This window comes from Pseudomonas sp. PDM32 (genome assembly GCF_019219225.1).
Classification (GTDB): Bacteria; Pseudomonadota; Gammaproteobacteria; order Pseudomonadales; family Pseudomonadaceae; genus Aquipseudomonas; species Aquipseudomonas laurylsulfatiphila.
In genome coordinates this window covers 167872-259982 of the sequence record NZ_JAHUWE010000013.1, presented here as the reverse complement: position 1 = coordinate 259982, position 92111 = coordinate 167872, and the positions used below count along the sequence as shown (strand labels likewise).

At 60.6% G+C, this 92111-nt stretch carries 86 protein-coding genes (1 of these 86 running past the window's edge); 41 read left to right on the top strand and 45 right to left on the bottom strand.

Annotated elements, in window-relative coordinates:
• Nucleotides 1–2650: retention module-containing protein (locus KW846_RS24120; protein WP_218485781.1), on the bottom strand; the 2650-nt coding region annotated here is incomplete at its 3' end.
• 586 nt (nucleotides 2651–3236) lie between these two features.
• Here KW846_RS24120 and KW846_RS24115 point away from each other — a divergent pair.
• The 3 genes from KW846_RS24115 (at nucleotide 3237) to KW846_RS24105 (ending at nucleotide 8282) form a co-directional block, all read left to right on the top strand.
• Entirely contained in the window at nucleotides 3237–4595 is a 1359-nt protein-coding gene (locus tag KW846_RS24115; protein WP_218485780.1) for a TolC family outer membrane protein, read from the top strand.
• A gap of 150 nt (nucleotides 4596–4745) precedes the next feature.
• On the top strand, nucleotides 4746–6905 hold the full coding sequence (locus KW846_RS24110) for a type I secretion system permease/ATPase (protein WP_218485779.1): 2160 nt from the start codon (nucleotides 4746–4748) through the stop codon (nucleotides 6903–6905).
• Between the two features lie 9 nt (nucleotides 6906–6914).
• On the top strand, nucleotides 6915–8282 hold the full coding sequence (locus KW846_RS24105) for an HlyD family type I secretion periplasmic adaptor subunit (protein ID WP_007972520.1): 1368 nt from the start codon (nucleotides 6915–6917) through the stop codon (nucleotides 8280–8282).
• A 54-nt stretch (nucleotides 8283–8336) separates the two neighbouring features.
• Here KW846_RS24105 and KW846_RS24100 read toward each other — a convergent pair whose 3' ends face one another.
• Both KW846_RS24100 and KW846_RS24095 read right to left on the bottom strand, forming a co-directional pair.
• Nucleotides 8337–8930 (bottom strand): tRNA-uridine aminocarboxypropyltransferase, encoded by a 594-nt coding sequence (locus KW846_RS24100; RefSeq protein WP_218485778.1) that lies wholly within the window; start codon nucleotides 8928–8930, stop codon nucleotides 8337–8339.
• A gap of 5 nt (nucleotides 8931–8935) precedes the next feature.
• Nucleotides 8936–9829, bottom strand: coding sequence for a LysR family transcriptional regulator (locus tag KW846_RS24095; protein WP_007972518.1), 894 nt, complete (start codon nucleotides 9827–9829; stop codon nucleotides 8936–8938).
• Nucleotides 9830–10169: 340 nt separating this feature from the next.
• On the opposite strand from KW846_RS24095, the gene speB reads away from it, so the two are divergent.
• From speB to KW846_RS24065, 6 genes are all read left to right on the top strand, one after another.
• The gene (gene speB, locus KW846_RS24090) at nucleotides 10170–11120 is read left to right on the top strand and encodes an agmatinase (protein WP_218485777.1); all 951 of its coding nucleotides are present in this window, start codon (nucleotides 10170–10172) and stop codon (nucleotides 11118–11120) included.
• Nucleotides 11121–11129: 9 nt separating this feature from the next.
• On the top strand, nucleotides 11130–11552 hold the full coding sequence (locus KW846_RS24085; protein ID WP_116580305.1) for a nuclear transport factor 2 family protein: 423 nt from the start codon (nucleotides 11130–11132) through the stop codon (nucleotides 11550–11552).
• Nucleotides 11553–11607: 55 nt separating this feature from the next.
• Complete coding sequence (locus KW846_RS24080; RefSeq protein ID WP_218485776.1) at nucleotides 11608–13119, top strand: cytosine permease; 1512 nt, start codon at nucleotides 11608–11610, stop codon at nucleotides 13117–13119.
• 163 nt (nucleotides 13120–13282) lie between these two features.
• On the top strand, nucleotides 13283–14662 hold the full coding sequence (locus KW846_RS24075) for a sodium:solute symporter (RefSeq protein WP_102698932.1): 1380 nt from the start codon (nucleotides 13283–13285) through the stop codon (nucleotides 14660–14662).
• Between the two features lie 86 nt (nucleotides 14663–14748).
• A complete protein-coding gene (locus KW846_RS24070) occupies nucleotides 14749–15474 on the top strand; it encodes an MBL fold metallo-hydrolase (protein WP_218485775.1) in 726 nt (241 codons plus the stop codon).
• Nucleotides 15475–15542: 68 nt separating this feature from the next.
• Nucleotides 15543–15794, top strand: a complete 252-nt coding sequence (locus tag KW846_RS24065) for a phosphopantetheine-binding protein (RefSeq protein WP_218485774.1) — start codon at nucleotides 15543–15545, stop codon at nucleotides 15792–15794.
• 226 nt (nucleotides 15795–16020) lie between these two features.
• Here KW846_RS24065 and KW846_RS30145 read toward each other — a convergent pair whose 3' ends face one another.
• Together KW846_RS30145 and KW846_RS24060 are read right to left on the bottom strand one after the other, a co-directional pair.
• Entirely contained in the window at nucleotides 16021–16149 is a 129-nt protein-coding gene (locus tag KW846_RS30145; RefSeq protein WP_007972508.1) for a PA1414 family protein, read from the bottom strand.
• Nucleotides 16150–16284: 135 nt separating this feature from the next.
• Nucleotides 16285–17178: a LysR family transcriptional regulator gene (locus tag KW846_RS24060; RefSeq protein WP_218485773.1), complete on the bottom strand. Its 894-nt coding sequence runs from the start codon at nucleotides 17176–17178 to the stop codon at nucleotides 16285–16287.
• A gap of 104 nt (nucleotides 17179–17282) precedes the next feature.
• Between KW846_RS24060 and KW846_RS24055 the strand changes: the two genes are divergently transcribed.
• A complete protein-coding gene (locus tag KW846_RS24055) occupies nucleotides 17283–18464 on the top strand; it encodes an MFS transporter (RefSeq protein WP_218485772.1) in 1182 nt (393 codons plus the stop codon).
• On the opposite strand, the gene KW846_RS24050 is transcribed toward KW846_RS24055, so the two are convergent.
• Together KW846_RS24050 and KW846_RS24045 are read right to left on the bottom strand one after the other, a co-directional pair.
• On the bottom strand, nucleotides 18409–19341 hold the full coding sequence (locus KW846_RS24050) for a DMT family transporter (protein ID WP_218485771.1): 933 nt from the start codon (nucleotides 19339–19341) through the stop codon (nucleotides 18409–18411). The genes KW846_RS24055 and KW846_RS24050 overlap by 56 nt on opposite strands.
• Nucleotides 19342–19521: 180 nt before the next feature.
• A complete protein-coding gene (locus tag KW846_RS24045; RefSeq protein WP_007972500.1) occupies nucleotides 19522–20358 on the bottom strand; it encodes a S1 RNA-binding domain-containing protein in 837 nt (278 codons plus the stop codon).
• Between the two features lie 350 nt (nucleotides 20359–20708).
• Here KW846_RS24045 and KW846_RS24040 point away from each other — a divergent pair, with 350 nt between their 5' ends.
• The 3 genes from KW846_RS24040 to KW846_RS24030 all read left to right on the top strand — a co-directional run bounded on the left by KW846_RS24040 (nucleotide 20709) and on the right by KW846_RS24030 (nucleotide 22771).
• Nucleotides 20709–20897, top strand: a complete 189-nt coding sequence (locus tag KW846_RS24040; RefSeq protein WP_015096330.1) for a hypothetical protein — start codon at nucleotides 20709–20711, stop codon at nucleotides 20895–20897.
• Between the two features lie 204 nt (nucleotides 20898–21101).
• On the top strand, nucleotides 21102–21824 hold the full coding sequence (locus KW846_RS24035) for a TorF family putative porin (RefSeq protein ID WP_218485770.1): 723 nt from the start codon (nucleotides 21102–21104) through the stop codon (nucleotides 21822–21824).
• 77 nt (nucleotides 21825–21901) lie between these two features.
• Complete coding sequence (locus tag KW846_RS24030; protein ID WP_218485769.1) at nucleotides 21902–22771, top strand: DUF6279 family lipoprotein; 870 nt, start codon at nucleotides 21902–21904, stop codon at nucleotides 22769–22771.
• A 136-nt stretch (nucleotides 22772–22907) separates the two neighbouring features.
• Here the strand turns inward: KW846_RS24030 and KW846_RS24025 are convergent, their stop codons facing one another.
• Nucleotides 22908–23300, bottom strand: a complete 393-nt coding sequence (locus KW846_RS24025) for a transcriptional regulator (RefSeq protein WP_218477196.1) — start codon at nucleotides 23298–23300, stop codon at nucleotides 22908–22910.
• A 194-nt stretch (nucleotides 23301–23494) separates the two neighbouring features.
• On the opposite strand from KW846_RS24025, the gene KW846_RS24020 reads away from it, so the two are divergent.
• Entirely contained in the window at nucleotides 23495–24229 is a 735-nt protein-coding gene (locus KW846_RS24020) for a thioredoxin family protein (protein WP_218485768.1), read from the top strand.
• A gap of 195 nt (nucleotides 24230–24424) precedes the next feature.
• Complete coding sequence (locus KW846_RS24015) at nucleotides 24425–24703, top strand: hypothetical protein (RefSeq protein WP_218485767.1); 279 nt, start codon at nucleotides 24425–24427, stop codon at nucleotides 24701–24703.
• A 63-nt stretch (nucleotides 24704–24766) separates the two neighbouring features.
• On the opposite strand, the gene KW846_RS24010 is transcribed toward KW846_RS24015, so the two are convergent.
• On the bottom strand, nucleotides 24767–26107 hold the full coding sequence (locus KW846_RS24010) for a DEAD/DEAH box helicase (RefSeq protein WP_007972492.1): 1341 nt from the start codon (nucleotides 26105–26107) through the stop codon (nucleotides 24767–24769).
• A gap of 192 nt (nucleotides 26108–26299) precedes the next feature.
• Between KW846_RS24010 and KW846_RS24005 the strand changes: the two genes are divergently transcribed.
• Complete coding sequence (locus tag KW846_RS24005) at nucleotides 26300–27598, top strand: mechanosensitive ion channel family protein (protein ID WP_218485766.1); 1299 nt, start codon at nucleotides 26300–26302, stop codon at nucleotides 27596–27598.
• A gap of 81 nt (nucleotides 27599–27679) precedes the next feature.
• Here KW846_RS24005 and KW846_RS24000 read toward each other — a convergent pair whose 3' ends face one another.
• From KW846_RS24000 to KW846_RS23990, 3 genes are all read right to left on the bottom strand, one after another.
• Nucleotides 27680–28546 (bottom strand): carboxylate/amino acid/amine transporter, encoded by an 867-nt coding sequence (locus tag KW846_RS24000; protein ID WP_218485765.1) that lies wholly within the window; start codon nucleotides 28544–28546, stop codon nucleotides 27680–27682.
• A gap of 343 nt (nucleotides 28547–28889) precedes the next feature.
• Nucleotides 28890–29489, bottom strand: coding sequence for an FMN-dependent NADH-azoreductase (locus KW846_RS23995; RefSeq protein WP_104450478.1), 600 nt, complete (start codon nucleotides 29487–29489; stop codon nucleotides 28890–28892).
• A 228-nt stretch (nucleotides 29490–29717) separates the two neighbouring features.
• Nucleotides 29718–30032 (bottom strand): hypothetical protein, encoded by a 315-nt coding sequence (locus tag KW846_RS23990; RefSeq protein WP_007972481.1) that lies wholly within the window; start codon nucleotides 30030–30032, stop codon nucleotides 29718–29720.
• A 49-nt stretch (nucleotides 30033–30081) separates the two neighbouring features.
• On the opposite strand from KW846_RS23990, the gene KW846_RS23985 reads away from it, so the two are divergent.
• The 5 genes from KW846_RS23985 to aqpZ all read left to right on the top strand — a co-directional run bounded on the left by KW846_RS23985 (nucleotide 30082) and on the right by aqpZ (nucleotide 35312).
• Entirely contained in the window at nucleotides 30082–31005 is a 924-nt protein-coding gene (locus tag KW846_RS23985; RefSeq protein ID WP_007972479.1) for a LysR family transcriptional regulator, read from the top strand.
• Between the two features lie 14 nt (nucleotides 31006–31019).
• Entirely contained in the window at nucleotides 31020–31823 is an 804-nt protein-coding gene (locus KW846_RS23980; protein WP_218485764.1) for an alpha/beta fold hydrolase, read from the top strand.
• 3 nt (nucleotides 31824–31826) lie between these two features.
• Nucleotides 31827–32384 carry a peptidylprolyl isomerase gene (locus KW846_RS23975; protein ID WP_218485763.1) on the top strand — a complete coding sequence of 186 codons (558 nt, stop codon included), beginning with the start codon at nucleotides 31827–31829 and terminating at the stop codon, nucleotides 32382–32384.
• 94 nt (nucleotides 32385–32478) lie between these two features.
• Nucleotides 32479–34311, top strand: coding sequence for an ABC transporter ATP-binding protein (locus KW846_RS23970; RefSeq protein ID WP_218485762.1), 1833 nt, complete (start codon nucleotides 32479–32481; stop codon nucleotides 34309–34311).
• A 302-nt stretch (nucleotides 34312–34613) separates the two neighbouring features.
• Nucleotides 34614–35312 carry an aquaporin Z gene (aqpZ, locus tag KW846_RS23965; protein WP_218485761.1) on the top strand — a complete coding sequence of 233 codons (699 nt, stop codon included), beginning with the start codon at nucleotides 34614–34616 and terminating at the stop codon, nucleotides 35310–35312.
• An 18-nt stretch (nucleotides 35313–35330) separates the two neighbouring features.
• On the opposite strand, the gene KW846_RS23960 is transcribed toward aqpZ, so the two are convergent.
• The gene (locus KW846_RS23960) at nucleotides 35331–36455 is read right to left on the bottom strand and encodes a GNAT family N-acetyltransferase (RefSeq protein WP_218485760.1); all 1125 of its coding nucleotides are present in this window, start codon (nucleotides 36453–36455) and stop codon (nucleotides 35331–35333) included.
• Between the two features lie 280 nt (nucleotides 36456–36735).
• On the opposite strand from KW846_RS23960, the gene KW846_RS23955 reads away from it, so the two are divergent.
• A complete protein-coding gene (locus KW846_RS23955; RefSeq protein WP_218485759.1) occupies nucleotides 36736–38067 on the top strand; it encodes a putative porin in 1332 nt (443 codons plus the stop codon).
• 222 nt (nucleotides 38068–38289) lie between these two features.
• On the opposite strand, the gene KW846_RS23950 is transcribed toward KW846_RS23955, so the two are convergent.
• From KW846_RS23950 to aceK, 3 genes are all read right to left on the bottom strand, one after another.
• Nucleotides 38290–39411: a beta-ketoacyl-ACP synthase III gene (locus KW846_RS23950; protein WP_007972465.1), complete on the bottom strand. Its 1122-nt coding sequence runs from the start codon at nucleotides 39409–39411 to the stop codon at nucleotides 38290–38292.
• 321 nt (nucleotides 39412–39732) lie between these two features.
• Nucleotides 39733–43644: an ATP-dependent RNA helicase HrpA gene (gene hrpA / locus KW846_RS23945; RefSeq protein ID WP_218485758.1), complete on the bottom strand. Its 3912-nt coding sequence runs from the start codon at nucleotides 43642–43644 to the stop codon at nucleotides 39733–39735.
• 179 nt (nucleotides 43645–43823) lie between these two features.
• Complete coding sequence (gene aceK, locus KW846_RS23940) at nucleotides 43824–45542, bottom strand: bifunctional isocitrate dehydrogenase kinase/phosphatase (protein ID WP_218485757.1); 1719 nt, start codon at nucleotides 45540–45542, stop codon at nucleotides 43824–43826.
• 181 nt (nucleotides 45543–45723) lie between these two features.
• Between aceK and KW846_RS23935 the strand changes: the two genes are divergently transcribed.
• Nucleotides 45724–46632 (top strand): DMT family transporter, encoded by a 909-nt coding sequence (locus KW846_RS23935; RefSeq protein WP_218485756.1) that lies wholly within the window; start codon nucleotides 45724–45726, stop codon nucleotides 46630–46632.
• 110 nt (nucleotides 46633–46742) lie between these two features.
• Here the strand turns inward: KW846_RS23935 and KW846_RS23930 are convergent, their stop codons facing one another.
• From KW846_RS23930 to KW846_RS23905, 6 genes are all read right to left on the bottom strand, one after another.
• Nucleotides 46743–48323 carry an aldehyde dehydrogenase (NADP(+)) gene (locus tag KW846_RS23930; RefSeq protein WP_218485755.1) on the bottom strand — a complete coding sequence of 527 codons (1581 nt, stop codon included), beginning with the start codon at nucleotides 48321–48323 and terminating at the stop codon, nucleotides 46743–46745.
• A 34-nt stretch (nucleotides 48324–48357) separates the two neighbouring features.
• The gene (gene araD1, locus KW846_RS23925) at nucleotides 48358–49353 is read right to left on the bottom strand and encodes an AraD1 family protein (RefSeq protein WP_218485754.1); all 996 of its coding nucleotides are present in this window, start codon (nucleotides 49351–49353) and stop codon (nucleotides 48358–48360) included.
• 53 nt (nucleotides 49354–49406) lie between these two features.
• Nucleotides 49407–50582 (bottom strand): L-rhamnonate dehydratase, encoded by a 1176-nt coding sequence (locus KW846_RS23920; RefSeq protein ID WP_015096352.1) that lies wholly within the window; start codon nucleotides 50580–50582, stop codon nucleotides 49407–49409.
• Between the two features lie 290 nt (nucleotides 50583–50872).
• Nucleotides 50873–51877 (bottom strand): 4-hydroxythreonine-4-phosphate dehydrogenase PdxA, encoded by a 1005-nt coding sequence (locus KW846_RS23915; protein ID WP_218485753.1) that lies wholly within the window; start codon nucleotides 51875–51877, stop codon nucleotides 50873–50875.
• Nucleotides 51874–52833: an amidohydrolase gene (locus KW846_RS23910; RefSeq protein WP_218485752.1), complete on the bottom strand. Its 960-nt coding sequence runs from the start codon at nucleotides 52831–52833 to the stop codon at nucleotides 51874–51876. The genes KW846_RS23915 and KW846_RS23910 overlap by 4 nt, the downstream gene beginning before the upstream one ends.
• Complete coding sequence (locus tag KW846_RS23905; protein ID WP_218485751.1) at nucleotides 52826–54166, bottom strand: MFS transporter; 1341 nt, start codon at nucleotides 54164–54166, stop codon at nucleotides 52826–52828. Before KW846_RS23905 ends, KW846_RS23910 begins: the two co-directional genes overlap by 8 nt.
• Nucleotides 54167–54625: 459 nt before the next feature.
• Between KW846_RS23905 and KW846_RS23900 the strand changes: the two genes are divergently transcribed.
• The 4 genes from KW846_RS23900 to KW846_RS23885 all read left to right on the top strand — a co-directional run bounded on the left by KW846_RS23900 (nucleotide 54626) and on the right by KW846_RS23885 (nucleotide 58767).
• Nucleotides 54626–55642: a tripartite tricarboxylate transporter substrate binding protein gene (locus tag KW846_RS23900; protein ID WP_218485750.1), complete on the top strand. Its 1017-nt coding sequence runs from the start codon at nucleotides 54626–54628 to the stop codon at nucleotides 55640–55642.
• A gap of 53 nt (nucleotides 55643–55695) precedes the next feature.
• Entirely contained in the window at nucleotides 55696–56229 is a 534-nt protein-coding gene (locus KW846_RS23895) for a tripartite tricarboxylate transporter TctB family protein (protein WP_007972449.1), read from the top strand.
• The gene (locus KW846_RS23890; RefSeq protein ID WP_218485749.1) at nucleotides 56226–57755 is read left to right on the top strand and encodes a tripartite tricarboxylate transporter permease; all 1530 of its coding nucleotides are present in this window, start codon (nucleotides 56226–56228) and stop codon (nucleotides 57753–57755) included. The genes KW846_RS23895 and KW846_RS23890 overlap by 4 nt, the downstream gene beginning before the upstream one ends.
• 70 nt (nucleotides 57756–57825) lie before the next feature.
• On the top strand, nucleotides 57826–58767 hold the full coding sequence (locus KW846_RS23885; RefSeq protein ID WP_102698961.1) for a LysR family transcriptional regulator: 942 nt from the start codon (nucleotides 57826–57828) through the stop codon (nucleotides 58765–58767).
• 36 nt (nucleotides 58768–58803) lie between these two features.
• Here KW846_RS23885 and KW846_RS23880 read toward each other — a convergent pair whose 3' ends face one another.
• The 3 genes from KW846_RS23880 to cysK all read right to left on the bottom strand — a co-directional run bounded on the left by KW846_RS23880 (nucleotide 58804) and on the right by cysK (nucleotide 62174).
• Nucleotides 58804–59667, bottom strand: coding sequence for a DMT family transporter (locus tag KW846_RS23880; protein WP_116580277.1), 864 nt, complete (start codon nucleotides 59665–59667; stop codon nucleotides 58804–58806).
• A 374-nt stretch (nucleotides 59668–60041) separates the two neighbouring features.
• Nucleotides 60042–60980, bottom strand: coding sequence for an aspartyl/asparaginyl beta-hydroxylase domain-containing protein (locus tag KW846_RS23875; RefSeq protein ID WP_218485748.1), 939 nt, complete (start codon nucleotides 60978–60980; stop codon nucleotides 60042–60044).
• Nucleotides 60981–61199: 219 nt separating this feature from the next.
• Nucleotides 61200–62174, bottom strand: a complete 975-nt coding sequence (gene cysK / locus KW846_RS23870; protein WP_218485747.1) for a cysteine synthase A — start codon at nucleotides 62172–62174, stop codon at nucleotides 61200–61202.
• A gap of 130 nt (nucleotides 62175–62304) precedes the next feature.
• Between cysK and KW846_RS23865 the strand changes: the two genes are divergently transcribed.
• Nucleotides 62305–63381 (top strand): DUF748 domain-containing protein, encoded by a 1077-nt coding sequence (locus KW846_RS23865; protein ID WP_218485746.1) that lies wholly within the window; start codon nucleotides 62305–62307, stop codon nucleotides 63379–63381.
• Here the strand turns inward: KW846_RS23865 and KW846_RS23860 are convergent.
• Together KW846_RS23860 and KW846_RS23855 are read right to left on the bottom strand one after the other, a co-directional pair.
• Nucleotides 63378–63878 carry a DUF2442 domain-containing protein gene (locus KW846_RS23860; protein WP_116580273.1) on the bottom strand — a complete coding sequence of 167 codons (501 nt, stop codon included), beginning with the start codon at nucleotides 63876–63878 and terminating at the stop codon, nucleotides 63378–63380. The two genes, KW846_RS23865 and KW846_RS23860, sit on opposite strands and share 4 nt — an antisense overlap.
• Complete coding sequence (locus KW846_RS23855) at nucleotides 63866–64096, bottom strand: DUF4160 domain-containing protein (RefSeq protein WP_218485745.1); 231 nt, start codon at nucleotides 64094–64096, stop codon at nucleotides 63866–63868. The genes KW846_RS23860 and KW846_RS23855 overlap by 13 nt, the downstream gene beginning before the upstream one ends.
• A 207-nt stretch (nucleotides 64097–64303) precedes the next feature.
• Between KW846_RS23855 and KW846_RS23850 the strand changes: the two genes are divergently transcribed.
• Entirely contained in the window at nucleotides 64304–65149 is an 846-nt protein-coding gene (locus tag KW846_RS23850) for a MoxR family ATPase (protein WP_007972431.1), read from the top strand.
• Nucleotides 65150–65161: 12 nt separating this feature from the next.
• Nucleotides 65162–66340: a VWA domain-containing protein gene (locus tag KW846_RS23845; RefSeq protein WP_116580272.1), complete on the top strand. Its 1179-nt coding sequence runs from the start codon at nucleotides 65162–65164 to the stop codon at nucleotides 66338–66340.
• Nucleotides 66341–66424: 84 nt separating this feature from the next.
• On the opposite strand, the gene KW846_RS23840 is transcribed toward KW846_RS23845, so the two are convergent.
• From KW846_RS23840 to KW846_RS23825, 4 genes are all read right to left on the bottom strand, one after another.
• Entirely contained in the window at nucleotides 66425–67348 is a 924-nt protein-coding gene (locus tag KW846_RS23840) for a biotin-dependent carboxyltransferase family protein (RefSeq protein ID WP_218485744.1), read from the bottom strand.
• Nucleotides 67345–68049: an allophanate hydrolase subunit 1 gene (locus KW846_RS23835; protein WP_218485743.1), complete on the bottom strand. Its 705-nt coding sequence runs from the start codon at nucleotides 68047–68049 to the stop codon at nucleotides 67345–67347. The genes KW846_RS23840 and KW846_RS23835 overlap by 4 nt, the downstream gene beginning before the upstream one ends.
• On the bottom strand, nucleotides 68046–68798 hold the full coding sequence (locus KW846_RS23830; protein ID WP_218485742.1) for a 5-oxoprolinase subunit PxpA: 753 nt from the start codon (nucleotides 68796–68798) through the stop codon (nucleotides 68046–68048). Before KW846_RS23830 ends, KW846_RS23835 begins: the two co-directional genes overlap by 4 nt.
• Before the next feature lie 73 nt (nucleotides 68799–68871).
• A complete protein-coding gene (locus KW846_RS23825; protein ID WP_218485741.1) occupies nucleotides 68872–70158 on the bottom strand; it encodes an MFS transporter in 1287 nt (428 codons plus the stop codon).
• Between the two features lie 146 nt (nucleotides 70159–70304).
• Here KW846_RS23825 and KW846_RS23820 point away from each other — a divergent pair, with 146 nt between their 5' ends.
• Complete coding sequence (locus KW846_RS23820; protein WP_218485740.1) at nucleotides 70305–71219, top strand: LysR family transcriptional regulator; 915 nt, start codon at nucleotides 70305–70307, stop codon at nucleotides 71217–71219.
• 155 nt (nucleotides 71220–71374) lie between these two features.
• Here the strand turns inward: KW846_RS23820 and KW846_RS23815 are convergent, their stop codons facing one another.
• From KW846_RS23815 to KW846_RS23805, 3 genes are read right to left on the bottom strand one after another with little or no spacing between them, the layout of a single operon-like run.
• On the bottom strand, nucleotides 71375–71917 hold the full coding sequence (locus KW846_RS23815; protein ID WP_218485739.1) for a DUF2937 family protein: 543 nt from the start codon (nucleotides 71915–71917) through the stop codon (nucleotides 71375–71377).
• 11 nt (nucleotides 71918–71928) lie between these two features.
• Entirely contained in the window at nucleotides 71929–72705 is a 777-nt protein-coding gene (locus tag KW846_RS23810) for a class II glutamine amidotransferase (protein WP_007972420.1), read from the bottom strand.
• A 32-nt stretch (nucleotides 72706–72737) separates the two neighbouring features.
• Nucleotides 72738–73235, bottom strand: a complete 498-nt coding sequence (locus tag KW846_RS23805; protein ID WP_104450503.1) for an MFS transporter — start codon at nucleotides 73233–73235, stop codon at nucleotides 72738–72740.
• Nucleotides 73236–73528: 293 nt separating this feature from the next.
• On the opposite strand from KW846_RS23805, the gene KW846_RS23800 reads away from it, so the two are divergent.
• Nucleotides 73529–75589, top strand: a complete 2061-nt coding sequence (locus KW846_RS23800) for a S9 family peptidase (protein WP_218485738.1) — start codon at nucleotides 73529–73531, stop codon at nucleotides 75587–75589.
• A 138-nt stretch (nucleotides 75590–75727) separates the two neighbouring features.
• Nucleotides 75728–76201: a cyclic nucleotide-binding domain-containing protein gene (locus KW846_RS23795; protein ID WP_116580265.1), complete on the top strand. Its 474-nt coding sequence runs from the start codon at nucleotides 75728–75730 to the stop codon at nucleotides 76199–76201.
• Here the strand turns inward: KW846_RS23795 and KW846_RS23790 are convergent.
• On the bottom strand, nucleotides 76198–76488 hold the full coding sequence (locus KW846_RS23790) for a hypothetical protein (protein ID WP_104450506.1): 291 nt from the start codon (nucleotides 76486–76488) through the stop codon (nucleotides 76198–76200). The two genes, KW846_RS23795 and KW846_RS23790, sit on opposite strands and share 4 nt — an antisense overlap.
• 95 nt (nucleotides 76489–76583) lie before the next feature.
• On the opposite strand from KW846_RS23790, the gene KW846_RS23785 reads away from it, so the two are divergent.
• The 4 genes from KW846_RS23785 (at nucleotide 76584) to KW846_RS23770 (ending at nucleotide 78813) form a co-directional block, all read left to right on the top strand.
• Complete coding sequence (locus KW846_RS23785; protein WP_007972413.1) at nucleotides 76584–77270, top strand: spermidine synthase; 687 nt, start codon at nucleotides 76584–76586, stop codon at nucleotides 77268–77270.
• A 50-nt stretch (nucleotides 77271–77320) separates the two neighbouring features.
• Nucleotides 77321–77692, top strand: coding sequence for a YajD family HNH nuclease (locus KW846_RS23780; RefSeq protein WP_007898702.1), 372 nt, complete (start codon nucleotides 77321–77323; stop codon nucleotides 77690–77692).
• Between the two features lie 192 nt (nucleotides 77693–77884).
• Nucleotides 77885–78355, top strand: coding sequence for an RNA methyltransferase (locus tag KW846_RS23775; RefSeq protein ID WP_007911337.1), 471 nt, complete (start codon nucleotides 77885–77887; stop codon nucleotides 78353–78355).
• Nucleotides 78356–78435: 80 nt separating this feature from the next.
• Entirely contained in the window at nucleotides 78436–78813 is a 378-nt protein-coding gene (locus KW846_RS23770; RefSeq protein WP_007972408.1) for a DUF2892 domain-containing protein, read from the top strand.
• 113 nt (nucleotides 78814–78926) lie between these two features.
• Here the strand turns inward: KW846_RS23770 and KW846_RS23765 are convergent, their stop codons facing one another.
• Together KW846_RS23765 and KW846_RS23760 are read right to left on the bottom strand one after the other, a co-directional pair.
• Entirely contained in the window at nucleotides 78927–80156 is a 1230-nt protein-coding gene (locus KW846_RS23765) for a hypothetical protein (RefSeq protein ID WP_218485737.1), read from the bottom strand.
• A gap of 35 nt (nucleotides 80157–80191) precedes the next feature.
• Nucleotides 80192–80641, bottom strand: coding sequence for a YcgN family cysteine cluster protein (locus KW846_RS23760; RefSeq protein ID WP_007972404.1), 450 nt, complete (start codon nucleotides 80639–80641; stop codon nucleotides 80192–80194).
• Between the two features lie 164 nt (nucleotides 80642–80805).
• On the opposite strand from KW846_RS23760, the gene KW846_RS23755 reads away from it, so the two are divergent.
• The gene (locus KW846_RS23755; protein ID WP_218485736.1) at nucleotides 80806–81399 is read left to right on the top strand and encodes a nitroreductase family protein; all 594 of its coding nucleotides are present in this window, start codon (nucleotides 80806–80808) and stop codon (nucleotides 81397–81399) included.
• Between the two features lie 85 nt (nucleotides 81400–81484).
• Here the strand turns inward: KW846_RS23755 and KW846_RS23750 are convergent, their stop codons facing one another.
• The 6 genes from KW846_RS23750 to KW846_RS23725 form a co-directional block, all read right to left on the bottom strand.
• Nucleotides 81485–82417 (bottom strand): D-2-hydroxyacid dehydrogenase, encoded by a 933-nt coding sequence (locus KW846_RS23750; RefSeq protein ID WP_218485735.1) that lies wholly within the window; start codon nucleotides 82415–82417, stop codon nucleotides 81485–81487.
• A 119-nt stretch (nucleotides 82418–82536) separates the two neighbouring features.
• Nucleotides 82537–82830 carry a YcgL domain-containing protein gene (locus tag KW846_RS23745; protein ID WP_218485734.1) on the bottom strand — a complete coding sequence of 98 codons (294 nt, stop codon included), beginning with the start codon at nucleotides 82828–82830 and terminating at the stop codon, nucleotides 82537–82539.
• Nucleotides 82827–83960: a ribonuclease D gene (gene rnd / locus KW846_RS23740; RefSeq protein WP_218485733.1), complete on the bottom strand. Its 1134-nt coding sequence runs from the start codon at nucleotides 83958–83960 to the stop codon at nucleotides 82827–82829. The genes KW846_RS23745 and rnd overlap by 4 nt, the downstream gene beginning before the upstream one ends.
• Nucleotides 83961–84080: 120 nt before the next feature.
• Entirely contained in the window at nucleotides 84081–84731 is a 651-nt protein-coding gene (locus tag KW846_RS23735; RefSeq protein ID WP_218485732.1) for a class I SAM-dependent methyltransferase, read from the bottom strand.
• Between the two features lie 72 nt (nucleotides 84732–84803).
• Nucleotides 84804–86453, bottom strand: a complete 1650-nt coding sequence (locus KW846_RS23730) for a phosphoethanolamine transferase (RefSeq protein WP_218485731.1) — start codon at nucleotides 86451–86453, stop codon at nucleotides 84804–84806.
• A 189-nt stretch (nucleotides 86454–86642) separates the two neighbouring features.
• The gene (locus tag KW846_RS23725; protein WP_218485730.1) at nucleotides 86643–88025 is read right to left on the bottom strand and encodes a glutamine synthetase family protein; all 1383 of its coding nucleotides are present in this window, start codon (nucleotides 88023–88025) and stop codon (nucleotides 86643–86645) included.
• A 485-nt stretch (nucleotides 88026–88510) separates the two neighbouring features.
• On the opposite strand from KW846_RS23725, the gene KW846_RS23720 reads away from it, so the two are divergent.
• The 3 genes from KW846_RS23720 to KW846_RS23710 all read left to right on the top strand — a co-directional run bounded on the left by KW846_RS23720 (nucleotide 88511) and on the right by KW846_RS23710 (nucleotide 91679).
• Nucleotides 88511–89695 carry a cyanate transporter gene (locus tag KW846_RS23720; RefSeq protein ID WP_218485729.1) on the top strand — a complete coding sequence of 395 codons (1185 nt, stop codon included), beginning with the start codon at nucleotides 88511–88513 and terminating at the stop codon, nucleotides 89693–89695.
• Nucleotides 89696–89708: 13 nt separating this feature from the next.
• Complete coding sequence (locus KW846_RS23715; protein ID WP_218485728.1) at nucleotides 89709–90626, top strand: DMT family transporter; 918 nt, start codon at nucleotides 89709–89711, stop codon at nucleotides 90624–90626.
• Between the two features lie 114 nt (nucleotides 90627–90740).
• Nucleotides 90741–91679, top strand: coding sequence for a LysR family transcriptional regulator (locus tag KW846_RS23710; RefSeq protein ID WP_218485726.1), 939 nt, complete (start codon nucleotides 90741–90743; stop codon nucleotides 91677–91679).
• Between the two features lie 3 nt (nucleotides 91680–91682).
• Here the strand turns inward: KW846_RS23710 and KW846_RS23705 are convergent, their stop codons facing one another.
• Both KW846_RS23705 and KW846_RS23700 read right to left on the bottom strand, forming a co-directional pair.
• On the bottom strand, nucleotides 91683–92048 hold the full coding sequence (locus KW846_RS23705) for a 5-carboxymethyl-2-hydroxymuconate Delta-isomerase (protein WP_007979758.1): 366 nt from the start codon (nucleotides 92046–92048) through the stop codon (nucleotides 91683–91685).
• Nucleotides 92049–92099: 51 nt separating this feature from the next.
• Nucleotides 92100–92111, bottom strand: partial view of a LysR substrate-binding domain-containing protein gene (locus KW846_RS23700; RefSeq protein ID WP_218485724.1) — the end only. 915 nt of this gene lie beyond the right edge of the window; the window shows 12 of its 927 coding nt (coding positions 916–927); the start codon falls outside the window, past its right edge — the gene reads right to left on this strand; its stop codon occupies nucleotides 92100–92102.

The following is a 92111-nucleotide window of genomic DNA, read 5'->3' as shown; positions in this document are numbered from 1 at the left end:
AAGTACCGTAGGTGCCGGTGAAAGTACCGGGGGTGATCGGGCCAGTACCTTCACCGATGGTTACCCGGTCGGCGCCTTGCACGTCGTTGGTCAGCACGTTGCCGTTGAGGGTCAGCAGGGTTTCCGAGGCGATGCCATTGCTGTCGTCGACCGCTTGGGGCACGTCGTCGACGATGTTGACGTCCAGTGAACCGGTCGCCGTGGTGCCGTTGTCATCGACCAGGGTCACGGCGAACTGCTCAGGCAAGGTGTTGGCGCCGTTGGCCGTCGGATGCGCTTCGTTATCGTTGAGGGTGTAGCTGTAGCTCACCACACCGGTGGCGGCGTTGAAGCCGGTGATAGTCAGGGTGCTGCCCAATGGCGTGGTGATTGATTGCGGGAAGCCCGCCGCCACACCTGCAGTGACCACGGCGATGCCGCCGACGGTCAGGCTGGTGACGCCGTCCAGCGCGGTGACGGTGAAGGTGCCGTTCTGGGTCAGCGCCGTGGCATCCGGGGTACTGCCATCACTGAGGTTTTTCTCGAAGACGGTCAACTCGCCGCCCTCGACGTTCAAACCGCCAATCGTCACCGGATCGTCGTTGTTGTGGATCTGCAGCACCAGGTTGGCGGTGCTGGTATCGCCGTCCGCGTCGGTGATGGTGTAGGTGAAGGTGTCCGTGCCGTCGCCACCGCCGTGCAAGGCTTTGAAGTCGGCGTCGCTGGTGTTGAGGGTGTAGGTGTAGGTGCCGTTGGCATTCAGCACCAAAGTACCGTAGGTGCCGGTGAAAGTACCGGGGGTGATCGGGCCAGTACCTTCACCGATGGTTACCCGGTCGGCGCCTTGCACGTCGTTGCTCAGCACGTTGCCGTTCAGCGTCAACAAGGTTTCCGAGGCGATGCCATTGCTGTCGTCGACCGCTTGGGGCACGTCGTCGGCGATGTTGACGTCCAGTGAACCGGTCGCCGTGGTGCCGTTGTCATCGACCAGGGTCACGGCGAACTGCTCAGGCAAGGTGTTGGCGCCGTTGGCCGTCGGATGCGCTTCGTTATCGTTGAGGGTGTAGCTGTAGCTCACCACACCGGTGGCGGCGTTGAAGCCGGTGATAGTCAGGGTGCTGCCCAATGGCGTGGTGATTGATTGCGGGAAGCCCGCCGCCACACCTGCAGTGACCACGGCGATGCCGCCGACGGTCAGGCTGGTGACGCCGTCCAGCGCGGTGACGATGAAGGTGCCGTTCTGGGTCAGCGCCGTGGCATCCGGTGCACTGCCGTCGCCGAGGTTTTTCTCGAAGACGGTCAACTCGCCGCCCCCAATATTCAATCCGCCAATCGTGTCCGGGTCATCGTTGTTGTGGATCTGCAGCACCAAGGTCGCCGTACTGCTGTCACCATCGGCGTCCGTCAGCGTATAGGTGAAGCTTTCGGTGCCGTCGCCACCGCCGTGCAGCACCTTGAAATCGGCGTCGCTGGTGTTGAGCGTGTAGGTGTAGGTGCCGTTGGCATTCAGCACCAGGGTGCCGTAGGTGCCGGTGAAAGTGCCGGGAGTGATCGGCCCGCTGTTTTCACCGACCGGCACACGGTCAGCGCCTTGCACATCGTTGGTCAGCACGTTGCCATTCAGCGTCAGCAAGGTTTCCGAGGCGATGCCATTACTGTCGTCGACCGCTTGGGGCACGTCGTCGGCGATGTTGATATCCAGCGAACCGGTGACGCTATCGCCATTGCTGTCGCCTGCCACCACGGCGAAGTGTTCACCGAGGGTATTGCCCCCCTCACCGCTTGCATGGGTTTCGGCACCGTTGAGGGTGTAGCTGTAACTGACCACACCGGTGGCGGCGTTGAAGCCGGTGATAGTCAGGGTGCTGCCCAATGGCGTGGTGATTGATTGCGGGAAGCCTGCCGCCACGCCGCCGCTGATCACGTTGATGCCGCCGATGCTGAGGCTGGTCAACCCGTCGGGTGCATTGACGGTGAAGGTGCCGCTTTGGGTCAGTGCACCAGGGTTCCTCGCCGAGCCGTCGGCCAGGTTGGCCTCATTGACGGTAAGCTCGCCATTCTCCACCGACAGGCCATCAAGGGTGACCGGATTGTTCGGCACCTCAGGCGTAACTGGCGGCACCACAGGGGTCTCGGCCGCTACGACGCTGTTGTCCGGATTAGCGTTCAGGCGTTCTTCGGGAAGTTCGGGAATGCCGTTGAAACCGGCAGTGGGAAAACCGATGATGGGATCGACTCGCCCACCCACTTCTTCGAGCATGACGAAACTATGGCCGCTGCCCGCGATGCCACCCGGTACACCGGCAGTCGTGGTAGGCCCGGCAGCAGTGGCTTCAGCGGTCTGGGTCGGGTCGTCGCCCGCCGCAATGGCTTTTTGCAGCTGCTCGACATCCGTCAGCTGTGCCTGGCTCGGCGTCACCGCCTCGGACGAGTCCACGTGGGGAATCTGATTGGCGAGCAATTGCGGGGTCATCTGCATGCTGCTGCCGCGCCCGAGGGTCAGTTCCTGGCCATTTTGCAGATGCACCGCTACCGCGCCCTCGGCGCCGGTGCTCAGTTGGTCGCCGGCGAACAGCTTGTCCCCCTCGACCAGCGCGCGCCGGGTGCCGTCGCTCGCAACCGCGAACACCTGACCGATGACCTTACTGACGATTCCTATGAGCGTAGCCATGTGCACTTCCTCCGCTGCCAACCGCTGTTGGCACCTTGTTTGTGCGAAGAACGTGCTCATGGCTCAAGCGGGTTGTCTGGCGAATCGTGTTCCGGGTCCCGGTTTACTTGAGTAAGCCGTGGCCCCGGCAACGATCTCGCCCAGCCATTCGCTCACGGCGCTGTTTACGGTTTGGGGAAAACTCCTCTGCAATCAATGGCATCGGATCCCTGTGCGCAACAACGTTGCCTGTGAACGATGCGTAACGATCTTGAATCACCAAAGTGACAAAAAACCGTCACCCAAGATCGCTAGCGTCCCTCCCCTCCAGCACTTCTCCGCTCTATGTCGATAAGTGGATTGGAACTTTTCTCAAACCCCGACGAGCGCCCCAGAGCTCATAAAACAAGGGCTTTCGAATTGAACAATGTGCTGGATTTCGCAGAGCGCATAAGTTTTTTTTGGCATAACCGTTATGAAAAAAATTTCTTAGCTACGCTTCAGAATGTTCTTAGCTCTTTTGTTAAAGTCATGAAACAACTTTACCTATAAATGTCGTCAAATAATTGGCGACTGATAAGCACCATCAGGAATCAGGGAGATGTACATGCGCCTATTAACCCCCCTCTGCAGCGCGGTTCTATTGGCCATGGCCTGCTCGTCCCAGGCTCAGGCCATGACGCTGACCGAAGCGATCCAGAGCACCATCGCGACGCACCCGGAGCTGGCATCGCGGGTGGACAGCCGTCTGTCGGCTGACGAGGACGTGAAGGTCGCCAAAGGGGGCTTTTATCCATCGGTAGATCTGAACGCTGCTTACGGGCGCGGGTACAGCGATAACACCAATACCCGGGCGCTCGGCAATCACCACACCGAAACCCTCAACTACACCCAGTCGGAATTGCGCCTGCGGCAAATGCTTTTCGACGGGTTCAACACCGCCAATGAAGTCGATCGCACCAAAGGCGTGGTCAACTCGCGAGCCTATTACGCTCAGGGTACGGCTCAGGATCTGGCCCTGCGCACCACCGAGGTCTATCTCGAGGTGCTCAAGCACCGCGAACTGGTGACCTTGGCCAAGAACAACCTGCAAGCGCACTTGCGGGTCAACGACCAGATCGGCCTGCGCACCCAGCGCGGCGTGGGTAGCAACGCCGATGCCGACCAGTCCAGCGCTCGCCGGGCACTGGCAGAAAACAACCTCGACACCGCCGAAGTCAATCTGGCTGACGCCGAGTCCAACTTTTACGCCGTTGTCGGGCGTATGCCCGATGAGCTCGAAGCCCCGCCGTCGATTCGCGGTGAAGTCCCAACCTCCCTGCCTGAAGCCCAGCAGAGCATGGTGGAAAACAACCCTTACCTGAAATCCGCCCAGGCCGATGTGCAGTCGGCCGAAAGCCAATACGAAGTTGCCAAGTCGCCCTTCTACCCACGCCTTGACGCCGAGGCGGCAGTAGGCGCGAACAACAACGTGCAGGGTGACGAAGGCCACGACAACGAGTGGCGGGTCGGCGTGGTGATGAACTACAACCTGTTCCGCGGCGGCAGTGACAAGGCGCGCCTGGCCTCCGACGCGCACAAGATCAACCAGGCCATGGACATCCGCAACAATGCCCTGCGCCAGCTCAACGAGAATATTCACCTGGCCTGGAACGCCATGGTCAATGCCAAGAAACAAACCCCGACCGCCCGTGAATACGCCGACACCAGCAAGCGCGTACGCATTGCCTATCAGGATCAGTTCGGCCTCGGCCAGCGGACCCTGCTTGACCTGCTCGACAGCGAAAACGAACTCTACAACGCCAACCGTCGCTACACCGAAGTGCGCTACACCGAAGAGTTTTCGATGTACCGCGTGCTGGCGAACATGGGCCAGTTGTTGAGCAAACAACGGGTCGTACTGCCCGCCGACGCGATCGCCCAGACCGAAGTGAAAAACGAAGCTCGTCTGCCTGAAATGAAATAACGAAGTACCCGTGCAGGAGTTGCCGCAGGCTGTGATCCTTTTTGAACGTGTTTGCTGAAAAGCAAAGTCAAAAGATCGCAGCCTGCGCAGCGCCTACAGTGAGATATGCAGATATCTGTCAATTGCCGTAGTGCAACGGGAGCAATCAATTTGACCAGCATGGAACCCGGCAACACTGGTGTCGATCCGCGCCTGAGCTTCGATGACCCGCTTCTGGACGGTCTGTTGATCCTCTGCAAACTCCACGGTGCGACGGTCAGTCGCGCCAGCCTCAGTGCCGGGCTCCCCATGGCACACCAACGCCTGAGCCTGGACCTGCTGCCCCGAGCAGCAGCCCGGGCCGGTTTGCAGGCGCGCCTGCTGCGCCGTGACCTCAAGGACATCTCGCCACTCAACCTGCCCGTGCTGCTGTTGCTCAACAACGGCCGCACGGCCGTCCTGCGTCGTTATGCCGAGGACGGCAAGGTGCTGATCCTGCCCTGCGAAGCCGACGGCGGTGAACAATGGCTCAGTCCTGAAGAGCTGGCCGAACACTACAGTGGCCAGGCGCTGTTTGCCCGGCCACGCCACGAACTCGAAGACTTGCGCTCGCCGCTGGTGCCTCGGGTCCAGGCCTGGTTCCGCGATACGTTGAAGCTGTCGAAATGGCTATACAGCGACGCAATCCTGGCGAGTTTCCTGATCAACCTGCTGGGTCTGATGGTGCCGCTGTTCGTAATGCAGACCTACGACCGCGTGGTGCCGAACCAGGCCACTTCGACCTTGTGGGTGCTGGCGATCGGTCTGCTGATCGGTACCGCTTTCGAACTGGTGCTGCGGGTCGTTCGCGCGCACCTGTTGGATACCGCCGGCAAGAAAACCGACGTGATCCTGTCGGCCACCCTGTTCGAGCGCATCACCGGCATGGCGATGAAAGCGCGGCCGGCGACCATCGGTGGTTTTGCCCAAAGCATTCATGACTTCCAGGGCCTGCGGGAGTTTCTCACCGCCGTGACCCTCACCAGCCTGATCGACCTGCCCTTCTGCCTGCTGATGCTGCTGGTGATCGGCCTGCTCGGTGGCTGGCTGGTGGTGATTCCGATTCTGGCGTTTCCCGTCACCATCATATTCGCCATGGTGATCCAGGTACGCCTGCGCGACACCGTACAGAAAAGCCTCAGCCTCGGTGCCGAACGCCAGGCGTTGCTGATCGAAACCCTCAGCGGCCTGGAAACCCTCAAGGCCTGCAGCGCCGAAAGCGAACGCCAGCACAAATGGGAAAGCACCCACGGCGCCCTCACCCGCCTCGACAGCCATGCGCGCAACCTCTCGGCCCTGGCCACCAACGGCACGCTGTTCATCCAGCAGATGTCCGGCATGGCGACCATCGTCGCCGGGGTCTACAGCATCATCGCCGGCAACCTCAGTGTCGGTGCCCTGGTGGCCAGCTACATGCTCGGCAGTCGAGTGCTGGCGCCGCTGGGACAGATCGCCGGCCTGATCACCCGCTACCAGCAAGCGCAACTGACCATGAAAAGCACCGACGCGCTGATGGGCCTGCCCCAGGAGCGCGACACCAAACAACGGCCTCTGGAGCGCACCCAACTGCAAGGCGCGCTGGATGTTGTCGGTGTGACCTTCCACTACAACGGCCAGAATACCCCGGCACTGGCCAACGTCAGTTTCAGCGTGAAACCCGGTGAGCGAATCGGCGTGATCGGTCGCAGCGGCTCGGGCAAAAGCACCCTGGCGCGGCTGGTGATGGGCTTCTACGAACCCGAAGAAGGCCAGCTATTGCTCGATGGACTGGACTTGCGACAGCTGGACGTCGCCGACCTGCGCCATCAGATCGGTTACGTCGCTCACGACCTGCCGCTGCTGGCCGGCAGCCTGCGCGATAACCTGACCCTCGGCGCGCGCTACATCAGTGACTCACGCATGCTCGAAGTAGCCGAACTCACCGGCGTCACCGAACTTGCCCGGCAACACCCGCAAGGCTTCGACCGGCCCGTGGGCGAGCGCGGACAGTTGCTGTCCGGTGGTCAGCGCCAGGCGGTTTTGCTGGCCCGTGCCTTGTTGCTCGACCCGCCGATCCTGCTGCTCGACGAGCCCACAAGCGCCATGGACAACAGCAGCGAAGACGTGTTGCGGCAAAAACTTCACGGCTGGGTCCAGGGCAAAACCGTGCTGCTGGTGACTCACCGCACCTCGATGCTCAGCCTGGTGGATCGGCTGGTGGTGCTGGACAACGGACGGATCGTTGCCGACGGGCCGAAAGAAGCAGTCATCGATGCACTGCGCAAGGGCCGTGTCGGCTCTGCGGCTGTCTAGGAGTTGGCCATGTCTGCTGACCTGCCTGCTACAACGAAAGGACGAGGCTACTTCAACAGCTTCGGCAAAAGCGCCGAAGTCGAATTCATGCCGGAAACCGCCGGCGCCTCATTGCAGGACTCACCGCGCTGGTCGCGGATCACCGTGTGGCTGGCGGCGGCGTTGCTGATCAGCGCGCTGGTCTGGGCCAAATTCGCCGTGTTGCAGGAAGTCACCATGGGCGAAGGCAAGGCGATTCCGTCGAGCAAGGTCCAGGTGATCCAGAACCTCGAGGGCGGCATCGTCACCGAGATCTTTGTGCGCGAAGGGCAGATGGTGAACAAGGGCGACACCCTGCTGCGCCTGGATGACACGCGCTACCTGTCGAACAAGGGCGAAAGCGAAGCCGATCGCTACGCCTTGACCGCACAGGTCGAACGGCTCTCGGCCGAAGCCGAAGGCCGGCCGTTCAAGCTGTCAGAAGAAGTGATCGCCAAGGCTCCGCAAGTGGCCGAAGACGAGCGCTCGCTGTACGAGCAACGGCAACGTCGGCTCGCGAGCGAACAGCGCACACTGTCGGAACAACTTCGGCAAAAAACCCAGGAACTGGCAGAGTTCCGCTCGAAACAGGGTCAATTCAGTTCTAGCCTGGCGTTGTTGCAGCAAGAGATGAACATGTCCACGCCGCTGGTGGGCACCGGCGCCGTGTCACCGGTGGAAATCCTGCGCCTCAAACGCAGCGCCGTGGAGATTCGCGGCTCGCTGAACGCCACCACCCTGGCGATTCCCCGGGCGGAATCGGCGATCAACGAGATCAAAAGCAAGATCGACGAGTCGGAGCAAACCTTCCGCTCGGAGGCCGCCAAAGAGCTGAACGAGAAACGCACCGACCTGTCGAAAATCACGGCATCGAGCATCGCCATCGACGACCGCGTGACCCGCACCACCGTGGTCTCGCCGGTGCACGGCATCATCAAGGTGTTGAAGGTCAACACCATCGGTGGTGTGGTCCAGCCCGGCAGTGACATGGTGGAAATCGTGCCACTGGAAGACAACCTGCTGATCGAGGCAAAGGTCCGCCCGCAGGACGTTGCATTCCTGCATCCGGGCCAGAAAGCCATGGTCAAGTTCAGTGCCTACGACTACACGATCTACGGCGGCCTGAGCGCCAAGCTGGAGCTGATCGGCGCCGACACCATCACCGACGACAAGGGCAACAGCTTTTATCTGATTCAGGTGCGCACTGACAAAAACCATCTGGGCGGGGATGTGAAACCGCTGCTGATTATCCCGGGGATGGTGGCGACGGTGGACATTATTACCGGGGAGAAGACGGTGCTCGATTACTTGCTCAAGCCGGTGTTGAAAGCGCGGACTGAGGCGATGCGGGAAAGATAAGAGCAAAAGATCGCAGCCTTCTGTAGGAGCTGCCGCAGGCTGCGATCTTTTGATTCACCCTCCATGATTACGCTGGTAAACCTCCTCCCCCATCGCCGCAATCTGCCCCTCGATCAACGCTTCGAACGGCTTCAACAACGGCGCAAACGAAGTCGGCGCTTCAAGGGTTTCCAGCGCCTGCGCAATCGCCTCCACTGTCGACAACGCCCCCGGCCCCGGTGCCTTGCGCAGCCGATAACGGGACACACCACCTTCGGCCAGCGTCACCCTCGGCAACGCCGCCAGCAGCGGATTGAGGTGCAGCATCTTTCGCGCCTTGCGCCAGGTGCCATCCGGGACGACCAGCAACATCGATTCATCTGAGGAGCCATAGGCTTTCATCTGCTGCGCTTCTTCGCCCGGAAACAACAACCGTGCCGTAAATCCCGGACGATTCAACAACACCGGCAAATCCTCGAACACCTCGCCCACGATCAACTCAGCGTTGTTCAAGCCCAACGCCGCCAACCGCGCCGTATTCAGCGCATGGTTCACTTCGCTCGGATGCTGCAAGAGCAAAACCCGGGTGCGGCTGTCGAGGCTCGGGATCAACGGGCACAGGCAGTGAGATTGCGGACGCAGGCAGCGCGGGCACTGGATTCTGGACATCTTCTTCACGCCTGATTCAGTTGGGCTTTAAGCAGGTCGCGGAACGTCTGGATCAGCGGCTCGCGGCTACGGCCCCGGCGCACTATCATCGAGAACGGCGCCTGATAACCAAAGGTCGCCGGCAGCAACACCCGCAAGTCGCCCTTGTCGGCCCAGGCCTGGGCGTAGTGCTCCGGCAGATAGCCGATGTAGGCGCCCGACAGCACCAGAATCAGCTGGGCCTCCATACTTTCAACGGTCGCGGCGCTGTGCTTGAAGCCGTGACGCGCCAGCTCGGCCTGGCTCCAGTAGCCACGGCCGACCATGCGCTGCTGGGTGATGACCTGCTCGGGAATGCGCCGCTCGTTGAACAGCGGATGCCGCGTGCTGCAATACAACCAGTGTTGCTCACGGTACAGCGGCATATACACCAGGCCGCTCATGCGCGTGGAAAACGCACCGATGGCCAGGTCGAGACGGTTGTCCTGCACGCCGAGCTGCAGTTCGTAAGGGCTCATTACCGACAGGTGCAAGTGCACGGCCGGGTGTTCCTGGCTGTAGGCACCGATGGCTTCGGCGAACGGCAGGGCCTTGTCGCTGACCGTGGAGTCGATCACCCCGAGGTTCAAGGTGCCGCGCAACTCGCCCTTCAGCGCGGCGGCATACTGCTCGAAGCCTTCGAGTTCGCCCAACAGACGCAGGGTTTCCTGATGGAACAACTCACCCTTGCTGGTCAGGCTGAACCCGCCACGACCGCGATGACAGAGTACCAGGCCGAGGGCCGCTTCGAGCTGGCTCATGTAGGTGCTGATGGCCGACGTCGAGAGGTTGAGCTCCTGCTGGGCGTTGGCGAAGCCCTGATGGCGCACCACGCTGACGAAGATGCGCAATAGTTTCAGGTCGGGTAAAGCGTTGGCCATGGGTACTCCTGACACCATTTGATTTCCAGCTGTCTCCTGTAGGAGCTGCCGAAGGCTGCGATCTTTTGATCTTGATTTTCGGCGGCTTCATGGTCGCCAAGAATGAAGATCAAAAGATCGCAGCCTTCGGCAGCTCCTACAGGGTTAGCCATCAGCCGTTGAACGAGTGGTGAAGTCTACCGCCGCCCTGGCCATTAGTTTAGAAAAATCTGAACTAAGTATTTGCCCGTAGCGATTCTTCCCGGCCACTACATTTCGCAGAATCGCTCCACAACGGTGCCCGTACCTTCCGTGAACGGCGCAACTCTATAAATAAAACAACGACGATGAGGCCCTACCCGTGGACAAGATTCTTCACCAACCACTGGGCGGCAACGAAATGCCGCGCTTCGGCGGCATCGCCACCATGATGCGACTCCCTCACTTGAATACCGCTGCCGGCCTGGACGCTGCCTTCGTAGGCGTGCCGCTGGACATCGGTACCTCGCTGCGCCCTGGCACCCGTTTCGGGCCTCGCGAAATCCGTGCTGAATCGGTGATGATCCGCCCGTACAACATGGCCACTGGCGCTGCGCCGTTCGACTCGCTGTCGGTTGCCGACATCGGCGACATCGCGATCAACACCTTCAACCTGCTGGATGCCGTACGGATCATCGAAGAGTCCTACGACAACATCCTCGAACACGATGTGATCCCCCTGACCCTGGGCGGCGACCACACCATCACCCTGCCGATCCTGCGTGCCATCCACAGGAAGCACGGCAAGGTCGGCCTGGTGCACATCGACGCTCACGCTGACGTGAACGATCACATGTTCGGCGAGAAAATCGCCCACGGCACCACGTTCCGTCGTGCCGTTGAAGAAGGCCTGATTGACCCGGACCGCGTGGTGCAGATCGGCCTGCGCGCCCAGGGCTACACCGCTGACGACTTCAACTGGAGCCGCAACCAGGGCTTCCGTGTGGTTCAGGCCGAAGAGTGCTGGCACAAATCGTTGGAGCCGTTGATGGCTGAAGTCCGCGAGAAAGTCGGTGGCGGTCCTGTCTACCTGAGCTTCGACATCGACGGTATCGACCCGGCCTGGGCACCAGGCACCGGCACCCCGGAAATCGGCGGTCTGACGACCATTCAGGCGATCGAGATCGTTCGTGGCTGCCAAGGCCTCGACCTGGTCGGTTGCGATCTGGTAGAAGTCTCGCCCGCTTACGACACCACCGGCAACACCTCGCTGCTGGCCGCCAACCTGCTGTACGAAATGCTCTGCGTACTGCCTGGCGTAGTCCACCGCTGAGGATGGTTCATGAACGAACGCGATCAGGTTCTGAAAGCCGCCGCCGATCTGGTGTCCGCTTTTGCCCGTAACGATCGCGAAGCGTACTTCGGCGCTTTCAGCGCCGATGCCAGCTTCGTCTTCTACACCCTCGAAAAGCCCCTGCTGTCGCGCGACGCCTACCAGGCGATGTGGGACGGCTGGCGCGCCGAGGATGGCTTCGAGGTGCTTTCGTGCACCTCGAGCAACGCCTTCGTCAGCCTGCAGGGTGACGTGGCGATTTTCATCCATGACGTAGCCACCGAGCTGCGCATGCAAGGGGAGCAGCACTTTAGCCAGGAGCGCGAGACGATTGTTTTCAGGAAACAAGCGTCTGGCCAAGAACAACAAGGCCTATGGCTGGCCTGCCACGAACATTTGTCCGCGATGCCGGAAGGGCTGCCACCCCCTTAGCCAACACAGGTGACGCTCACGCACGATGAGCGCGCCTTTATGATCGGAGCTGATCATGAATAACAACAACAAAGACCAAAGCCTTACGCAAATTGAAACCTACGGGGTCGAACAAATCCCTGACAACGAACGCACCGCAGGCCCGACGGACTTGTTCCGGATGATCTTCGGGGGTTCCAACACCTTTGCAACCGCCGTACTCGGCAGTTTCCCGGTCCTGTTCGGCCTGTCTTTCCAGGCGGGCGTCTGGGCGATTGTGCTGGGCGTATTGCTGGGTTCGCTGATCCTCGCGCCAATGGGCCTGTTCGGCCCGCTCAACGGCACGAACAACGCCGTGTCTTCCGGTGCGCACTTCGGCGTGCACGGGCGGATCGTCGGGTCGTTCCTGTCGCTGTTGACCGCCATCGCCTTCTTCTCGCTATCGGTGTGGAGTTCGGGGGATGCGCTGATCGGTGGCGCCAAACGCCTGATCGGCCTGCCGGAAACCGACCTGACCCTGGGCCTGGCCTACGGTCTGTTCGCGATCCTGGTGCTGACCGTGTGCATCTACGGCTTCCGCTTCCTGCTGTGGGTCAACAAGATCGCGGTATGGAGTGCCAGCCTGCTGTTCCTGCTGGGGATCTTCGCCTTCGCCGGTCCCTTCGATGCGAACTACGCCGGTAGCGTCAACATGGGCCAACCCGGTTTCTGGGCCGCCTTCATCGGTGCGGCACTGGTGGCCATGAGCAACCCGATTTCCTTCGGTGCGTTCCTCGGCGACTGGTCGCGCTACATTCCGCGTGACACCTCCAAGCGCCGCATCATGGCGGCGGTGGTGATTTCGCAGATCGCAACGTTCATCCCGTTCCTGTTCGGCCTGACCACCGCCACCATCGTAGCGATCAAGGCACCGGACTACATCGCGGCCAACAACTATGTCGGCGGCCTGCTGGCAGTCTCGCCGAGCTGGTTCTTCCTGCCGGTGTGCCTGATTGCGGTGATCGGCGGCATGTCCACCGGCACCACTTCGCTCTACGGCACCGGCCTGGACATGTCCAGCGTATTCCCACGGGTACTGTCGCGGGTCAAGGCCACGCTGCTAATCGGTGTGATGTCGATTGCCTTCATCTTCATCGGGCGCTTCGCGGCCAACCTGGTGCAGAGCGTGTCGACCTTCGCCGTGCTGATCATCACCTGCACCACCCCCTGGATGGTGATCATGATCATCGGCCTGCTGGTGCGTCGTGGCTTCTATTGCCCCGATGACCTGCAAGTGTTCACCCGCGGCGAGAAAGGTGGCCGTTACTGGTTCACCCACGGCTGGAACTGGCGTGGCCTGGGTGCCTGGATCCCTAGCGCGGCCGTCGGCCTGTGCTTCGTGAACCTGCCAGGTCAGTTTGTCGGGCCGCTGGGCGAAATGGCCGGTGGCATCGACATCAGCCTGCCTGTGACCTTGGGCCTGGCCTCGCTGGTGTACCTGGCGCTGCTGAGCCTGTTCCCGGAATCGCGCGAAGTGTTCGGCCCGAACGATGTTCGTAGCCGTGGTGCCAGCGCCGTTGCAAAAACTGAAATACGTCAGCCCGCCTGACACAGATCCACTTGTGGGAGCGAGCCTGCTCGCGAAGACGGCGGCACATTCAACATCGATGTGACTGACCGAACGCCTTCGCGAGCAGGCTCGCTCCCACAGAAAGCAGCCCCACAGAAACGCCTTTGTTTCACATAAAAAAGACAATCGGAGACACGCCATAATGGCTTTGGATTTATTCGTTGTACTCATCTACGCCGCCGCGATGCTGCTGCTCGGCTATTACGGCATGCGCAAGGCCAAGACCAACGAAGACTTTTTGGTCGCCGGTCGTAACCTCGGCCCAAGCCTGTACATGGGCACCATGGCTGCCACCGTTCTGGGCGGCGCGTCCACCGTGGGCACCGTGCGTCTGGGCTACGTGCATGGCATCTCCGGCTTCTGGCTGTGTGCCGCGCTGGGTTGCGGGATCGTGGCGCTGAACCTGTTCCTCGCCAAACCGCTGCTGAAACTGAAGATCTACACCGTTACCCAGGTGCTGGAAAAACGCTACAACCCGATGGCCCGCTCCGCGAGCGCGGTGATCATGCTGGCCTACGCGCTGATGATCGGCGTGACCTCGATCCTGGCGATCGGCACCGTTCTGCAAGTGCTGTTCGGCCTGCCGTTCTGGATCTCGGTACTGCTGGGCGGTGGCGTCGTGGTGATCTACTCGGCCATTGGCGGCATGTGGTCCCTGACCCTGACCGATATCGTCCAGTTCGTGATCAAGACCGTGGGCCTGATGTTCATCCTCCTGCCAATCTGCATGTACCGCGTCGGCGGCTGGGATGAACTGGTAATGAAACTGCCGGCGGCGAGCTTCAGCTTCACCACCATCGGCTGGGACACTATCATCACCTACTTCATGATCTACTTCTTCGGCATTCTGATCGGTCAGGACATCTGGCAACGGGTGTTCACCGTCAAGACCGCCAAAGTGGCTCAGGTTGCCGGTACCGCCGCCGGTATCTACTGCATCCTCTACGGCCTGGCCTGCGCCCTGATCGGCATGGCTGCACACGTACTGATCCCGGATCTGGACAACGTCAACAACGCCTTCGCCGCCATCGTCAAACTGTCCCTGCCGGACGGTATCCGTGGCCTGGTGATCGCTGCCGCACTGGCCGCCATGATGTCCACCGCCAGCGCCGGCCTGCTGGCCGCTGCCACCACCCTGACCGAAGACCTGCTGCCGAAACTGCGTGGCGGCAAACAGTCGAGCCTGGGCCTCAACCGCCTGGTCACCATGCTGACCGGTATTGTGGTGCTGGGTATCGCCCTGGTGGTCAACGACGTGATCAGCGCCCTGACCCTGGCCTACAACCTGTTGGTGGGCGGCATGCTGATCCCGCTGATGGGCGCGATCTTCTGGAAACGCGCCACCACCGCCGGCGCCATCGCCAGCATGGGCATGGGCTTCGCCACCGCGCTGCTGTTCATGTTCAAGGACGGCCTGGATGCCAACACCCCGATCTACTACAGCCTCGGTGTAGGCCTGGTGAGCTTCGTGCTGGTTAGCCTGCTGTCCCGTCGCACGGCTGTAGTGGCGAGCGCCGCCTAAGCTGAAACATAACGACTCGATGCTTTCTTCGACGAGTGTGGCGTCGGTTGCCACACTCGTTTTTTTTCGTCTGAAGGAAACTGCTCATGAAGATCGTCAGCCGCGATCAGTGGTTCGAAGTCAAACATCTCAACGACGGCATCCGCTTGATTCACGAGCCGTACATCCGGCCTTTCTACCGCTGCAACCTCTGGCACATCCAGGGCCGTGACAAGGACCTGCTGCTGGACAGCGGCTCGGGCCTGGTCAGCCTGCGCGAACAACTGCCGTGGATCACCGAGCGGCCGCTGGTGGCCGTGGCCAGCCACTGCCATTTCGATCACATCGCCGGTCATCACGAATTCGCCGAGCGCCTGGTGCATCCAGCCGAGGCGGACATCCTGGCCGCGCCGGATGGCGACAACGACTTGAGCAAAGCCTTTGTCGGCGACGACATGTTCGAGGCTCACCCCGATTGCCCGCTGTGCTACGCCGAATACCGGGTCAAGGCCGCGCCGGCCACCGGTTTTGTCGAAGATGGAGATGTGCTGGACCTGGGCAACCGCGTGTTGCAGGTCGTGCACACACCGGGACACTCGCCGGGTGGCATCTGCCTGTACGAAGCCGCCACCGAGACCTTGTTCAGCGGCGACATCATCTACGACGGGCCGCTGATCGAAGACGCCTACCATTCCAACCTCGAGGACTACGCACGCAGCCTGCAACGCCTGCATGCGCTGCCGATCCGCACGGTGCATGGCGGGCATTTCGGCAGTTTTTCCGGAGAGCATTTGCGCGGCATGATTGACGAATGGCAACGCTCACACGGCTAAAGCCTGCTGTACTCAACGGCAGGGACTGCATCGGCAGGGAGCTGCACCCACCTCCTCGAAGAACGATCATGAAAGAAGCCGCCCTTCGTGCTGTCGTACATCGCTACATCAGCCGCCTGCTGGAAGGCCGGGATGACTTCGACGACAACGCCAGCCTGGCGCAGTTGGGATTGGACAAAAAAGATATCGAAGAGCTGATCTTCCATCTGGAAGATGAGCTGGGTGTGACGGCGTTTACCGTGGAAGAAGACCGGATGCTCAGGACCGCCAGGACGGTGAATGATTTGAGCCGGTTTTTGCTGGAGATTGGGCGGGATTGAGGCTGAATGCCAAATATGTTGCAGGACTGAATGGCAGGATGCTGTTCTGTGGCGAGGGGGCTTGTCGGAACGCCGCATCGCCCCGCTGGGTTGCGCAGCAGCCCCAAAACCCTTCAACCCGGTTACATCTGGCGGACCAGGTCAGGCGATTTACGACTGCTTCGCAGCCGAACGGGGGCAAGCCCCCTCGCCACAACAAGCCCCTCTCACTGGCGATCCGGAGCCATTAGCGGCGTCGCTGCTGGCGCCGACGTTGCTCGTCGTCAGTACGAACAGGCACGGGTTGCAGAGGCGGTTCGATCAAGCCGAGCGCCACGCCCAGGTCATGCAGCCAGTTTTGGATTTTCTCTTTCATGGTGCCCCCTTCAGGGTAGTGCCGAGCGGCCAAAATTCTGTAGCCCCTTCGCACTGATAATAGTCCGAAGTCCTACGCAATGCTCGTGCAAAGTCGCAATGATCTGTTACTGAATCCATCACAATCAGCCGGCGTTCAGGCAATTTCCCGCGCCTGCGTCGGTGCCTGCGGGAAAACCGCCTGCTGCTGCTCGATCCAGGCATTCAGGTTGGCCCCGACCATGCCCTTGCGCCACATCAGCCAAGTGGTCGCGCTGGCAAACGGTTCGGCCAACGGGTGCACGGATACACTCTCACGGCCCGGCAGGCTGGCGAGCATCGACTCCGACATCAGCGCCACACCGGATCCGGCAATCACACACGCAAGCATTCCCGGATAGGACTCGATCTCCATCGCCCGGCCCATCGCCGCATGGTCATGGGCGAACCAGGCCTCCAGGCGCATGCGGTAGGAGCAGCCCTGGCGAAAGGTGAACACCGCGCGACCTTCCACATCCAGGGCGCTACGCACGGGCGGATGATCGGCCTCGCTGATCAGCACCAGGCGCTCGTCGCACAAGGGCACACCGTCGAGCCCCGCCAGTTCCATAGGGCCATCCACCAGCGCCGCATCGAGTCGCCCCGTGAGCAGGCCTTCGAGCAACTCACCGCTGGGACCGGATTGCACTTGCAGGTTCACCGCCGGATACAATCGGTGATAGCGCGCCAACAACCCCGGCAGGTGAATAGCGGCCGTGCTGTACATGGTGCCGAGCACGAAGTCGCCCGCCGGTTGCCCGCCCTGCACCGCCGCGCTGGCTTCGTCGCGCAGCGCAAACAGCTTGGCGGTGTAGTCCAGCAGGACTTTTCCCGCAGGCGACAACTGCAAACGCTGACGCTCGCGCAGGAACAGTTCTACACCCAGTTGCTCTTCCAGCTGTTTGAGCCGGGTCGACAGGTTCGACGGCACTCGATGCAGCCGTTCGGCGGCCCGGGTTATGGACCCTTCCTGCGCCACTGCCTGGAAGATGCGTAATTGGCTGAACTCCACGCTATTCTCCAAAAAAGAACAAGTTACTCACTATTATTCATTTTTAAAGAAAGTCAATCAGCCCTAGCCTGACGGTCATCGATCCTCTGAACGGTATCCAGACCATGTCTCCCCTGATTCGCTTATCCGCCAGTTTCGTTGCCCTGATGATGGCCATGGGCATCGGCCGTTTTGCCCTGACGCCGCAACTGCCACACTTGCTCAGCGAAGGTCAGATCGACCTGACCGCCGCCGGGCTGATTGCCGCCGCCAACTACCTCGGTTATTTCATCGGCGCAGTGGACGCCATGTTTTCCCGGCGTCCCGCGCAAGTGCGCCGACGCTTGCTGGGCGGGTTGTGGCTCTGCGTATTGCTGACCCTGGCGTCTTTCTGGGCCGCCGGGTTCTGGTCGCACCTGCTGCTGCGCTTCGGCACCGGTGTGGCCAGCGCCTGGGTGTTGGTGATGATCACCGCACTGAGCCAGCCGCTCGCGGCAGCGGCCGGTCGTCCCCGGCTCGGCGCTCTGGTCTTCGCCGGACCGGGCCTGGGGATTTTTCTCACAGGTTTGTTGGCCCTGGGCTCAAATCTGCTGGGCCAGACTTCCGCCACCTTGTGGCTGGTGTACGCCGCCGCAGGGCTGGCGATGCTGCTGGGAATTCTGCCGTTCCTGCCGCAAGCGAGCGCAATCGCGACCGCTGCGCCCGGCGCCAGCGCATCGAGTACTCAAGGCATCGCTCGCCTGGGCTTGATCTACGGCTTGTACGGGTTGGGCTACATCATCCCGGCGACCTTCCTGTCGCAAATGGCCAATGCGCAATTCCAGGGTCAATGGCAGGCCGACCTGTTCTGGCCGTGCTTCGGTCTTGCAGCGGCTACGGGTGTGGTGCTGGTGAGTCTGCGTCGCCAAAAGGCGGGCGCAACGCGGCGCTGGTTGATGGCAACGTTATGGCTGCAAGCTGCGGGCGTGTTTGCCTGCCTGCTGGCCAACGGTCCGGGGCTGGCATTGGGTGTGATCCTGTGCGGCACGCCGTTCCTGGCCTGCATGCAACTGGTGATCCAGCGATCCCGGGAACTGGCCCCCCATGCCACCCAACGCAATGCCGGCCTGCTGACGGCCTGCTTTGCCGTAGGCCAGCTCAGCGGGCCATTGCTGGCGGCGCTCAGCAGTCATTTCAGTGGCGGCCTGCACCCGGCACTGGTGGTCGCCGGCTGCGGCTTGCTGATCGCCGGCGGTCTGTTGCTCGCACCGATCAGTGCTGCCCCAGAGCTTTGCGCAAACGACGGCGCAGCCACTGCTCGGCGCTGACAAAGGTGATGCCCGCCAACACCAGCACTGCGCCGAGGATGAAGTTCAGGCTCAGTTTCTCGCCCAGCAGCACGACACCAAAGGTGACGCCAAACAACGGCGTCATGAACGAAAACACCGCGAGGTTCGCCGCCAGGTAACGGCGCAACAGCCAGAACCACACCAGGTAACTGAAGAACGACACGACCACGCCCTGAAACAGCACACTGGTGACCGCCACAGTGGTCAGGCTGACATGGGTGATCTGGCCGCTGAGCAGCGCGATCAACAGCAAACCGAAGAAACCGACAATCAACTGATAGAACAGCGTCAGGGTCACCGGCGCTTCCGACAGGCGCGAGGCGCGCACCACCACCGTGGTCGCGCCCCAGGCGGCCCCCGCCAGCACCCCCAAGGCATCGCCCATCAACATGCGGTAATCAAGGTTGTCCCAGGACACTCCGCCGGCAAACGCGATGGCAATCCCGATAAAGGCCAGGACAATCCCCAGCCATTGCAGGGGTCGCAAGCGCTCACTGGGCAATAACCAATGCACACCCAATGCCGTGAAGATCGGTGCGGTGTAGAGGAACACCGACATGTGCGCCGCCGTGGTCAGTTGCAGGCCTTCGGAAATGAAGAAGAACTCCAGGCCGAACAAGGCACCGGCCAGCAGACCGCCGCGCCAGGTCGTACTCACCTGGTTCCAGCCACCCTTCCAGCAGATCAGCAGCCCGACCAGTAACGCCGACATGCCGGAACGTCCGGCCGCCTGCATCACCGGCGCGATATCGGCCGCCGCCCACTTGATCATCACCTGCTGAACGCCCCAGATCAGGCACAACCCGACCATCACTTGCAGGGCAAACCCGTCGGTGCTGCGCCGGGTGGCGCTCACCGGAACACCTCGAAGACACAATCCATGGCAAAGACTCGGCAGTAAAAGCAAAACCCCGGCTGTCGATTATCAACCAGAAGGCCGGAAAATGACCCTGTAGGAGCTGCCGAAGGCTGCGATCCTGATTTTATGGATCAAAAGATCGCAGCCTTCGGCAGCTCCTACAGGGGCAGAGTGGGATCAACTGAGATCGATACGATCGGCATGAATGACAATCTGGCCATTCTTGTACAACGCGCCAATGGCCTTCTTGAAGTTGCCCTTGCTGACACCGAACAGACTGCTGATCAACGCCGGATCGCTCTTGTCGCTCACCGCCAGGGTGCCGTTGTTTTCACGCAACTTGGCGAGGATCTTCGAGTTCAGGCTGGTGGCCGCTTCCTGGCCGACCGGCTGCAGGCTCAGGCTGATCTTGCCGTCGGCGCGAACTTCCTTGATGAAACCCTTTTCTTCTTTACCGGCGCGCATGAACTTGAAGATTTCGTTCTTGTGGATCAGGCCCCAATGCTTGTTGTTGATGATGGCCTTGAAGCCCATGTCCGTGGCTTCGGCCACCAGCAAGTCCACTTCCTGGCCAGCCGTGTAGTTGGCCGGGGTCTTGTCCAGGTAGCGGTCCAGGCGCGCGGTCGCGGTGATGCGGCGGGTGTGCTTGTCGAGGTAGACGTGTACCACCACATACTCGCCCGCCGTCATCTGACGCTTCTCTTCGGAGAACGGCAGCAACAGGTCCTTGGGCAAGCCCCAGTCCAGGAATACGCCGATGCTGTTGACTTCAACAACTTTCAAACTGGCGAATTCACCCACTTGAACTTTTGGTTTTTCAGTAGTGGCGATGAGTTTGTCATCGCTGTCCAGATATATAAAAACGTTGAGCCAGTCTTCATCTTCGCTAGGAATATCTTTTGGAATATAACGATTTGGCAGAAGGATTTCGCCATCCGCACCACCGTCCAGATATAAACCGAAGTTAGTGTGTTTAACCACTTGCAAACTGTTGTAACGCCCGACTAAAGCCATGTCCAATACCCTCATTGCGTGGGCGGCATTCTACCCGGTTTTAAGCGCTGCGTTCGGCCCCCGGCCCGGTGGTGCGAGAAAATCCTCTGAAGGCCTTGATTTTCACGGGCTTTCATCGCATGCCTGGCCGCTCGTCAGACCGATCCGGGCATTTACGCCATGCCCAGGCAAGCGTAACGCGGTATTTTTCAAGGCATGTTCTTATTTAAAACAGCGGCTTAGACGTATATTTCGAATATTGTCCGAGGACTGATTACCCCGACCTCACGATTATTGCGAGGGGATATTTGCCAAGCAATTATCAGGTAATTCCTGTACGATGCCTGGCCAAGTTAATTTTCTACAGGTTAATGGCCGCCATGCGCGTAAAAGCATCCACCAGCAAAGCAAAGCCAGCTCCAGCCGTTGAAACCAGCGAGTCGATCAACAGCCAGATCGCAGCGTTCCTCAAGTCCGGCGGTGAAATCCAGCAAATTGCCAAAGGCGTCAGCGGCCAGACGTTCGGCCCGTCCAAGCAGATCACCCTGGGCAAAAAGTAACCCCCTCGCGTCACCTGGTCCCAAAGCGCTTTGAACCTCGAAGCGCTTGGACTGGAACCCTCGTCACTCCCTCCGCCCCCTTAAAATCCATCGAAATCGACGAACGGCCTTCGCTGCCGATCATTCGCCGGTATCCTTGCACGCGTCTGGATCAAGCGTTTCAGCGGGCTCACCAGCCTGCCCTCGCTGTTCATGGAGTGACGCATGTTCAAATCTTCCTGTTTATCGGCATTGCTCGGCGGTCTGTTGGTTTGCTCCGCAGCACACGCACAAATCTTTCAGCGTGAACTGGGTGACTTCGACCTCAAGCTCGGCACCACCCCCACCCGCAGCATGGCCCAGGGCCTGGTCAAACCCTCGGCCGTCGGCTCGTTCCACGGAGGCCTGGACCTGAGCCACGACAGCGGTTTCTACGTGGGCCAATGGTCACCCAGCATGGGCATCAGCCCGGGGAAAAACCTCGAGATCGACTCCTACGCGGGCTTTAAACAACCCTTCGACCAAACCCTCGGCTACGAAGTGGGCCTGATCCGCTACAGCTACCCCGAAGTCACCACCCCTGACAGCCAGGAACTATTCGGCGGCCTGACCTTACTCGGCAGCCGTTTCGGCATCGCCTTCAGCAATGACCCGGACAAACAGAACAACACACTGTTCGCTGACTTGAGCGGCAATCAACCGTTCGGTGTCGGCATCAGCCTGAAATACACCACCCACCAATTCAATACGCCAGTGGCGGTGGATGGCGGATATGTGGGCAGCTTTACCGATTGGTCGCTGAAATTGTCCCGCCCGTTCATGGGCATCGACCTCGACCTGATCTACAGTGACTCCAGCCTGAGCGGCAGCGGTTGCTCGGCCTATGCCGGGCACAACAGCCAATGCGACGGGCTGGTGACGCTCAAGGCCGAACACGCGTTCTATTGATCGGCTGAACTGCCGGCCCCCTCCCGGGTTCACAACAGAATCAGACCCCGAAGACTGGCTTTCGCAAGGATTCGCCCATGTCCCGCTGGTTCAAACATATCGCCGTTGTGTTGACCGTTGCCCTCGCCCTCGGCGCGTGCAGCCGCGTGGGCCTGGCCTACCGCAATCTCGATGTGATCATCCCGTGGACGCTCAGCGACTACCTGGACATGAACGGCGAGCAGAAAAGCTGGCTGGACGAACGCCTGAAGGACCACCTGAGCTGGCACTGCACCACCCAACTACCCGGCTACCTCGACTGGCTGAACCGCCTGCAAACCATGATCGCGACCAACCAGGTCACCGATGCCGCCTTGCAGGCCCGCGCCCACGAAGCCGAACAGGCGATCGCCGAGACCGCGCGGGAAATCACCCCATCGGCCATCGAGTTGCTGCAAGGGCTGGATGACAAGCAAGTCGCCGATATGAATGAAGCCTTCGCCAAGGACCGGCGCAAGCGTCAGGAGGAATACCTCAAGCCCACCCTCGACCAGCAGATCAAGGAGCGCAGCGCGCGTATGGAGAAGCGCCTGAACGACTGGCTCGGCCCACTTAACAACACCCAGCAACAGCGGGTCACCACATGGTCCCGGGCCTTGGGTGATCAGAATACGCAGTGGCTGGCCAATCGTGTCCATTGGCAGCAACAGTTCAGTGCAGCCGTTGCGCAACGCCACAGTCCACAATTCCCACAACGAATCGAGACACTTCTGATCAATCGCGAAAGCTTGTGGACACCCGCCTATCGTCAGGCCTTTGCCAACACCGAGGCCCAGGCACGTTCGCTGTTCGTGGATCTGATGGCTGAAAGCACACCGAGCCAGCGTGAGCGTCTGCTGAAGAAAATCGAGGGTGTGAGGAAGGATTTCAGTGATCTGAAGTGCCTGAAAGCGGCGAAACAAGGCTAAGCGCAACACAAGCCCCATGTGGGAGCGAGCCGGCTCCGGGCGGCGATCCGACGATAACGGTCTCACATTCAAAATCAATCTTGAATGTGATGGCCTCATCGCGAGCAGGCTCGCTCCCACAGGGTGTACGCGTACATCAGGCAATCTGCGCCTTCGACGCCACCTCATCGAATGTCGCTTCATCCAGCGCATCTTCCTGCTCATCGAGCACCTGCCGCGGGTGATCATTACCGGGAATACTGCTGTCGAGCAGGCTCAATAAGCGCGAACCTCGCGCCGTCAAAATGTAATTGGCACCCGTCCCCCCTTCGTCCTCCGGTCGCGGCTCGATATAGCCACGCATCAGCAGCAGCTTTTCGTACTCGCCAGCCACCGTTTTCAAGTGATCAAGATTTTCTATCGACTCGCCTTCCGCAGCCTTCTGCGCCGCATGCTGTTCGGCGTAAGGCCGCGGCGTGAAGTTGTGGCCCGCGCTGTTTTGCGCTTCATGCAGCAAGCGCTCAATCAAGTCCCAATTGTAAGTCGTCATCCTGATTCAACCTCCGGTGTCCGTTCGATGGATGCCCGTGCATTTGAACGGGCCTTACAGGTTGTGACCGGTACGCCCGACAGCCGTTCAGACGGCCTTTCGCTGACGACCGACCGGCGGTATGTCGAATTCCACCCAAGCCAAACGACTAGGCTGTGTACGTCACCTCCCAGCCCCATGCAGGAGAAAGCAACATGAACATCCAGAATCACCCCGTCGTGTCGCGGGAAGAATGGCTCGCCGCCCGCAAACAACACCTGATCCACGAGAAAGCCTTCACCCGGGAACGGGACAAACTCAGCGCCGAACGCCGCGCCCTGCCCTGGGTGAAAATCGACAAGGACTACCATTTCCAGGGGCCCAATGGCGAACTGAAACTGGCGGACCTGTTCGGCGGCCGCAGTCAGTTGGTCATCTACCACTTCATGTTCGCCGAGGGCTGGGACGAGGGCTGCCCCGGTTGCTCGTACCTCAGCGACCACATCGACGGCGCCAACCAGCACCTGGCCCACCACGATATTGCCGTGGTGGCGGTTTCCCACGCACCGTTCGCCGAATTCCAGGCGTTCAAGCGGCGCATGGGCTGGAAATTCGACTGGGTGTCGTCGGCAGGATGCGACTTCAACTACGACTTTGGCGTCTGTGCCCGGGCCGAAGAGGTCGCCGCAGGAAAGGCTACGTACAACTACGAAAAAACCGACGGCGCCGAGGAAGAACTCCCCGGTCTCAGCGTGTTTTATCGCAATGAAGCCGGCGAAATCTTCCACACCTACTCCACCTATGCCAGGGGGCTGGACATGCTGGTTGGCGCCTACAACTACCTCGACCTGACGCCCAAGGGCCGCAACGAGGACGAAATCATGGAGTGGGTGCGCCACCATGACAAATATGAGGAACAGGCGAAGTCGAGTTGCTGCCATGGTAGTTAACCCCCGGATACCGAGGTGCGGCCTTCGCGGGCAAGCCCGCTCCCACAGTTTTCCGTGTTGTTCACAAAACCTGTGGGAGCGGGCTTGCCCGCGAAGGGGCCCTGACAACCCACGCAAATATCACAGACTGAACTTTCCCAAAGGGCCAGCGCTCAACCGGATAACCCGCCTTGACCGGAACTGAGGCCCGCCCCCATGAAACCACTGCTGAAGAAGCTCACACTCGCCGCTGCCCTCGCTTGTGCCCTGCCCGCATGGGCCTGCACTCCCGAGGAAGCCACCGCCAAACGCGAACAACTGGCCCAGGAAGTGGCCAAGCTCACCGAGCAGAACCCGACCAAGGCCAAAGAGATCAATGACGAGTTGCAAAAAATGGATCTGGGCACTGCCTCCAAAGACTTGCCGGACAAGTGCCAGTTGATCGACCAGCGCTTGAAGGAGCTGGGCGCTGCCGAGAAGAAAACCGAAAGCTGATAGACGCCAGGAATAAAAAAACCCGGACACTGTCCGGGTTTTTCCTGGGTCGCTTACAGTGGCTTACTCAGCCGCTGGCGCTTCAGGCTTACGGCGCTTGAGCGGCGCCATGCCGTCCTTGCTGACCAGGGAATCGCTCTTCGGCCGGTTGGCGCTCTTGCGCTTGGTCGGGGTCTTGGCGGCAGTTTTCTTCTTGTCGCCCTTGGCGTCGGTCTTTTTCTTCTTCACGCCGACAGCCTTGCCCGAAGCCTTGACCTTCTTCGGTCCGCCGTAGGTGCCTTTGACTTCCTTGATGGTGCGGCGCTCGAAGCTCTGCTTGAGGTAGCGCTCGATGCTCGACATCAGGTTCCAGTCGCCGTGGCAGATCAGCGAGATGGCCAGGCCATCGTTACCGGCGCGGCCGGTACGACCGATACGGTGCACGTACTCGTCGCCACTGCGCGGCATGTCGAAGTTGATCACCAGGTCCAGGCCGTCAACGTCCAGGCCGCGAGCGGCGACGTCGGTGGCCACGAGGATTTTCACGCCACCCTGCTTCAGACGGTCGATCGCCAGTTTGCGATCCTTCTGGTCTTTCTCGCCGTGCAGCACGAACGCTTTGTATTCCTGCGCCACCAGGCGGCCGTAGATACGGTCGGCCATGGCCCGGGTGTTGGTGAAGACGATAGCCTTCTGGTAGGTCTCGTTGGCCAACAACCAGTTGACGATCTGTTCTTTGTGCTGGTTGTGGTCAGCGGTGATGATTTGCTGGCGGGTGGTGTCGTTGAGCTGGCTGACCGCGTTGAGCTGCAGGTGCTCAGGATTGTTCAGGACCTTGGCGATCATCTCGCGCAAGCCCGAACCACCGGTGGTGGCGGAGAACAGCATGGTCTGCTGACGGTTGGTGCATTCGTCCACCAGACGCTGCACGTCTTCGGCAAAGCCCATGTCGAGCATGCGGTCGGCTTCGTCGAGCACCAGGACTTCAACTTCTTTCAAGTCGAGGTTGCCGGCGTTCAGTTGCTCGATCATCCGGCCCGGCGTACCGATCAGGATGTCCGGCACCTTGCGCAACATCGCGGCCTGGACCTTGAAGTCTTCGCCGCCGGTGATCAGGCCGGACTTGATGAAGGTGAACTGCGAGAAGCGTTCAACTTCCTTCAGCGTCTGCTGGGCCAGTTCGCGGGTCGGCAGCAGGATCAGGGTCTTGATGCTGACGCGGATTTTCGCCGGGCCGATCAGACGGTTGAGGATCGGCAAAACGAATGCAGCGGTCTTGCCGCTACCGGTTTGCGCCGTCACCCGCAGGTCACGCCCCTGGAGCGCGAGCGGAATGGCCGCGGCTTGCACAGGCGTTGGCTCGACAAATTTCAGCTCGGCCACGGCTTTGAGCAGGCGTTCGTGCAGGGCGAATTGGGAAAACACGGGTGCTACCTCGAAGAAATGCAAAAAAACAGCTGCATAGGGTAACGGTTTCGAGCGCTCAGGCCGAGTTTCTTTATGCAAATGGCGGTAAACAGTTGGTTTTTTGTTGCCTGATTTTTCCCGAAACGTAATACAAAGCGTCTTAAATGCTCTAATCGCCTCTCGTGCCCTACAGAAGAATCGTTTTCAACCATGGATATCAAACAGCTCTGGACCAACGCCCTGGACCTTTGGGGTGCCCTCGACCAGCACCCGCTCGTACATTCCAGCCTGACGCTGCTGCTGTTGCTGGCCATTGCGCTGTTCCTCGGACGGGTGGCGCGCTACCTCATCCTGCACGCGGCAAAAATGCTCGGTCGCCAGCCGGCCTTGCACTGGGTCAATGATTTTCTGCAGAACAAGGTGTTCCATCGCCTGGCGCAGATCGCGCCTTCGCTGGTGATCCAGTTCGGTCTCAATCTGGTGCCGAACCTGAGCAAGACCAGTCTGAATTTCCTCGGCAACGTCGCCCTGTCCTTCACCTTCCTGTTTCTGCTGCTGGCGGTCAGCGCCCTGCTCAATGCCCTGCTGGACATCTACGCCCGCACCGAACACGCCCGCACCCGCTCGATCAAGGGCTATGTGCAACTGGCGAAACTGGTGTTGTACGTGCTGGGCGCGATCATCATCGTCGCGACCTTGATCGACCGCTCGCCGTTGTTGCTGCTCTCGGGCCTGGGTGCCATGTCGGCGGTGATTCTGTTGGTCTACAAGGACACGCTGCTGTCATTCGTCGCCAGCGTGCAATTGACCAGCAACGACATGCTGCGGGTCGGCGACTGGATCGAAATGCCCCAGGTGGGCGCCGACGGCGATGTGGTGGACATCACCTTGCACACGGTCAAGGTGCAGAACTTCGACAAGACCATCGTCTCGATTCCGACCTGGCGCCTGATGTCCGAGTCGTTCAAGAACTGGCGCGGCATGCAGGCTTCCGGTGGCCGCCGGATCAAGCGCAGCCTGTTCATCGACGCCAGCGGCGTGCGCTTCCTGCGCGACGACGAGGAGCAGAAGCTGTCCCAGGTGCACTTGCTCACCGACTACATGAGCCGCAAGCAGGCCGAACTCAAGGCCTGGAACGAGGCCCAGGGCAACGTCGCGGCCATGTCGGCCAACCGCCGGCGGATGACCAACATCGGCACTTTGCGCGCCTATGCGCTGGCCTATCTGAAGAGTCATCCGGGGATCCAGCCGAACATGACCTGCATGGTCCGCCAGATGCAGACCACCGCCCAGGGCATTCCACTGGAAATCTACTGCTTTACCCGCACCACGGCGTGGGCCGACTACGAGCGGATCCAGGGGGATATTTTCGACTACCTGCTGGCGGTGTTGCCGGAGTTCGGGTTGAGCCTGTATCAGCAGCCGAGCGGGACGGATCTACGTGCCGGGCTGCTACCAGCGATGTTGGGCGCGAGCCACATCCCCGAGCCAGAAAAACACGTCATGTAACACCACAAATCTTCTGTAGGAGCTGCCGCAGGCTGCGATCTTTTGATTTCAAGATCAAAAGATCGCAGCCTGCGGCAGCTCCTACGCTGGTTGTGCGCCCTTACTGATGCCCAACCGACTGATCCACACCGCCAGCAAAATCACCGAACCGCCGAGCAACAATCGCCCCAGTTCTTCATGCTGGTTCCAGATCAGCAGATTGATCAGCAAGCCCACGGGCACATGCAGGTTGTTCATCACCGCCAGGGTCCCGCCATTCACCATGCACGCGCCCTTGTTCCACCAATACAACCCCAGCGCAGTGGAGACCAGACCGAGGAACAGCAGCACGCCCCATTGCAAAGGCGCTTCGGGCAGGAAGTTCTGTTTGCCGAATAGCAGGAACGCCGGCAACGCCACCGCCAGTGCGCCGAGGTAGAAGTAGCCGAAGCGTCGGTAATGCGGCAGATCGCTCGGGTGGCGGGCGACCAGGTGTTTGTACAGCACCTGCCCGGCGGCATAGGTGAAGTTGGCCAGTTGCAGCAACAGGAACCCCATGAAGAAATCCGGGTTGATCCGGTCAAAGCGAATCACCGCCGCCCCCGCCACCGCCACCAGCGCCGCGACCAGGGCCCAGGGGTTGAAGCGACGATTCAGTGCATCTTCGATCAGGGTCACGTGCAACGGCGTGAGGATGGTGAACAGCAGCACTTCCGGCACCGTCAGTACGCGAAAGCTCAGGTACAGGCAGACGTAGGTCACGCCGAACTGCAAGGCGCCGATCAGCAGCATGCCGCGCATGAACGCCGGCTCCACCGAGCGCCAGCGGGTCAGCGGGATGAACACCAGCCCTGCCAGCAGCACTCGCACCAGCACCGCGAAGTAACTGTCGACATGACCGGCCAGGTATTCGCCGATCAAACTGAAGGAAAACGCCTGGATCAGCGTGACAAAAAGTAGATAGCCCATGCTCGCCTCGTTTTGAATGGCGGCGACGATAGCGGGTTTTGCTACTGATCGCGAACGCTAAACCAACACAAAAACTGTGGGAGCGGGCTTGCTCGCGAAGAGGGAGTGTCAGTCGACATAAATGTGGGATGACACACCGCTTTCGCGAGCAAGCCCGCTCCCACAAAGGTTGGGTGTCCGCTCAAAAAATCCCGGGCAAAAAAAAGCCCGATCTCGCTAAAGCGTTCAATCGGGCCAGAGCACTCAGGAGCAACAAGTGCGAAGGGAGGTTCGATGCGCATACAGGCTTGAAGGGTTGCGCCAGGTCACTAGACCATCCAGCGATTATCTGGCGATTAACGGGTCAGGCCACTTGCGCAAGCCTGGCGTTCGCCTGGTTCAGGCCTTTCTCCTGGAAGTCACCGCCCAGGTTCATGCCTTCGGCGTGGATGAACGTCACGTCGTGGATGCCGATGAAGCCCATGACCTGACGCAGGTACGGTTCCTGGTGATCGGCGGTGCTGCCGGCATAGATGCCGCCACGAGCCGTCAACACATAGGCGCGCTTGCCTGTGAGTAGGCCTTGCGGGCCGGTTTCGGTGTATTTGAAGGTCACACCGGCACGCAGCACGTGGTCGAGCCAGGCTTTCAGGGTGCTGGGGATCGCAAAGTTGTACATGGGTGCGGCCATGACCAGTACATCGGCGGCGAGCAATTCGTCGGTCAACTGGTTGGAGCGCTCCAGGGACGCCTGTTCGATGTCGCTGCGCTGCTCGGCGGGTTTCATCCAGCCACCCAGCAGGTTGATATCCAGGTGCGGCACCGGGTTGACGGCCAGGTCCCGGACAGTGATCTGGTCATTCGGGTGAGCGGCTTTCCACTGGCTGATGAACGTCTGGGTCAGTTGACGGGAAACCGAGTCTTGCTGACGTGCACTGCTTTCGATGATCAGAACGCGGGACATGGGATGTAGCCTCCATCTGAGAATGCTGTAGGTCGATGGAGAGAAGGTTAAACAGAGTCATATCGATGAAAAAGCGCAAATAACTGCTATAACCCATCAATAAATTCGTTTATAAGCTCAACATACCCTGTGGGAGCGGGCTTGCTCGCGAAGGCGGTGTGTCATTCACGTTGATATCGACTGACACGGCCTCTTCGCGAGCAAGCCCGCTCCCACAGGAGATTGCTGTCATTTCGGGGTGCAGCTCAGCTCGATGCGCAGCTTGATGATGTTGCGGCTGAATTTGGCGGTGGCGTTTTTGTGCTTGCCGGCCGGTACGTCGATCTTTCGGGTACGCGGTGCTTCCGGGCCATTGATGAAAACGGCCTTGCAGCTTGCATCGACGTCGCCGTAGTTGGCCACCTGGATGGAGCCGATGTCGCTATCCGTGTCGTAGGTCTGGTAATCGATCTTCATGCCGTTGAGGTCTTTCTTCACATCGATCGGGTAAGCCATCGCCGTCAACGGCAGCAGCGCCAGCAGCACACAACAGATTTTTTTCATTCAGCAGCCTCCAGTAAGGGTTGCCAGCTTAGGACAAGAGGAGCTCAACATGAAAGCGCCCCGCGTGACCCTTGATCAATGGCGAACGCTGCAAGCCGTGGTCGATCACGGTGGTTTCGCCCAGGCCGCCGAGGCGCTGCATCGCTCGCAATCATCGGTCAGCTACACCGTGGCACGCATGCAGGATCAACTCGGCGTTCCGCTGCTGCGCATTGACGGACGCAAAGCCGTGCTGACCGAAGCCGGCGGCGTGCTGTTGCGCCGCTCCAGGCAACTGGTGAAACAGGCCAGCCAACTCGAAGACCTGGCCCATCACATGGAACAGGGCTGGGAAGCCGAAGTGCGCCTGGTGGTCGATGCCGCTTACCCAAGCGCCCGCCTCGTCCGCGCCTTGACCGCGTTCATGCCGCAAAGCCGTGGCTGCCGGGTGCGCCTGCGTGAGGAAGTGCTGTCGGGCGTGGAGGAAGTCCTGCTCGAAGGCGTGGCCGACCTGGCCATCACCGGCTTCAGTATTCCCGGTTACCTGGGCGCGGAATTGAGCGACGTCGAGTTCGTTGCGGTCGCCCACCCCGAGCATCCCCTGCACCGCCTCAACCGCGAACTGAGCTTCCAGGACCTGGAAAGCCAGATGCAAGTGGTGATCCGCGACTCGGGCCGCCAGCAACCACGGGACGTCGGCTGGCTCGGGGCCGAACAACGCTGGACCGTCGGCAGCCTGGCCACCGCCGCGACCTTCGTCAGCAGCGGTCTGGGTTTTGCCTGGTTGCCCCGGCACCTGATCGAACGGGAACTCAAGGAAGGTACGCTCAAGCTGCTACCGTTGGATCAGGGCGGTAGCCGCAACCCGAGCTTTTACCTGTATTCGAACAAGGACAAACCGCTGGGACCGGCCACGCAGATTCTCATCGAACTGCTGCGCACCTTTGACACCGCACCACTGGACGCCCCGTTCGCCGCCCCCGAACAAGCCTGACACGGAGTGTATGCATGGCCTATTTCGAACACGAAGGTTGCAACCTGCACTATGAGGAATATGGTCACGGCACGCCGCTGCTGCTGGTCCACGGCCTCGGTTCCAGCACCCTGGACTGGGAAAAGCAGATCCCGACACTGGCCACCCGCTACCGGGTGATCGTCCCGGATGTACGCGGTCACGGCCGTTCGGACAAACCCCGGGAGCGCTACAGCATTGCCGGTTTCAGCGCCGACCTGATCGCACTGATCGAGCACCTCAATCTCGGCCCGACACATTACGTCGGCTTGTCCATGGGCGGCATGATCGGCTTCCAGCTGGGTGTGGACCAGCCGACACTGCTCAAGAGCCTGTGCATCGTCAACAGTGCGCCAGAGGTCAAACTGCGCAGCCGCGACGATTACTGGCAGTGGTTCAAGCGCTGGAGCCTGATGCACGCACTCAGCCTGCGCACCATCGGCAAGGCATTGGGCAGCAAGTTGTTCCCGAAGCCCGAGCAGGCCGACTTGCGACAAAAAATGGCCGAGCGCTGGGCAAAAAACGACAAACATGCTTATCTCGCCAGCTTCAATGCCATTGTTGGCTGGGGGGTCCAGGAACGACTTTCCAAGGTCACCTGTCCAACCCTGATCGTCAGTGCCGACCGTGACTACACACCGGTGGCGCTGAAGGAAAACTACGTAAAACTGCTGCCCGATGCGCGGCTGGTGGTGATCGCCGATTCACGCCACGCCACGCCGCTGGACCAGCCGGAACACTTCAACCAAACGCTGCTGGATTTTCTGACCGCAGTCGACACCACCACTCAGGATCACTGACCCATGCTGAAAAAAATCGCCCTCGCCGCTGGCACCGTCCTGTTTGCCGCCAACCTGATGGCTGCAACGCCCGCAAAGGCGCCGCACGTTTTGCTGGAAACCACCAACGGCCAGATCGAAATCGAACTGGACCCGGTCAAGGCGCCGATCAGTACCAAGAACTTCCTTGAGTACGTCGACAGCGGCTTCTACAACAACACGATTTTCCACCGCGTGATCCCCGGCTTCATGGTTCAGGGCGGCGGTTTCAATCAACAGATGACGCAAAAAGAAACCAAGGCGCCGATCAAGAACGAGCACAACAACGGTTTGGTCAACGTTCGTGGCACCTTGTCCATGGCCCGTACCTCGGTGCCTGACTCGGCCACCAGCCAGTTCTTCATCAACGTCAAGGACAACGACTTCCTTGACCAGGGTGACGGCTACGCCGTGTTCGGCAAAGTGGTCAAAGGCATGGACGTGGTCGACATCATCGTCAATTCGCCAACCACCGTTCGTGGCGGCATGAAGGACGTGCCGGCCGACCCGGTGTTCATCAAGTCGGCCAAGCGCATCGACTGAGACTAAGCTGGACAAGGATGTCCGAGCCGTTGCCGGTGTTTGCCGGCAACGCTCAAACCGTTAAAAGGAGAGCCCGCTCGCGGGCGAACGACCCATGCTTTATCGCCGCTTTGAAAAACTGATCGACGTTTTCCGTGAAGCACCGACGGCGTCCCCGCCGGATCGTGTATTCCCTTTTTATACCTACTACCTCAAGCAGGTCTGGCCGAGCTTCGCCGCCCTGTTGATCGTCGGCCTGATTGGTGCATTGATCGAGGTCGCTCTGTTCAGCTACCTGAGCCGCATCATCGACCTGGCCCAAGGCACGCCGAACGCCAATCTGTTTCGCGAGCACGCCCTCGAACTGACCTGGATGGTGGTGGTGGCGCTGGTGCTGCGCCCCATATTCGTGGGCCTGCATGACCTGCTGGTGCACCAGACCCTGAGCCCCAGCATGACCAGCATGATCCGCTGGCAGAACCACAGCTACGTGCTCAAGCAGAGCCTGAATTTCTTCCAGAACGACTTCGCCGGGCGCATCGCCCAGCGCATCATGCAAACCGGCAACTCACTGCGTGATTCCGCCGTGCAAGCGGTGGATGCGTTGTGGCATGTGCTGATCTACGCCATCAGTTCTCTGGTGCTGTTCGCCGAAGCCGACTGGCGCCTGATGATCCCGCTGCTGACGTGGATCTTCGCTTTCATCGGCGCCCTCTGGTACTTCGTGCCACGGGTCAAGGATCGCTCGGTGGTGGCGTCCGATGCGCGCTCCAAGCTCATGGGGCGCATTGTCGACGGCTACACCAACATCACCACCCTGAAGCTGTTCGCCCACACCAACTTCGAGCAGCAATACGCCCGCGAAGCGATCAAGGAACAGACCGAAAAAGCCCAACTGGCCGGCCGCGTGGTCACCAGCATGGACGTGGTCATCACCAGCATGAACGGCCTGCTGATCGTCTGCACCACCGGACTGGCCCTGTGGCTGTGGACGCAGTCGCTGATCACCGTCGGGGCCATCGCCCTGGCCACCGGCCTGGTGATCCGCATCGTCAACATGTCCGGCTGGATCATGTGGGTGGTGACCGGCATCTTCGAAAACATCGGCATGGTGCAGGACGGCCTGCAGACCATCTCGCAACCGGTCTCCGTTACCGACCGCGACCAGGCCAAACCCCTGGCGGTGGCCCGTGGCGAAGTGCGTTTCGAGCAGGTGGACTTCCACTACGGCAAGCAGAGCGGGATCATCGGCGGCCTCAACCTGACCATCAAGGCTGGCGAGAAAATCGGCCTGATCGGCCCGTCCGGCGCGGGCAAATCGACCTTGGTGAACCTGCTGCTGCGCCTGTACGACGTCGAAGGCGGACGTATCCTGATCGACGGCCAGAACATCGCCGACGTCAGCCAGGAAAGCCTGCGCGAGCGCATCGGCATGATTACCCAGGATACCTCGCTGCTGCACCGCTCGATCCGTGACAACCTGCTGTACGGCAAACCCGACGCCACCGATGCCCAACTCTGGGAAGCGGTGCACAAGGCCCGGGCTGACGGTTTCATTCCTGCACTGTCGGACGCCGAAGGCCGTAGCGGTTTCGATGCCCATGTCGGTGAGCGCGGGGTGAAACTTTCCGGCGGCCAGCGCCAGCGCATCGCCATTGCCCGTGTGCTGCTCAAGGACGCGCCGATCCTGATCATGGACGAGGCCACCTCGGCGCTGGATTCGGAAGTCGAAGCGGCGATCCAGGAAAGTCTCGAAACCCTGATGCAGGGCAAAACCGTGATCGCCATCGCTCACCGGCTCTCGACCATCGCCCGGATGGACCGGCTGGTGGTGCTGGAAAACGGCAAGATCGCCGAAACCGGAACCCACGCCGAGTTGCTCGCCCATGGCGGCTTGTATGCGCGGTTGTGGCAACACCAGACTGGCGGGTTTGTCGGGATCGATTGAGCATTGCTGCGGCCACAAAACCTGTGGGAGCGGGCTTGCTCGCGAAGACGGAGTGTCAGTCTGCATCGTTGTTGAATGATCTACCGCATTCGCGAGCAAGCCCGCTCCCACATTAGGGACAGGTGTGATAGCAAAAGGTCGAAAAAACCGCCAGGCCCCGTCAACAACGGGGCCTGGCGGTTTTTTGTGCCTGCTGGAATTCTGAAAAAACCGTGCTGTACTCACTGCAACGTTCTGGAGGTGGTTCTGCAGTCCATCGGCTGGAGGCTCAAGGCAGCATAATCTCGAAAGGGCACTCTCTTATGTCTCTGTTAAAACGTTCGGCGACTGAGTTGATAGGTACGTTCTGGCTGGTATTGGGTGGTTGCGGCAGTGCGGTGTTGGCGGCGGCTTTTCCGGAGGTGGGGATCGGCTTGCTCGGGGTGTCCTTCGCGTTTGGCCTGACCGTACTGACCATGGCCTTCGCCATCGGCCATATTTCCGGCTGTCATCTCAATCCTGCGGTATCCCTCGGCCTGGTGGTGGGTGGGCGGTTTCCGGCCAAGGAATTGCCGGCCTACATCATTGCCCAGGTCATCGGCGGCGTGATTGCAGCCGCCCTGCTGTACTTCATTGCCAGCGGCAAACCCGGTTTCGAACTGGCGGGAGGCCTGGCGTCCAACGGCTACGGCGAACACTCGCCTGGCGGCTATTCGATGGCGGCAGGGTTTGTCTGTGAACTGGTGATGACCGCGATGTTCATCCTGATCATCCTCGGCGCCACCGATAAGCGTGCACCGGCAGGACTGGCACCGATTGCCATCGGCCTGGGGCTGACGCTGATCCACCTGATCTCGATCCCGGTCACCAACACCTCGGTCAACCCGGCGCGCAGCACCGGCCCGGCGCTGATCGTCGGCGGCTGGGCGATTCAACAACTGTGGATGTTCTGGGTCGCCCCCCTGCTCGGCGCAGTGGTCGGCGGCGTGCTGTATCGCTGGCTGGGCAAGGAAGACAACTGACCCGCCATACGGTGAAGATCAGCCTTGTCGATAAGGCAAGGCTGACTTCGCATCCTCAGCATAAGCCAGCACTCCCAGCCGCTCCTGCTCCAGAAAGTCTTTCACCGCCGCCTTCAACCCCGGATGCCGCAGGTAGTGCCAGGAATGAGTGATGACAGGCTCGAATCCACGAATCAGTTTGTGCTCGCCTTGCGCACCGGCATCGAAACGCTGGAAACCGTTGGCGATGGCGTAGTCCATCCCCTGGTAGAAACAGGTCTCGAAATGCAGGCGATCGAACTCCGCCAGGCATCCCCAGTAACGGCCATAAAAGCTGTCGCCCCCCACCAGACTGAACGCCATCGCTACTGGCCGTGAACCCTGCCTGGCCAGCACCACGCGAATCGACCCCGGCATGCGTTCGGCCAACAGGCTGAAAAACTCCCGCGTCAGATACGGCCTTTGCCGGCGCACCGCGTAGGTATTGGCGTAGCAGGCATAGACGAAATCCCATTGCGCCTGACTCAGCTCCCGCCCCTCCAGCCATTCGAACTCGAAGCCCTGGCCGGCCACCTGTTCGCGCTCCTTGCGCATCTGTTTGCGTTTGCGCGAACTGAGCACGTCGAGGAAGTCCTGGAAATCCCGGTAACCGCGATTCTGCCAGTGATACTGACAGCCAACGCGCTGCAACCAGCCGGGCTGCTCGCTCAATGCCGCATCGGTGAATGGATCGGTGAAGTTGATGTGGGCGCTGGAAAGCCCTTCGAGTTCAAGATAGCCCGGCAGGCTTTTCAACAATTCGAAACCGTCTTCGACCGTGGCCGCCAACAGTCGCGGCCCGGTCACAGGACTGAACGGCACCGCGCTCAACAATTTGGGGTAGTAATCGATGCCGGCGCGTTCGCAGGCATCGGCCCAGGCGTGATCGAACACGTACTCGCCGTAGGAATGCCACTTGCGATAACCGGGCAGCGCGGCGATCAGGCGATCACCTTCAACGTGCAGCAGATGCTCGGGCTGCCAGCCGGAATGGGGGCCGACACTGCCGCTGTCTTCCAGTGCACTCAAAAAAGCGTGACGCAGAAAAGGCTGACTCTCCGGCACCATTGCATCCCAGGTCTGCGGGGCGATTTCTGACAGTTTTTGCAGGCGTTGCAACGGCATCACCATCCTCACTCTTCATGGCGTGAAAGCCCCGCGAGTATCGCCTATCGCTCCACATTGCACACGGGCAAAGCGACGACAGTGCTCTAACTCAATGGTTCACGGCGGCTTTGTATCGTCACGGACATGACATCACATTGCCACTGCCCTGTAATAAACCATCGCGATACTGGCGCCTGTTTTTAGAGCGCCGGGTTATACCCGGCCACAGTTTTCCGCCCCTTACGGTCGGTTGTGCCCCGGATGGCTCTGTCATCCCCTCTCATCTTCGGAGATTGATATGCGTCTTGCTTCCACGAAAACTGCGGCGGCCTTGTGCGGTGGCCTGTTGCTGGCCATGAGTGTTCCGGCCAGTGCCGCAGTCGACGCCAAACTGCTCGACATGCTCAAGGCTAACGGCTCGATCACTAACGCGCAGTACAGCGAACTGCAAGCCGAGCTGGCCAGGGATCAGAAAGAACAGCAGATTGCCCGTCAGGCTCAGCAAGAGACCAACGAGCAAATCGCGGCCACCGCGAAGAAAACCGACACACTGAGCGCCTTCGACCAAAAGCTTGCATGGGCGGCAAAGACCCAGTTCAAGGGCGACGTGCGCTTCCGTCAGGAAAACGTCCACAACGATGGCGTGCCAAACAACAAGGACCAGGATCGTCAGCGCATTCGTGCCCGCCTGGGTGCCTACAGCGAAATCAACCCGCAGGTCGACACCGGCATCCGTATCGCCACCGGCAGCAACGACGACGCTCGCTCGACCAACCAGGACCTGAACAACTACTTCGACAAGAAGCAGATCTGGCTGGACCAGGGTTACATCGACTACCACCCGGACGCGATCAAGAACCTGCACCTGGTTGGCGGCAAGATGCCGCAACAATGGGTGAGCATGGGCGACATCATCTGGGACAGCGACATCAACCCGGAAGGCCTGGCCGTCACCTACAAGTACCCGTTGAGCGGCAGCACCGAGCTGTTCGGTAGCGCCGGTCACTACACCCTCAAGGACAACGTCGACGGCGAAGGCGTGCAATTCAAGCACGACCTGCGTCTTTACGCCGGCCAGTTGGGTGCGCGCTTCGGCATCACCGACAGCATGAAAATGACCTTGGGCGGCAGTCTCTACGCCTACGACAACGACGACAGCAGCGCCTGCCCGACCTCGGGTACCGTTACTGCGCCATGCGCACTGGCCGTCAACGGCAACAGCCCGGGCGAACAGTTCAAACTGTACGAAGGCTTTGGTCAGCTGGACTTCAGCAACCTGCCGGTTCCGCTGTCGATCTACGGTCAGTACGTCAACAACACTGATGCCAGCAACGACCAGGACACTGGCTGGCTGGCCGGTGTGAAGTCCAAGCTCTACGGCTTCAACGTGGACTACAACTACCGCGACGTACAGCGTAACGCTGTGGTGGGTGCCTTCACCGACTCCGACTTCGCCAACGGTTTCACCGGTTCACGCGGCAGCAAGCTGAAAGTGAGCTACGACCTGGACAAGAACTTTGCCCTGGGCGCGACCTACTACATGGCGACCTCAGACCAGACCAACGCCAACATCAACAAGAAGGATTCGGACATCAACACCCTGCAACTGGATGCCGAAGCCAAGTTCTGATTCACCCGCTACACGACTCGGGCAAGGAAGCCCGGGCCCCTTTTACAGCCTGGTGTTGATGTATCGGTCCCCATCATCCTCCGATGCATCAACGCCAGGCTGTTTTCTCTCCCGCAAAAAAAGATCGCAGCCTTCGGCAGCTCCTACAGGACCGGATTCATCGCGATATCACGTTGAAACTGTAGGAGCTGCCGCAGGCTGCGATCTTTTCAAGCCACAGACTCAGCGCTTGCGCAGCAACACGCTACCAATGGAGTAACCGGCGCCGAACGAGCTGAGCACGGCCAGCGAACCGGCGGGCAGATCGTCCTGGTTCTTGTGGAACGCAATCACGGAACCGGCGGAACTGGTGTTGGCGTAGGTGTCGAGAATCACCGGGGCTTCCTGTTCGGTCGCATCGCGGCCCAGCAGTTTCTTGACGATCAGGTGGTTCATGCTGAGGTTGGCCTGGTGCAGCCAGAAGCGCTTCACGTCGCTGATGTTGAGCTGGTTCTCTTGCAGATGCTCAGCGATCAGTTCGGCCACCATCGGGCAGACTTCCTTGAACACCTTGCGGCCTTCCTGCACGAACAGTTTGTCCTTGGCACCGATGCCCTCTTCCGCCGCGCGGTTGAGGAAGCCGAAGTTGTTGCGGATGTTGTTGGAGAACTTGGTCAGCAGCTTGGTGCTGACGATGTCGAACTGATGCTTGGACGTCGCCAGGTCGGCACGCTCGATGATCACCGCGGTGGCGGCATCGCCGAAGATGAAGTGGCTGTCGCGGTCACGGAAGTTCAGGTGGCCGGTGCAGACTTCCGGGTTGACCATCAGGACCGCGCGGGCCTGGCCCAGTTGCACGCTGTTGGCGGCGGTCTGGATACCGAAGGTCGCCGAGGAGCACGCCACGTTCATGTCGAAACCGAAACCCTGGATGCCCAGCGCTTCCTGGACTTCGATGGCAATGGCCGGGTAGGCACGTTGCAGGTTGGAGCAGGCGACGATCACGCCGTCGATGTCCGCTGCGGTCTTGCCGGCACGCTGCAGGGCTTGTTCGGCCGCGCCGATAGCCATCTGGCACAGCACCGACCACTCGTCGTTGGAACGCTCTGGCAGGCGCGGGGCCATGCGCTGCGGGTCGAGGATGCCGTCCTTGTCCATGACAAAGCGGCTCTTGATGCCGGAGGCTTTTTCGATGAATGCGGCGCTGGATTCGGTCAATGCCTGCACTTCACCGCGTGCGATGGCGTCGGCGTTGTCGGCGTTGAATTGCGCGACGTAAGTATTGAAAGACTGGACCAGCTCTTCATTGGAAATGCTGTTGGCCGGGGTGTACAGGCCGGTGCCACTGATGACGACGTTATGCATGGTCGTGTCTCTAATCTGTTCAGGCAGAAAGCATTGGCACCGTCGTACCAATACACAAAGGGTCTATTCCCGTCCGGGGACGCAAACCTGGCATCGCTTTATTCCGTGACGCCACCTGGCCGAAGGCTCCAGGTCGCGAAACCGGCATTTATGGTCGCGAAGTTTGCCATAAACCTTGGGTTTTGGCGCCTTTTTGCTGGATACCACACAATCCCTGTAGGAGCTGCCGAAGGCTGCGATCTTTTGATCTTGATTATAAAAATCAAAAGATCGCAGCCTTCGGCAGCTCCTACAGTAGATCCCAGTGGATCCCAGTAGCGATCAGGGCTCGACTTGCGACCACTGCTTGTTCAGGCGTTTGTCGGAGATCGGCACCTTGGTTCCCAGTTGTTGCGCAAACAGCGAAACCCGGTATTCCTCCAGCCACCAGCGATACAACTCCAGCTGCGGATCACGCTTGCCTTCCTGGGCGTGTTTACCGGCGCGGGTCTGGTATTGCGTCCACAGCCCGCTCAATTCGCCGCTCCAGACCCGGTCGCGCTGCACCTGGGCGCCGATTTTTTCGAAGCGCTGTTCAATCGCCTTGAGGTAACGCGGCAACTCCTTGAGCCATTGCATCGGCGTTTCCCGGACAAACCCCGGATACACCAGCTGGCTGAGCTGCTGCTTGATGTCGTTCAGGGCCACGGCTTGCGCCAGATCAATCTTGCCTTTGAAGCGCTTTTGCAAGCCATGCCAAAGCTTGAGGACTTCCAGTGTCAGCTTCGCCACGCGTTCGGCGTGCTCGGTCCAGGCGCCACGCTTGCGCTCGGCCAGGGACGCCAGAGCGGCACCGTCACGGGGCAGCGGGTCTTCACCCTCGAGAATGCAGCTGTCGAGGCTGGCCAGCAGAATGTCTTCCACCAGCGCATCGACACGCCCCATGTCGCGGTACAGCAGGCCCAGCTCGGTCAGGCCCGGCAACTTGCCGCGCAGGAATTTTGCCGACTCGGCCAGTTGCTGCATCAGCAGGCGTTGCAGGGCACGGCGATGCTGGAACTCGGCCTCGGCCGGGGTCGAGAAACGTCCCTCCTTGACTGTTCCAGCCTCCTCCACCAGCGCCGGATAGACCGTCATCGACAGTCCGGCGATCTTCTGCTGGGTTTTCTCGGCCACGGCAGCGAAGACTTTCGGCTCCACCGGCTGCTGGCTCTTCGCGGTTTGCGGCACCGCCAATGCGGCCTGGCTGGCCTCGGCGAAACGCGCCGTCAGTTCGGCCAGATCACGCCCTTCACCGAGGAACTTGCCCTGGCCGTCGACGATTTCCAGGTTCATCCGCAGATGGCTTTCGACTTGCTGCGCCGCCTCGGCCCAGGCTTCATCGCTGACCCGCGCGCCGGTCATGCGCAGCAGCTCGCGCCCCAGGGCCTGGGGCAGCGAGCCCTCGGCAAAGGTCATGCGCTGCAAGGCAGCCTTGACGAAGTCCGGCACCGGCACGAAGTTCTTGCGCAGGGCCTTGGGCAGGTTGCGCACCAGGGCAATGCACTTGGCTTCGATGACACCCGGCACCAGCCAGTCCAGGCGTTCCGGCGGCAGCATCGGCAACAGCGGTGCCGGCACGCGCAGGGTCACGCCGTCCCGTGGATGGTTCGGTTCGAAGTGGTAGCTGAGGGCCAACTCCAGATCGCCGATGTGCAGCGTATCCGGGTAATGCTGCGCAGTGACCTCACTGGCTTCACGGGCCAGCACGTCCTCTTCGCGCATGATCAACAGCTGCGGATCTTTCTGGCTGTTGATCCGATACCAGCTGTCGAAGGTCGCGGTCTGATGAATCTCCGCCGGCAGGCGCGCGTCGTAGAAGGCGTACAGGGTTTCTTCATCCGCCAGGATGTCGCGACGGCGGGCCTTGGCTTCCAGTTCGTCGAGTTGTTCCAGCAACTGTTTGTTGGCCGTCAGGCACTTGGCCTTGGACTGAATCTCGCCACGCACCAGCGCTTCGCGGATGAACAGTTCGCGGGACACTACCGGGTCCACCGGACCGTAATGCACCGGCCGCCGGCCGACCACGATCAACCCGAACAGGGTGATCTGCTCGAACGCAACCACCTGGCCGCGCTTCTTCTCCCAATGGGGTTCGAAGTGGTTTTTCTTGATCAGGTGCCCGGCGAGCGGTTCGATCCAGTCGGCGTCGATCTTCGCCACCATGCGCGCGTAGAGCTTGGTGGTTTCCACCAGTTCGGCGGTCATCAGCCACTGCGGACGCTTCTTGCCGATGCCCGACGACGGGTGAATCCAGAACCGCCGCTGACGCGCGCCGAGGTAATCGCCCTCTTCGGTTTTCTGGCCAATCTGGCTGAGCAACCCCACCAGCACCGCTTTGTGCAGTTTCGGGTAATCCGCCGGCTCTTTATTGAGGCTCAGCTGCATGTCGCGGCAGATCAGGCTCAACTGGCGATGGGAGTCGCGCCATTCGCGCAGGCGCAGGTAATTCAGGAAATTCTTGCGGCACCAGTTGCGCAGCGGGTTGGCGGTCAGCGCCTGGCGTTGCTCTTCGAATCCGCGCCACAGGTTGACCAGGCCGGCGAAGTCCGAGTCGGCGTCTTTCCACTGGGCGTGGGCCTGATCCGCCGCTTGCTGACGCTCCGGCGGTCGTTCGCGCGGGTCCTGGATCGACATGGCGCTGGCGACGATCAGCACTTCCTGCAAGCTGCCGAGCTTCGCCGCTTCCAGCAACATGCGCCCCATGCGCGGGTCCACCGGCAGCCGCGCCAATTGGCGCCCGAGGGGCGTCAACTGGCTGTTGCGATCCACCGCCGAGAGTTCCTGCAGCAGGTTGTAACCGTCGCTGATGGCCTTGCCATCCGGCGGCTCAATGAACGGGAACGCGCTAACCTCGCCAAGGCGCAGGTGCAACATCTGCAAAATGACCGCCGCGAGGTTGGTCCGCAGGATTTCCGGATCGGTAAATTCCGGGCGACCGAGGAAATCCTCTTCGCTGTACAGGCGCACGCAAATGCCCGGTTCGACCCGTCCACAACGGCCCTTGCGCTGGTTGGCGCTGGCCTGGGAAATGGCTTCGATCGGCAGGCGCTGGACCTTGGCCCGGTAGCTGTAACGACTGATGCGCGCGGTGCCGCTGTCGATCACGTAACGGATGCCCGGCACGGTGAGCGAGGTTTCCGCGACGTTGGTCGCCAGCACCACGCGACGCCCCGGGTGCGACTGGAAAATCCGCTGCTGCTCGGCCGGCGACAGGCGCGCGTAAAGCGGCAGGATTTCGGTGTGCTTGAGCTGGGCCTTGCGCAGCATGTCGGCGGCGTCGCGAATCTCACGTTCACCCGGCAGGAATACCAGCACGTCACCGGGACTGCGGCGCTCACTGCGCTCATACGCGGCGATTTCGTCGAGAGTCGCGAGGATCGCCTGATCCACCGTCAGGTCGTCCTCGACGCGGTTACCCTCTTCGTCCTGCTCAAGCGTCAGCGGGCGATACCAGGTGTCCACCGGAAAAGTACGGCCGGACACCTCGACAATCGGTGCATCGTCGAAGTGCTTGGAGAAACGCTCCAGGTCGATGGTCGCCGAGGTGATGATGACCTTCAGGTCCGGGCGGCGCGGCAGCAGGGTTTTCAGGTAACCGAGCAGGAAGTCGATGTTGAGGCTGCGTTCGTGGGCTTCGTCGACGATGATCGTGTCGTAGCGTTCCAGATAGCGGTCGTTCTGGGTTTCCGCCAGCAGGATGCCATCGGTCATCAGTTTGATCAGGGTATTGGAATCGCTCTGATCCTCGAAACGCACCTGGTAGCCGACCAGGGCGCCGAGCGGCGTGCCCAGCTCTTCGGCAACCCGGCTGGCCACGCTGCGCGCTGCGATCCGCCGTGGCTGGGTGTGGCCGATCAAGCCATGCTGGCCGCGCCCGATTTCCAGGCAGATCTTCGGCAACTGGGTGGTTTTACCCGAGCCGGTCTCGCCGGCGATGATCAGCACCTGGTGCTTTTCCAGCGCCTTCTTGATTTCGTCGCGCTTGGCGGCAATCGGCAAACTGTCGTCGTAACGAATCACCGGCAGGCTGGCGCGGCGGGCCAGCACCTGCTCACAGGACGCCTGCATGCGTGCAACCCACTGGCCCAGCTTGGCCTCGTCGGGTTTCTTGCGCAGCTCAAGCAACTGCCGCCGCAGCCGGTGGCGGTCGGCGAGCATGGCGTGATCGAGGTTTTTCAGCAGTTTGTCGATGGAGGGCGATTCGTCGGTCATCGGGTACGCAATTCAGTCGTCTAGTGGCGCAGGGTGGCGATTGTCGCAGATTTTACGACCGCTGCGCGGCCGATCGCGAGCAGGCTCGCTCCCACACTGGATCTATAGCGACCACAAAAATCGGGACACAATGTGGGAGCGAGCCTGCTCGCGATCAATTGCGCAGCAATTGCAGCGGACTACTCGTTGCCCAGGCCTTTACGCCGATACGGAAACACATCAATCACCTTCCCCGCCCGAATCGCCTCCTGCAGGCTCTTCCAGTAATCGGCGTTGTACAGCTCGCCATGCAACTGATCGAACAACTTGCGCTGCCCCGCATCGGCAAACAGGAACGGCGGAAACTCTTCCGGGAATACATCCAGCGGCCCGATCGAGTACCAGGGTTCGGACGCCATCTCGTCTTCCGGCGTGCGCGGTTGTGGGATGTGGCGGAAGTTGGCCTCGGTGAGAAAGCAGATTTCGTCGTAGTCGTAGAACACCACCCGGCCGTGACGGGTGACGCCAAAGTTCTTCAGCAGCATGTCACCGGGAAAGATGTTGGCCGCCGCCAGTTGCTTGATCGCCAGGCCGTAATCTTCCAGGGCTTCGCGCACCTGCGCCTCGTTGGCGTTTTCCAGGTACAGGTTCAGCGGGGTCATGCGCCGTTCGGTCCAGCAGTGACGGATCAGCACCGTGTCGCCTTCGACCGACACCGTGGAGGGCGCGACGTCCAGCAATTCCTCCAGGCACGCCGGGTCGAACTTGCTCAGCGGGAAACGGAAGTCGGCGAATTCCTGGGTATCGGCCATGCGCCCGACCCGGTCGACGCTTTTCACCAGGCGGTACTTTTCGATCACCGTGGCGCGGTCGACGTTTTTCGATGGCGAGAAACGGTCCTTGATGATTTTGAACACGGTGTTGAACCCCGGCAGGGTGAACACGCTCATGACCATGCCGCGCACGCCGGGGGCCATGATGAACTGGTCGTCGGTGTTGGCCAGGTGATTGATCAGCGCCCGGTAGAACTCCGACTTGCCGTGCTTGTAGAAACCGATCGAGGTGTACAGCTCGGCGATGTGCTTGCCCGGCAGGATGCGCCGCAGGAAGCCGATGAATTCCGCCGGCACCGGCACATCCACCATGAAATACGAGCGGGTGAAGGAGAAAATGATCGACACGTCCGCTTCGTCGGTGATCAGCGCATCGATCTGGATGCCGCGACCTTCCAGGTGCAGCAAGGGAATTGCCAGCGGCCATTGCTCGTCGGCGGTGTAGATGCGCCCCACCAGGTACGCACCTTTATTACGGTACAGCACCGAGGAAAACAGCTCGACGCTCAACTCCGGGTCCTTGCACACCCAGTCCGGCAGGTTCTCGCGCAGTTGCGCTTCGAGGCGCTTGAGGTCACCGGAGAGGTCGGCGTAATCCTCGCTGAAGCGGTAGTCGGCGAAGATGCTGGCAAGCATCGCCGACAGTTGACCTTGCGGCTTGTAGGTGCGGGTTTGCGCGGCCCTTGCCCGGCGCAGACTCGGCCGGGTGGTGTGGATGAACATGCAGCCGTCGCTGATCAGGTCATGGCTGAACAGCCCGCAGAAGATCGAGTTGTACCAGGTCTCGGACAATTCATCGTCGAAGCGCAGGTCGATCAGGCTGATGTAGGCACTTTTCACCAGTGGCCAGCAGCTGACGTCCAGGGTGTCGGCGTCAAACGCGGTGCGCAGTCGCTCCACCGTTTCACTGACTTTATCTTCGTACAGATTGATCCGCGCTGCCGACGCCGATTGCGTCTCTTGCCACCGGGCCTGTTCGAAGCGGGCCCGGGCACCGTCGGTGATCTGCCGGAAATGCTCGCGGTAATCGTCAAAGCCATCGAGGATCAAACGGGCGATGTCGGCGGCTGGCCATTGCTGCGGCATGGTGAGACCTCTGCGGGAATTCGGGAGGCTTGAGCTTAGCCAGTGAACCGGGTGCAGGAGAAGTGTAATTTTCCAGGCGCCGCGTCATCGACGCCCTGAAGAGTTCAATGCCCGGTTTTCGGTTGCCATCGATCACGCACTCAGCAACACTTTCGCCCCTTCATCATGGAAGGAACGCGCTGTGAACCCCGTCGATATTTTCCGTTTACTGTCTCTGGCGGCCATTTGGGGTGCGAGTTTTCTGTTCATGCGCATCATCGCGCCGGTGATCGGCTCCCTGCCCACCGCGTTTTTCCGCGTGTCAATTGCCGCCGTCGGGTTGCTGGTGATTCTTGGCCTGATGCGCATCAGCTGGGATTTCAAGGGCAAACTCAAGACCGTGATGCTGCTCGGTGTGATCAATTCCGGCATACCGGCGACCCTGTACTCCGTTGCCGCGCAGGTGCTGCCTGCCGGTTATTCGTCGATTTTCAATGCCACGACCCCCTTGATGGGCGTGCTGATCGGCGGCCTGTTTTTCCATGAAAGGCTCACTGGCGCCAAGCTCGGCGGCGTGTTCCTGGGGTTGTTCGGCGTGGGCGTGCTGACCCGTGCCGGTCCGGTGGCGTTCGATATGGCACTGCTGATGGGGGCCGTCGCCTGCCTGCTCGCCACCACGTGCTACGGATTTGCCGGATTCCTCGCCCGCCGCTGGCTCGATCAGGCCGGCGGTCTCGATAGCCGTTTGTCGGCACTGGGCAGCATGCTCGGCGCGACCTTGTTCCTGCTGCCGCTGTTCGGCTACAGCGTGATCAGCCAGCCACCGGCGAGCTGGGGCGGCTGGAGCGTGTGGCTGTCATTGCTGGGCTTGGGGCTGGGCTGCACGGCGTTTGCCTACATTATTTACTTCCGGCTGCTGAGTTCGATCGGCCCGGTGAAATCGATGACCACGACCTTCCTGATCCCGCTGTTTGGCGTGTTGTGGGGAGCGCTGTTTCTCGATGAGCCGCTGTCGATGGCGCATATCTATGGTGGGATGTTGATTGCGCTGGCGTTGTGGCTGGTGTTGAAGCCGGCTGCGGTGAAGCCGGGTTTGGTGGCTGAGCGGTAGAGTTGTTGCGTCGCCGATGACGCCTTCGCGGGCAAGCCCGCTCCCACAGGGACCGCGCAACCCTGTGGGAGCGGGCTTGCTCGCGAAGGCGATAGACCAGACACCAACAATCACAAAGCGGAAATACTCACCTCCCCATCCACCAACCGCCGAATCCCCAGCGGATTGCCGTTCTGCAACGCCTCGGGCAGCAGCGCGTCCGGATAATTCTGGAAGCACACCGGCCGCAGGAAGCGATCGATCGCCAGGGTGCCGACCGAAGTGCCCCGCGAGTCGGATGTCGCCGGATACGGCCCGCCATGCACCATGGACTCGCAGACTTCGACCCCGGTCGGATAGCCGTTGAGCAGGATCCGCCCGACCTTCTCTTGCAACAGTTCCGCCAGCCAGCGGTACTCCAGCAGTTCGTCGGCCTCGCCAATCAAGGTCGCGGTCAATTGCCCGCGCAAGCCCTGCAATGCTGCCGCCAACTGCGCCCGATCCTCGACCTCGATGACGATGGTGGTGGGCCCGAACACTTCCTCCTGCAGCAATTGATCGCCCTTGAGCAACAGGCCGGCATCGGCCTTGAACACCTGTGGCTGCGCCTGATTGCCCTGTTGCGGCCGGCCCGCCAGATGGCTCAGGCCCGGATGTTCATGCAGTTCGCCAAGGCCCCGGTTGTAGCTGGCTAGGGCGCCGGCATTGAGCATGGTTTGCGCCGGCTGCTGGTTCATGTGGGCGCAGAAAGCCTCAAGAAAAGCACTGAACTGCGGCGAGCGCACACCAATGACCAAGCCCGGATTGGTGCAGAACTGGCCACAGCCCAGGGTCACCGAACCTGCCAATTGCGCCGCGATCTGCTCACCGCGCTCCGCGAGGGCTTGCGGCAGCAGGAACACCGGATTGATGCTCGACATCTCGGCGAACACCGGGATCGGCTGCGGCCGGTTTGCGGCCATGTGGCTCAGGGCATTGCCGCCCTTGAGTGAACCGGTGAAGCCCACTGCCTGAATCGCCGGATGCTTGACCAGCCATTCACCGACACCGCCGCCGTAGATCATGTTGAACACACCGGCCGGCATACCGGTTTTTTCCGCGGCACGGATGATCGCGTCAGCCACCCACTCGGCCGTTGCCATGTGCCCGCTGTGGGCCTTGAACACCACCGGGCAACCGGCGGCCAGTGCCGAGGCGGTATCGCCACCGGCGGTGGAAAAGGCCAGCGGGAAGTTGCTCGCACCGAACACCGCCACCGGCCCCAGGGCGATGCGGTATTGACGCAGATCCGGACGTGGCAATGGCTGGCGATCCGGCAATGCGCGATCGATGCGCGCACCATAGAAGTCGCCGCGACGCAGCACCTTGGCGAACAGGCGCAACTGGCCGCTGGTGCGGCCACGCTCACCTTGGATACGCCCGGCCGGCAACGCTGTCTCGCGACACACGGTGGCGACAAACTCATCGCCCAACCCGTCGATTTCATCGGCGATGGCGTCGAGAAACCGCGCGCGTTTTTCCGCACTCAGGTTACGGTAGGTCGGGTATGCCGCAGCCGCCGCCTTGGCAGCGGCATCCACTTCGGCTTCGCTGGCCTGGAAAAAAGTTCCGGGCAAGGGCTCGCCGGTGGTGGCGTCGAGGCTTTGCAGCTGCAACGTGCCGTTGGCGCTACGGCGGCCGCCGATGTAGTTGTGTCCAGGAAACAGGCTCATGTGGATTCCTTGATCGATTGCAGACCTACGGGGGTCAGAGTGTGCGTACCTGACCGATAGCCAGCGGCTGGGCGCTCTCGCCGATACCGTTTACCAAAGGCGCACCGAACTCATCGAGACTGATCTGGAAGCTATCCCCCGGCTGGGTCTTCACACCGTCGGCAAACGACAGCGTGGCGGTACCGAAGTAGTGCACGTGAACATCGCCGGGACGCAAAAACTGCGCGTACTTGAAGTGATGAAATTCGAGATTGGCCAGGCTGTGGCACATGTTCTCTTCGCCGCTGAGAAACTCTTTTTCCCAGATCGTCTGGCCGTTGCGCGTGATGCGGCTGGTGCCGACCAGATGTCTGGGCAACTCACCGACGCGCAACTCCGGGCCAAAGGAGCAGCAACGCAGCTTCGAATGAGCGAGATACAGGTAGTTGCGCCGCTCCATGACGTGGTCGGAGAACTCGTTACCCAGCGCGTAACCGACACGGTACGGCTGGCCGTCGTCGCCGATCACATACAGGCCGGTCAGTTCCGGCTCCTCACCGGCGTCCTCGGCAAAGGGCGGCACCGGGAAATCCGCACCGGGACGCACGACGATGCTGCCGTCGCCCTTGTAGAACCACTCCGGTTGCGCGCCGACCTGCTCCGCCGCTGGTTTACCGCCCTCCAAACCCCACTTGAACATGCGCATGGTGTCGGTCATGCCGGCTTCGACTTCACCATCGTGCTGGTGCATTTTGTCCCGCGTCGCGGCGCTGCCCAGATGGGTCAGGCCGGTGCCGCTGATCAGGCAATGGGCAGGGTCTTCATGGTCCAGCGGTGGCAGGACCTTGCGCTGCTGCAACAGCTGCGCGTAATCCGGACCGGGTTCGCTGCCGCGCCGGGCGATTTCTTCTTGCAGGCTGCACTGGACACGGATGGCGGCCAGGGCCAGTTCACGGGTACTGCGGGTATCGCGCAGCACCTGGACCCGAGCGCCCTCAACCACGCCAACCTGGCGTTGCCCGTCGGTGTTTTCAAACTGAATCAGACGCATGTCGGCACTCCGAAAAGTCGTGGTAGGCGCCGCGAGAAAGCGGCGCCGGACGGTCACTCGATGATGTTGAAATCGCTCAGGTACTCATCGGAGATTTCCAGGCCCAGGCCCGGCTTGTTGTCATCCAGCTGGATGTAGCCGTTAACCGGTTGCGGCTCGCCCTTGAACACGTAGTAGAAGAGTTCGTTGCCGACTTCGACGTCGAACACCGGGAAGAACTCGGCCATAGGCGAGGCCGTGGTGGACATGGTCAGGTGGTAGTTGTGCATCTGCCCGGCATGCGGGATGACCGGCACCGACCAGGCCTCGGCCATGGCGTTGATCTTGCGCGCGGCGGTGATGCCGCCGACGCGATTGGTGTCGTACTGGATCACGTCGACGGCGCGGCGTTCCAGCAGGTCCTTGAAGCCGTAGGACGTGAATTCGTGTTCGCCGCCGGAGATCGGCATGATCCCCATCTTCTTCAGCTCGATATAGCCTTCGATGTCGTCGGCGATCACCGGTTCTTCGAGCCAGCGCGGCTCGAACTCGGCCAGTTTCGGCAACATGCGCCGGGCATACTCGAGGGTCCAGCCCATGTAGCATTCGAGCATGATGTCGACGTCGGGGCCGGCCAGTTCACGCAGGGCGCGCACTTGTTCGATGTTGCGGCGCATGCCCGCCGGACCGTCCTTCGGGCCATAACCGAAACGCATCTTCAGCGCGGTGAAACCCTGGCTCAGGTAGCCTTGGGCCTCTTCGAGGAACAGGTCGAGGTTGTCGTTGGCGTAGAGCTTGGAGGCGTAGGTCCAGATCTTTTCCTTGGTGCGCCCGCCCAGCAGCTTGAACACCGGCTTGTTCACCGCTTTGCCCATGATGTCCCAGATCGCGATGTCGATGGCCGAGATCGCCGCCATGCCGATGCCCTTGCGCCCCCAGGCGTGGCTCTGGCGGTACATTTTCTGCCAGATGTATTCGTTGTCGAACGGGTCTTCGCCAATGGCGATCGGCGCCAGGTAGGTGTCGATGATTTCCTTGGCCACGCGCGGCGCCAGGGCACAGTTACCGATGCCGACGAGGCCGGTGTCAGTCTCGACTTCCACCACCAGCCAGCCGTGGAAACGGAACGAGCCCATGGCGTCGCCGCGCTCGAACAGGATGTCGCTGGCGTTGGTGCAGAAGTGCGCCTGGGGTGGCACGACTTTGCCTTTCCACTCGAAAACGCGGGTACGGATCGCTTTGATTTTCATGAATACGGTTTCCTTGCGCTGCCGGCTTCTTGTCATTGTCAGTCGCTGCGCAATGCCACTCGGGTGGCGGTCTTGCGCATTCGATGGAGCGACTTTAGCCAGCGGCCAAGGGCTGCGGATAATCACTTATGCGTATCCGGCGATAACCTGGGGTGATAGCGGAATCCGGTTATTGGGCGTTTCGGGTTATCGGGTGACGCAAAAAAGATCGCAGCCTTCGGCAGCTCCTACAGGGAATACGGTCCCCTGTAGGAGCTGCCGAAGGCTGCGATCTTTTGACCTTTCAACAATCAGTAACTGTTGCCACCCATCCGGCACGCGATCTCGAACGCCTGGCGGATCGCACCGACGTTCGCCTTGCCCTGCCCCGCGATGTCGAACGCGGTGCCATGGGCCGGGGTGGTGATCGGGATCGGCAGGCCGCCCTGCACCGTGACGCCACGGGAGAAGCCCATCAGCTTGATCGCGATCTGCCCCTGGTCGTGGTACATCGTGACCACCGCGTCGAAGGCACTGGCATTGCCCTGGACCTTGAGGAAGATCGTGTCGGCCGGATAAGGCCCGTCCGCCGCGATCCCCAGTGCCTGCGCCGAACGCACCGCCGGGCCGATGATGTCCAGCTCCTCGCGACCGAACGAACCGTTATCACCGTTATGCGGATTCAGCCCGCAAACGCCGATGCGCGGCTTTTCCAGCCCGTTGCGCTTGAGCGCGGTGTCGATCAGTTGAATCGCTTCCACCACCCGTTGCTGGCTGAGCAGGCCCGGCACATCGGCCAGGGCCACATGGGAGGTCACCCGCGAAGTCCAGAGATTGTCGAGCACGTTGAATTCGCAGAACGGTCCATGGAAATCCAGCAGCTCGGCGAACCAGTGCAGCTCATCGCTGTGGGCCATGCCGGCCATGTGCAGTGAAGTCTTGTTCAATGGCCCGAACAACACGGCGTCGGTGATGCCCGCTTCGGTCAGGCGCAGGGCTTTTTCCAGGGTGTCGAGGCTGTAGCGGCCACCGATGACGCTGGCCTCGCTCCGCGCAAACTCACCGATAGTGTCGCCGCGAAAGTCATAGAACAGCGGCGTGTCATCGACAAATGCCAGTTGCTCCAGGGACTCGACGCGACGATAGGGAAATTCCATCCCGGCAATGCGCATGCCGCGACGCATTTCCGCTTCGTCGGCGATCAGGATCACATTGGCCTGGGCACGCACTTCAGGCTCGCCCAGCAGGCGCGCGATCAGCTCAGGGCCGATGCCCGCCGGGTCGCCGAGGACCATCGCGATGGTGGATTTGCTCATGCTTCACTCCTCAAGGGTTCAGGCTGCGCCCGCTCATTGGCGCAAGGCTCGCAGCGATAGACCCGCTGCGCGTTGCTGTAGAAAAGTCGTTCCTGATCGGCTGTCGGCAGATCGGCGACGATGGATTTGAAACCGCTGTAGATGTCGTCGAACGAGCCGCACAGGCTGTCCACGGGGAAGTTGCTGGCGAACATCGCCCGGTGGCTGCCGAACATGGCGATCACCTCGCGCACGATCCAGGCGTTGTCCTTGGCGCGCCAGCGCTGGCCGCCCTGCCCCAGGCCGGAAATCTTCACCTGCACGTTCGGCCACTGCGCCAGCCGCGCCAGCGCCAGACGCCAACCCGCCAGGCCTTCGGCGCTACGGTCATTGGGCAAACCGGTGTGGTTGAGAATCAGCGTGATGCCGGGAAAATCCCGGGCCAGGTGTTCGGCCTCGTGCAGGTTCCACCAGGGTGTCTGCAAGTCGAAATGCAGCCCCAGCCCTTCGAGCGCGGCGTAACTGCGGCGCCAGTGTTCGTCACTCATCAGGCTGCGCAGGTGCCCCACCTGCGCCGGCGCGATCGGGCCACCGGGTTTGTGGCGCACGCTGCGCACATGCTTGAAACGCGCCTGCTCGGTGAGCACATCGATAGCGTCCGGATGATCGAGCCAGGCTTGCGCCACGACCGCATTGGGTACGCCGTAGCGGGCGGCCAGTTGCTCGATGAAACGGGTTTCGCCAATCGGGTCCTGCGGGTTCCACTCGGTCTCGACGTACACCGTTTGCACGACGTTATGCGACCCTGCGTCGGCGAAGTAATCCTCGGGAAAATAGCGGCGCTTGATCGCGCTGTAGTCTCCGTAGCGAAAGGGTATGTTGGCCTCGGGGGCAAGCCATGGGTGGTCGTTGACGGTCGGGTCCCAGAAGTGATGATGGGCGTCGATGATCGGGCCGTTCCACAACGCGTTAGTCATGACGCACCTCGTCGAGGCTGATGAACAAGGTCGCGAGCACGAAGACTGCCGAGCACGCCGCGAAGAACCCGAGCACCGGGGCAAAACCACCGGCCGCTTGCAGAATCACGCCCACCAGGATCGGCACGGCGATGCCGCCGGTACTGCCGGCCATGTTCATCACGCCGCCGATCAAACCGACTCGCGCCGGCGCCGCCAGCAGCGCCGGGAAGCTCCAGTAGAGGCTGCCCCACATCAGGAAGAACGCGGTCATGGCCAACAGCGCCACCGCCGCAAAAGGATTGCTCAAGGTCGGCAGCAACAGGAATGCGCCGAGGGCCACCAGCCCGGAAAACGCCAGCAGGCTCTTGACCGCCACCGCGCGACTCACGCCTTTGCGAATCAAGCCATCACAGAGGAAACCACCGGTCAACGAACCCAGTGCACCGCAGACAAAAATCACGAAGGTCGCCGCACCAATCCCCTTGATATCGAAACCCCGGGCCTGGGCCAGGTAACTCGGGCCCCAGGTCAGCAGGCCGAAATACACCATCGCCCAACTTGCCCGGCCGATCAGCAAACCGCTGAGCGAGCGTGGCGCAATACCCAGCCCCTTGACCGGCGCCCGGGCCGCCTCGGCGGCGGGCGTTGCGCGGCCGACATTGATTTTCTCGAGCTCCGCCGCATTGACTTGAGGGTGACCGGCCGGGTCATCACGCAGATAACGCCGCGCCAGCCAGGCTAGCACCAGGGTGGCGATACCGGCGATCACGAAGGCCAGGCGCCAGGAGTCCAGCGAGGCAATCAGCCAGGCAATGATCAACCCGCCAAGGGCCACGCCCAACGGGCTGCCGCTGTCCATCAACACCGCGCCGCGACTGCGCTCGCTCGGGGCCAGCCACAGGGAAATCAGCTTGCCGCCCGACGGGAACAGCGGTGCTTCGGCGGCGCCCAGTGCAACCCGGGCAAACAACAACGACAAGCCGCCGGTGGCGAACGCCGCCAGCACCTGAAACGTGCCCCACAACCCGGTGGACCAACTGATGACCCGATGCGGGCCGAAGCGGTCGATCAGCCAGCCGCCGGGAATCTGCAACAATGCGTAGGCCCAGAAAAAGCTGCTGAGGATCAGCCCTTGCAGGCTCGGCGACAGGGAAAACTCATGGGCGATGGTCGGCATCGCAATGGACAGCGACACCCGGTCGATCAGGTTGACCATGGTCAGCGCGAAGATGATCGCGAAGATCCGCCAGCGCACGCTGCTGGCCTTGACGGCGCAGCTCTGCGCGGGTGCCGCGGCCTGGGGCTGGATATCCGCGCCGGCCAGGTTCAGGGATGCACTGGAACGAGCCATGGTGCGTACCTCTTTTATTATTTTTGTGGGGACTGCAGCGCCGCTTCCTGGCGACATTTGTGAGCACTATCGAAGGCTCGCTGATAACCGTCTAATCAAAACTTGAAATCAGGCGATAGCCTCGGGTTATGTCATGCCCTGCTTTCAACGACCTTTCAACGTGGACCCGCATTCTTTTCTGTAGGAGCGAGCCTGCTCGCGATGGTCTTCAACGAAAACACATGCTTCCTGAATTAACGCGGTGCCCTTGAGTCCATCGCGAGCAAGCTCGCTCCTACAGCAGTCAGTAGTCAGTAGTCAGTAGTTTGCCGAGCTATAACCCCAGGCTATCGGTGTATGTATTGTTTTGACTAGACGCCGTGCCCGCACCTTCACACACTCGGGCCAGGCTTGCGGCTTTACCGCGCAAAAAAGCCGCTCATAACAATTACAAGAACATGAATACGAGGCTCTTCCATCATGCGAAATGCATTCGTCCGTCGTACATCCCGTCTGTTTCTTGGTTGCGCACTGATCGCCGCCGGTACCCTTCCCGCTCTCGCCAACGCCGCCTGGCAACCGGACAAGAACGTCGAAATCGTCGTCGCCGGTGGTCCCGGTGGCGGTACCGACCAGCTCGGTCGCCTGATCCAGTCGATCATCACCACGCACAAGCTGCTCGACGTGAACACCATCGTCCTCAACAAGGGCGGTGGCAACGGCGCCGAAGCCTTTCTCGACCTGAAAATGAGCAAGGGCGATGCCGACAAACTGGTGATCGGCACCAACAACATCTACCTGTTGCCGCTGGTGTCCAAGCTCGGCTACGAATGGCAGGAACTGACCCCGATTGCCGCCGTGGCCGAGGATGACTTCATTCTCTGGAGCTACAAGGGCGCGCCGTGGAAAGACGCGAAAAGTTTCTACGACGCGGTCAAGGCCGACCCGTCGAACCTGCGCATGGGCGGCAGCCAGTCCAAGGACGTCGACCAGACCCTGACCCTGCTGCTGAACCAGACCAACAACAGCAAACTGGTGTACATCCCGTTCAAGAGCGGCAGCGAAGCCGCAACGCAACTGGCCGGCAAGCACATCGCCGCCAACGTCAACAATCCAAGCGAGAGCATCAGCCAATGGCGTGGCAATCAGGTCGAGCCGCTCTGCGTATTCAGTAAGGAGCGCATGGGCTATACCGACAAAGTCGCCGGCGACAAATCCTGGGCCGACGTCCCGACCTGTCACGAACAAGGTCTGGGCATCGATCAGTACCGCTTCCCGCGCACCGTGTTCATGCCCGGCGACGTCACCGCCGAGCAGCGCGCGTTCTATGTCGAGTTGATGCGCAAAGTCACCCAGACCGATGAGTTCAAGGCTTATGTGAAGCAGAACGCTCTGGTGCCAACCTTCCTCGAGGGCGAGCCGCTGACCGCCTACATCGAAAAAGACACCGCCCGCGTCACGCCGGTGTTCAAAGAGGCCGGCTGGCTGAAAAACTGAGTTGCTCACGGCCGCCCGCCCTGCGTACGGCCGTCACCTCTGGAGGTGCTTTCATGTCCCATTCTTCGGATTCACCAGCGCTGGTCGGTACACGCTGGGTCGAACTCGGTCTGGCACTCTTCACCACGCTGATCGGCGCGGTGGTGATGTTCGGCAGTGTCGAACAGGGTATCGGCTGGGGGGATGCCGGCCCCGAGCCGGGTTACTTTCCCTTCTACATCGGCCTGATGTTGAGCGCCGCCAGTGTGGCCAACGGCGTGTTGACCCTGGTGCGCTGGCAAGCCCTGGGCATTTCATTCGTCAGCCGCAGTGCGTTCAGGCAAGTGCTGTCGGTGTTCGTGCCCATCGCGCTATTCGTCGGTGCGATGCCGTTCACCGGCATCTACGTCGCTTCGGCCTGCTTCATTGCCTGGTTCATGTGGCGTGACAAGGTCCGCGCCAAGCCATACGGCAAATGGATGATCGGTAGCGTGTCCCTGGGCGCGGTGCTGGCCAGTTACCTGATTTTCGCGCTGTGGTTCAAAGTGCCGCTGGATGCCGGCCCAATGGGCGACTGGATTGCCCTGGCCGGGAGACATTTCAAATGAGCGAGTTCGATTCCCTGCTGCAAGGCATGAACCTGATCCTCACGCCGGGCCATATCGGCCTGATGGTGATCGGCGTGCTGCTGGGCATTCTGGTCGGTGTACTGCCCGGTCTCGGTGCCCCCAATGGCGTGGCGTTGCTGTTGCCGCTGACGTTCACCATGTCGCCGGTGTCGGCGATCATCCTGCTGTCATGCATGTACTGGGGCGCGCTGTTCGGCGGCTCGATCACCTCGATCCTGTTCAACATCCCCGGTGAGCCCTCATCGGTGGCGACTACCTTCGACGGTTATCCCATGGCCCGCGAAGGCCGCGCCGCCGAAGCCCTGACCGCCGCGTTCAGTTCGGCGTTGCTGGGTGCGTTGGCCGGCGTGTTGTTGCTGACCTTCCTCTCGACAAAAATTGCCGCGTTCGCCATGTCGTTCAGTTCGCCGGAGTTCTTCGCGGTGTACCTGTTGGCGTTCTGCACCTTCATCGGCATGAGCAAGAACCCGCCGCTGAAAACCGTGGTGGCGATGATGATCGGTTTCGCCATGGCCGCCGTCGGCATGGACACCGTGTCCGGCAACCTGCGCCTGACCTTCGACCAGCCGATCCTGATGACCGGCATCAGCTTTGAAGTGGCGGTGATCGGCCTGTTCGGCATCGGCGAAATCCTCTGCACCGTGGAAGAGGGACTGGTGTTCCGCGGCGAGCATGCGCGGATCACGCCGATGGTGATCCTGCGCACCTGGGCGAAATTGCCGCGTTACTGGTGGACGATTGTGCGCAGCACCCTGGTCGGCTGCTGGATGGGCATCACCCCTGGCGGACCGACTGCCGCGTCGTTCATGAGCTACAGTCTGGCCCGGCGTTTCTCGAAAAACCGCGACAACTTCGGCAAGGGCGAAATCGAAGGGGTGATCGCCCCGGAAACCGCTGACCACGCGGCTGGCACCAGTGCGCTGCTGCCGATGCTGACCCTGGGCATTCCCGGTTCGGCGACTGCGGCGGTGATGCTCGGGGGCCTGATGATCTGGGGCTTGCATCCGGGGCCGACGCTGTTCGTCGAGCAACACGATTTTGTCTGGGGCCTGATCGCCAGCATGTACCTGGGCAACGTAGTGAGTCTGATCGTGGTGCTGGCCACTGTGCCGCTGTTCGCTTCGATCCTGCGCATCCCGTTCTCGATCATCGCGCCGATCATCATCATGGTCTGCGCCATCGGTGCCTACTCGGTGCACAACTCGTTCTTCGACGTGGTGCTGATGCTGGGCTTCGGTGCGCTGGGTTATCTGTTCAAGAAACTCGGCTACCCGATTGCGCCGCTGGTGTTGGCGGCGGTGCTGGGCGACAAGGCAGAAGATGCGTTCCGCCAGTCGATGCTGTTCTCCGACGGGCAGTTGGGGATTTTCTGGTCCAACCCGTTGGTGGGCAGCCTGACCACGGCGGCGCTGCTGATGCTGTTCTGGCCGTTGATTTCAAAAGCGTTGCAAACCCTGATCGGCCTGCGCAAACCCCACGTCGCCAAACCAAAATCGGTGCTGTGACACGCCAAAGCTGGCAACGCCTGGCATTTGTTGTCAGGCTTGCCGCTGGACTTTTTCGCGAGCACGGCCCATGACCCGAATTCCTGCTGCCAACGTAATCCACAGCCGACTGCGTCTGCGCCAATTGCGGCTGATGCTGGCGTTGCAGGAATTCGGTTCGTTGCGCCGCGCCGCCGATCACATCGGCATGACCCAGCCGGCCGCGACCAAAATGCTGCATGAGGCCGAGGACCTGTTGGGCGTCGAGCTGTTCGAACGCCTGCCCAGGGGCATGCGCTCTACCCCGTTCGGGGAAACGGTCATTTATTACGCACGCATGGTGTTCGCCGAACTCAGCGGCATGCGTGAAGAGTTGGTCGCCCTCGAGTCCGGCAACCTTGGCCGGGTCGCGGTCGGGGCCATTCCGGCACTGGCTTCGGGGCTGCTGACGCGCACCATCGCCACCTTGAAACAAAGCCATCCACGCTTGTCGATGAGCATTCAGGTCGACACCAGCGACGTGCTGGTGCAGGCGTTGCTGCAAGATCAGCTGGATATCGTACTAGGACGGATTCCCGCCGGTGCCCGGGCAGAGGAGTTGCTGTTCGACAGCCTTGGCGAGGAAGCGCTGTGCGTGATTTCCGGCGCACAGAATCCACTGGCCAAAGCCACGCAGTTGAGCTGGGCCGAATTGCAGAACATGACCTGGGTACTGCAACAGCAGCCCAGCCCGATGCGCGCGATCATCAATCAGGTGTTCCACAACGCGCGGGTCGACATCCCGAGCAGCATCGTCGAAACCACATCGATCATGACCTTGCTGTCGTTGATTCAGCAGACTGACATGCTCGGCGTCACGCCGGTGTCGGTGGTCGAGGATTACCCCGGTCGGGATCTGCTGGCGGTGTTGCCGATCAAGTTCGAGGCGCGGCTGCCACCGTACGGGTTGATCACCCGGCGTCATCGCATTCAATCGTCGGCGATGCAGGCGTTCATGAATTCGGTGCGGGCCGAGCATGCGCTGGCCAAATGAAAAAGGCCCGGAGCATTGCTCCGGACCTTTGCGGTTTTAAGCCGATTTACGGAACACAAACACCAGCCCGACGATGATCAACAGCATGCCGAACAGGCTCAACAGCGCCAGGCGGTTGCCGAAGACCAGATAGTCCATCACCGCCGTCACCGCCGGCACCAGGTAAAACAGACTGGTGACGTTCACCAGGTTGCCCCGGGCGATCAAGCGATACAGCAACAGCGTCGCCAGCACCGACACCACCAGCCCCATCCATAGCACCGGCAGGATGAAACCGCTGCTGTGTTCGAAGTGAAACGGCTGGAAAGGTACGAAAATCCCGCACAACAGCAGCCCGGCGAGATACTGCACCGGCAGCGTGCCGAGGGGATTTTCAGTGATGCGTTTCTGCATGATCGAACCAAACGTCATGCTCACCAGCGCCAGCAGACCGAAAAGCATTCCGGCCAGCGACATCCCGGCCAGACCGATGCCCTGGTAAACCACCATGATCAGACCGGCCAGCCCAAGCGCCAGACCGAACATCCGGCTGGCTGATCGTTGACGCTCCATGATCACCACCGTAAGGATCGGCTGCACGCCCATGATGGTCGCCATCACCCCGGGGGTGACTTTCAGGTCCAGGGCCAGCAGATAGAAAATCTGATAGCCCCCCAACAACACCACGCCGGTGGCCATCGCATACAGCATCGGCTTGCCGCCCTTGGGCAACTTCAGCTTGAACAACGGCACCAGCAACACCAGCCCGCATAGAGCGATGACGAAACGAAACATCAGGAAGGCGAAGGGTGACGCGTGGGCCAGCCCCCATTTGGAGAAGATCGCCCCGCTGCTCCACAGCAGCACGAACAGGCTCGTGGACGCCGCCGCGAGCGCGGATTTTTTCGAAAGGACAAACATGAATACCACCTGTAGTCAGGCAAAAAGCCAACTCAGCAAAAGCTGAAATCCAGTAGTTTTTTCAGGCGGGCGGGGGAACAGCAGAAGACAGCTGATCAGCCCGAAATGCCGACGCCTGGCGGTGATACGACTGCGCACACCGGCGTGCTACTGACAGGTGGGGGGTAATGACTGATCTGCCCGGGCTGCTGATTCCCGCACGGCACGACGCCAGCGTTGACCGCTGAATCGACTACCGCGTTGAGGAGGGATGCAGGCATTGGGCTGATCTTTGCTCGAGGGATAAAAAAGTGAGTCCGAAACTCACCGTGCGCCGACTATAACCAGCGTTCGACATGGATTGCAACGTGTTGGTCAAAAGGCCGTATCCGGCCTCAACCAAACAACCAATACCCCAACAACGTCAGCACCGCCACTGCCAGCACCGGGCGCAGTACACGGTAAGCCTTGGGATTGCGCCGCTTCCATTGCTTGACCACACCACTGAATCTATCGCTGGAGTTCTTGCTCCAGGCGTAGGCCCTGTTGATCCCGCCCACACGCTCGTCATCCAGGTTCTGAGGCGCGGTGGCGCGCCCCAGCCAGGCGCTGATACCGCGATTGATGCGGGTCATGAAGCGATTGCTCAGCGGACGTTCGATATCGCAGAACAGGATGACCCGGGTCTTTTGCGTTTCATTCTTGACCCAGTGCACGTAGGTCTCGTCGAACATCACGTCTTCACCATCGCGCCAGGCGTAAACCTGACCGTCGACAAAGATGCGGCAATCATCGGAGTTGGGAGTGGACAGCCCCAGGTGATAACGCAGGGAGCCGCCAAACGGGTCGCGATGCGGGTTGAGGTGGCTGCCGCCCGGCAGCAGCGCAAACATCGCGCCCTTGACGTTGGGAATGCTGCTGACCAATTCCACGGTTCTCGGGCACAGGACTTCGGCAGAAGGCAGCGGTTTGTCATACCACTTGAGATAGAAACGCTTCCAGCCCTTCTTGAAGAACGAGCCAAAACCGGCGTCGTTGTTCTTTGCCGCCGCGCGGATATACCCCTCGTCGAACAAATGCATCGCTTCATCGCGAATCACTTCCCAGTTGTCCTTGAGCACATCCAGTTCGGGAAACTTGCTGCGATCCAGATATGGTTTGGAAGGCACACCGGAAAACAAGTACATCAAGGCGTTATAGGGTGCGAACAGTGCCGAATGGTTAACGAATTGGCGCAAAACCGGCAGACGCGCCTTACCGCGTAAGTGCACATACAGGGTGCTGCCGAGAAACAGCAACAACAACGAGGCTTTCGCGGCAAACGAAAAGGTCATCAACAACTCCTTTGAAGATAAGCGACTTTGCACCAGGTCCATTGCCCGACAAGGCTTGCGGCATGATAAACACTGCCGATCCGGTAAAAAACCTGCACTTTTCAACATTCAATGTTAACGAATGTGCAACAAAGCATTTCTTAGCATGTGGCACCTGAACGGCGGCTGATGTAATCCCTCATCAACCGCCGCCAGCCACGATCCGCCAATGTTCAGCGCTTACTGCTGATTCTCCTGTTCGGTAAACAGATCACTGAATAACATGCTCGACAGATAACGTTCACCGGAATCCGGCAGGATCACGACGATGGTCTTGCCCTGCATTTCCGGGGTTTCCGCCAATCTGACGGCCACTGCCATGGCCGCGCCGCAGGAGATCCCGCACAAGATTCCTTCTTCCTGCATCAAGCGCAAGGCCATGGCCTTGGACTCTTCGTCACTGACCAGTTCTACCCGGTCGACGATCGACAAATCGAGGTTCTTCGGCACGAAACCGGCACCAATGCCCTGGATCTTGTGCGGGCTCGGTTTGATTTCTTCACCGGCCAGGGCCTGGGTAATCACCGGCGACACCGCCGGCTCCACCGCCACCGAGAGAATCGGTTTGCCCTGGGTATTCTTGATATACCGTGAAACCCCGGTGATGGTTCCACCGGTTCCGACGCCTGCCACCAGCACGTCGACGGCGCCGTCGGTGTCGTTCCAGATTTCCGGGCCGGTGGTTTTTTCATGAATGGCCGGGTTGGCCGGGTTGTCGAATTGCGCCGGCATGAAGAAGTTCGACGGGTCGCCGGCAACAATTTCACCGGCTTTTTCGATAGCGCCCTTCATGCCTTTGGCCGGTTCGGTCAACACCAGCTCGGCACCCAGTGCCTTGAGTACCTTGCGACGTTCGATACTCATGGACGCCGGCATGGTCAGCATCAGTTTGTAGCCACGGGCGGCGGCCACGAACGCCAGGCCGATACCGGTATTGCCGGAGGTGGGTTCGACGATGGTCATGCCCGGTTTGAGTTTGCCAGTGCTCTCGGCATCCCAGATCATGTTTGCGCCGATCCGGCACTTGACCGAGTAACCGGGGTTGCGCCCTTCGATCTTGGCCAGAATGGTCACACCACGCGGCGCAATGCGATTGATCTGCACCAGCGGCGTGTTGCCGATGGAGTGGGCGTTGTCAGCAAAAATGCGGCTCATGGCTGGGTCCTTAACGACAGCATTGAAATAGGGCATCAAGGTAAGCCCTCTTGCCCGCAGGCGTCCAGTCGGGTCGAACGTCCGCTTATCAGTGCAGTCAATGGCTTTAGATCGCCAGAGATTTGCCGCCATGAAACGTCGATACAGCTGGCCCCTGTGGACCCTCCTCGGCCTCGTTGCATTGCTGATAACGTTGCACATCGCCTTGCCCTATCTGGTGCGCGACTACCTGAATGAGAGGCTGGCGGACATGGGCGACTACCGGGGCCAGATCACCGACGTGGACCTGGCCTTGTGGCGCGGGGCCTACAAGATCAACGGACTGAAAATCGTCAAGGTCGATGGCAAGGTTCCGGTGCCTTTCGTCAACGCGCCATTGATCGACCTCTCGGTGAGTTGGCACTCACTGTGGCACGACCACGCGGTGGTGGCCGAAGTGCAGTTCATCACGCCCGAGGTCAACTTCGTCGATGGCGGGGCCAACAAGCGAAACTCCCAGACCGGCCAGGGCACCGACTGGCGTGCCCAATTAGGCAAGCTGCTGCCCATTACCCTGAACGAAGTGCGTATCAACGACGGCAAGATCAGTTTTCGCAACTTCAACTCCAAACCACCGGTGAACATGAACGCTACAAAGGTGGATGCCCGTATTTTCAACCTGACCAATGTGGTCGACACCAAAGGCAAACGCGACGCACGCTTTGAAGGCAAAGCCTTGCTCCTGGGGCACGCCCCACTGGAAACCACGGCCACTTTCGATCCCTTGAGCGACTTTGAAGACTTCGAGTTTCGCTTGCGCACCACGGATATCGAACTCAAGCGCCTGAACGACTTCGCCGCGGCCTACGGCAAGTTCGACTTCAATGCCGGCCATGGCGACGTGGTGATCGAAGCCCAAGCCAACAAGGGCCGACTGAGCGGCTATATCAAGCCACTGATGCGCGATGTTGACGTGTTCAACTGGCAACAGGACGTGGAAAACAAGGACAAAGGGCTGTTCCGCTCGATATGGGAAGCCCTCGTCGGTGGAACCGAGACAGTCTTGAAAAACCAGGGCAAAAACCAGTTTGCGACAAAGGTCGAACTCAGCGGCAACGTTCACCAGAAGGATGTCAGCGCGTTCCAGGCTTTTTTGCAGATTTTACGCAATGGCTTCATCCAGGCGTTCAATGCGCGGTATGAACGGCCCAAGCCGGATGCCGGCTAATTTTTGCGCGTGACCACGTACCGACCAGTGTCTTCTGCCGCGCGGGGCGAATTCGATTGCTGTTGCAGGAAATCCCAGCCTAGGCAAGCCAGGGCCAAGGATCTCGGCACCGCTTCGCGACCACTGCTGTATCGGGTGATACTGCGGCTACTGACCCCCAGCGCTTGAGCCGCCTGATTGAGCGATAACCCGGTGCGAGCACGCCAATCGATAAAGATTCGGGTGTTTTCGTCGGCTGCATTCTGCGCCAGGGCATCCAGGTAGAGAGTGTCTGCACCGATCTGGATATCCAGCTCAGGCCATTCGACACTCCAGCCATCGTCACCCAACGCTGCATGATCAAAAGCCTCTCCCTGCAATGGTTGCAGGCCCGGATAGGCCTGCAGGTCGCGGCTCAAATCAAGCAGCAGTTGCTGGCCATCGATAAACGTCAGCACCAATCGGTAATCCGGCAATGCTTGCACTGCCGATAGCCGTGGTCGTTTCATGGGTAGCATCGTTTCCAGTCCTCCAGCAATTGAGCCCGGTGGGCTCTGACCCACTCCAGAGCTTCCCTGAGAATCAGCGGCGGCGCCTTGCCCACCATCACTTCGACAGTTTCCAGGCTCAACATGACGTCCAGCCCGCCACCCGTCAGATGAACATGGGGGGGTGGATGATCCTTTTCGCGCAATTGAATGCGGTATGTGTCTCGAAATCGGTATTTTGTAGACATGCCCGGCAAGCTATCGCCAAAATAGCGATACCTCAATACTGGCCAGCAGCCGAGACTGAGTCAAGATGTGACGCTCCATTCAGAGACTGAATAAGCCGTCTGCGTTCACAGTCGGCCGGGCGGCGCGTTATAGTCGGGGCTGACCCTTTTATTGCGCCCCCCCGCCCTGCCTCGCTCAGGTCGGCGTTACCGTTCGAGGATTAGCAGATGAAGTTCGAAGGCACCCAGGCCTACGTCGCCACCGATGACCTGAAGCTGGCGGTCAACGCCGCCATCACCCTGGAGCGGCCGTTGCTGGTCAAGGGCGAACCGGGCACCGGCAAGACCATGCTCGCCGAGCAACTGGCCGAATCCTTTGGCGCCAAGCTGATCACCTGGCACATCAAGTCCACCACCAAGGCTCACCAGGGCCTGTACGAGTACGACGCGGTCAGCCGCCTGCGCGACTCGCAACTGGGCAACGAAAAAGTCCACGACGTTCGTAACTACCTGAAAAAGGGCAAGCTCTGGGAAGCCTTCGAGTCCGACGAGCGGGTGATCCTGCTGATCGACGAAATCGACAAGGCCGACATCGAATTCCCCAACGACCTGCTGCAAGAACTCGACAAGATGGAGTTCTACGTTTACGAGATCGACGAGACCATCAAGGCGAAAAAGCGCCCGATCATCATCATTACCTCCAACAACGAAAAGGAACTGCCGGACGCCTTCCTGCGCCGCTGCTTCTTCCACTACATCGCGTTCCCCGACCGCACCACCCTGCAAAAGATCGTTGACGTGCACTACCCGGACATCAAGAAAGACCTGGTCAGCGAAGCGCTGGACGTGTTCTTCGACGTGCGCAAGGTGCCGGGCCTGAAGAAGAAGCCTTCGACTTCCGAGCTGGTGGACTGGCTGAAGCTGCTGATGGCCGACAACATCGGCGAAGCGGTGCTGCGCGAGCGCGATCCGACCAAGGCCATCCCGCCACTGGCCGGCGCCCTGGTGAAGAACGAACAGGACGTGCAATTGCTTGAGCGTCTGGCGTTCATGAGCCGTCGCGGCACCCGCTAAGAGGCTGATGCCATGCTGCTCAACCTGTTCAATGAAATGCGCGCAGCCAAGGTGCCGGTTTCGGTACGCGAGCTGCTGGACCTGATCAACGCGCTGAAACAGCGCGTGACCTTCGCCGACATGGACGAGTTCTACTACCTGTCCCGGGCGATCCTGGTGAAGGACGAGAAGCATTTCGACAAGTTCGACCGGGCGTTCGGTGCCTACTTCAATGGCCTGGAAAAGCTCGACGACCATCTTCAGGCGCTGATCCCCGAAGACTGGCTGCGCAAGGAATTCGAACGCTCGCTGACCGACGAAGAACGGGCGGCGATCCAGTCCCTCGGCGGCCTGGACAAACTGATCGAAGAGTTCAAGAAGCGCCTCGAGGAACAGAAGGAACGCCATGCCGGCGGTAATAAATGGATCGGTACCGGCGGCACCAGCCCGTTCGGTTCCGGCGGTTTCAACCCGGAAGGCATTCGGGTCGGCGATGCCGGCAAGCGCCAGGGCAAGGCGGCCAAGGTCTGGGACCAGCGCGAATACAAAAACCTCGACGATTCGGTGGAACTGGGCACGCGCAACATCAAGGTCGCCCTGCGCCGCCTGCGCAAGTTCGCCCGCCAGGGCGCGGCGGAAGAGCTGGACATCGATGGCACCATCGATCACACCGCCAAAGATGCCGGCCTGCTGAACATCCAGATGCGGCCGGAGCGGCGCAACACCGTCAAGCTGTTGCTGCTGTTCGACATCGGCGGCTCGATGGACGCCCATGTGAAGATTTGCGAGGAACTGTTCTCGGCCTGCAAGACCGAGTTCAAGCACCTGGAGTACTTCTACTTCCACAACTTCATTTATGAATCGGTGTGGAAGAACAACATGCGCCGCACCTCCGAGCGTACTTCGACCATGGACCTGCTGCACAAGTACGGCGCCGACTACAAAGTGATCTTCATCGGCGACGCCGCCATGGCGCCCTATGAAATCACCCAGCCGGGCGGCAGTGTCGAGCACTGGAACGAAGAAGCCGGTTACGTGTGGATGCAGCGGTTCAAGGAAAAGTACAAGAAGCTCATCTGGATCAACCCGTATCCGAAGGACACCTGGAGTTACACCTCCTCGACCAACATCGTGCGGGACCTGATCGAGGACCAGATGTATCCGCTGACCCTTCGTGGGTTGGAAGAAGGGATGCGGTTTCTGTCCAAATAAAGCTAAAAGATCGCAGCCTGCGGCAGCTCCTACAGAGTACGCATATCCCTGTAGGAGCTGCCGCAGGCTGCGATCTTTTGATCTTCAAACTTTAAAGCATTGCAAATATTCGATCTGTTCCCGATGCGCGACCTCTTGCACAACGGGCTTGAGTCGAACCACCCTTCCCGGCAAGCACTGCGCCAGCCGCGCCAGCGCCAACGGCGTCAACGCCCCCAGACGCGGATACCCACCAATGGTCTGCCGATCATTGAGCAACACAATCGGCTGCCCGTCGGGCGGCACCTGCACGGCACCCAAGGGAATGCCCTCGGAAATCATCGGCTTGCCCTGGTACTGCAGCGCCGTACCCAGCAGGCGAATACCCATCCGGTCGGCACGGCTGTCGAGGTGCCATGCGCTGTTGAATGCGTCGAACAGGCTCTGCCCACTGAACTCGCCGATCTGTGCTCCGAGGACCAGGTCCAACGGCGCATCAAGGTTCAGGTCCGGTCGTTGGTCTGCGCTCAATTCGCGCAGCAACATCACCGGGTTGCCCGAATAGCTCAAGCTCGCCCCTATACCCAGCGCTCGGCCCATGCCGTCCAGCCCGCCGAGTTCCTCCCGGACCACCGTAGCGCTACTGCCCAGCACCTTCGGCGCATCAAACCCACCCGGCGCCGCCAGATAAGCCCGGGCTCCGAGCAACGGCTGAGTGAATTGCAAGCGCTGGCCTTTGTGCAGCCTGAAACTGCGCCACGGGGTCAAAGCCTCGCCGTCCACCCGCGCGCCAAGATCCGCTCCGGCCAAGGCCAGCACGCAGTCTTCTTCAGCCACCACGGTAAATCCGCCGAGGGTGATTTCGATCACCGGTGCATCCAGTCCGTTGCCCAATAGCCAGTTGGCCCAGGACATCGAACGCCAATCTGCCGCTCCGCCCTGGGTCACGCCCAGATGCCGCACGCCGAATCGACCGGCATCCTGCAACAGGCACAGCGGCGTACTCGCTTCAATCATCAGACGGCTCATGCCTGGGCCTCCAGAGGCGTATCGTCACCCCCCAGGTTAATGAACTCGGTATGGCCAACCGCTTCGAACCGTACGGTGTCACCGGGCTGCATCAGGCTGTAGCCGTCACGGTTGCGGTCGAATAATCTCGCCGGCGTGCGGCCGATCAGGTTCCAGCCGCCCGGCGATACCACCGGGTAAGCCGCCGTTTGCCGCTCGGCGATGCCGACACTGCCGGCCGCGACTTTCTTGCGTGGCGTGTTCAGACGCGGCGCAGCGAGCACTTCTTCCACCAGCCCCATGAAGGCGAAGCCCGGTGCAAAACCCAGGGCGAACACCTGGTATTCACGCTCACTGTGGCGGCGGATCACCTCCTCCACCGCCAATCCGCTGCGCTGCGACAACAGCGTCAATTCCGGCCCGACGCTCAAGTCGTACCACACCGGCAACACATGACAGGTACCGCGAGTGCGCGCATTGGGCGACAGATCGATCAGTGCCTGGGCGATCAGTTCCCGTGCCTGGCTCGGGCTCAATGCCGTCAGGTCGTAATGCACCATCAATGTGGTGTAGGACGGCACCAGATCGATCAGGTGCCCGGCAAATGCCATGCGCAGACTTTCACTGGCCGCGAGCATCCACGGCATGTTGCTTTCGGCAATTTCATCGAACAGGCGCACCATCAGGCAATCCAGCGCCACCACTTCCACCCGCAGCTTCATGACGCACTCTGCCGGTTCAAGGCTTCACGGATGCGTTGCACGGCAGCGACCGAACTGGCGTTGTCGCCGTGCACGCAGAGGGTGTTGGCCTGCAAATGCAGGGCGCTGCCGTCGCTGGCGGTGAGCTGATCGCCACGGGCAATGGTCAGCGCCTGTTCGATGATTGTTTCCGGGTCGTGATGCACCGCGCCCGGCAGTTGTCGCGAGACCAGCCTGCCGGCGCTGTCGTAAGCGCGATCGGCAAAAGCCTCGTACCACAGTGTCACGCCGTATTCATCGCCCATTTGTTGGGCCGCGCTGTTGTCGCGGGTGGCCATCAGCATCAATGGCAGAGTGCGATCGTAGGACGCCACCGCTTGCAAAACGGCGCGCAACTGCGCCGGATTGGCCATCATGTCGTTGTACATTGCGCCATGGGGTTTGACGTAACTGACCCGGCCGCCCTGGGCCCGGCAGATGCCGTCGAGGGCGCCGATCTGGTAATGCAGGATGTCTTGCAGTTCCTGGGGGGCATAGGCCATGGAGCGGCGGCCGAAGCCCACCAGATCCTGATAGGCCGGATGCGCGCCGATTTGCACACCGTGGCTGAGGGCCAGGCTGACGGTCTTGCGCATGATGCTCGGGTCGCCGGCGTGAAAACCGCAGGCGATGTTGGCGCAATCGATGAAGGGCATGATCTCGGCGTCCAGACCCATGGTCCAGCTGCCGAAACTCTCGCCGATGTCGCAGTTCAATAGCAGGCGGCTCACACTGAACACTCCTGTAGGCTTTATTCTTTTCAGCTGCGGGACATATCTGTAGGACAGTCCCGCAGGTTATCAGTTACTGGGCGTCGAGTTGCTTGCCACGGGTTTCCGGCAGGCTCAGGGCCGCGAGAATCACCACACCGTAGGAAACCGCCGCGAAGGCACCGATGCCCACGCTCAGCGGTACGGTCTGGCTGAGCAGGCCGATCAGCAGCGGGAACAACGCCGCCAGCGCGCGGCCGATGTTGTAGCAAAAACCCTGGCCCGAACCGCGAATGCGCGTGGGGAACAATTCGGTCAGGAATGCGCCCATGCCACTGAAAATCCCCGAGGCGAAGAAGCCCAGCGGAAAGCCCAGCCACAGCATCACGCCGTTGCTGACCGGCATTTGCGTGTACAGCAAGACAATGGTGAACGAGCCGACGGCGAACAGGATGAAGTTCTTCTTGCGTCCGAGGATGTCAGTCAAATAGGCGCTGATGACATAACCCACGTAGGAACCGACGATCACCATCGCCAGATAACCGCTGGTATTGAGTACGCTCAAACCGCGTTCGTTTTTCAGGAAAGTCGGTAGCCAGGACGTGATCGCGTAGTAGCCGCCCAATGCGCCGGTGGTCAGCAACGAAGCGCGAATCGTGGTGAACAGCATGCCGGGGGCGAAGATCTCGTAGAACTTCGACGGGTTGCTCGGCTCCTGCCGGGCTTTGGCTTGGCGATAGATTTCCGGGTCCTTGACCAGACGGCGGACAAAAATCACAAAAATCGCCGGCACGATGCCAAGGATGAACAGCGCACGCCAGGCATCTTCCGGTGGCAATACCGAGAACAACAGCGCATACAGGATCGCCGTCAGCCCCCAACCCAGCGCCCAGCCGGATTGCACCATGCCCACAGCCTTGCCGCGGTCCTTGGCGCGGATCACTTCGCCGATCAGCACGGCGCCGGCCGTCCACTCGCCGCCGAAACCGAAGCCCATGAGGGTCCGTGCAATCAGCAGTTGTTCGTAGTTCTGGGCAAAGCCGCAGAGGAAGGTGAAGAAGGCAAACCACAACACGGTCAGTTGCAGGGTGCGCACACGCCCGATGCGGTCGGAGAGAATCCCTGCGACCCAGCCACCGATGGCCGAGGCGATCAGTGTGCTGGTGTGAATCAGCCCGGCCTGGCCGGTGGTGATGCCCCACATGGCAATCAGGGTCGGCACCACGAAACTGAGCATCTGGGTGTCCATGCCGTCCAGGCCATAGCCGATCTTGCAGCTCCAGAAGGTGCGGCGCTCCTGCTGATTGATGTTGCGATACCAGTCGAAAGGTCCCGGGCGAGCCGTGGCTTTCGCAATGACGGGGGTGTCGGGCGCACTCATGGCAAATCTCCGCGCTGATTTTATTGGTATTGTTCTGAGCCCCGACGACGCCTATCGTGGGAACCGGATGCGTCGATTTTTGGACGCGCGCCCCCACTGCGTCCAACTAATAAAAACCCGCCTTAGACATAAGAAATCTTTATCCCATGAACCTGAAGTTTCTCGAGACCTTTGTCTGGGTCGCCCGACTCAAGAGTTTCCGCCTGACCGCCGACAAGCTCTTCACCACTCAGGCTTCGATTTCCAGCCGGATTGCGGTGCTTGAAGGCGAGCTCGGGGTGAAGCTGTTTCTGCGTGATTCGCGCGGCGTGAGCCTGACGCCCGAAGGCCTCAAAGTGCTCGATTACGCCGAGCAGATGCTGGACACCATGCAGGCACTCAAGCAATCGATCGAGACCCGTTCGAGCAAGGCCGGACGGGTGCGCATCGGCGTGATGGACACGGTGATCCATACTTGGCTCAGCCCGTTGGTGGCGCAGATGACCGATCACTACCCGCTGGTGGAAATCGAGCTGGTGGCCGATACCTCGCTCAACCTCTGCGATCAGCTGCAAAAAGGCTTTCTCGATGTGATCCTGCAAACCGACCTGCTGCGTCAGGAAAGCGTGCGTAGCCTGGAACTGGCCAGCCACCCCATGGGCTGGATCGTCGCCAGCAATTCGATTTACAACCGCGATTACTCGGGCATCACTGACCTGGCGGGCGAACGGATCATCACCTATTCGAAAAACTCCCATCCGCACCAGGAAGTGCTGGCCCTGATGCAGGCCAATGGCGTGATGGCGCCGCGACTGAACTGCGTGAACTCGGTGTCGGCGATTACCCGGCTGCTGCGCGACGGATTTGGCATTGGCGCGTTGCCTCCGGTGCTGGTGGCCGAAGAGCTGGCACGGGGGGAGTTGACCCTGCTGGACATCGATCAGCGACCACCCGACTTGCAGGTGGTGGTGTCGTGGCGAGTGGGTGTGGAGTGGGTCGAGGAAATTGTGGCGTTGTGTCAGCAGGTGCTGGAGGGGTATGCGCAGAAGGTGGGAGAGCGCTACATCGTCCTCTCCAGTTGATGGCATCCTGTGGCGAGGGGGCTTGCCCCCGTTGGGTTGCGAAGCAGCCCCAATACCCATCAACCAAATCATTCAGGTAAACCGCGGCTACCAATTCTACGACTGCTGCGCAGCCGAGCGGGGGCAAGCCCCCTCGCCACAGGAACCGCACGCTGTTACAACCCGCGCAAATCCCGCTCTTCGATCGGCCGGCTCTGGCGCAGGCGTTTGCCGCCCAGCACCACCCAGTCGATCAGCCGGAACAGGCACTCGATCCCGAACGACAGCAGCAAAGCACCGCTCATGCCCCAGACCATCGCTTCGGGCGTCAACAGGATCTGGTAGCTGTAGCCGTTCCAGGTTTCCTTGCGGATGTCCGGATCGGCGGCCAGCACCACTTGCAGGAAGCGGATGTACCACGGCCCCTGCATCGCCTGGAACTGTTTATCCAACACCAGTTGACGGGTCAGCAGGTTGCTCAGGCTGTCGGCATCGCTGCGAAAGATCGGGTCCTCGCTGGCGCGGTAATGCGCGACCAGCGCCTGCATGTCGCCCTTGAAGAACTGGTTGGCGGTGTTCTGGAAGCCGCTCAACCCGGCTTGCGCCTCCATCAGATGGGCTTCGACCCGCTTGGCGTAATCGTTGATGAACCCCGGCACCTGGACACCGATCAACAAGCCCGCCGCAAACAACACCAGCCGTAGATAACTGAGCAACATGCAAGGAGTCCTTATTCGGTCGTGCCCTGGCTGACGCATTCGCCGCGTCGCCACAGGCTCCATTGACCCGGTTCGTAGCGGGTCCAGGTTTCGTTTTCGGTCAAAGGTTCGGTGGCGATGACGGTGACCACATCGTTGGGTGTGGTTTCGGCCTGAAAGTCGACGATCACGTCGACATCTTTCAGGCGCGCCGGGCCAAAGGGGGCACGACGGGTGATCTGCGCCAGCTTGGTCGAGCAATAGCAGAACAGCCAGTCGCCATCACTGAGCAGGCAGTTGAACACGCCTTTGCTGCGGTACTCGGCGCAAGCAGCCACCAGGTCCGGCAGCAACGCTTCGACCTCGACCGGCTCGGGGAAGGCCGCACGCACACGGTTGAGCAAATCGCAGAATGCCGCTTCGCTGTCGGTATCGCCCACGGGGCGGTAGAAGCTGGCCGTCGGCTGAAAATCCGCCAGCTGGCCGTTATGGGCGAAACACCAGTTGCGCCCCCACAGCTCGCGGACGAACGGATGGGTGTTGGACAGGCAGACCTTGCCGACGTTGGCCTGGCGGATGTGCCCGATCACCACTTCACTCTTGATCGGATAGCGCTGCACCAGGTTGGCGACTTCCGACTCACAGCTGGCCGCCGGGTCCTGGAACAGCCGCAGCCCACGGCCTTCATAGAAGGCAATGCCCCAGCCATCGCGATGCGGGCCGGTGCGGCCGCCGCGCTGCATCAGCCCGGTAAAGCTGAACACGATATCGGTCGGGACATTGGCGCTCATGCCCAATAACTCACACATGTTCGGACTCTCGCTCAATCGCAGGGGCAAGGTTACAGACGGGGTTCGACTCGCATCCGCTGAGGATTGCTCGGCACGGGCGGACGACCGTAACGATCATCGCCGGCACCGCCAAACGGTTGATCATCCTCAGGTTCTTCGGCACGAACGGCGGCTTTGGTGGCAGCCTCACGCTCCTTGCGGGCGTTGGCGGCGCGTTCGATGGGGAAACGGATCGCTACCAGCACCAGATAGAGGCCGAATGCGATCATTCCGTACATGAACAGATCGGAAATGGCCCGCCAGGCGTTGTTGCCGACCTTGAACAGCAGGTCGAGCGCGGTAATGGCGACGGCTGGTGCGACTTTATCCTTGACCGGGTCAATGATGGTCGGGCTGAACAGCAGCACGACCATCAGCAGCCGCAGCGGCTCACGCAGCCAACGCCACATCCAGCGGGTCAAGCGCATCCACACCAACAGGCAGCCCAAAGCGGCGAAGGCGTAGAGGCCCCAAGCGATCAGATAGTCGTTCTCGGTCATGGTGTCCATGGCAAGGCAGGCAAAGAGGCGCTTATGATAACGGCTTTTCGCCCGTCAGGCTGCATCAATGCCTGACTGTTGAACGCTATCCATGTGGGAGCGGGCTTGTGTGGCGAGGGGGCTTGTCGGAACGCCGCATCGCCCCGTTGGGTCGCAAAGCGGCCCTAAAACGAGTCATTGCGATATTGAGTCAATAACGCGGTACCTGTTTTACGACTGCTTCGCAGCCGAACGGGGGCAAGCCCCCTCGCCACACAAGCCCGCTCCCACAGGTTGCCAAGCCCCTTGCTCGAGAGTTCTTCATGCCCCTATCCGCCAACATTCACGACGCTCCGATTGCCCACAAGGCTGATGGCTCCGATCCGTATGCCTGGCTGCAAGAGCGCGACACCGATGCAGTGCTCGACTATCTGAAAGCCGAAAACAACTATCAGGAGGCGCAAACCGCCGACCAGGCCGGGCTGCGCGAAACTCTGTTCGAGGAGATCAAGGGGCGGATTCTCGAGACCGACCTGTCCCTGCCCTCGCCCTGGGGACCGTATCTGTATTACACCCGCACCACCGCAGGCGATGAGTACGCCCGGCACTACCGCTGCCCGCGTCCGGCCGATGACAGCCTGACCCTCGACGAAAGCCGCGAACAACTGCTGCTGGACCCCAACGAACTGGCCAACGGCGGCTTCTTTTCCCTGGGTGCGTTCAGCATCAGCCCGGATCATCAGCGCCTGGCCTACAGCATCGACTCCAGTGGCGACGAGATTTACACGCTGTTCGTGAAGGAATTGTCCGACGGCCGCGTCAGCGAGTTGGAGTTCCAGGACTGTGACGGCAGCATGACCTGGGCCAACGACAGCCTGACGCTGTTCTTTGGCGAACTGGACGACACCCATCGCCCACACAAGCTGTATCGCTATCGGCTGGACGGTACGGCGGCCGAAGAAGTGTTCCATGAGCCGGACGGTCGCTTCTTCATGCATTGCTACCGTTCAAGCTCCGAGCAGCAACTGCTGCTGTCCGTGGGCAGCAAGACCACCAGCGAAGTCTGGGTGCTCGATGCCTCCCGGCCCCAGCAGGCGTTTACCTGCCTGGCGCCACGGGTTGAGGATCATGAGTACGACGTGGATCACGGCGCACTCGACGGACAATGGACCTGGTTCATCCGCACCAACCGCGACGGCATCAATTTCGCCTTGTACACGGCCGTCGATACCGGCGCCGCGCCCACCGAAGCCGACTGGCAGAACCTGATCCCCCATAGCGACACGGTGATGATCGACGGCATCAGCCTGAACACCGGGGCCATGACCCTCAGCCTGCGGCTTGGCGGTTTGCCGGTCATTGAAGTACACCCACAAGGCCTGGCGCCTTATCGCGTGCAATTGCCGGATGCGGCCTACAGCCTGCACGTGCAAAACAGCCTGGAGTTCGAAAGCGAGCGGATTCGCCTGCGCTACGAAGCGTTGAACCGTCCGGCGCAAATCCGCCAACTGGAGCTGGCGACCGGCGAACAGACAGTCCTCAAGCAAACCCCGGTGCTCGGCCCGTTCGACGCCGACGCCTACATCAGCCAGCGCCTGTGGGCCACGGCGCCGGACGGCACGCAAGTGCCCATCAGCCTGGTGATCAAACGTACCGACCTCGGCAAACCGGTGCCGCTGTACCTCTACGGTTATGGCGCCTATGGCGAAAGCCTCGACCCATGGTTTTCCCATGCGCGCCTGAGCCTGCTGGATCGCGGCATGGCGTTTGCCATTGCCCACGTGCGGGGCGGCGGCGAACTGGGGGAAGCCTGGTATCGCGCCGGCAAGCAGGAGTACAAGCACAACACCTTCAGCGACTTTATCGCCTGCGCCGAACACCTGATCGCCCAAGGCTTCACCACTGCACCGCAGTTGGCGATCAGTGGCGGCAGCGCCGGTGGCTTGCTGATCGGCGCGGTGCTCAATCAACGGCCGCAGCTGTTTGGCGCCGCCATCGCTGAAGTGCCGTTCGTCGACGTACTCAACACCATGCTCGACCCCGATCTGCCATTGACCGTGACGGAATACGACGAGTGGGGCAACCCTGAAGAGCCTGACGTTTATGATCGAATCAAGGCCTACGCCCCGTACGAAAACGTCACTGCGCAAGCATATCCGGCGACCCTGGTGATCGCCGGTTACAACGACAGCCGCGTGCAGTACTGGGAAGCGGCCAAGTGGGTGGCGAAACTGCGCGCGACCAAGACCGACAGCAATCCGCTACTGCTCAAGACTGAACTGGGTGCCGGGCATGGCGGGATGAGCGGTCGATATCAGGGATTGCGTGACGTAGCTCTCGAATATGCATTTTTGTTCAAGGTATTGGGTATAAACCGGCCTTGATTGCGGACGGATACAACACCGATCCCTTGTAGGAGCTGCCGCAGGCTGCGATCTTTTGATCTTGAAAAATCAAAGTCAAAAGATCGCAGCCTGCGGCAGCTCCTACAGGGAACCAGACAAACAAAAGACCGTGACGACATGTCTGAATCAACCTTTCTGAACAACGAAATTCGCGACTGGCTGATGGATTGCGGCCTGTTCAATCAACTGTTGCCGGCGGACTTCGCCGCGGCCTCGGGCTACTTCAGTATCAGCACCATTGCCCAGGGCGAGGTGATCTTCCAGGAGGGCGATGCCGGCAGCTTCATGTGCATCATCCATACCGGTCAGGTGGCGGTGCAGAAAACCACCGCTGACGGGCAACGAGTCACCATTGCCACGTTGCGTAGCGGCCGCTCGTTCGGGGAAATGGCCGTGCTCGACGGCGAACGGCGCTCGGCCAGTTGCGTGGCCGCCAGCAACTGCCAGTTGCTCAACCTGGGCAAGGACTCGCTGGAAAAGATGCTCAACGATGCACCGAAAATCGCCGCCAAGATCATCCGTGCCCTCGCCGTCTCCCTGTCCAAACGCCTGCGCATGGCCGACGGTCAATTGCTGTCGCAGCAGGTCTAGCCACCCGGTGATTTGACTTTCGGCGGGTTCGGTTCGATTCCCGGCACAGGCTGATCCTTGGTTGGCGGGCTGGGCATTTCAATCGGCACCAACGGCGGCCCGCTACTGCCGGGGCCGACTTTCGGCAAGGGCGCCGGGCTGATTTGCGGGTAAGGCGTGGGCGTGGCGGTGCCGGGCGAACCGGGTATCGGCGCGGGGCTGACGGGAATCGTTTGCAACTGTTGGGCCTGCGCTGCAGTTATCGAGAGCGCGGCCAGGGCAATGACCGTTAGAATGGTGCGCTTCATCAATGGCTCCGTTGGCCTTGTCGTCATGAACAGGCTACTCCCAACTGCGTCTGTTTGCCCTCCCGAGTTCTGCCAATTTTCTTCAAGTGAGCCCCATGAAACGTTTCGTTCTGCTGGACACCACCCCCATTCCTGAAAACGGCGGTGCCCTGTGCCTGTTCGAATATGGCGAGGATTTCGTCATCAAGATCCAGGGTGGCGACGGCGGACAATTGATGAACACGCGCATGCACGGCTCCGAAGATGCCCTGGCCGAGATCCCCTGCCGCAAAGTCGCAGGCCGACCGAATTCACGGGTGCTGATCGGCGGCCTGGGCATGGGGTTCACCCTTGCCTCGGCGCTCAAGCACCTGGGCAAGACCGCCGAAGTGGTGGTCGCCGAGCTGGTCCCCGGAGTCGTTGAGTGGAACCGTGGACCGCTGGGCGAAAAGGCCGGCAACCCGCTGCTCGACCCGCGCACGGTGATTCGCATGGAAGACGTGGCCAAGGTCCTGCAAGCCGAACCCCAGGGCTTCGATGCCATCATGCTCGATGTCGACAACGGCCCCGAAGGCCTGACCCAGAAGGCCAACAGCTGGCTGTACTCCGCCGCTGGCCTGAACGCCTGCGCCAGGGCCATGCGCCCCAAAGGCGTGCTGGCGGTCTGGTCGGCCAGCGCTGATCGGCAATTTTCCGACAAACTGAAGAAAGCCGGCTTCAAGGCCGAGGAAGTGCAGGTCTTCGCCCACGGCAACAAGGGCACCCGCCACACCATCTGGATTGCCGAGAAGCTCAAGGGCTAGGCTAAACTTCACCCTATAACCGTCATCAGTCTTTCTACAAAGGTGAACCCATGAGTTCGTCCACCCCGACCAACACTTCGAAGCTGGATCGCATTCTCGCCGACAACCAGCGCGACAAGGAAATGGGCTACCGCGACAAGGCCCTGAAGATGTATCCGCACGTCTGTGGCCGCTGCGCCCGTGAGTTCTCCGGCAAGCGCCTGAGCGAACTGACCGTGCACCACCGCGACCACAACCACGACAACAACCCGCAGGACGGCTCGAACTGGGAGCTGTTGTGCCTGTACTGCCACGATAACGAACACTCGCGCTATACCGACCAGCAGTATTTCGACGAAGGCTCGCTGAGCACGCCGAAAATCGCCAAGGCCACGCATAACCCGTTTGCGGCGCTGGCTGGGTTGATGAAAAAAGAAGATTGAAAATATTCAGTGCCTGAACTGGTCTCTTCGCGGGCAAGCCCGCTCCCACATTGGTTATGTGTACGACGCAGATCAAATGTGGGAGCGGGCTTGCTCGCGAAGGCGGCCTCAGCTACACCGCCAATCTCCGAACTGACCACTGCCGCCCAATCCCCGTATAATCGCGCTTTTTTCCCGAAAGGCACCCCGCTCGTGGCAGACAAACGGTACAGCTGCATTGGTTTGTATAACCCCAAATCACCGGAGAACGTCGGTTCGGTGATGCGCGCCGCTGGCTGTTATGGCGTGGCGTCGGTGTTCTACACCGGCAAGCGCTATGAGCGCGCCGCCGACTTCGTCACCGATACCAAGCGTGTGCACTACGACATCCCGCTGATCGGCATCGATGACCTGAAGAAAATCCTGCCGCTCAACTGTGTGCCCGTCGCCGTGGAACTGGTTGAAGGTGCCCGCCCTCTGCCGGAATACACCCACCCGGATCGCGCGCTCTACATCTTCGGCCCGGAAGACGGCTCGCTGGATAAGGAGATTCGCGACTGGTGCGAAGACGTGGTCTACATTCCGACCACCGGTTGCATGAACCTGGCCGCCACGGTCAACGTCGTGCTCTACGACCGTATGGCCAAGGGGCTCAATACCCGCTCCGGACCAAAATTCCGCTGAATCGCCGCACATCCGATTGAACGAGCTGCCCGCCCTGGCGGTCAGCTGGACTATCGATCACTGAAGCCTGGAGACAGACCATGAGCGAACTCAAACGCGTCGAGCGTATCGAATCCACCCCTTTCCAGAGCCCTTCCGAGCAGAACGTGCAGGGCTGGGAACGCATCGGCTCCCTGGCCGGCGGCGTGGTGATGGTGGGCAAGGGCCTGCGTCGTGGCGGAATCTTCGGCCTGATCCAGGTGGCCATCGGCGGCGTAGCCCTGGCGCGCGGCATTACCGGCCACAGTTCGGCGAAAAGCCTGCTGGAGAAAAGCCGCCAGGACATGGACAACGTGCGGGCGAAAATCCAGCGGGCCGGTGAGGAACTGAGCCAGTTGAAGGCCAATGCCGAGGCGGCGACCAAAACTGCCACCGTGACCGGCAATGATTCGTTGAAGTCGCCGAAAGCCGGGGTTTGATCCAACAGTTTCGGTGAGGCTTCTGGCCTCTTCGCGAGCAAGCCCGCTCCCACAGGGGATTTGTGTACGGCACAAATCCCCTGTGGGAGCGAGCCTGCTCGCGAATGACGGTGTTACTGAATCAACTCGGTACTGAGCACTTTTGAAGACCCACCAATCACGCTCTCGCTGAGCTGAACAAACGCCTGGGTATCGATATCCCCCAGGCGCATCGCCCCGCGCAACACGTCATCCAGCGAACGCTTGTTGTGGGTTTTCAGGCGAATCTCCTGGTCCAGCTCCTGCAGCAACACCACCGCCCTGGCCACCTGCACCGGATTGACCCGATCACTGCGCAGCGTGCTGACCTTCTGGCTGGTCTTGACCAGTTTACCGTGCAGGCTCTTGTAGCGTTCATCGCTCATGCCGCCGGCCCGGCGCACCAGTTCTATGGCGTAATACTCGGCAAAGCCTTCGCCGATCCAGTCACTGCGCTTTGTGCCATTGATCCGTCCGAACACCTGGGCCAACTCGCGGACCAGGGCGCTGGTGCCGCTTTCGCTGACCAATGGCAGGTGACTGTTGAGGTAGATCGACTCGTGCGCCGACCGGCTGCCACGCCACATCGGATCATTGGCCCCGACGATCAGCAGTTTGCCCGGGTGTCGCGGGTACAGCGCCTGCACTTGCGGCCAGACGAAGGTCAGCAGCGTCAGCACATCCATACGCCGCATACCCTGCCCCAGCGGCGAGGCGACAGTGACTTCAGTCTCGCCCAGACCGGTCCGGCGGCTACCAAGCTGGCCAGCGAGCATCCAGCCCGTGGGCCGGTCGAACAGCCTGGAAGGGTTATCGATACGGAACTTGTTCTGGCCGATCCGTGGCCACGCGGTTTCAACGCTTTTCCAGCCACCGGGCAGCTCGAATTGAAGGCGTGAAACCAGCTCGACGCCATCCTGTTGATCGAGCCTGGCAGCCGGCACCAGATCGTCGCCGCGCATCAATGCCCAGTTTGGCGTCATGCGCGTGTCAAAGCTGCCGTTCTTGCGCCCGTGGTTGATATTCACCCGGTAGGTCAGGCTGGCCTTGTCGGCCGCTGGACGCCAGACACCCCGCGTCGCTTTGCCAGGGGTCAGTTGCCATTGGCCGTCGGCCTTGAAATCGCTGTAGTGGCTGCCATCGCCAAGGTCGAAATCCAGGCTGCGTACCGCCGAGCCTTGGGCGAGCGTCAGGCGCACTTCGGCTTGATCGCTCTGCGGCAACAGGCGCACGTGATAATCCAGATCGACCTTGTTCGCTGCCCATACGGGCGCACTCACGGCCAGTAATCCAACGCCCCACGCCTGCCGCCATCCCACAGCCATACACACTCCTTCGTGAAACGTTGAGCCTCGGACAGTCAGCCTGCTCGGAAAATCAGGTGATCTTCCCAGTCGTCTTCCGGCACGCTGCCTTCGGCGAGCATGCGTCCGGACTGGGAAATCCGCTCGTGATGCACGGCATCGCGATCACCGCACACCAGGTGATGCCACAACGGCAGGTCCTTGCCTTCGCTGACCAGGCGATAGCCGCACGTCGGCGGCAGCCATTTGAATTCGTCGGCCTTGCCCGGCGTGAGCTGGATACAGTCCGGCACAGTGGCACGACGGTTAGGATAATCCGTGCACTGGCAGGTTTTCAGGTCCAGCAGTTTGCAGGCGATGCGCGTGTAATAGACGCTGTTGTCGTCTTCGTCTTCAAGCTTTTGCAGACAGCACAATCCACAGCCGTCGCACAGCGACTCCCATTCCTCCTGATCGAGTTGATCGAGGGTCTTGCGTATCCAGAACGGTTCTACTTTGGCGGCCATGGTTCGAGCATCGACATCAGGTGGTGAAAAGGCCGCCAGTCTAGTGCCCGTAGCCCCGTGGGCCAAGCATTGGCGACTGTCGGTAGAACGGGCTTGTCAGTTTCTGCGCTGCCAAGTAGGGTTTTTCGTCGCTCCCACTTTCAAACGTAGCAAGGAATCTCTTGATGAGTGCCAACCCACGCGTTGCCGATTACACCATTGACCGTCAGTTCACCGATCGCTGGTCGCCCCGCGCCTTCACGGGCGAAGCCATTGCCGAGGAAACCCTGCTGAGCTTCTTCGAAGCCGCGCGCTGGGCACCCTCGGCCTACAACTCGCAACCCTGGCGCTTCCTTTACGCACGTCGCGACACGCCGAACTGGGAGCGCTACCTGGGACTGCTGAACGAATTCAACCGCAGCTGGGCGCAACATGCTTCGGCCCTGGTGATCGTGATTTCGAAAACCACCTTCACCGCACCAGGCGCCACCGAAGAAACCCCGGCCCTGTGGCACACCTTCGACACCGGTTCCGCCTGGGGCCACCTGGCCCTGCAAGCGAGCCTGAGCGGCTGGCACACCCACGGCATGGCCGGCTTCGACCAGGAACTGACCCGCAAGGAGCTGAACATTCCTGAAGACTACGCCCTGCATGCCGCCGTCGCGGTGGGCAAGCTGGGGGACAAGGCCAGCCTGGCGGAGTACCTGCAGGCCCGTGAAGTACCAAGCCCGCGCCGTCCGTTGAGCGAGCTGGCGGCTGAAGGCGACTTCACTCTCTAACAGCAAAAAATCGCAGCCTTCGGCAGCTCCTACAGGTGACACCCTGTAGGAGCTGCCGAAGGCTGCGATCTTTTTTCGCCACGCCTCAATACCCGCGATCGAAATCCACTTCCCCGCGCAACGCCTCTCCCGCCTGATACGCCCGCAGGTTTTCGACAAACAGCTTCACCATCATCGACGGCGAAGTCGGTGCCGAGCTGTGGCCGGTGAGCAGCAGTCCCCAGGCTGTCCAGAATGGATGCCGCTGGGGCAATGGCTCCTGACGGCACACGTCGATCACCGCGCCCGCCAGATGCCCTTCCTTCAAGGCTTCCACCAGATCCGCATCGACCACCGCCACACCGCGCCCAGCGTTGATGAACAACCCGGTCGGCTTGAATTGCTTGAACAGCGCCGCGTCGTAGATATCGTGGGTTTGCGGCGTGTTCGGCAGCAGATTGACCACGTAATCGACTTCACCGACCAGCCGCGGCAGATCCGCCAGTGCACCGACTTCGATGAACGGCGCCTGTTCCCGCGCGCTGCTGGCAACGCCATACAGCTCGACCCCGAACGGCACGAGGAACTGCGCGACACTCTGACCGATATCACCGGTGCCGACGATCAACACCTTGCGCCCCGCCAGGCTCTGGCCATGGCGGCTGTCCCATTTGCGCTCGACCTGGCTGACCAGTCGCGCCAGCACTTCACGTTCGTGACCGAGCATATAGGTGAGCACGTACTCGGCCATGACTTGCCCGAAGATACCGACTGCACGGGTCAATCGATAGTGCCGTGGCAAGCCATCGGCCAGCAGCGGCGTAATGCCGGCCCAGGTCGATTGCAGCCATTGCGGTTGATGGCTCTGGCGCAACAGGGTCGCCAGCAGATCAGGCTGGCCGAGCCACACCGGACAATCCGCGGCCTGGCTGGCCAGTTCGGCGGAATCACCGCTGGTCAGCACCTCCAGGTCCGGTGCCGCCTCGCGCAACAGTTGGGCGTACACGGGATGGTCGTGTTCAGCAATCAGGACGCGCATGCTTCAAACCTTTCAAAAACGGTGCAGACGGCAACCGACAGAGCGCTGCTCGGTCGATGCTGCCATCGCTAAAATCAATCAGTGTTTCATAACCACTCTGAACAGAGCCTGTCTGCCATTCACACCGGATCGTTGCGGCGCAACAATTCTTCCGGCAAGTGCTCGATGTACTCGTCTTCAGCAGGCGGCATTTGCAGGTGATAACCCTGTTTTTCGAGGTTATCCAGCACGACGGTGATGTCCTCGCGCGACAGCTTGCGCTCGGGGCTGAGCACCAGGTCGAACGCGTGGATGGCCTTGCCGAAGGCTGCCATCAGGGGTTCCGGCACGCGCTCCAGAGCATCGCTCTTGAGCACATACAGGTACATTTCGTTTTTCTTCGAGCTGCGATAGATGGAGCAAATACGTTTCAAGGCTGTTCTCCGGCGGTGACCAGGCTGTCGAGCAGCGCCTGGCCCATCAATTCGCGGCGCCAGCCACGCAGCGAATCAGGCAATTGGTAGGGACCATTGGGGAAGCCGCTCTTGAGCAGCGCTTCCAGGGTTTTCTTGCGCAGCATCAGTTCCGGCGCAATGTTCAGGCGCTCGGACTCGGCCTGGCCGATGGCTTTGAGCTGCTTGAGCAACACGGCAGCGTCCACCGGCAGCGGCTCCGGCACGGCTGGCGGCCATTGATCTGGCGACACACTGCCAGAGCGCTTGATCAGATCAAGCAGAAACTCACCATCCTGACGCACGGTACGCGGGTGCATGTCTTCGATTTTCGCCAGGGCGCCGAGGTTATCCGGTTGCGTACGCGCCAGCGGCCACAACGAATGCTCGCGGATGATCCGGTTGCGCGGCAGATCGCGGGCACGGGCTTCCTTTTCACGCCAGGCGCAGAGTTCACGCAATACCGCGAGTTGGGCGCGCGACAGCTTCCAGGCCAGCTTGGCATCGCGATAGACCTCGTTCGGATCGATCTCGCGGCGCAGGTTGGCCACCAGTTCGGCACCGTCTTCCAGAACCCAGGCGTATTTCTCGTCAGACAGCTTTGGACGCAGCTTTACGAACACCTCAGCCAGGTGCACGGCATCTTCGGCGGCATAGCTGATCTGGGTGTCGGAGAGCGGACGCTGCAGCCAGTCGGAACGGGTTTCACCCTTGGGCAGGTCGATGCCGAGCACTTCCTGCACCAGGCGCGAATAGCCCATGGAGAAACCGAGGTTCAGGTAAGCGGCTGCCAATTGCGTATCGAACAGTGGCGCCGGCAGGCTACCGGTCAGGCGTAGCAGGACTTCGAGGTCTTCGCTGCACGCGTGGACAACCTTGAGCACGGCCGGGTTTTCCAGCAATGCGGCCAGAGGCTGCCAGTTGTCGATGGTCAGCGGATCAATCAGGTAGGCACGTTTGCCATCGCCGACCTGCAGCAGGCCTGCGATCGGGTAGAAGGTGTCGACCCGCATGAATTCGGTATCGAGGGCAACGAATGGCAGTTGCTGCCACTCGGCACAAAACCGACCGAGGCTATCGTTGTCGCGAATCCAGTGAATATCGATGGCCACACGGCTCTCCCTTGAAGAATGGCGCGCAGTATATATCGCCCCCGGCGATTTCCGCGCATCCACTGAAGAGCGTTAGCGAAAATGACTGCGTGACATGAAGAATAGTCCGACAAGGTCGGCCTAGCTGGTCTTACCCAGCACGTAGACCCGCATCTGTGCACAACCGGGAAAAAAATCCTGATGGCTGAGCAAACGGAATCCCGCCTGCCTGAACTCGCTTTCGACCCCCGCCTTGCTCGGCAATGGCCCCTCCACGCTTGAATGCGCGCCCTTGAACAGACCATCGAGGCGCACCGCGACGATCACCGTATCGCGACTGACCCGGTAAAACTCGCCCAGCATCGCCAGACGATGTTCCGGACTGTAAAGGTGCGGAAACAGTTGCATGCAAAAAATGCAGTCCACCGCGTTTTCCGACAAACCAATCGAAAAGGCGGAGCTTTGAAAGGTCTTGATCCGCTTCAGCAGGCTTTGCGGGTGATGTGTGCGGGCATGATCGAGGATGTCCTGGGACGGGTCCGTCGCGAGGATCACCCGATTGGCATGTTCGGCCAGCACCGACCAGAAACGCCCAACCCCACAGGCCACGTCGAGGATCAGCCCCGGTTCACCAGCGACCTTGAGTGCATTGCGCACCAGACGCGCCTCGCGCCAGTGCGTCAGCCGCCCGGCCAGGCCCGGCGCTTGCGGCTGAAGGCAGACGCGCGCGTGTTCCTGATCGTAGCGCCGGGCAATTTCAAGCTCGATGGCGGATGGGGGTTGAGCGGACATGTGCAATGGCTCTTGTTAAACGTTCAACAGGCCGCAGGTCGGCAGCCACCGAGTGAAACAAAATCGGAGCATTCAATCCTTGGCCAGCACGCCGTCAGTCACCGGGCCACGACATCCGGCAAACATGTCCAGGTCCTGGTTGTAGACCTTGCTGTTGACCTCCAGCAGTCCGAGCATCGAATGGAACAGGTTGTCCTGGCTCAGGGGCTTTTCACGACTCTGTTGCAGGCAGCGGGTATCTACCGCAAACGACTGTTTATAGCTGTCGGAGAACCAGGCAAACATGGCCACATGTTTTTGCTGCTCCGGTGCCAGCATGTAAGGCGTGCCGTGAAGGAACAAGTTGTACTCACCCAGGGATTCACCGTGGTCCGACAGGTACAGCATTGCGGTATCCACTTTGGACTGGTTACTGCGCAGCAGATCGATCAGGGTCGACAGCACATGGTCGGTATAGACCAAGGTGTTGTCGTAACCATTGACGATACTTTCGCGACTGCAATTGTTCAGGGCATTACTCTCGCAAACCGGGGTGAAGCGCTCGAACTCTTTCGGATAACGCTTGAAGTACTCCGGACCGTGACTACCCATCTGGTGCAATACCAGCACGGTGTCCTTGTCCAGGGTATCGATGAAATGTTGCAGCCCCTGCAGCAGGATTTCGTCGCGGCATTCACTGTTGGCGCACAATGCCGGGTCTTTCAGATTGCTGACGTCCTGAAGGGTGACGCGATCGCACGTACCCTTGCAGCCCGACTGGTTGTCACGCCAGATCACGTCGATACCCGCATGCTTGAGCACATCCAGCAGGCCTTCTTCGTTCTTGGCCTTGCTGGCGTTGTAATCCTTGCGCCCCATGTTGGAGAACATGCAAGGCACCGAAACGGCGGTTTCAGTTCCGCAGGAATGCACATCGGTGAAGGCGATCAGGCCATCTTCCTTACTCAGTTTTGGCGTGGTGTCGCGGTTATAGCCAAAGATGCCGAAGTTCTCCGCCCGGGCACTTTCCCCGACGACAAGCACCGTCAGGGATTTGCGCCCGTGAGTTTGCCAGACCGTATTGCGTTGGGCATCTTCACCGATCTTCACAAAGGGTTGCCGCGCAGTCGCTACTTTCTCGCGCAATAAACCAGCCGAGGCTCCAATGTAGTTGCTTGGCACCACCATCAGGCGCAACTCGTGGTGATTGCGAAACAGCGAAGACAGGCCTTGATAGTTAACCAGTGCAACACCACCAATGACGGCCGCCGAAGCAAACGTCACCAGGACTTTACTGAGCAGTTCACGGTGCCAGCGACGATAAATAATCGGTGCTTTCCACAATAACCATGACGGCAATACACCGAGCAGCACAATATAAACAAACAACTTGAGCGACAGTAAGTCGCGCACTTCCGTAGCATTGGTTTCAGCGAAGTTACGCAACATGCCGGTGTCGATCAGGACACCATACTGGCTCATGAAATACGCCACGCCCGCGCTGACCATGAACAGCAGGGTCAGGAGCGGCTTGAGCACCGGGCGGAAGGCCAGCAGGGTCAGCACGATGTTGAAGGCCGCGAATATCATCACCCCGAAGGCCACGCGCATGACGATGCCTTTGCCATCGGACGTGGTGATTTCGAACAGGTGTTGCCAGAGTACAAAGTTGAAGCCAACCAACAAAAATGCACTGGCAATCAGTGTCACCCATTCGGGGCGCACGGCTTTAATCTTAAACATGAGGTTCGGCGAGTCCTGAAAAGAAGTGCCTTCGGTAAATGTGAAAATTTCATTGACCGAGACAGTTCTAATTTTAGGTAGCCAACCATCAATTTTTTGTGAAAAAGAAGCCAACAATTAGTTGGCTTATAACACCTGCCAGAAACTTCAGACTATTTGAGAATAGTTCAGCTTTGGTTGGATTTCGGCTCAAGCCTGATGCAGGTACCAGCGCCAGTCCTGCTCACCGACCTCCCCCATGAATTGGCGATACTCGGCGCGTTTCACCGCCAGGTAGACACCGAGGAACTCGCCGCCGAAGGCTTCCCTGGCCCAACTGGAACCTTCCAGCGAACGCAATGTGGTCAGCCAGTCCGTCGGCAACAGTTTCGCGGCCTGGGCGTAGCCATTGCCCTCCACCGGCGCACCCGGGTCGAGTTGTTCGCGGATACCACGATGAATACCGGCCAGAATCGCTGCAGCCGCCAGATAGGGGTTGGCATCCGCGCCACAAATTCGATGCTCGATGTGCCGGGAATACGCCGGCCCGCCAGGCACGCGCAAACTCACGGTGCGATTGTCCACCCCCCAGGTGGCTGCCAGCGGCGCATAGCTGTTGGCCTGGAATCGACGGTAGGAATTGGCGTTGGGGCAGAACAGCAACAGCGAGTCGAGCAAGGTACTGAGCATGCCGGCGACAGCCTGCTTGAGCAGAGGCGTTCCATCCGGGGCTTCGCTGGCAAAGAGGTTGTTGCCGTCCTTGTCCGCCAGACTCACGTGCATATGCATCCCGGTGCCGGCCAGGTCATCGAATGGCTTGGCCATGAAGCACGCCGTCATGCCGTGCTTGTGTGCCACCCCTTTGACCAGGCGCTTGTAGCGCACCGCTTCGTCCATTGCCTGCAACGCGTCGGTGCGGTGTTCGAGGGTGATCTCCACTTGCCCCGGCGCGTATTCGGAAATGGCCGTGCGTGCCGGAATCCCCTGGAGCTTGCAGGCGCTGTAGAGATCGGCAAGAAAGGGTTCGATTTGCTCAAGCTCGCGCAATCCATAGACCTGGGTGCCGCGCGGACGCCCGCCATCGACATCCCGTGCCGGTTGCGGCCGGCCATCGCTGTCGCGTTGCTGATCCAGCAGATAGAACTCCAGTTCCGCCGCCATGACCGGGTAATAGCCGTCAGCCTGCAAACCTTCGATGACTTTCGCCAGTAAGTGACGGGGATCGGCAATGGTCGCGGGCATCCCCTCAGTCGGGTGCATGCTGACCTGCACGGCCGCGGTCGGTATCAGACGCCAGGGCATACGCGTGAGGCTGCCGCTGATCGGGTAGGCCCGGCAGTCGATATCGCCGACATCCCAGACCAGCCCGGAGTTTTCCACGTCATCGCCGTTGATGGTCAGACCGAGGATGGTACTCGGTAATGGCCGCCCGCTTTCATACACCGCCAGCAACTCGTCACGGTGCAGCAGCTTGCCCCGCGGCACACCGTTATTGTCGAGGATGAACAGCTCGAACATTTCAATATCCGGGTTCTGTTCCAGAAAGGTCAGGGCTTCAAGCCGGGTGGCGAACGAGGTCGTGGCACAACTCATGGGAATTCTCTTTTTCCGTGTTTGACGGGTGCACAAAGGCACACGCACTTTAATTCCGGTACCTACCGGAATATGTAGGAACGATCAGCGGAAAAAGCAGGAATCCGGCGGGCGCGCATGTCGGCAATGCCACAGCGCCCAGAAGGCCAGTTCAGAAGGAAGTGCAGAGAGGCTTGGCGCGGTGGCGGGCGTGAATCGACGACCAAGGCTCGCCGCACGAGCGCCGATGGTTGCCTTGAAGTGGATTGCGACTGGCCAACCGTCCATAGAGAGAACCGCAGAAAACAGATGACCCGCAGCGTCACACGATGGGTTCCGTCGTTAAATCAGGATTTGAAGAACTTTGGATGTCGAATGGCTAAACATTCAACGGCCTCCGTATGACCGCACTCTTATTTAATTTTCAAATACATCACCAGACTTTCTGATTTGCGGCCTTGCCGGCTCGCGCGCCTAATCGCACCTCTACCGTTCAAGGTCCGATCATGGAAAACACCCGCGCGACTACCCGCCCTGCCCTCTGCTTGATGTTAAGCATTGCGCTCGTCGCCCTGAACCTGCGTCCCTCCATGGCCTCCGTCGGGCCTTTGCTCTCGGCGATTCGCGAGGACATCCCGCTGAGTTTCAGTCTGGCTTCACTGCTGACCCTGTTGCCGGTCATGGCCATGGGACTGGCGATGTTTTTCGGACTGCATGTCAGCCAGCGTCTCGGTGAACAGCGTACTGTCGTACTTTCGTTGCTGATCATAGGCGTGGCCACGGTGTCGCGCCTGTTTGTCGATTCGGTAGCCGAATTGATCCTCAGCGCCGTACTGGCAGGTATCGGCATCGCCCTGATCCAGGCCCTGATGCCTGTGCTGATCAAATCCCGCTTCAGCGACCACGTTGCCCTGTGCATGGGACTTTACGTCACATCGATCATGGGCGGTGCCGCCATGGGTGCGTCCTTTGCGCCACTGGTGATGGCGTCTACCGGCAGCTGGCGTATGGGCCTGGCGATCTGGGCCGTTCTCGCCGTGCTGGCATTGCTCTTCTGGCGCAGCCAAAGCACAAGGATACCAACAATGGATTCGAGGGCATCCCGCAAAGGATCATTCTTCGCCAATTCCCGCGCGTGGTTACTCGCGATCTTCTTTGGCCTGGGCACTGCGTCCTACACCTGCGTCCTGGCCTGGTTGGCGCCGTACTACGTGGAAAAGGGCTGGAGCGAGCAACACGCCGGGTTGCTGCTCGGGTTTCTGACCGCAATGGAAGTGCTGTCGGGCCTGCTGACGCCCTTCATCGCCAATCGCTGCCGCGACCGCAGAGTCGTGCTGATGGTCTTGCTGGCACTGATCATCGCCGGTTTCTGCGGACTGATTCTGAGCCCGCAGCACTTGAGCCTGATGTGGCCATGCCTGCTGGGGCTGGGCATCGGCGGGTTGTTCCCGATGAGCCTGATCGTATCGCTGGATCACCTGGACAATCCATTGCGCGCTGGTGGCCTGACCGCATTCGTGCAAGGCATCGGCTACCTGATCGCCAGCCTGTCGCCGCTGCTGGCGGGGATCATCCGCGACCGGCTCGGCAGCTTTGAATGGGCCTGGTGGACGCTGACGGCGGTGATGGCGCTGATGATGTTGATGGTTTTGCGCTTCAACCCAAGACACTACAGCCGCCACATCCACTGACCCGGAGCCTGCCATGAAAACCACCGGTTTCACCGCCGCTCACGCCAGCATGCTGCTTTGGGCCTTGTTGATCGCCGCCTCGTTTTCCGCGGCGGCGCAAGTCAGCCAGGCTATCGACCCGATCCTGCTGACCGGCTTGCGCCTGTTGTTCTGCGCCTTGGTGTTTCTGCCGCTGTTGTTGCGTGAAGGCAATGCCGTCATGACCGCCCGCGGGCTGCTCGGTCATGGGGTGCTCGGCCTGCTGTTGGCGTTGTACTTCGGATCGCTGTTCGAAACATTGCGCTACACCTCCGCCGTCAATACCGGAACGATGTTTACACTGGTACCGCTGATGACCCTGGCTTTCGAAGCCGTGCTCATACCTGACAGCCGCCTGAAACAACGGATTGTACCGATGCTGCTCGCCGCTGCCGGGGCGGTGTTACTGATCATGAAAGACACCGGCCCCGGCGAGTTGCCATCGCCGTATGCACTGACTGTGTACGGCATCGGTTGCCTGGCGATGGCACTCTACGCCCCGCTCAGCCAACGCCTGAAAGCCAATAGCCTCAAGGGACGCGGGCCGGTGCCCATGACGTTCTGGAACATGCTGTTCGGCGCACTGTTTCTGCTGGTGTTCTGTGGATTCAGTGGCGGTTGGCGCTCGGCATCATCACTGACGCTCCAGGATTTCTATTGGTTGATGTACCTGGCGGTGTTCGCCACCCTGGCGACGTTCTGGCTGCTGCATCGGGCCATCGGCGTGATCGCGCCATCCTCGGTGATTTCCTACATCTACCTGAGCACGCTGTTCATCACCTTGTTTCACTGGCTTTGGGGCCGCCAGATGCCGCTGCCGCTGGAGCTGGCCGGCGCGCTGCTGGTGGGCATCGGCATGTTCGCGCTGTTGATCTCCAGCCGCCGCGCCGTGTCGGCGATGGTCCAGAGTTGAAAGGCTCCAGGGCGAAACTTCCTGCAAGGCATTTTCCCTGTTCGCTCATTCCATTAGGATAATTCACCCACCCTTGCACATGGTAAGCGCAAGGGGCGCAGCGAGATGCAATGGATGCTGAACAGTAATTCGCTTAGAAAACTCGACATGCAGGACCTCATGGTGTTCGTCGCCGTGTACGAGCAGAACAGCGTCACCGGCGTGTCCGAGACGCTTAGCGTCAGCCAGTCCACAGTGAGTTACTGCCTGAAAAAACTGCGCAACAGCTTCGAGGACGAACTGTTCATCAATACCCGTACCGGCGGCATGCAGCCCACCGGCAAGGCCAGCGCGATGTACCCTCACGCGCTGAAAATCCTGGAAAGCATCAATTTGTGTCACGCCGGCTCACCCGCGTTCGACCCTGGCCTGCAAGCCGTGACGTTCAACCTCTGCGCACCGGAGTATTTCGAGCAGTTGATCCTGCCGCGCCTGTTGAAAACCTTCGCCCTTGCCGATCTTCCGGTGACGGTCAATGTGTTCAAACTCGAAGCCGACATCCCTGCCGAAGCGTTGCGCGAAGGCAGTCTCGACCTGGTGATGTGTTTCGGCCCGAACTTTCATCGCAGCCACGTCGATTTCAAATCCAGGACGCTGCTCGAAGATGATCTTGTCTGTGTGTTCGACAAACGCGCCACCCCGGCGGAACCGCGTTTGAGCCTGCAAACCTATGTCGAACGTCGACACGTGTTCCCGACACCCTGGACATCCGCCACCAACATGGTCGACGGCTGGCTCGCGCAGCAGGCCAAACAGCGCCAGATCGTCGCGCGCGCCAACAGTTACAGTGCAGCGCTGAAGTTGATTACCGGCACCGACTATGCCCTGACCCTGCCCCGGCGCATCCAGCGGCTGCTGGCCAGTACCGACACCTTCAATCACTGTGAAGCGCCCGAAGGTCTGCCGGGTTTCACCCTCGACATGCAGTGGAGCCAGCGTGTCGATCAGGACAGCGCCAACACCTGGCTGCGAGCGCAAGTGATCCAGGCCTGCGCCGTGCAGGAAACGGCCTGATACTTAGTGGCTGATGGCGGTCTTGCTGTAGGAATCGCGATCGATGTCGAGAATCTCCACGCACAACTGGACTTCAACGCCGCTCGGCCACTCACACAGGTCCTGAACCACCGCCAGCAGGCTTTCGGAGAGTTGTTTCTTGATCTGTGCGGAACGCCCACTCAACAGTGCCAGTTTCACATGCACGAATGCCCGTTCAGCCAGAGCAGTACCGACCTTGAACGTCTCGACCCTGACCGCGCGGCTTTTGATGTCGAATTCGGCAGCAAACTGACCGGAACCCACCAGCGTATTGTTCAACCGCATCAACGCCACATCGGCATTCAGGTCAGTCAGGTTGGCGGTGTATTCCATGTGCAGGTGAGGCATGAGTTGGCTCCTGGAAGGGGATGGAAAGTTCGTACGTATAACACGCCCTGTTCATTCGGGCAG

Bases quoted from the DNA above. Each gene is read 5' to 3' on its own strand.
- KW846_RS23880 (WP_116580277.1), bottom strand. From the start codon at position 59,667: ATGTTTGTCCTTTCGAAAAAATCCGCGCTCGCGGCGGCGTCCACGAGC.
- KW846_RS24040 (WP_015096330.1), top strand. From the start codon at position 20,709: ATGGCCGCCATGCGCGTAAAAGCATCCACCAGCAAAGCAAAGCCAGCT.
- KW846_RS24055 (WP_218485772.1), top strand. From the start codon at position 17,283: ATGTCTCCCCTGATTCGCTTATCCGCCAGTTTCGTTGCCCTGATGATG.
- KW846_RS23785 (WP_007972413.1), top strand. From the start codon at position 76,584: ATGAAACGTTTCGTTCTGCTGGACACCACCCCCATTCCTGAAAACGGC.
- KW846_RS24035 (WP_218485770.1), top strand. From the start codon at position 21,102: ATGTTCAAATCTTCCTGTTTATCGGCATTGCTCGGCGGTCTGTTGGTT.
- aceK (WP_218485757.1), bottom strand. From the start codon at position 45,542: ATGCCGCAGCAATGGCCAGCCGCCGACATCGCCCGTTTGATCCTCGAT.
- KW846_RS24000 (WP_218485765.1), bottom strand. From the start codon at position 28,546: ATGGGCTATCTACTTTTTGTCACGCTGATCCAGGCGTTTTCCTTCAGT.
- KW846_RS23905 (WP_218485751.1), bottom strand. From the start codon at position 54,166: ATGGCTCGTTCCAGTGCATCCCTGAACCTGGCCGGCGCGGATATCCAG.
- KW846_RS23955 (WP_218485759.1), top strand. From the start codon at position 36,736: ATGCGTCTTGCTTCCACGAAAACTGCGGCGGCCTTGTGCGGTGGCCTG.
- KW846_RS23885 (WP_102698961.1), top strand. From the start codon at position 57,826: ATGACCCGAATTCCTGCTGCCAACGTAATCCACAGCCGACTGCGTCTG.
- KW846_RS30145 (WP_007972508.1), bottom strand. From the start codon at position 16,149: ATGAAAGAGAAAATCCAAAACTGGCTGCATGACCTGGGCGTGGCGCTC.
- KW846_RS23795 (WP_116580265.1), top strand. From the start codon at position 75,728: ATGTCTGAATCAACCTTTCTGAACAACGAAATTCGCGACTGGCTGATG.
- KW846_RS23710 (WP_218485726.1), top strand. From the start codon at position 90,741: ATGCTGAACAGTAATTCGCTTAGAAAACTCGACATGCAGGACCTCATG.
- KW846_RS23860 (WP_116580273.1), bottom strand. From the start codon at position 63,878: ATGCTACCCATGAAACGACCACGGCTATCGGCAGTGCAAGCATTGCCG.
- KW846_RS23820 (WP_218485740.1), top strand. From the start codon at position 70,305: ATGAACCTGAAGTTTCTCGAGACCTTTGTCTGGGTCGCCCGACTCAAG.
- KW846_RS23840 (WP_218485744.1), bottom strand. From the start codon at position 67,348: ATGAGCCGTCTGATGATTGAAGCGAGTACGCCGCTGTGCCTGTTGCAG.
- KW846_RS24005 (WP_218485766.1), top strand. From the start codon at position 26,300: ATGGATATCAAACAGCTCTGGACCAACGCCCTGGACCTTTGGGGTGCC.
- KW846_RS23875 (WP_218485748.1), bottom strand. From the start codon at position 60,980: ATGACCTTTTCGTTTGCCGCGAAAGCCTCGTTGTTGTTGCTGTTTCTC.
- KW846_RS23765 (WP_218485737.1), bottom strand. From the start codon at position 80,156: ATGGCTGTGGGATGGCGGCAGGCGTGGGGCGTTGGATTACTGGCCGTG.
- KW846_RS23750 (WP_218485735.1), bottom strand. From the start codon at position 82,417: ATGCGCGTCCTGATTGCTGAACACGACCATCCCGTGTACGCCCAACTG.
- KW846_RS23730 (WP_218485731.1), bottom strand. From the start codon at position 86,453: ATGTTTAAGATTAAAGCCGTGCGCCCCGAATGGGTGACACTGATTGCC.
- aqpZ (WP_218485761.1), top strand. From the start codon at position 34,614: ATGTCTCTGTTAAAACGTTCGGCGACTGAGTTGATAGGTACGTTCTGG.
- KW846_RS23890 (WP_218485749.1), top strand. From the start codon at position 56,226: ATGAGCGAGTTCGATTCCCTGCTGCAAGGCATGAACCTGATCCTCACG.
- KW846_RS24115 (WP_218485780.1), top strand. From the start codon at position 3,237: ATGCGCCTATTAACCCCCCTCTGCAGCGCGGTTCTATTGGCCATGGCC.
- KW846_RS23960 (WP_218485760.1), bottom strand. From the start codon at position 36,455: ATGCCGTTGCAACGCCTGCAAAAACTGTCAGAAATCGCCCCGCAGACC.
- KW846_RS23845 (WP_116580272.1), top strand. From the start codon at position 65,162: ATGCTGCTCAACCTGTTCAATGAAATGCGCGCAGCCAAGGTGCCGGTT.
- KW846_RS23975 (WP_218485763.1), top strand. From the start codon at position 31,827: ATGCTGAAAAAAATCGCCCTCGCCGCTGGCACCGTCCTGTTTGCCGCC.
- KW846_RS24080 (WP_218485776.1), top strand. From the start codon at position 11,608: ATGAATAACAACAACAAAGACCAAAGCCTTACGCAAATTGAAACCTAC.
- KW846_RS23900 (WP_218485750.1), top strand. From the start codon at position 54,626: ATGCGAAATGCATTCGTCCGTCGTACATCCCGTCTGTTTCTTGGTTGC.
- KW846_RS23915 (WP_218485753.1), bottom strand. From the start codon at position 51,877: ATGAGCAAATCCACCATCGCGATGGTCCTCGGCGACCCGGCGGGCATC.
- KW846_RS24105 (WP_007972520.1), top strand. From the start codon at position 6,915: ATGTCTGCTGACCTGCCTGCTACAACGAAAGGACGAGGCTACTTCAAC.
- KW846_RS23800 (WP_218485738.1), top strand. From the start codon at position 73,529: ATGCCCCTATCCGCCAACATTCACGACGCTCCGATTGCCCACAAGGCT.
- KW846_RS23865 (WP_218485746.1), top strand. From the start codon at position 62,305: ATGAAACGTCGATACAGCTGGCCCCTGTGGACCCTCCTCGGCCTCGTT.
- KW846_RS24085 (WP_116580305.1), top strand. From the start codon at position 11,130: ATGAACGAACGCGATCAGGTTCTGAAAGCCGCCGCCGATCTGGTGTCC.
- KW846_RS23805 (WP_104450503.1), bottom strand. From the start codon at position 73,235: ATGGACACCATGACCGAGAACGACTATCTGATCGCTTGGGGCCTCTAC.
- KW846_RS23725 (WP_218485730.1), bottom strand. From the start codon at position 88,025: ATGAGTTGTGCCACGACCTCGTTCGCCACCCGGCTTGAAGCCCTGACC.
- KW846_RS23950 (WP_007972465.1), bottom strand. From the start codon at position 39,411: ATGCATAACGTCGTCATCAGTGGCACCGGCCTGTACACCCCGGCCAAC.
- KW846_RS23920 (WP_015096352.1), bottom strand. From the start codon at position 50,582: ATGAAAATCAAAGCGATCCGTACCCGCGTTTTCGAGTGGAAAGGCAAA.
- KW846_RS23790 (WP_104450506.1), bottom strand. From the start codon at position 76,488: ATGAAGCGCACCATTCTAACGGTCATTGCCCTGGCCGCGCTCTCGATA.
- KW846_RS23720 (WP_218485729.1), top strand. From the start codon at position 88,511: ATGGAAAACACCCGCGCGACTACCCGCCCTGCCCTCTGCTTGATGTTA.
- KW846_RS23970 (WP_218485762.1), top strand. From the start codon at position 32,479: ATGCTTTATCGCCGCTTTGAAAAACTGATCGACGTTTTCCGTGAAGCA.
- KW846_RS24015 (WP_218485767.1), top strand. From the start codon at position 24,425: ATGAAACCACTGCTGAAGAAGCTCACACTCGCCGCTGCCCTCGCTTGT.
- KW846_RS23990 (WP_007972481.1), bottom strand. From the start codon at position 30,032: ATGAAAAAAATCTGTTGTGTGCTGCTGGCGCTGCTGCCGTTGACGGCG.
- KW846_RS23995 (WP_104450478.1), bottom strand. From the start codon at position 29,489: ATGTCCCGCGTTCTGATCATCGAAAGCAGTGCACGTCAGCAAGACTCG.
- KW846_RS23980 (WP_218485764.1), top strand. From the start codon at position 31,020: ATGGCCTATTTCGAACACGAAGGTTGCAACCTGCACTATGAGGAATAT.
- KW846_RS24070 (WP_218485775.1), top strand. From the start codon at position 14,749: ATGAAGATCGTCAGCCGCGATCAGTGGTTCGAAGTCAAACATCTCAAC.
- KW846_RS24025 (WP_218477196.1), bottom strand. From the start codon at position 23,300: ATGACGACTTACAATTGGGACTTGATTGAGCGCTTGCTGCATGAAGCG.
- KW846_RS23815 (WP_218485739.1), bottom strand. From the start codon at position 71,917: ATGTTGCTCAGTTATCTACGGCTGGTGTTGTTTGCGGCGGGCTTGTTG.
- KW846_RS23810 (WP_007972420.1), bottom strand. From the start codon at position 72,705: ATGTGTGAGTTATTGGGCATGAGCGCCAATGTCCCGACCGATATCGTG.
- KW846_RS23755 (WP_218485736.1), top strand. From the start codon at position 80,806: ATGAGTGCCAACCCACGCGTTGCCGATTACACCATTGACCGTCAGTTC.
- KW846_RS24095 (WP_007972518.1), bottom strand. From the start codon at position 9,829: ATGGCCAACGCTTTACCCGACCTGAAACTATTGCGCATCTTCGTCAGC.
- araD1 (WP_218485754.1), bottom strand. From the start codon at position 49,353: ATGCGTCTGATTCAGTTTGAAAACACCGACGGGCAACGCCAGGTTGGC.
- KW846_RS24100 (WP_218485778.1), bottom strand. From the start codon at position 8,930: ATGTCCAGAATCCAGTGCCCGCGCTGCCTGCGTCCGCAATCTCACTGC.
- KW846_RS23705 (WP_007979758.1), bottom strand. From the start codon at position 92,048: ATGCCTCACCTGCACATGGAATACACCGCCAACCTGACTGACCTGAAT.
- KW846_RS24020 (WP_218485768.1), top strand. From the start codon at position 23,495: ATGAACATCCAGAATCACCCCGTCGTGTCGCGGGAAGAATGGCTCGCC.
- KW846_RS23715 (WP_218485728.1), top strand. From the start codon at position 89,709: ATGAAAACCACCGGTTTCACCGCCGCTCACGCCAGCATGCTGCTTTGG.
- KW846_RS23910 (WP_218485752.1), bottom strand. From the start codon at position 52,833: ATGACTAACGCGTTGTGGAACGGCCCGATCATCGACGCCCATCATCAC.
- KW846_RS23760 (WP_007972404.1), bottom strand. From the start codon at position 80,641: ATGGCCGCCAAAGTAGAACCGTTCTGGATACGCAAGACCCTCGATCAA.
- KW846_RS23780 (WP_007898702.1), top strand. From the start codon at position 77,321: ATGAGTTCGTCCACCCCGACCAACACTTCGAAGCTGGATCGCATTCTC.
- KW846_RS24045 (WP_007972500.1), bottom strand. From the start codon at position 20,358: ATGGCTTTAGTCGGGCGTTACAACAGTTTGCAAGTGGTTAAACACACT.
- KW846_RS23855 (WP_218485745.1), bottom strand. From the start codon at position 64,096: ATGTCTACAAAATACCGATTTCGAGACACATACCGCATTCAATTGCGC.
- KW846_RS24075 (WP_102698932.1), top strand. From the start codon at position 13,283: ATGGCTTTGGATTTATTCGTTGTACTCATCTACGCCGCCGCGATGCTG.
- KW846_RS23895 (WP_007972449.1), top strand. From the start codon at position 55,696: ATGTCCCATTCTTCGGATTCACCAGCGCTGGTCGGTACACGCTGGGTC.
- cysK (WP_218485747.1), bottom strand. From the start codon at position 62,174: ATGAGCCGCATTTTTGCTGACAACGCCCACTCCATCGGCAACACGCCG.
- KW846_RS23825 (WP_218485741.1), bottom strand. From the start codon at position 70,158: ATGAGTGCGCCCGACACCCCCGTCATTGCGAAAGCCACGGCTCGCCCG.
- KW846_RS23930 (WP_218485755.1), bottom strand. From the start codon at position 48,323: ATGAGCCTGTTTCCTGGACACAACTACATCGGCGGCCGCCGTAGCGCC.
- KW846_RS23770 (WP_007972408.1), top strand. From the start codon at position 78,436: ATGAGCGAACTCAAACGCGTCGAGCGTATCGAATCCACCCCTTTCCAG.
- KW846_RS24065 (WP_218485774.1), top strand. From the start codon at position 15,543: ATGAAAGAAGCCGCCCTTCGTGCTGTCGTACATCGCTACATCAGCCGC.
- KW846_RS23735 (WP_218485732.1), bottom strand. From the start codon at position 84,731: ATGTCCGCTCAACCCCCATCCGCCATCGAGCTTGAAATTGCCCGGCGC.
- KW846_RS23985 (WP_007972479.1), top strand. From the start codon at position 30,082: ATGAAAGCGCCCCGCGTGACCCTTGATCAATGGCGAACGCTGCAAGCC.
- KW846_RS23835 (WP_218485743.1), bottom strand. From the start codon at position 68,049: ATGAAGCTGCGGGTGGAAGTGGTGGCGCTGGATTGCCTGATGGTGCGC.
- KW846_RS24030 (WP_218485769.1), top strand. From the start codon at position 21,902: ATGTCCCGCTGGTTCAAACATATCGCCGTTGTGTTGACCGTTGCCCTC.
- KW846_RS23850 (WP_007972431.1), top strand. From the start codon at position 64,304: ATGAAGTTCGAAGGCACCCAGGCCTACGTCGCCACCGATGACCTGAAG.
- hrpA (WP_218485758.1), bottom strand. From the start codon at position 43,644: ATGACCGACGAATCGCCCTCCATCGACAAACTGCTGAAAAACCTCGAT.